The sequence below is a fragment of the Sphingomonas sp. AOB5 genome, assembly GCF_029433115.1.
Taxonomy (GTDB): Bacteria; Pseudomonadota; Alphaproteobacteria; order Sphingomonadales; family Sphingomonadaceae; genus Sphingomonas.
This window is the reverse complement of record NZ_JARNTV010000003.1, coordinates 1-115019: the sequence shown is the minus strand read 5'-3', so window position 1 is coordinate 115019 and position 115019 is coordinate 1. Positions and strand designations below refer to the sequence as shown.

At 65.5% G+C, this 115019-nt stretch carries 105 protein-coding genes and 1 tRNA gene (1 of these 106 running past the window's edge); 42 read left to right on the top strand and 64 right to left on the bottom strand.

Translation table 11 applies throughout. From position 1 onward, the window contains the following. Nucleotides 1-532 carry the 5' portion of an aldo/keto reductase gene (locus tag P1X14_RS02450; protein ID WP_277313721.1) on the bottom strand. 470 nt of this gene lie to the left of the window's left edge, so only the first 532 of its 1002 coding nucleotides appear in the window; its start codon is at nt 530-532; its stop codon lies beyond the left edge, outside the window. Then, complete coding sequence (locus tag P1X14_RS02445; RefSeq protein ID WP_277313720.1) at nt 529-864, bottom strand: L-rhamnose mutarotase; 336 nt, start codon at nt 862-864, stop codon at nt 529-531. The genes P1X14_RS02450 and P1X14_RS02445 overlap by 4 nt, the downstream gene beginning before the upstream one ends. A 167-nt stretch (nt 865-1031) precedes the next feature. Here P1X14_RS02445 and P1X14_RS02440 point away from each other — a divergent pair, with 167 nt between their 5' ends. Continuing rightward, complete coding sequence (locus P1X14_RS02440) at nt 1032-2333, top strand: L-fuconate dehydratase (protein WP_277313719.1); 1302 nt, start codon at nt 1032-1034, stop codon at nt 2331-2333. Here the strand turns inward: P1X14_RS02440 and P1X14_RS02435 are convergent. Next, nucleotides 2330-3946 carry a tryptophan halogenase family protein gene (locus P1X14_RS02435; protein ID WP_277313718.1) on the bottom strand — a complete coding sequence of 539 codons (1617 nt, stop codon included), beginning with the start codon at nt 3944-3946 and terminating at the stop codon, nt 2330-2332. The two genes, P1X14_RS02440 and P1X14_RS02435, sit on opposite strands and share 4 nt — an antisense overlap. 272 nt (nt 3947-4218) lie before the next feature. On the opposite strand from P1X14_RS02435, the gene P1X14_RS02430 reads away from it, so the two are divergent. The 3 genes from P1X14_RS02430 to P1X14_RS02420 are packed head-to-tail and all read left to right on the top strand — an operon-like array spanning nt 4219 to nt 11499. Continuing rightward, nucleotides 4219-7014 (top strand): TonB-dependent receptor, encoded by a 2796-nt coding sequence (locus P1X14_RS02430; RefSeq protein ID WP_277313717.1) that lies wholly within the window; start codon nt 4219-4221, stop codon nt 7012-7014. A gap of 16 nt (nt 7015-7030) precedes the next feature. Further along, on the top strand, nt 7031-8635 hold the full coding sequence (locus P1X14_RS02425) for a DUF5597 domain-containing protein (protein ID WP_277313716.1): 1605 nt from the start codon (nt 7031-7033) through the stop codon (nt 8633-8635). 11 nt (nt 8636-8646) lie between these two features. Next, a complete protein-coding gene (locus tag P1X14_RS02420) occupies nt 8647-11499 on the top strand; it encodes a TIM-barrel domain-containing protein (protein ID WP_277313715.1) in 2853 nt (950 codons plus the stop codon). Between the two features lie 89 nt (nt 11500-11588). On the opposite strand, the gene fucP is transcribed toward P1X14_RS02420, so the two are convergent. Both fucP and P1X14_RS02410 read right to left on the bottom strand, forming a co-directional pair. Further along, nucleotides 11589-12842, bottom strand: a complete 1254-nt coding sequence (gene fucP / locus P1X14_RS02415; RefSeq protein ID WP_277313714.1) for an L-fucose:H+ symporter permease — start codon at nt 12840-12842, stop codon at nt 11589-11591. Further along, nucleotides 12839-14452 (bottom strand): alpha-L-fucosidase, encoded by a 1614-nt coding sequence (locus P1X14_RS02410; protein WP_277313713.1) that lies wholly within the window; start codon nt 14450-14452, stop codon nt 12839-12841. The genes fucP and P1X14_RS02410 overlap by 4 nt, the downstream gene beginning before the upstream one ends. Nucleotides 14453-14585: 133 nt before the next feature. On the opposite strand from P1X14_RS02410, the gene P1X14_RS02405 reads away from it, so the two are divergent. The 4 genes from P1X14_RS02405 (at nt 14586) to P1X14_RS02390 (ending at nt 19676) form a co-directional block, all read left to right on the top strand. Continuing rightward, a complete protein-coding gene (locus tag P1X14_RS02405; protein ID WP_277313712.1) occupies nt 14586-15740 on the top strand; it encodes a crosslink repair DNA glycosylase YcaQ family protein in 1155 nt (384 codons plus the stop codon). A gap of 48 nt (nt 15741-15788) precedes the next feature. Beyond that, nucleotides 15789-16193 carry a DUF2946 family protein gene (locus tag P1X14_RS02400; RefSeq protein WP_277313711.1) on the top strand — a complete coding sequence of 135 codons (405 nt, stop codon included), beginning with the start codon at nt 15789-15791 and terminating at the stop codon, nt 16191-16193. Between the two features lie 133 nt (nt 16194-16326). Further along, entirely contained in the window at nt 16327-18330 is a 2004-nt protein-coding gene (locus P1X14_RS02395; RefSeq protein ID WP_277313710.1) for a TonB-dependent receptor, read from the top strand. Between the two features lie 5 nt (nt 18331-18335). Beyond that, nucleotides 18336-19676 (top strand): PepSY domain-containing protein, encoded by a 1341-nt coding sequence (locus P1X14_RS02390; RefSeq protein WP_277313709.1) that lies wholly within the window; start codon nt 18336-18338, stop codon nt 19674-19676. Here P1X14_RS02390 and P1X14_RS02385 read toward each other — a convergent pair. The 7 genes from P1X14_RS02385 to P1X14_RS02355 all read right to left on the bottom strand — a co-directional run bounded on the left by P1X14_RS02385 (nt 19673) and on the right by P1X14_RS02355 (nt 27811). Then, nucleotides 19673-20353, bottom strand: coding sequence for a response regulator transcription factor (locus P1X14_RS02385; RefSeq protein ID WP_277313708.1), 681 nt, complete (start codon nt 20351-20353; stop codon nt 19673-19675). The genes P1X14_RS02390 and P1X14_RS02385 overlap by 4 nt on opposite strands. After that, nucleotides 20350-23004 (bottom strand): sensor histidine kinase KdpD, encoded by a 2655-nt coding sequence (locus P1X14_RS02380; RefSeq protein ID WP_277313707.1) that lies wholly within the window; start codon nt 23002-23004, stop codon nt 20350-20352. The genes P1X14_RS02385 and P1X14_RS02380 overlap by 4 nt, the downstream gene beginning before the upstream one ends. Beyond that, a complete protein-coding gene (gene kdpC / locus P1X14_RS02375; RefSeq protein ID WP_277313706.1) occupies nt 23001-23591 on the bottom strand; it encodes a potassium-transporting ATPase subunit KdpC in 591 nt (196 codons plus the stop codon). The genes P1X14_RS02380 and kdpC overlap by 4 nt, the downstream gene beginning before the upstream one ends. Before the next feature lie 9 nt (nt 23592-23600). Further along, the gene (gene kdpB / locus P1X14_RS02370) at nt 23601-25601 is read right to left on the bottom strand and encodes a potassium-transporting ATPase subunit KdpB (protein WP_277313705.1); all 2001 of its coding nucleotides are present in this window, start codon (nt 25599-25601) and stop codon (nt 23601-23603) included. Nucleotides 25602-25612: 11 nt separating this feature from the next. After that, nucleotides 25613-27313 (bottom strand): potassium-transporting ATPase subunit KdpA, encoded by a 1701-nt coding sequence (kdpA, locus tag P1X14_RS02365; RefSeq protein WP_277313704.1) that lies wholly within the window; start codon nt 27311-27313, stop codon nt 25613-25615. 10 nt (nt 27314-27323) lie between these two features. Continuing rightward, nucleotides 27324-27413: a potassium-transporting ATPase subunit F gene (locus tag P1X14_RS02360; RefSeq protein ID WP_277313703.1), complete on the bottom strand. Its 90-nt coding sequence runs from the start codon at nt 27411-27413 to the stop codon at nt 27324-27326. Nucleotides 27414-27520: 107 nt separating this feature from the next. Next, on the bottom strand, nt 27521-27811 hold the full coding sequence (locus tag P1X14_RS02355) for a hypothetical protein (protein ID WP_277313702.1): 291 nt from the start codon (nt 27809-27811) through the stop codon (nt 27521-27523). A gap of 140 nt (nt 27812-27951) precedes the next feature. Here P1X14_RS02355 and P1X14_RS02350 point away from each other — a divergent pair, with 140 nt between their 5' ends. Next, on the top strand, nt 27952-28614 hold the full coding sequence (locus tag P1X14_RS02350; RefSeq protein WP_277313701.1) for a DsbA family oxidoreductase: 663 nt from the start codon (nt 27952-27954) through the stop codon (nt 28612-28614). Here the strand turns inward: P1X14_RS02350 and P1X14_RS02345 are convergent. The 11 genes from P1X14_RS02345 to P1X14_RS02295 form a co-directional block, all read right to left on the bottom strand. Next, entirely contained in the window at nt 28532-31612 is a 3081-nt protein-coding gene (locus P1X14_RS02345; protein WP_277313700.1) for an efflux RND transporter permease subunit, read from the bottom strand. The genes P1X14_RS02350 and P1X14_RS02345 overlap by 83 nt on opposite strands. Beyond that, a complete protein-coding gene (locus P1X14_RS02340) occupies nt 31609-32691 on the bottom strand; it encodes an efflux RND transporter periplasmic adaptor subunit (RefSeq protein ID WP_277313699.1) in 1083 nt (360 codons plus the stop codon). Before P1X14_RS02340 ends, P1X14_RS02345 begins: the two co-directional genes overlap by 4 nt. Next, nucleotides 32688-34064: an efflux transporter outer membrane subunit gene (locus P1X14_RS02335; protein ID WP_277313698.1), complete on the bottom strand. Its 1377-nt coding sequence runs from the start codon at nt 34062-34064 to the stop codon at nt 32688-32690. The genes P1X14_RS02340 and P1X14_RS02335 overlap by 4 nt, the downstream gene beginning before the upstream one ends. Nucleotides 34065-34148: 84 nt before the next feature. Beyond that, nucleotides 34149-35018 carry a MipA/OmpV family protein gene (locus tag P1X14_RS02330; protein WP_277313697.1) on the bottom strand — a complete coding sequence of 290 codons (870 nt, stop codon included), beginning with the start codon at nt 35016-35018 and terminating at the stop codon, nt 34149-34151. A 98-nt stretch (nt 35019-35116) separates the two neighbouring features. After that, on the bottom strand, nt 35117-35812 hold the full coding sequence (locus P1X14_RS02325; protein WP_277313696.1) for a response regulator transcription factor: 696 nt from the start codon (nt 35810-35812) through the stop codon (nt 35117-35119). Then, nucleotides 35809-36858: an ATP-binding protein gene (locus P1X14_RS02320; RefSeq protein ID WP_277313695.1), complete on the bottom strand. Its 1050-nt coding sequence runs from the start codon at nt 36856-36858 to the stop codon at nt 35809-35811. The genes P1X14_RS02325 and P1X14_RS02320 overlap by 4 nt, the downstream gene beginning before the upstream one ends. A 316-nt stretch (nt 36859-37174) precedes the next feature. Beyond that, entirely contained in the window at nt 37175-37951 is a 777-nt protein-coding gene (locus P1X14_RS02315; RefSeq protein ID WP_277313694.1) for an alpha/beta hydrolase, read from the bottom strand. A gap of 25 nt (nt 37952-37976) precedes the next feature. Continuing rightward, entirely contained in the window at nt 37977-38375 is a 399-nt protein-coding gene (locus P1X14_RS02310; protein WP_277313693.1) for a putative quinol monooxygenase, read from the bottom strand. Nucleotides 38376-38405: 30 nt separating this feature from the next. After that, entirely contained in the window at nt 38406-39749 is a 1344-nt protein-coding gene (locus P1X14_RS02305; protein ID WP_277313692.1) for a carotenoid oxygenase family protein, read from the bottom strand. A gap of 10 nt (nt 39750-39759) precedes the next feature. Continuing rightward, nucleotides 39760-40584, bottom strand: coding sequence for a VOC family protein (locus P1X14_RS02300; RefSeq protein ID WP_277313691.1), 825 nt, complete (start codon nt 40582-40584; stop codon nt 39760-39762). Nucleotides 40585-40698: 114 nt separating this feature from the next. Continuing rightward, nucleotides 40699-41400 carry an SDR family oxidoreductase gene (locus P1X14_RS02295; protein WP_277313690.1) on the bottom strand — a complete coding sequence of 234 codons (702 nt, stop codon included), beginning with the start codon at nt 41398-41400 and terminating at the stop codon, nt 40699-40701. 303 nt (nt 41401-41703) lie between these two features. On the opposite strand from P1X14_RS02295, the gene P1X14_RS02290 reads away from it, so the two are divergent. Both P1X14_RS02290 and P1X14_RS02285 read left to right on the top strand, forming a co-directional pair. Beyond that, nucleotides 41704-44748, top strand: coding sequence for a sensor histidine kinase (locus P1X14_RS02290; protein WP_277313689.1), 3045 nt, complete (start codon nt 41704-41706; stop codon nt 44746-44748). Continuing rightward, a complete protein-coding gene (locus P1X14_RS02285) occupies nt 44745-45374 on the top strand; it encodes a response regulator transcription factor (protein ID WP_277313688.1) in 630 nt (209 codons plus the stop codon). The genes P1X14_RS02290 and P1X14_RS02285 overlap by 4 nt, the downstream gene beginning before the upstream one ends. A 56-nt stretch (nt 45375-45430) precedes the next feature. Here the strand turns inward: P1X14_RS02285 and P1X14_RS02280 are convergent, their stop codons facing one another. Then, a complete protein-coding gene (locus tag P1X14_RS02280) occupies nt 45431-46507 on the bottom strand; it encodes a helix-turn-helix domain-containing protein (RefSeq protein ID WP_277313687.1) in 1077 nt (358 codons plus the stop codon). Between the two features lie 319 nt (nt 46508-46826). Between P1X14_RS02280 and adh the strand changes: the two genes are divergently transcribed. From adh to P1X14_RS02260, 4 genes are all read left to right on the top strand, one after another. Then, complete coding sequence (gene adh / locus P1X14_RS02275) at nt 46827-48338, top strand: aldehyde dehydrogenase (RefSeq protein WP_277313686.1); 1512 nt, start codon at nt 46827-46829, stop codon at nt 48336-48338. A 70-nt stretch (nt 48339-48408) separates the two neighbouring features. Further along, a complete protein-coding gene (gene adhP / locus P1X14_RS02270) occupies nt 48409-49443 on the top strand; it encodes an alcohol dehydrogenase AdhP (protein ID WP_277313685.1) in 1035 nt (344 codons plus the stop codon). Continuing rightward, entirely contained in the window at nt 49440-49790 is a 351-nt protein-coding gene (locus P1X14_RS02265) for a DUF779 domain-containing protein (RefSeq protein WP_277313684.1), read from the top strand. The genes adhP and P1X14_RS02265 overlap by 4 nt, the downstream gene beginning before the upstream one ends. A 116-nt stretch (nt 49791-49906) precedes the next feature. Further along, nucleotides 49907-51958: an alkaline phosphatase D family protein gene (locus P1X14_RS02260; RefSeq protein WP_277313683.1), complete on the top strand. Its 2052-nt coding sequence runs from the start codon at nt 49907-49909 to the stop codon at nt 51956-51958. A gap of 19 nt (nt 51959-51977) precedes the next feature. Here P1X14_RS02260 and P1X14_RS02255 read toward each other — a convergent pair whose 3' ends face one another. From P1X14_RS02255 to P1X14_RS02240, 4 genes are all read right to left on the bottom strand, one after another. After that, a complete protein-coding gene (locus P1X14_RS02255) occupies nt 51978-53615 on the bottom strand; it encodes a tannase/feruloyl esterase family alpha/beta hydrolase (RefSeq protein ID WP_277313682.1) in 1638 nt (545 codons plus the stop codon). Nucleotides 53616-53641: 26 nt separating this feature from the next. Further along, nucleotides 53642-54937: an MFS transporter gene (locus P1X14_RS02250; protein WP_277313681.1), complete on the bottom strand. Its 1296-nt coding sequence runs from the start codon at nt 54935-54937 to the stop codon at nt 53642-53644. A gap of 70 nt (nt 54938-55007) precedes the next feature. Continuing rightward, nucleotides 55008-57038, bottom strand: a complete 2031-nt coding sequence (locus tag P1X14_RS02245; RefSeq protein WP_277313680.1) for an acetoacetate--CoA ligase — start codon at nt 57036-57038, stop codon at nt 55008-55010. 77 nt (nt 57039-57115) lie between these two features. Continuing rightward, nucleotides 57116-59761, bottom strand: coding sequence for a TonB-dependent receptor (locus P1X14_RS02240; protein ID WP_277313679.1), 2646 nt, complete (start codon nt 59759-59761; stop codon nt 57116-57118). A 158-nt stretch (nt 59762-59919) separates the two neighbouring features. Between P1X14_RS02240 and P1X14_RS02235 the strand changes: the two genes are divergently transcribed. The 5 genes from P1X14_RS02235 to P1X14_RS02215 all read left to right on the top strand — a co-directional run bounded on the left by P1X14_RS02235 (nt 59920) and on the right by P1X14_RS02215 (nt 65534). Then, entirely contained in the window at nt 59920-60993 is a 1074-nt protein-coding gene (locus P1X14_RS02235; protein WP_277313678.1) for an AraC family transcriptional regulator, read from the top strand. Between the two features lie 308 nt (nt 60994-61301). After that, a complete protein-coding gene (locus P1X14_RS02230; RefSeq protein WP_277313677.1) occupies nt 61302-62600 on the top strand; it encodes an integrase family protein in 1299 nt (432 codons plus the stop codon). Nucleotides 62601-62654: 54 nt separating this feature from the next. Next, entirely contained in the window at nt 62655-63002 is a 348-nt protein-coding gene (locus tag P1X14_RS02225; protein ID WP_277313676.1) for a hypothetical protein, read from the top strand. Nucleotides 63003-63818: 816 nt separating this feature from the next. Next, complete coding sequence (locus tag P1X14_RS02220; RefSeq protein ID WP_277313675.1) at nt 63819-64073, top strand: DNA-binding protein; 255 nt, start codon at nt 63819-63821, stop codon at nt 64071-64073. A gap of 252 nt (nt 64074-64325) precedes the next feature. Continuing rightward, nucleotides 64326-65534, top strand: coding sequence for an AAA family ATPase (locus tag P1X14_RS02215; protein WP_277313674.1), 1209 nt, complete (start codon nt 64326-64328; stop codon nt 65532-65534). 137 nt (nt 65535-65671) lie between these two features. Here P1X14_RS02215 and P1X14_RS02210 read toward each other — a convergent pair whose 3' ends face one another. Together P1X14_RS02210 and P1X14_RS02205 are read right to left on the bottom strand one after the other, a co-directional pair. Continuing rightward, entirely contained in the window at nt 65672-66445 is a 774-nt protein-coding gene (locus P1X14_RS02210; RefSeq protein ID WP_277313673.1) for a hypothetical protein, read from the bottom strand. 3 nt (nt 66446-66448) lie between these two features. Continuing rightward, entirely contained in the window at nt 66449-66919 is a 471-nt protein-coding gene (locus tag P1X14_RS02205) for a hypothetical protein (protein WP_277313672.1), read from the bottom strand. A 198-nt stretch (nt 66920-67117) separates the two neighbouring features. Between P1X14_RS02205 and P1X14_RS02200 the strand changes: the two genes are divergently transcribed. The 4 genes from P1X14_RS02200 to P1X14_RS02185 all read left to right on the top strand — a co-directional run bounded on the left by P1X14_RS02200 (nt 67118) and on the right by P1X14_RS02185 (nt 69122). Further along, nucleotides 67118-67831, top strand: a complete 714-nt coding sequence (locus P1X14_RS02200) for a hypothetical protein (RefSeq protein WP_277313671.1) — start codon at nt 67118-67120, stop codon at nt 67829-67831. A gap of 27 nt (nt 67832-67858) precedes the next feature. Further along, the gene (locus P1X14_RS02195) at nt 67859-68317 is read left to right on the top strand and encodes a DUF5681 domain-containing protein (RefSeq protein WP_277313670.1); all 459 of its coding nucleotides are present in this window, start codon (nt 67859-67861) and stop codon (nt 68315-68317) included. A gap of 29 nt (nt 68318-68346) precedes the next feature. Beyond that, nucleotides 68347-68688 (top strand): hypothetical protein, encoded by a 342-nt coding sequence (locus P1X14_RS02190; protein ID WP_277313669.1) that lies wholly within the window; start codon nt 68347-68349, stop codon nt 68686-68688. A 197-nt stretch (nt 68689-68885) separates the two neighbouring features. After that, nucleotides 68886-69122 carry a hypothetical protein gene (locus tag P1X14_RS02185; RefSeq protein WP_277313668.1) on the top strand — a complete coding sequence of 79 codons (237 nt, stop codon included), beginning with the start codon at nt 68886-68888 and terminating at the stop codon, nt 69120-69122. Here P1X14_RS02185 and P1X14_RS02180 read toward each other — a convergent pair. Continuing rightward, nucleotides 69099-69311: a helix-turn-helix transcriptional regulator gene (locus P1X14_RS02180; RefSeq protein WP_277313667.1), complete on the bottom strand. Its 213-nt coding sequence runs from the start codon at nt 69309-69311 to the stop codon at nt 69099-69101. The genes P1X14_RS02185 and P1X14_RS02180 overlap by 24 nt on opposite strands. A 96-nt stretch (nt 69312-69407) precedes the next feature. Between P1X14_RS02180 and P1X14_RS02175 the strand changes: the two genes are divergently transcribed. Then, the gene (locus P1X14_RS02175; RefSeq protein WP_277313666.1) at nt 69408-69875 is read left to right on the top strand and encodes a hypothetical protein; all 468 of its coding nucleotides are present in this window, start codon (nt 69408-69410) and stop codon (nt 69873-69875) included. 39 nt (nt 69876-69914) lie between these two features. Beyond that, nucleotides 69915-70430 (top strand): hypothetical protein, encoded by a 516-nt coding sequence (locus tag P1X14_RS02170; protein WP_277313665.1) that lies wholly within the window; start codon nt 69915-69917, stop codon nt 70428-70430. A gap of 94 nt (nt 70431-70524) precedes the next feature. Here P1X14_RS02170 and P1X14_RS02165 read toward each other — a convergent pair. From P1X14_RS02165 to P1X14_RS02140, 6 genes are all read right to left on the bottom strand, one after another. After that, nucleotides 70525-70600, bottom strand: a tRNA-Lys gene (locus P1X14_RS02165). Between the two features lie 123 nt (nt 70601-70723). Then, nucleotides 70724-71842, bottom strand: a complete 1119-nt coding sequence (gene rodA, locus P1X14_RS02160) for a rod shape-determining protein RodA (protein ID WP_277313664.1) — start codon at nt 71840-71842, stop codon at nt 70724-70726. Further along, nucleotides 71839-73833: a penicillin-binding protein 2 gene (gene mrdA, locus P1X14_RS02155; protein ID WP_277313663.1), complete on the bottom strand. Its 1995-nt coding sequence runs from the start codon at nt 73831-73833 to the stop codon at nt 71839-71841. Before mrdA ends, rodA begins: the two co-directional genes overlap by 4 nt. A gap of 5 nt (nt 73834-73838) precedes the next feature. Beyond that, nucleotides 73839-74351 (bottom strand): rod shape-determining protein MreD, encoded by a 513-nt coding sequence (locus P1X14_RS02150; protein WP_277313662.1) that lies wholly within the window; start codon nt 74349-74351, stop codon nt 73839-73841. Continuing rightward, nucleotides 74348-75175, bottom strand: coding sequence for a rod shape-determining protein MreC (gene mreC, locus P1X14_RS02145; RefSeq protein ID WP_346770437.1), 828 nt, complete (start codon nt 75173-75175; stop codon nt 74348-74350). Before mreC ends, P1X14_RS02150 begins: the two co-directional genes overlap by 4 nt. Nucleotides 75176-75262: 87 nt before the next feature. Further along, nucleotides 75263-76303, bottom strand: coding sequence for a rod shape-determining protein (locus P1X14_RS02140; protein WP_277313775.1), 1041 nt, complete (start codon nt 76301-76303; stop codon nt 75263-75265). A 149-nt stretch (nt 76304-76452) separates the two neighbouring features. Between P1X14_RS02140 and mutL the strand changes: the two genes are divergently transcribed. Together mutL and P1X14_RS02130 are read left to right on the top strand one after the other, a co-directional pair. Continuing rightward, nucleotides 76453-78228, top strand: a complete 1776-nt coding sequence (gene mutL / locus P1X14_RS02135; protein ID WP_277313660.1) for a DNA mismatch repair endonuclease MutL — start codon at nt 76453-76455, stop codon at nt 78226-78228. A gap of 29 nt (nt 78229-78257) precedes the next feature. After that, nucleotides 78258-78566 (top strand): hypothetical protein, encoded by a 309-nt coding sequence (locus P1X14_RS02130; RefSeq protein ID WP_277313659.1) that lies wholly within the window; start codon nt 78258-78260, stop codon nt 78564-78566. Between the two features lie 88 nt (nt 78567-78654). Here the strand turns inward: P1X14_RS02130 and P1X14_RS02125 are convergent, their stop codons facing one another. Beyond that, entirely contained in the window at nt 78655-79119 is a 465-nt protein-coding gene (locus P1X14_RS02125; protein WP_277313658.1) for a GNAT family N-acetyltransferase, read from the bottom strand. Nucleotides 79120-79194: 75 nt separating this feature from the next. After that, the gene (locus tag P1X14_RS02120; RefSeq protein WP_277313657.1) at nt 79195-79371 is read right to left on the bottom strand and encodes a hypothetical protein; all 177 of its coding nucleotides are present in this window, start codon (nt 79369-79371) and stop codon (nt 79195-79197) included. Nucleotides 79372-79799: 428 nt separating this feature from the next. Here P1X14_RS02120 and P1X14_RS02115 point away from each other — a divergent pair, with 428 nt between their 5' ends. Continuing rightward, the gene (locus P1X14_RS02115; RefSeq protein WP_277313656.1) at nt 79800-80201 is read left to right on the top strand and encodes a hypothetical protein; all 402 of its coding nucleotides are present in this window, start codon (nt 79800-79802) and stop codon (nt 80199-80201) included. Between the two features lie 11 nt (nt 80202-80212). Here the strand turns inward: P1X14_RS02115 and P1X14_RS02110 are convergent, their stop codons facing one another. From P1X14_RS02110 to P1X14_RS02070, 9 genes are all read right to left on the bottom strand, one after another. Then, nucleotides 80213-80905 carry a CAP domain-containing protein gene (locus tag P1X14_RS02110; protein ID WP_277313655.1) on the bottom strand — a complete coding sequence of 231 codons (693 nt, stop codon included), beginning with the start codon at nt 80903-80905 and terminating at the stop codon, nt 80213-80215. Nucleotides 80906-81133: 228 nt separating this feature from the next. Continuing rightward, nucleotides 81134-81751: a CAP domain-containing protein gene (locus tag P1X14_RS02105; RefSeq protein ID WP_277313654.1), complete on the bottom strand. Its 618-nt coding sequence runs from the start codon at nt 81749-81751 to the stop codon at nt 81134-81136. A gap of 282 nt (nt 81752-82033) precedes the next feature. Continuing rightward, complete coding sequence (locus tag P1X14_RS02100) at nt 82034-82489, bottom strand: hypothetical protein (protein WP_277313653.1); 456 nt, start codon at nt 82487-82489, stop codon at nt 82034-82036. 1 nt (nt 82490) lies between these two features. Next, a complete protein-coding gene (locus tag P1X14_RS02095) occupies nt 82491-82958 on the bottom strand; it encodes a hypothetical protein (RefSeq protein WP_277313652.1) in 468 nt (155 codons plus the stop codon). Nucleotides 82959-83079: 121 nt separating this feature from the next. Then, nucleotides 83080-83688 carry a 50S ribosomal protein L9 gene (rplI, locus tag P1X14_RS02090; RefSeq protein ID WP_277313651.1) on the bottom strand — a complete coding sequence of 203 codons (609 nt, stop codon included), beginning with the start codon at nt 83686-83688 and terminating at the stop codon, nt 83080-83082. 12 nt (nt 83689-83700) lie between these two features. Next, nucleotides 83701-83925, bottom strand: a complete 225-nt coding sequence (gene rpsR, locus P1X14_RS02085) for a 30S ribosomal protein S18 (RefSeq protein WP_010163758.1) — start codon at nt 83923-83925, stop codon at nt 83701-83703. A gap of 6 nt (nt 83926-83931) precedes the next feature. Continuing rightward, nucleotides 83932-84303 carry a 30S ribosomal protein S6 gene (rpsF, locus tag P1X14_RS02080; protein WP_277313649.1) on the bottom strand — a complete coding sequence of 124 codons (372 nt, stop codon included), beginning with the start codon at nt 84301-84303 and terminating at the stop codon, nt 83932-83934. Between the two features lie 165 nt (nt 84304-84468). Beyond that, on the bottom strand, nt 84469-85413 hold the full coding sequence (locus tag P1X14_RS02075) for a hypothetical protein (RefSeq protein ID WP_277313648.1): 945 nt from the start codon (nt 85411-85413) through the stop codon (nt 84469-84471). Between the two features lie 182 nt (nt 85414-85595). Beyond that, on the bottom strand, nt 85596-85961 hold the full coding sequence (locus P1X14_RS02070) for an RcnB family protein (RefSeq protein ID WP_277313647.1): 366 nt from the start codon (nt 85959-85961) through the stop codon (nt 85596-85598). Between the two features lie 190 nt (nt 85962-86151). Here P1X14_RS02070 and fabD point away from each other — a divergent pair, with 190 nt between their 5' ends. From fabD to P1X14_RS02025, 9 genes are all read left to right on the top strand, one after another. Beyond that, entirely contained in the window at nt 86152-87087 is a 936-nt protein-coding gene (gene fabD / locus P1X14_RS02065) for an ACP S-malonyltransferase (RefSeq protein WP_277313646.1), read from the top strand. A gap of 29 nt (nt 87088-87116) precedes the next feature. Beyond that, nucleotides 87117-87857, top strand: coding sequence for a 3-oxoacyl-[acyl-carrier-protein] reductase (gene fabG / locus P1X14_RS02060; RefSeq protein ID WP_277313645.1), 741 nt, complete (start codon nt 87117-87119; stop codon nt 87855-87857). Nucleotides 87858-87941: 84 nt separating this feature from the next. Further along, the gene (locus P1X14_RS02055; RefSeq protein WP_277313644.1) at nt 87942-88544 is read left to right on the top strand and encodes a hypothetical protein; all 603 of its coding nucleotides are present in this window, start codon (nt 87942-87944) and stop codon (nt 88542-88544) included. Nucleotides 88545-88597: 53 nt separating this feature from the next. After that, on the top strand, nt 88598-89137 hold the full coding sequence (locus tag P1X14_RS02050; protein ID WP_277313643.1) for a hypothetical protein: 540 nt from the start codon (nt 88598-88600) through the stop codon (nt 89135-89137). A gap of 2 nt (nt 89138-89139) precedes the next feature. After that, nucleotides 89140-89679, top strand: a complete 540-nt coding sequence (locus tag P1X14_RS02045) for a hypothetical protein (RefSeq protein ID WP_277313642.1) — start codon at nt 89140-89142, stop codon at nt 89677-89679. A gap of 88 nt (nt 89680-89767) precedes the next feature. Beyond that, on the top strand, nt 89768-90004 hold the full coding sequence (locus P1X14_RS02040) for an acyl carrier protein (RefSeq protein WP_277313641.1): 237 nt from the start codon (nt 89768-89770) through the stop codon (nt 90002-90004). 160 nt (nt 90005-90164) lie between these two features. Next, nucleotides 90165-91424: a beta-ketoacyl-ACP synthase II gene (gene fabF, locus P1X14_RS02035; RefSeq protein ID WP_277313640.1), complete on the top strand. Its 1260-nt coding sequence runs from the start codon at nt 90165-90167 to the stop codon at nt 91422-91424. 61 nt (nt 91425-91485) lie between these two features. Further along, complete coding sequence (gene mltG / locus P1X14_RS02030) at nt 91486-92439, top strand: endolytic transglycosylase MltG (RefSeq protein WP_277313639.1); 954 nt, start codon at nt 91486-91488, stop codon at nt 92437-92439. A gap of 31 nt (nt 92440-92470) precedes the next feature. After that, nucleotides 92471-92779 carry a hypothetical protein gene (locus P1X14_RS02025; protein WP_277313638.1) on the top strand — a complete coding sequence of 103 codons (309 nt, stop codon included), beginning with the start codon at nt 92471-92473 and terminating at the stop codon, nt 92777-92779. A gap of 46 nt (nt 92780-92825) precedes the next feature. Here the strand turns inward: P1X14_RS02025 and eda are convergent, their stop codons facing one another. From eda to P1X14_RS01985, 8 genes are all read right to left on the bottom strand, one after another. Continuing rightward, nucleotides 92826-93443, bottom strand: a complete 618-nt coding sequence (gene eda, locus P1X14_RS02020; protein ID WP_277313637.1) for a bifunctional 4-hydroxy-2-oxoglutarate aldolase/2-dehydro-3-deoxy-phosphogluconate aldolase — start codon at nt 93441-93443, stop codon at nt 92826-92828. Next, nucleotides 93440-94408, bottom strand: a complete 969-nt coding sequence (locus P1X14_RS02015) for a glucokinase (RefSeq protein ID WP_277313636.1) — start codon at nt 94406-94408, stop codon at nt 93440-93442. Before P1X14_RS02015 ends, eda begins: the two co-directional genes overlap by 4 nt. A gap of 76 nt (nt 94409-94484) precedes the next feature. Next, on the bottom strand, nt 94485-96305 hold the full coding sequence (edd, locus tag P1X14_RS02010) for a phosphogluconate dehydratase (protein ID WP_277313635.1): 1821 nt from the start codon (nt 96303-96305) through the stop codon (nt 94485-94487). 1 nt (nt 96306) lies between these two features. Further along, nucleotides 96307-97011 (bottom strand): 6-phosphogluconolactonase, encoded by a 705-nt coding sequence (gene pgl / locus P1X14_RS02005; protein ID WP_277313634.1) that lies wholly within the window; start codon nt 97009-97011, stop codon nt 96307-96309. 176 nt (nt 97012-97187) lie between these two features. Next, nucleotides 97188-98645 (bottom strand): glucose-6-phosphate dehydrogenase, encoded by a 1458-nt coding sequence (zwf, locus tag P1X14_RS02000; RefSeq protein WP_277313633.1) that lies wholly within the window; start codon nt 98643-98645, stop codon nt 97188-97190. Nucleotides 98646-98717: 72 nt separating this feature from the next. Beyond that, nucleotides 98718-99662 carry an N-acetyl-gamma-glutamyl-phosphate reductase gene (gene argC / locus P1X14_RS01995; RefSeq protein WP_277313632.1) on the bottom strand — a complete coding sequence of 315 codons (945 nt, stop codon included), beginning with the start codon at nt 99660-99662 and terminating at the stop codon, nt 98718-98720. Continuing rightward, nucleotides 99659-99844, bottom strand: coding sequence for a hypothetical protein (locus P1X14_RS01990; RefSeq protein ID WP_277313630.1), 186 nt, complete (start codon nt 99842-99844; stop codon nt 99659-99661). The genes argC and P1X14_RS01990 overlap by 4 nt, the downstream gene beginning before the upstream one ends. Nucleotides 99845-99974: 130 nt before the next feature. Continuing rightward, a complete protein-coding gene (locus tag P1X14_RS01985) occupies nt 99975-100328 on the bottom strand; it encodes a MarR family transcriptional regulator (RefSeq protein WP_277313774.1) in 354 nt (117 codons plus the stop codon). A 213-nt stretch (nt 100329-100541) separates the two neighbouring features. Here P1X14_RS01985 and secG point away from each other — a divergent pair, with 213 nt between their 5' ends. Further along, nucleotides 100542-100916 (top strand): preprotein translocase subunit SecG, encoded by a 375-nt coding sequence (gene secG, locus P1X14_RS01980; RefSeq protein WP_277313773.1) that lies wholly within the window; start codon nt 100542-100544, stop codon nt 100914-100916. A gap of 134 nt (nt 100917-101050) precedes the next feature. Continuing rightward, nucleotides 101051-102682 carry a CTP synthase gene (locus tag P1X14_RS01975; RefSeq protein WP_277313629.1) on the top strand — a complete coding sequence of 544 codons (1632 nt, stop codon included), beginning with the start codon at nt 101051-101053 and terminating at the stop codon, nt 102680-102682. Between the two features lie 12 nt (nt 102683-102694). Here the strand turns inward: P1X14_RS01975 and P1X14_RS01970 are convergent, their stop codons facing one another. Both P1X14_RS01970 and P1X14_RS01965 read right to left on the bottom strand, forming a co-directional pair. Continuing rightward, entirely contained in the window at nt 102695-102916 is a 222-nt protein-coding gene (locus P1X14_RS01970) for a hypothetical protein (protein ID WP_277313628.1), read from the bottom strand. A 190-nt stretch (nt 102917-103106) separates the two neighbouring features. Then, nucleotides 103107-103577: an Hsp20 family protein gene (locus tag P1X14_RS01965; protein ID WP_277313627.1), complete on the bottom strand. Its 471-nt coding sequence runs from the start codon at nt 103575-103577 to the stop codon at nt 103107-103109. A gap of 271 nt (nt 103578-103848) precedes the next feature. Here P1X14_RS01965 and P1X14_RS01960 point away from each other — a divergent pair, with 271 nt between their 5' ends. After that, complete coding sequence (locus P1X14_RS01960; protein ID WP_277313626.1) at nt 103849-106299, top strand: TonB-dependent receptor; 2451 nt, start codon at nt 103849-103851, stop codon at nt 106297-106299. 138 nt (nt 106300-106437) lie between these two features. On the opposite strand, the gene P1X14_RS01955 is transcribed toward P1X14_RS01960, so the two are convergent. From P1X14_RS01955 to ligK, 6 genes are all read right to left on the bottom strand, one after another. Further along, the gene (locus P1X14_RS01955) at nt 106438-108639 is read right to left on the bottom strand and encodes a TonB-dependent receptor (protein WP_277313625.1); all 2202 of its coding nucleotides are present in this window, start codon (nt 108637-108639) and stop codon (nt 106438-106440) included. A 188-nt stretch (nt 108640-108827) separates the two neighbouring features. After that, nucleotides 108828-110162 (bottom strand): alginate export family protein, encoded by a 1335-nt coding sequence (locus P1X14_RS01950; RefSeq protein WP_277313624.1) that lies wholly within the window; start codon nt 110160-110162, stop codon nt 108828-108830. Between the two features lie 112 nt (nt 110163-110274). Further along, nucleotides 110275-111819, bottom strand: a complete 1545-nt coding sequence (locus P1X14_RS01945; protein ID WP_277313623.1) for a carboxylesterase/lipase family protein — start codon at nt 111817-111819, stop codon at nt 110275-110277. A 102-nt stretch (nt 111820-111921) separates the two neighbouring features. Then, complete coding sequence (locus P1X14_RS01940; RefSeq protein WP_277313622.1) at nt 111922-112806, bottom strand: amidohydrolase family protein; 885 nt, start codon at nt 112804-112806, stop codon at nt 111922-111924. Further along, nucleotides 112803-113858, bottom strand: a complete 1056-nt coding sequence (locus tag P1X14_RS01935) for a 4-oxalomesaconate tautomerase (RefSeq protein WP_277313621.1) — start codon at nt 113856-113858, stop codon at nt 112803-112805. Before P1X14_RS01935 ends, P1X14_RS01940 begins: the two co-directional genes overlap by 4 nt. After that, nucleotides 113851-114525, bottom strand: coding sequence for a 4-carboxy-4-hydroxy-2-oxoadipate aldolase/oxaloacetate decarboxylase (ligK, locus tag P1X14_RS01930; RefSeq protein WP_277313620.1), 675 nt, complete (start codon nt 114523-114525; stop codon nt 113851-113853). Before ligK ends, P1X14_RS01935 begins: the two co-directional genes overlap by 8 nt. A 94-nt stretch (nt 114526-114619) precedes the next feature. Between ligK and P1X14_RS01925 the strand changes: the two genes are divergently transcribed. After that, the coding region (locus P1X14_RS01925; RefSeq protein ID WP_277313619.1) for a LysR family transcriptional regulator at nt 114620-115019 on the top strand (400 nt) is incomplete at its 3' end.

The window sequence follows — 115019 nt, the reverse complement described above, 5'->3', positions numbered from 1 at the left end:
CGATGCCGATAGCCGACACCGTGCCCTCGTTGCGCAGCCGCCGCAGCGCCGTCACGCCGCTGCCGAGCAGTTGCGCCAGCATCGCCGGATGGTTCGCGCCATGGGTCCTCGCGCCGATATCATGGACCAGCAGCATGTCGATCCGGTCGCGGTTCAGGCGGCGCAGGCTGTCCTCGTGCGAGCGCAGGATACCGTCATGCGAATAATCGTAGACCGGCTCAAACGGATCGGCGGCGACGAAGCCATGACGTTCGTCGGCGATGGGGCCATCGACCGGCACGAGCAGGCGTCCCACCTTGGTCGAGACCACCACTTCGCCGTGCAGCGCTTCGCCCAGACGGCGTTCGGCCAGGCCGAAGCCGTAATAGGGCGCGGTGTCGGCATAGGTCAGCCCGGCCGCCAGCGCTGCCTCGACCGTGGCATGCGCGTCCGCGTCGGAGACCTGACGATAGAGATTGCCGAGCGCTGCGGTGCCGAAACCGAGTTCGGGCACGAACAATTCGGTGCGGCCGATGCGTCGGCGCGGGATCATGCCTCGCCGTCCAGCGTGAAGATGCGGTGCATCGCCACCCATTTCTCGCCCTCGCCGGCATCGGGCAGGGGCTTCTGGAAGCGCCACATCAGTGCTTCCCAATCGGCGATCTCGGACGGTTGTGGCACCGCGCGAGGATAATCGAGCGCGACTTCGGCGATCATCACCAGCCGGTCTCCGCTGCGCCAGATCTCCATCGATTCGACGCCGGTCGCGCGGATATGCGCGATCACCACGGGCCACACCGCGCCGGGCGAGTGGCGCGATTCATACTCCGCGATCAGCGCCGCGTCGTCGATCAGATCCAGCGCGAAGCACAGCCTGCGCCCCATCATCCCCTCCGGAATCAGCTTTGCCCGCACCTTAGCGAATATCCCCGCTTGCGCCAGCCGCAATTGGCACATATGAAAATGTCTATCATCTACGAAAGAATATGCGTGGGAGGGGTATCCGTCTTGAAGCCGCACGAGGCGCATTCCGGCCGATCGGCAAGCACGCGATGACGGTGATCACTGGCTTGCGGGTCCTCGATATCCGCTTCCCGACTTCGGATTTTCTCGACGGTTCGGACGCGATGAATCCCGATCCGGATTATTCGGCGGCCTATTGCATTCTCGAAACCAACGCGCCGGGGCTGAGCGGCCATGGGCTGACCTTCACCATCGGGCGCGGCAACGACATCGTCTGTGCGGCGATCGAGGCGCTGGCGCCGCTGGTGGTCGGGCTGGAACTGGAATGGATCCGCCAGGACGGCGCGCGCTTCTGGCGGCACGTGACCGGCGACAGCCAGTTGCGCTGGATCGGGCCGGAGAAGGGCGTGATCCATCTCGCCACCGGCGCGGTGGTCAACGCCGTGTGGGATTTGTGGGCCAAGGCCGAGGGCAAGCCGTTGTGGCGGCTGATCGGCGAGATGACGCCGGAGGAAATCGTCCGGCTGGTCGATTTTCGCTACATCACCGATTGCATCACGCCGGCCGAGGCGCTGGCGCTGCTTAAGGATCGCGAGGCCGGCAAGGTAGCGCGGATCGAGGCGCTCGAGGCGCAGGGCTATCCGGCCTACACCACCTCGGCAGGATGGCTGGGCTATTCGGACGCGAAGCTGGAACGGCTGTGCCGTGAAGCGGTGGCCGAAGGGTTTCAGCACCTCAAGCTCAAGGTCGGACGCGATGTCGCGGAAGATATCCGCCGCGCAGGCATCGCCCGCGCTGTGATCGGTCCCGACTGCAAGCTGATGATCGATGCGAACCAGGTGTGGGAGGTGGATGAGGCCATCGTCCATCTCGGCGCGCTTGCCTTTGCCGATCCCTGGTTCATCGAGGAGCCGACCAGCCCGGACGATGTCGAGGGGCACCGCACGATCCGCGAGGGCATCGCGCCGATGCGGGTAGCGACCGGCGAGATGTGTCAGAACCGGGTGGTCTTCAAGCAGTTGATCATGCGCGGCGCGATCGACGTGGTCCAGATCGATGCGTGCCGGCTGGGCGGGGTCAACGAAGTGCTGGCGGTGCTGCTGATGGCGGCGAAATACGACCTGCCGGTCTGCCCGCATGCCGGGGGCGTCGGGCTGTGCGAATATGTACAGCATCTGGCGATGATCGACTATCTCGCCATCGCCGGGACGATGGAGGGGCGGGTGATCGAATATGTCGACCATCTGCACGAGCATTTCGTCGATCCGTGCGAAGTGCGGGGCGGGGCCTATCTGGCGCCGGCCGCGCCTGGCTTCTCGATCGAGATGAAGGCGGCGTCGCTGGCGAAATACCGCCACGGTGCCACGCGGGAAGCGGTGAGCGCGGCCTAACGCGCCGCGACCGTTCCGGCCAATCCTCCGAAATGGCTGCGCGCGGCGGTCAGCGAGAAGCTGGGCGCGGCGACGGCGGGTGCGCGCGGCGCGGAGGCAGGTTTGTCGAACGCGCAATGCTCCGCGACGAAATCCTCGTGGCGCGGCATTGCTTCCGCGCCACGCGCGATGGCGGCGCGGATGCGGGGGAGGAGGGCATGGAGCTTCTCCGCGGGCATCGCGTCGGCCAGCGGATCGTAACCCAGCGGGTGAATGCCCTGACCCTCGAGCACCGCGACCCAGCTGGCGACGTCGAACAGCTCGTCCTCGATCCGGAAGACGCGGGCGTGATGGCGCCACAGATCATATTTCTGCTGCAGCGAGTCCGGGATCGGCATCGTCCGCACCTGATCCCAGAAGGGTGAACCGGCCTTCTGGTTGGCGTGATAGTGGAGGATGATGAAGTCGCGGATCCGCTCATATTCCACTGCGGTGGCGCGGTTGTAATAGTCGATATCCGCCTGGTGGAAGTCGCGGTCGGGGAACAGGTTCACCAGCTTCGAGATCGCGGTCTGGATCAGATGGATGCTGGTCGATTCCAGTGGCTCCATGAAGCCCGAGGCGAGGCCCAGCGCGACGACGTTCTTGTTCCAGAACTTGCGCCGCTTGCCGGTGGCGAAGCGGATGCGGTTCGGCTCGGCCAGCACGTCGCCGTCCAGATTGGCGCGCAGGATCGCCTCGGCCTCGTCGTCGGACATGAAGGCGCTGCAATAGACATGGCCGTTGCCGATGCGGTGCTGCAGCGGGATGCGCCATTGCCAGCCGGCATCGTGTGCGGTCGAGCGCGTATAGGGCGTGAAGTCGCCGCCGTTTGCGCAGGGCATGGCGATGGCGCGGTCGCACGGCAGCCAGTGCGTCCAGTCCTCATAGCCGGTCTGCAGCGCGCCTTCGATCAGCAGACCGCGAAAGCCCGAGCAGTCGATGAAGAAGTCGGCTTCGTGGATCGTGCCGCTTTCGAGGCGGACGCCGCTGACGAAGCCATTTTCGTGCTGGAGCACTTCGGCGATCCGGCCTTCGTGGCGGATCACCCCGGCGGCTTCGGCATGATCGCGCAGCATTGCGGCGTAGAGGCCCGCGTCGAAATGATAGGCATAGGCGATGTTCGACAGCGTGTTCTTCGGATCGCTGGACGGGCGGCAGAACTTGCCCTGCAGCGCCGCGATGGTCGGCAGGTTGTAATCGGCCAGCTCGCCCGCGGCGTCGCCGGCCTCGGCCTTCATCCGCAGCCAATATTGGTGAAAGGGCAGCGTGCCGATGTCCGCGCCGTGGCGGCCGAAGGGATGGAAATAGCGCGATCCCGCCGCGCTCCAGTTGTGGAAATCGATCCCCAGCTTGAAGGTCGCGCGGGTGCGGCGGACGAATTCGTCCTCGTCGAAACCGAGCAGCTGGTTGAGATGCTGGATCGGCGGGATCGTCGCTTCGCCGACGCCGATCGTGCCGATCGCGTCGGATTCGATCAGCGCGATCTCGATGCGGCGTTCCTCGCCCAGCGCGCGGGACAAGGCGGCGGCGGCCATCCATCCGGCGGTGCCGCCGCCGACGATCAGCAGCTTGCGGATTGCGCGGTCGTTCATGGCGTTCCTCGTCCCCGTCCGAACATGGCGATCATCGCCTATGACATGACGCATTTTTGCGTTCAGTTTTCATATATGTCTTATTTTTTCGTAGACGCCTAGCGGGTTCGGTGGTAGCGCCGACAACGCTGGACATCTGGAAAGTGCTTTTCACAAGCGAAAATCCGGAGACGGTGACGGGAGAGGCGAGTCGAGACTGCGCAGGGCGCGGGATCCTCGATCCTCCCACGGGAAAGGCCGCTGCGGCGAACGCAGCAAAGGGGAGGATCGACATGGCTTATTCTGATCGCGAAGCCGCGGAAGGCGCGATGGGCATGATGCTCAGGCGCGGACTGCTGATCGGCGCGTCGGCAATCGCGCTGGGCTTCGCATCGCCCGCGCTGGCACAGAATGCCAAGCAGGACGACAAGGAACAGCCGGGCGACGAGGAAGACGAAGGCATCGTCGTCACCGGCCTGCGCGCATCGGTGGCTTCGGCCCAGTCGATCAAGGTCAACAGCGACCAGTTCGTCGATTCGGTGACCGCGATCGATATCGGCGCGCTGCCCGATCGCAACGTGGCCGAGGCGCTGCAGCGCATTTCCGGCATCCAGATCACCCGCAACCGCGGCGAGGGTTCGAGCATCGCGATCCGCGGCCTGACGCAGGTCCGCACCGAAGTGAACGGACGGGACAGCTTCGGCGCCTCGGGCGGCCGCGCGCTGGGCTTCGAGGACGTGCCGTCGGAACTGCTGGCGGGCGTCGACGTGTTCAAGAACCCCTCGGCCGAACTGGTCGAAGGCGCGATCGGCGGCCTGGTCAACCTGCGCACGCGCATGCCGTTCGATGCGAAGGGACTGGTGGCCGCGGCCACGCTGGGCGGGAATAATTACAGCCTGAGCCAGAGCACGCGGATCAACGGATCGGTGCTGCTCAGCAACCGCTGGGAAACCGGCATCGGCGAGATCGGCATCCTCGCCAACTTCTCCTATTTCGAGAGCAATTACCGGTCGGACGAGCTGGTGCTCGAGCCCTATGTCACCGCGACCACCGCGAACCTGCCGGCCGGCTTCACCGGGCCGAAGGAAGTGACCGACGGCGCAGGCTGGGCGACCTTCTTCGGCGATCGCGAGCGGCGCGGGGCCTATGGCGCGATCCAGTGGCGGCCCAGCCCGAACCTGGAATTCTACGGCCAGGTCTTCCACTCGCGTTACTATATCGAAGGGTCGAACCTCGGCACCTTCGTGACGCGCGGCACCGATCCCAATGGCGTCAACGGCCTGACCCCTATCGGCCAGTTCGAATTCGCGTCCGACGGCACGTTCCTGCGGGGCGGCTATGACGGGATGGCGACCAACAACAACAACCAGATCAACTTCAACATCAGCACCACGACCGACTGGGCAGGCGGCTTCAAATGGTCGCCCGCGTCCAACCTGCGCGTGAATGCCGACTTCCAATATATCCAGGCGACCGCGGAGAACCGGAACTACTCCGCCTTCGGCCAGCGGGATTCGGGCAGCTATTATGTCGATCTGCGCGGCGAGGTGCCGTCGATCACCTTCGGCCCGGCGGGCGCGGAGAATGCCTCCAACTATTACCTGATCGCGGTGATGGACCATAAGGAAGACAGCGACGCCGACCAGAAGAGCGCGCGGCTCGATCTCGAATGGGATTTCGACGATTCCAGTTTCCTGCGCAGCTTCACCGCGGGCGTGCGCTACACCGATCGTTCGGCGGTCAATCGCTCGACGCCGTATAACTGGACCTTCCTGTCGGCACCCTGGGGCGGCAACAATGTCGTGCCGCTGTCGGCCTATGGCGTGACCAATCCGTTCGTCGGCAATTTCTATGGCGGCAAGACCACGGTGCAGGCGCTGCCCGCGCTGGCACACAACCGGCTGTTCGACGCGGGCCAATTCTTCAACGAACTCTACACCCGTGCCGGCCCGTCCTGCTGCGGCCCGGCCACCCGTCCGCTGACCGAGTATAATCCGGCCACCGACATCAACGTGCAGGATGAGACCACTTATGCCGCGTACGGCATGCTGCGGTTCGGCGATACCAACGCGTTCAGCGGCAATATCGGCGTGCGCGTGGTGAAGACCGAGAATTCGGCGAGCGGGCGCAGCACGACCACCTATCGCACCACGCCGACCGGCGCCGATATCCGCATCGAGACGCCGATCAATGTCGCGCAGGAATATACCCGTTTCCTGCCCAGCCTGAACCTGCGCTACCGCGTCACGCCGGAGCTTCAGTTCCGCGCCGCCGCGTCGAAGGGCCTGTCGCGGCCGCCCTTCTACGACATGCGCGCGCTGTTCAACCTGAGCGAGAATTACGTGACGCCGGTCGGCGGCGGCACGCCAACGCTGCGCGACCGCACCGGCAGCGGCGGCAATCCGTATTTGAAGCCGCTGGAGGTGACCCAGGCCGATGTTTCGGTCGAATGGTTCCCCAACAGCAGCACGCTGCTGTACGGCACCCTGTTCTACAAGGACCTGACCAACTTCCTGACCAACGCGGTCTACACGCTGAATGCCGATGTGCCGGGCAAGGGATCGCAGCCCTTCCAGGTCACCGCTCTGGTCAACGGGACCAAGGGCAAGGTGAAGGGCTTCGAAATCGGCGGGAACACCTTCTTCAACTTCCTGCCCGCGCCGTTCGACGGCTTCGGTGTGCAGGGCAATCTGACCTATGTCGACAGCTCCGCGCCGGGCGCGGTGGGCACGCTGGCCAACGGCATCGTCGTGCCGACCACGCTGCAGGGCCTGTCCAAGTGGAGCTACAACGCGGTTGCGATGTACGAGAAATACGGGCTGCGCATCCGGGTCGCGTACAATTGGCGCGACAATTATCTCGATACGATCTCGGGCAACGGCACCGGGGCGATCCCGATCTATGTGAAATCCTATGGCCAGATCGACGCGTCGATCGCCTATGATATCTCACCCAATGTCAGCGTGGTGCTCGACGTGGTGAACCTCACCAACGAGGACAAGATCCAGTATCAGAATGTCGAGAACCATCCGCGCAAATATCAGCTGGACGATCGCCGGATCGGGTTCAGCATCCGCTTCCGCAACTAGGGCGATGCGACGCCTGTTGCGTTCCGCGCTTGCGCTTCTCGCGTGCCTCAGCGCTGCCATCGCCACACCGGCGATGGCGGCCGAGGTGCCGCGGATCGTTTCGAAAAATGGCCGCCACGCGCTGATGGTCGATGGTGCGCCGTTCCTGATGCTGGCGGCGCAGGTCCATAATTCGAGCAATTATCCGGCGATGCTGCCGAAGGTGTGGCCGGTGATCGACCAGATCCAGGCGAACACAGTGCAGGTGCCGGTCGCGTGGGAGCAGATCGAACCCGAAGAGGGCAAGTTCGACTTCTCGTTCGTCGACACGCTGCTGAAACAGGCGCGCGAGCATGATGTTCGGCTGGTGCTGCTGTGGTTCGCGACCTGGAAGAACACCAGCCCGCATTATGCGCCGCGCTGGGTGAAGACCGACAACAGGCGCTTTCCGCGCATGACCAATCGCGAGGGCAAGACGCATTACGCGCTGACCCCGCATTCGCGCGTCACGCTGGAGGCGGACAAGAAGGCGTTCGTCGCGCTGATGACGCATTTGCGCGCGGTGGACCCGCAGAACACCGTCATCATGATGCAGGTGGAAAATGAGCCGGGCAGCTATGGCAGCGCGCGCGATCATTCGCCCGAGGCCAACCGCCTGTTCGCCGGGCAGGTGCCCGCCGCGCTGGTGAAGCAGACCGGCAAGAAGCCCGGCACCTGGACCGAACTCTATGGCCGCGATGCCGAGCTGTTCTTCCACAGCTGGTATCTCGCCCGCTACATCGACGAGATCGCGGCGGCGGGGAAGGCGATCAAGCCGCTGCCGATGTATGCCAATGCCGCGCTGCCGGGGACTCCCTTCGCATGGCAGGACCCCAACACCTATGCCTCGGGCGGTCCCGCCAACACGGTGATCGACGTGTACGAGGCAGCGGCGCCGCACCTCGATCTGGTGTCGCCCGACATCTACAATCCCGATCACAAGACCTATCTCGGCTTCCTCGACGCCTATGCGCGGGCGGACAATCCGCTGTTCGTTGCCGAGACCGGCAATGCGAAAGCCTATGCCCGCTATTTCTTCGCGACGATCGGGCGGGGCGGGATCGGCTGGTCGATGTTCGGCATGGACCAGAGCGGTTATTCCAACTTCCCGCTCGGCGCCAAGGTGCTGGACGACGAGACGATCGGGCTGTTCGCGCGCAATTACCGCCTGTTCGCGCCGATGCAGCGCGAATGGGCGAAGCTGGCGTTCGAGGGGCAGGTGTGGGGCGTGGCCGAGCCGACCGACGCCGATGCCAAGTTCACCCAGACGATCGATCTGGGTGAGCACAAGGCGATAGTGACCTTCGGCCGCGGCCAGTTCGGCTTCGATCCGCCCAAGGGCAATGGCGAGCCACGCGGCGGCCTGGCAATCGCGCGGCTGGGGCCGGACGAATATCTGGTCACCGGCTTCGATGCGCGGATCGACTTCGCCTTCACCGCGGCGGACGGGCGCAACCTGATGTTCGACCGGGTCGAGGAAGGTTATTTCGACAAGGGCAAATGGGTGTTCGTCCGCGTGTGGAACGGAGACCAGACCGATTACGGACTGAACTTCACTGGTGTGCCGCAGGTGCTGCGCATACGCTTGGCCAGCTGGCGATAAGGGAGAGAGATGTGAGGCAGGGATTCCTCGGCGTCGCGGCGCTGACGCTGTCGCTGTTCAGCGGCACGGCGCTGGCCTCCGATGTCGTGCAGGTCGCGCATGGCGTGGTGGTGACGCCCGACAGCGGCCCGGCCAAGCGGGTGCGGGTGCTTGCCTATGGCGATGCCGCGTTTCGCGTGACAGCGCTGCCAGCCGAGAGCCTCGACTTGCCGGCCAGCCTGATGGTGACGGCCAAGCCGAGCGGCGAACCGCTGGTGACGACCGCCAACGGGATCGTCACGCTGAAGCTCCCCCGTGCCACCGCCGAAGTGCGCCTGTCCGACGGCAATGTCCGGTTCCGCGATGCGGAGGGGAAAATCGTGCTGGCGGAATCGCCGCGCGGCGCCTTCGGCCAGTCGGCGACGCCCGGCTATCTGACGATCCGCCAGCAGTTCAACCGCGCCACCGACGAGGGGTTTTACGGCCTCGGCCAGCACCAGAACCGGCAGATGAACTATAATGGCGAGGACGTCGAACTCGCCCAGCACAATATGGATATCGCGATCCCCTTCGTCGTCTCGACCAAGGGGTATGGGCTGTTGTGGGACAATAATGGTATCACCCGCTTCGGGAATCCGGTGCCCTATGCCCATGTCGGGCAGGGGTTGCGGGTCACCAGCGGCGGGCAGGCGGGCTGGAAGGCCGATTATTATCTGGGCGACCGGCTGGCGGTGAGCCGGCGCGAGGCGTTCATCGACTATCAGTTCATCAAGGACCAGAAGAACTGGCCCGAAGCCGCCAAGGCCCAGACCGTCGCCACTCCCGAGAGCGGGCAGAACACTGCGGGGCAGGTCGTCGGCAAGCAGCATGTGGTTTGGACCGGCACGGTGACGCCGGATGCGACCGGCACGCACAAGTTCCGCCTCTATGCCTCGAGCTACATCAAGGTGTTTGTCGACGGGAAGCAGGTGGTCGACGCGTGGCGGCAGAACTGGAATCCGTGGTTCCGCAACTTCGATCTGGCGATGACCAGGGGCAGGCCGGTCGAGATCCGGATCGAGTGGGAGCCGAATGCCGGTTATCTCGCGCTGTTCCATTCCGATCCGCTGCCCGCGACCGACCGCAATTCGCTGTGGATGTCGTCCGAAGTGGCGAAAGGGCTCGACTATTATGTCGTGACCGGCGCGAACATGGATGCGGTGATCGGCGGATATCGTCATCTGACCGGCAAGGCCGAGATGATGCCGCTCTGGGCCTATGGCTTCTGGCAGAGCCGCCAACGCTACGAGACGCAGGAGCAGTTGCTCGGTGTGGTGCGCGAATATCGCAAGCGGCAGATCCCGATCGACAATATCGTGCAGGACTGGTTCTACTGGCCCGAGGACCAGTGGGGCAGCCACGAGTTCGACCCCAAGCGTTTCCCCGATCCGGTGGGGATGGTGAACGAGGTCCATGCGCTCAATGCGCGCGTGATGATCTCGGTCTGGCCGAAATTCTATCCCAACACCAAGAACGCGCAGGAACTGGCGGCCAAGGGCTATCTCTATCGCGGCAATCTGGAGGCGAAGGAGAAGGACTGGGTCGGGCCGGGCTATGAGAATACCGATTACGATCCCTATGCTCCGGAGGCGCGGGCGATCTATTTCCGGCAGGTGCGCGAGCAGCTGGTCGACAAGGGTTTCGACGCCTGGTGGATGGACGCGACCGAGCCGGATATCCATTCCAACCTCTCGATCGAGCAGCGCGCCGAGCGGATGGGGCCGACGGCACAGGGGCCGGGCGCGGCGTTCTTCAACAGCTTTCCGCTGGTGCATGGCGAGGGCGTCGCGGACGGGCTTCGCGTGGCGCAGCCGGACAAGCGGCCCTTCATCCTGACGCGTTCGGGCTTTGGCGGTACGCAGCGGACCAGTTCGGCGCTGTGGTCGGGTGACGTCGCGGCGCGCTGGGACGATCTGCGCGACCAGATTTCGGCGGGGACGAACCTGTCCATGTCGGGCGTGCCCAACTGGACGCATGATATCGGCGGGTTCGCGGTGGAGGATCGCTATACCCGCGCCGATCCCGCGCATCTGCCCGAATGGCGCGAACTGAACCTGCGCTGGTTCCAGTTCGGCGCGTTCAGCCCGTTGTTCCGCAGCCATGGCGAGGCACCGAAGCGCGAGATCTATGAGATCGCGGCGGGCGACGACGCGATGTACCAGTCGATGCTCGACTATACGCGGCTGCGCTACCGGCTGATGCCGTACATCTACACCGTCGCCGCCGACACCTGGCACAAGGACGGCACGATGATGCGCGGGCTGGTGATGGACTTCCCGTCCGACCGGCGCGTGTGGAATATCGACGATGCGTATATGTTCGGTCCGGCTTTTCTGGTCGCGCCGGTGACGCAGTTCGGTGCGCGTAGCCGCGACGTGTATCTGCCCGATGGTGCGGGCTGGTACGATTTCGCGACCGGCATCCTCTACAAGGGCGGGCAACTGGTGAAGGCCGATGCCCCGCGCGAGCGGATGCCATTGTTTGTCCGCGCCGGTTCGATCGTGCCGACCGGCCCCGCGACGCAATGGACCGGCGAGCAGCCGGACGGGCCGATCGTGCTCCATGTCTTCACCGGCAATTCGGGCAGCTTCTCGCTGTACGAGGATGACGGGCTGAGCCCAGGCTACAAGAAGGGCGAGTTCGCCCGCGTGCCGCTGCGCTGGGACGAGGGGAAGGGCACGCTGACCATCGGCGCGCGCGAGGGCGGCTATCCGGGGATGGCGCGGAAGCGGGCCTATTCGGTGCGCTTCTATGGGCCCGGCAAGGCGGCGGTGCCGGACTTCGCCGAGAACCCTGCGCTCAGCTTCACCTATGAGGGCAAGGAGATCGTGGTTCGGCGGCCGTAAGGGGACAAAATCGGCGGTCACCGGCGGTGGCTGCCCGGCCGGGTCGAGCATCCCCTGCCGGGCGGCCACTTCGCTTTTGGGGGGGGGCGTCAGCGAACCGATCGGGCGAAGGCCAGTACTGCGGCGAAGCAGGCGGCGGGCACCAGCATGGCGGCGCTGATGGTGGTGACGTCCGATACAAAGCCCATCAGCGCGGTCAGCACCGCGCCGCCGATGATCGCCATCACCAGCAGCGACGATCCCGCCTTGGTCAGCGGACCGAGGCCGCGGATCGATAGCGCGAAGATGGTCGGGTACATGATCGACATGAACAGGCTGGTCGCGATCAGCGCGGCAAGGCCCATGCCGCCGCCGACCAGCGCCGCGAAGATGCACAGTACCACGTTGATCGCGGAGAAGACGGTGAGCAGGGTCGCCGCCGCCACCCGCTGCATCAGCGCGGCGCCGAGGAAGCGGCCGACGAACAGCAGCGCCAGCGACGCGGTGATCGCCTGTGCGGCGAGCTTCTCCGGTGTGCCGGGCAGTTCGACCTGGGTGTAGCGGATCAGATAGCTCCACACGCCGACCTGCGCGCCGACATAGAAGAATTGGGCGATCACGCCGCCCATGAAGCGGGGCCGGGAGATCAGGGTGCGGTAATCTTCCGCGCTGCCGGTCTCGTCCGCGGCGGGTTCGGTCGCAGCCGCGGGAAAGCGGACGAACGCGACCAATGCCGCCCATGCCAGCACGAACAGGCCGATGGCGATGTACGGCCCTTTCACCGCCTGGCTTTCGGCGGCGTACCAGCTCTGCAGCGCGGATTCGCTCATCGATGCGGTCTGTTCGGGCGTGAGCTCGACGCCGGACAGGATGAAGCTGCTGCCGATCAGCACGCCCGCGATTGAGCCGAGCGGATTGAAGCTCTGCGCGAAGTTGAGCCGGCTCTCGGCCGTGCCGGGATCGCCGAGCACGGTGATCAGCGGATTGGCCGAGGTCTCGAGAAAGGCGAGGCCGCTGGCCAGCACGTAGAGTGCGACGAGGAAGAAGCCGTAGCTGTGCGCATTGGCCGCGGGCACGAACAGCAATGCGCCCGCGCCGAACAGGCCGAGGCCGAGCACCACTGCCGCCTTGTAGCCATAGCGTTTCATGAACAGCGCCGCGGGGACCGCGAAGCAGAAATATCCGAAATAGAAGGCGGACTGGACGAGGCCAGTCTGGAAATCGCTGAGCGTGAAGGCCTTTTTGAAATGCTTCATCAGCACGTCGTTGAGATTGTTCGCCGCCCCCCACAGGAAGAAGAGGCTGACGATCAGCAGCAGCGGGATGAGGTATCTGGCTCGTGTGCCCGCTGCTGGCTCGCTCATACCAATCCTCCCCCGTCGATCCGGACTACCGGTATCATTTCGTCTTTTCTGGCACGCGGCAGCGTGATCGTCAGCCCCGTTCCGAAGCGCTCGGTCTTCAATTTTCCGCCGCCGACCAAAGTGACGCGGGTGATCTCGGCATCGGGCATCGCGTCCTTGCCGAGCGCGGTGAGCGAGACCGGCTCTTCCGGCCAGACGAGGAAGGTTGCGAGCAACGCGCCACCCTTCACCGTGTAGCGAACGTCGCGTGCGGTAAACTCGACCTTGCCTTCATTGTGCATCCCGCTGCCAAGCTGCGCCGGGCCTTCGCCGAAGATGCGCCAAGGCCGCGAGCCAAAGATCGCGGCGTCGCCGTTGCGCGCCATCCAGCGGGTGATCCCGGCGAGGATCTTCTCCTCCTCGCTGTCGATGCTGCCGTCGCCGCGCATCGGGATCGAGAGCAGTAGATTGCCGTTCTTCGACACCACGTCGCACAGCCGCTGGATCACCTTTTCGGCGGGCACGTAGCCCTTCGCCTCATAGCGCCATCGATTATAATGCCAGTCGCCGATGCAGGTGCAGGTCTGCCATGGCTCGGGCCGGATCTGGTCGAGGAACCCGCGTTCGACATCGTCGACGAGGATCGAGCGCTGGAGCGGATCGAGCTTCTTGGCGGTGGCGACGACTTCGACGCGGCCATGCCGGGCGATGCTTTGGTCGTAATAATGCGCCAGCGCCTCGAGTCCGACCGGCCCGAACGGCAGATAGTAATTGTCGAAATAGACGATGTCCGGCCGGTATTTCTCGACCAGATCCTTCTGGCGCATCAGCCAGTTCGCGACATGATGCGGGTTTTCCGGCGGCGCGAATTCCATCCAGCGGCCGCTATGCGTTTCGTGGAAATCGTTCATCGCAGGTATGCCGCGAATGCCGTCGGGCGCGATCATCGAGGGACCGGTGTAGAGCGCCTGCGGGTCGAGGCCGTCCCACCATGTGCCCTTGCCATCGGCCCTGGTCAGCCGGAACGCGTCGTAGCGCTCGCCCGCGCGCGGGCCCTCGGCATCATAGCCGTAAGCGGGCTGCCACCAGTGCCAGGCGTGGCTGCTGTGGTTCGACACGCCGAAGCGCATCCCCTCACGCCGCGCGATCTTCTCCCAAGTGCCGACGATATCGCGCTTCGGGCCGACGCGGGTTGAGTTCCATTCGTGATGGCGGCTGTCGAACAGGTCGAGATTGTCGTGATGATTGGCCATCACCATCAGATATTTGGCGCCCGCCTTCTCATAGAGGCTGAAGAGGCGTTCCGGATCCCACTTCTCACCCTTCCACTTGCCGATGATGTCGAGGAATCCGGTGTCGGCGGGGTGGCCGTATGTCTTGAGGTGATGGTCGTAGAACGGCGTGCCCTGCTGATACATTTGCCGGCCGTACCAGTCGCCGAATTCGGGCACGCATTGCGGACCCCAATGCGCCCAGATGCCGAACTTCGCATCGCGGAACCAGTCGGGCATACGATAGGCGGCGGCGAGGGCGGACCAGTTGGCCGGAGTTTCGGCGCGCGCGGCCGGGGCGGCGAGGACGCCCGCCACCGCGCCGCCGATGCTGCCTAACGCTCCGCGACGCGTGACCAAATGGCCTCTCCCTAACGGCGCACCATATTATCATTGGTGCAAATCGATTTTATGTAAGGAAATGCTAACCGCTGGATCGGCGCGGTGCAAGGGGATGCTTGCCCTGTTGGATTCGCGGCGGCATCCCGGTGCGATGACGATGGAACGGATCACGGCGGCGCAGGCGCGGCGGATCGCGCTGGGTGCGCAGGGTTTTGGCGCGAAGCGGCCGGAGGTGGCGAGTGTCGCGCATCTGCGGCGAACGCTTGACCGGGTGGGGATCCACCAGATCGACAGCGTCAACGTGCTGTCGCGCGCACACTACCTGCCGGCTTTCTCGCGGCTGGGCGGATATGATCGTAGCCTGCTCGACAGCGGCGCCTGGGGGCCGAAGCGCGAGCGGCGGATGTTCGAATATTGGGCGCACGAAGCCTCGCTGCTGCCGCTCGATCTCCACCCGCTGCTGCGCTGGCGGATGGCGCGGGCGGATCGCGGGACGATGGGCTGGACCAACATGAAGATCTTCGCGACCGAGCGCCGCGCGGATGCCGAGGCGGTGCTGGCGCGCATCCGTGACAATGGGCCGATGGCGGTATCGGACTTCGAGGAGGGGCGCAGCCGGTCGGGCTGGTGGGAATGGGGCGATGCCAAGCGCATCCTCGAATGGCTGTTCTATGCCGGACATGTCACCACCGCGACGCGGCGGGGCGGGTTCGAACGGGTTTATGACGTGACCGAGCGAGTGATCCCGCGCCGCATCCTCGACCTGCCGACCCCGCCCGAGGCCGAGGCACACAAGGCGCTGATCGAGCGTTCGGCGCGCGCGTTGGGCGTAGCGACCCGTGGCGAGCTTCGCGACTATTTCCGGCTGCGTCCGGCCGAGGGCGATCCGGCGGTGGCGGCGCTGGTGGAAGAGGGTGTGCTGGTGCCGGTCGAGGTGGCGGGATGGGGCAAGCCTGCCTTTCTTCATCGCGACGCGCGGCAGCCGCGGAGGATCGAGGCGCGGGCGCTGCTGGCGCCGTTCGATCCGCTGATCTGGGAACGCGACCGGGCCGAACGCATTTTCGGCTTCCGCTACCGGATCGAGATCTATGTGCCTGCCGAGAAGCGCGTGCATGGCTATTATGTGCTGCCCTTCCTGCTGGGCGACCGGCTGGTGGCGCGGGTCGATCTGAAGGCGGACCGGCAGCGCGGGCGGCTGCTGGTCCAGTCGCTACACATGGAACCGGGCGCGCCGGGCGAGGCGCGTGCCGAACTCGAAACCGAGCTGCATGCGATGGCCGCATGGCTGGGGTTGGATCGCGATTGATCGCCGGTTGCGGGTGACAATGCCGCGCGGCGCGGCTAGGCGGCGCGCATGATCGGGGTGATTCGAACCGGGGGACGCGTGCGCAGCCTGTTTGCTGCGATGTTCGCGCTGGCCCTGCTGGTCCGCATCGCCGTGCCGGCCGGATTCATGCCGGTCGCGACCGCGCAGGGCATCGTCGTCACCATCTGCGACGCCGTGAATGGCGGCAAGACGATGGTCGTCGATCTGGGCAATCCGGACGTTGGCGGGCAGCAATCCGACCACCAGCAAAAGGCGGAAAGCTGCGCGTTCGCGGGCATGTCCGCACCTGCGCTGGGCACCGGTGCGCCGCCGCTGCTCGCGGAACGGGCGATGCTGCTGCGCGAATTCGCGCTGGCGCCGCCTGCCGATTTCGCGCCCGGCCGCGCCGATTACCTGACCCCACCGCTCCGCGGACCACCCGCTCTGGCCTGAACGCCGGAGCCGATCGAACCCCTTCCACGTCTCCGGCCTGACCGGACCCGCGCCGCACGCGAGGGTCCGCAACTCGCGCCCATGCCTTTCGCGCCGGGCCGCGCATCACGCCTTCAAGACACTGGAAGTCACCATGAGAGTTTCGCTTTTCGCGCTCGCCGCAAGCCTTGCCGCCGTTCCCGCCTTTGCGCAGGAGGCCCGCCCCGCCGATATCGTCGTGACCGGCACCCCCGATACCGAGCAAGCGACGCGGGAGATCCAGCGGACGGCGGGCGGCGTGGAGATCGTTCCCGATACGGCGTTCAAGGGGACGCCGGTCCAGCACATCAAGGACATCCTGGCCTTCGTGCCCGGCGTGATCGCCCAGCCGCGAATGGGCGACGATGCGCGCGTCTCGATCCGCGGATCGGGCCTGTCGCGCGCGTACGGCATCCGCGGCATTTCGGTCTATCTCGACGGCATTCCGATGAACACGTCGGACGGGCTGATGGATTTCTTCGAGATCGATCCGAGTGCCTATCGCTATGTCGAAATCTACAAGGGCGGCAATGCGCTGCGCTTCGGATCGAACGCGCTGGGCGGCGCGATCAATCTGGTGACGCCGACCGGGCGCGATGCGGCGCCGTTCGACGCGCGGATCGATATTGGCAGCTATGGCTATGTGAAGGGGCAGGCGAGCGCCGGGGGAAATGCGGGCAATCTCGACTGGTTCGGCACCGTCTCGGCCCAGCGGATCGACGGCTATCGCGAGCATAGCCGGGGCAGCGCGGTGCGCGGCAATTTCAACCTGGGCTATCGGCTCTCGCCGAATGTCGAGACGCGCTTCTATCTGACCGCGGCCACGACCGAGCAGGAGATTCCGGGCGAAGTCGGCAAGGCGGCCGCGCTCGGCACGCCGCGCGCCGCCAATCCGGTATGGATCGCGCAGGACCAGCAGCGCAACGTCGACTCCGTCCGCATCTCGAACCGGACGAGCTTCCGCTTCGGCGAGACGCGGGTGGATGCTGGCGTGTTCTATAACTGGCGGCGCGTCGATCATCCGATCTACCAGTATCTCGATTATACGGTCGACGATTATGGGGCGTTCGTGCGGCTGGTGGATGAGCGCAGCATCGGCGGCCTGCGCAACCGGCTGACGCTCGGCGCGACGCTGCACAACGGGACGATCGATACCGAGCAGTTCGTCAACACCGCAGCGACGAAGGGCGCGCTGACCGCGTCGATGATCGACCGTTCGCGCAACTTCTCCTTCTATGCCGAGGACGCGCTGTCGGTGCTGCCGCAGCTCTCGCTGATCGCGGGTGTCCAGTATCTTGACGCTGTCCGCGACCGGCGCGACCGGTTCCTGTCGAACGGTGACCAGTCGGGGCGGCGGGACTTCCAGCTATGGAGTCCGAAGGCAGGACTGTTGTGGGACGTGCGGCCCGGCGTGCAGCTGTTCGGCAATGTCTCGCGCAGTGCCGAGGTGCCGAGCTTCGACGCGAATGTCGTCACCGCGACCAATCTGAAGCCCCAGCGCGCGACGACGTTCGAGATCGGGTCGCGCGGACGCAGCGGCGGGGTCGGCTGGGACGTCTCGCTTTACCGTTCGCGGATCGACGGCGAGCTCCAGTGTCTGACCACCGGGCCGTTCAGCCCGTGCAGCATCGTCAATGCGGGCAAGACGGTGCATCAGGGTGCCGAGATCGGGGTCGATGCGGCGGTACCGCTTTCGGCGTTCGCTTCGGGGGACAGGCTCGTCCTGACCGGTGCCTATACCTATAGCGATTTCCGGTTCGACGGCGATCCGCTCTACGGCGACAACGAACTGCCGGGCGTGCCGAAGCATTATCTGCGCGCGGAACTGCTCTACCGGCATCCGGGCGGATTCTATGCCGGGCCCAATGTCGAATGGGCGCCCGGGCGTTACTTCGCGGACAATGCCAATACGCTGACGGTGGATCCCTATGCGCTGCTGAACCTGCGTGCGGGGTTCGATGCGAGTGACGGGCTGTCCTTCTATCTCGAGGGCCGCAACCTGACGGACAAGCATTACATCTCGACCGTCGCCATCGCCGGGACTGCCGGGCCGGGCGCGGAGATCTTCAATCCGGGGACGGGCCGCGCGGTCCATGCCGGCCTGCGGTTCGAGTGGTGAGGCCGATGACTAAATCCGCTTCTTCCACAGCACTCTACCGCACCGTCTGGCGCTGGCATTTCTATGCCGGGCTGTTCGTGCTGCCCTTCATCATGATCCTGTCGGTGACCGGATCGATCTATCTGTTCAAGCCGCAGATCGACCGGTGGGAGGAGCGCGCCTTTCGCGGGCTTCCTGCGGGCGACGCCGTGTCGCCTGACGAGCAGCTTGCGGTGGCGATGTCGGCCTATCCCGGTGCGCGCTTCGATCATTACCGGTTGCCCGAACATGCGGGTGACGCGGCGATGATCCAGTTCACCCTGGCGGACGGCAGCGCGCGCGAAGTCTATGTGTCGCCGCAGGGCAGGCTGCTCGGCACGCTCGATCCCGATGCGCGGATATCGGAGCTGGTGGCGAGCGTGCACGGATCGCTGCTGCTCGGCGAATGGGGCGACCGGCTGGTCGAGCTGGCGGCGAGCTGGACGATCGTGCTGATCCTGACCGGCCTGTATCTGTGGTGGCCGCGGCCGTTCCGGATGGCGGGGACATTGTGGCCGCGGCTGGGGCTGCGGGGCCGTCCGCTGCTGAAGGATATCCACCGCGTCACCGGATTCTGGATCGCCGGGCTGGTGCTGGTCATGCTCGCCAGCGGCCTGCCCTGGGCGGGGACCTGGGGCAGCGCGTTCAAATGGGTGCGCACCGAACTGGGGCTGGTGCAGGGCAAGCAGGACTGGAAGATCGGCCCCAAGCCCGCGCCCGCCGAACATGATCACAGCGCGATGGCGAAGCCCGGTCCGATGTCCGGCCACGCACATATGGCTTCGCATGCGAACCATGGCGTGCCGCTGTCCGCGATCGTCGCCAACGCGCAGGCCGAGCATATGGTCTTCCCGGTGCGCATCCTGCCGCCCCATGCCACGCCGCGCTTCGGCGCGCCGACCGGCAATGTCTGGACCGCCGCGTCCCAGCCGCAGAACCGTCCGCTGACGCGTCAGGTGACCTATGATCCCACGACTGGTGCGGAGACGAGCCGCAGCGGTTTCGGCGATAAGCATCTGGTCGACCGGATCGTGAATACCGGGATTGCATGGCACGAGGGTCAGCTGTTCGGACTGGCGAACCAGCTGATCGGCGTGGCGACCGCCATCGCGCTGATGAGCATCAGCATATTGGGGGTGGTGATGTGGCTGAACCGCCGCCCGCAAGGCGAGTTCGGCGCACCACCGGCGCCGGACAAGGCACGCCTGCGCTGGGCGATTGCCGCGATCGTCGTGATGGCATTGCTGCTGCCGCTGTTCGGCGCTTCGCTGGTGGTGCTGATCGTGCTCGACCGGATCGCGGCGCTGATACGGCGAAGGCCGATCTAGACCAGCAGCCGGTATCCCACGCCAAGCTCGTTCCGGATCATCGAGGCGGCCGGATCGCTGTCGATCTTCCGCCGCACGCTGCGCGCCGCGACGCGGAGATATTCGACGTCATTGTCGTGCCCGGCGCCCCAGATGGTGCGGAGCAGCTGGGCATGGGTGATGACCTTGCCCGGCCGCTTGGCGAGTTCGGCGAGGAAGGCGAATTCCTTGGGCGAAAGATGCACTTCCTCGCCGCCCTTGCGGACCATGCGGTTGGCGACGTCGATCTCCACATCGCCGATCCGCACCAGCGGTGCATCGGCCTCGGCGGCGAGGCGGTGGCGCAGCGCGGTGCGGACGCGGGCCAGCACTTCCTCGGTATCGAACGGCTTGGTGACGTAATCGTCGGCACCAAGATCGAGCGCGGTGACCTTCTGCTCGGTCGCATCGCGGGCCGATACGACCAGCACCGCGGCGCCCGCTGCCTTGATCAGCGGCACCAGTTCCAGCCCGTCGCGATCCGGCAGGCCGAGATCGAGCAGCACCGCCTCGGGCTTGTCGATCTGGACCGAGACCATCGCGTCGCGCGCCGACCCCGCCTCGACCACCGCATAGCCTACGCGGGTGAGCGCGGTGCCGAGCAGCCGGCGGATCGCAGGTTCGTCGTCGACCACCAGCAGCTTGATAGCCTGACTCATTCCCCGGCTCCGCTCTTCACCAGATGCGCTTCGTCGAACAGGATCGAGAAGCGGGCGCCGTCACGATCAGCGCGGCTCGATGCTTCGACGCTTAGCCCCATCGCTTCGGCAAAGCCCTTCACGATGGCGAGGCCCAGTCCGGTGCCGCCCTTGCGATCCGATCCCTCGATCCGCGAGAAGGTTTCGAAGATGCGCTGCTCCTCGCCTGCCGGCAGGCCGGGTCCCTCGTCCAGTACCGACAGCGAGACGCCACGATGATCGCGGCGCGCCGTCAGCGTGATCGGCGTGCCGCTGCCGCCATATTTGGCGGCATTCTCGATCAGGTTGATCAGGCAGTGATGGAACAGCTGGGGATCGACGCGAACAAAGGGCAGGTCAGGCGGCACGTCGAGCAGTACCGAGTGACCGTCGAGCGCGCGGCGCAGGTCGTGCACGGCGCTCGCCGCGGCATCGGCGAGATCGACCGGTTCGGTCGACTGGTGCAGCGCCCCGGCCTCGATCCGGACCATGTCGAGCAGGTTGGCGACGAAGCGATTGAGCCGCTCGGCCTCGGCACGGGCGGAGGTGATCTGCTCGGCCTGTTCGCTATTTTCGGGACGCAGTTCCGCCAGCGAGCCGAGGATCGTGGTCAGTGGCGTGCGGAGGTCGTGGCTGACCGACGACAGCAAGGCCTGACGCAACCGGTCGCGTTCGCGCAGCTGGGTCACGCTCGCCATCTCGGTTTCCAGCGAGATGCGTTCGAGCGCGAGGCCCGCCTGATCGAGCAGGCTGAGCAGCAGGGGCAGCATGTCCGATCGGATCGGTGTCGCGGCGTCGCTGCGCGCCAAGCCGAACACACCGAGCACCTTGCCGCCCGCCACGACCGGCTGAAACAGCCATTCGGACGCGGTGAGCGTATCCGATCCGCGCCCGGCGGGCCGGTTATTGTCGAACGCCCAGCGCGCCGCTGCCTGCTCGATCGCTTCCAACCGGTCCTCGGGCGGATTGGCCGCGCTGACCGCCAGCACCCCCTCTTCGGGCAGGAGCAGCACCGCGTTCACGTCGAGCAGCCGGGCGACTTCGGCGCACAGCAATTGCCCCAACTCGGCCTCGTCGCGAATGCCGGTCAGCAGCCGGGCAAAGCCCGCCAGCGCGCTGTTCTGCGCCGCGCTTCGCTGGGCTAGAAGCGCCTGTTCGCGCACCCGCGCGGCGAGCTGGCTCGCCATCACCGCCACGCCCAGCAGCACCAGCACGGTGATGATGTTCTGCGGGTCCTGGATGGTGAAGGTGCGGGTCGGCGGGATGAAGAAGAAATTATAGGCGAGGCTGGAAACCAGTCCGGTGACCAACCCGGTGCGCAGGCCATAGCGCGTCGCCGCGACCATCACCGGGATCAGGTAGAGCAGCCCAATATTGGTGATGCTGCCAGATGCGAAGATGCTCGCGCCGAGCAGGGTGACCAGCGCGGCGAGGGCGAGCGATACGGCATAGCCTTCGATCGAACCCCAATTGCCTTTTGCGCGCTTGCCGGCCGACGCCGGGCCATGCTCGCCCATCGGCAGCACATGGACCGCCAGACCCGGCGTGCCACGCACCAGCCGGTCGACCACCGATCCGTGGCGAAGCTCGAACCAGCGTGAGCGGAGCGACTTGCCGACGATCAGCTGGGTCGCGCGGGCTTCGGTGGTGAAGCGCTTCAGCCCCTCCAGCACATTCTCGGCGGGGACGGTCGCGACCTGCCCGCCGAGCTGGGTCGCGAGGTGCATTGTCGCGGCGATCCGGGCATTGTCGGCATCGCCCAGGCTCGCGGTACGCGGCGTTTCGATATGCACGGCGGTCCATGGTGCGCGCAGCCCGTCTGCGATGCGCTTGGCGGCGCGGACCAGTTCGGCCGAACCGGGCAGTTCGCTGACCGCCACCACCAGCCGGTCGGTCGCTGCCCAGGTCCCGGCCAAGGCATGCGCGCGCAGATGATCGAGCATCTGTGCATCCACCGCCTGCGCCGCGCGCCGCAGCGCCATTTCGCGGAGTGCAGAGAGGTTGGATTTGGAGAAGAAATTGCCCAGCGCACGCGAGGCTTCCTCGGGCACATAGACCTTGCCGTCCTTCAGCCGCTCGATCAGCTCGTCGGGCGGAATATCGACGATCTCGATCTCGGCATTCTCGATCACGCGATCCGGCAGAGTCTCGCGGACGCGCACGCGGGTGAACGAGGCGACGACGTCGTTCAGGCTCTCGAGATGCTGGATGTTGAGCGTGGAGTAGACGTCGATCCCCGCTGTCAGCAGTTCCTCGACATCCTGATAGCGTTTGTCGTGGCGGCTGCCCGGCGCGTTGGTGTGAGCGAGTTCGTCGACCAGCACGAGTTGCGGACGGCGCGCCAGAACGGCGTCGATGTCCATTTCCTCCAGCGTGCGGCCTTCATATTCGACCGGGCGGCGCGGGACGATCTCGAAGCCGGCGGTCTTCGCTTTGGTCTCGGCGCGGCCATGGGTCTCGACGACCGCCACCACCACGTCGATCCCAGCGTCGCGCCGCGCGGCGCCATCGCTCAGCATCTCATAGGTTTTCCCGACGCCGGGTGCGGCGCCGAGAAAGACCTTGAGTCTGCCGCGCTGCTCCTGCCTTGCGGCGCGGAGCAGTGCGTCGGGATCGGGGCGCGTTTCGTTCACTGGCCGGTGTTTGCGCCCTTGGCCGCCATGCTGTCGAGTGCCCGGTTGAGCGCGAGGACATTGACGCGCGGTTCGCCGATAAAGCCGAGCGACGGATGCTCGATATGCGCCGCGACCAGCTCACGCACCTTCGCCGCCGGCAGCCCGCGTGCGGTGGCCACGCGATCGACCAGCGAAAAAGCTGCCTCGGGGCTGATATGGGGGTCCAGCCCCGAGGCAGAGGTGGTCACCAGATCGGCGGGAACCGACTGTCCTGGTTTGCTGGCCAGATCGCCCTGGATGCGGTCGGCCAGCGCCTTGCTGGTCGGGCCAAGGTTCGATCCGGCGGATGCGGTGGGGTCATAGCCATCGGCACCCGCAGCCGAGGGGCGGCCGTGGAAATAGCGCGCCTCGGCGAAGCCCTGTCCGATCAGTTCGGAGCCGATGACCTTGCCGTCGCGTTCGATCAGGCTGCCATTGGCCTGGGCCGGGAAGGCAAGCTGGCCGATGCCGGTCAGCGCGGCGGGATAGGCGAGGCCAAGCAGTACCGCGAACAGGACCGTGAGGACGATCGCGGGGCGGAGGGCGGAGGTAAAGTCCTTGAGCATGTCAATTCCTCAGGCGAGGTGGAGGCCGCTTACGGCGAGGTCGATCAGCTTGATCCCGACGAACGGCGCGATCAGGCCGCCGATGCCGTAGATGGCGAGATTGCGGGCGAGCAGCTGGCCTGCGCCGACCGGGCGATAGGTCACGCCCTTCAGCGCCAGCGGCACCAGCAGCGGGATGATCAGCGCGTTGAAGATGATCGCGGACAGGATCGCGCTGTTGGGCGAGGCCAGTCCCATCACGTTCAAAACGCCGAGGCCCGGATAGAAAGCGATGAACATCGCTGGGATGATCGCAAAATATTTTGCGACATCGTTGGCGACCGAAAAGGTGGTCAGCGCGCCGCGGGTCATCAGCAATTGCTTTCCCAGGCCGACGATCTCGATCAGCTTGGTCGGATCGCTGTCGAGATCGACCATGTTGCCGGCTTCGCGCGCCGCTTGGGTGCCGGTGTTCATCGCCACGCCGACATCGGCCTGGGCGAGGGCAGGGGCATCGTTGGTGCCGTCACCGCACATCGCGACGAGGCGGCCGCCCTGCTGTTCCTTGCGGATCAGCGCCAGCTTGTCCTCCGGCGTCGCTTCGGCGAGGAAATCGTCGACGCCGGCCTCGGCGGCGATGGCGGCGGCGGTGAGGGGGTTGTCGCCGGTGATCATCACCGTGCGGATGCCCATCCGGCGCAGCTCGGCGAAACGTTCGCGTACCCCCGCCTTGATCACGTCTTTCAGCGCGATCACGCCAAGCAGCCTGCCGTCGCGCGCCACTGCCAGCGGGGTCTGGCCCGAACGGGCGACCTCGTCGGTGATACGGCGCAGCTCGGTGGCGGCGGCGGTTTCGCCCACGCCCGGATTGGCGCGCAGGATCGCGTCGACCGCGCCCTTCTGGATCAGGCTGCCGTCCAGCTTCACGCCGGAAATGCGGGTCTGGGCAGTGAAGGGGATGACTTCCGCGCCGTCGGGTAGCTCGGTGGTGCGGCCCCCGGCCAGAGTGACGATGGAGCGGCCCTCGGGCGTCTCATCGGCCAGACTGGCCAGCAAAGCGGTGCGGGCGAGATCGTCCACCGCGACGCCGGTCAGCGCGCGGAACTCGCTCGCGGCGCGGTCGCCGACGGTGATGGTACCGGTCTTGTCGAGCAGCAGCACATCGACGTCGCCTGCCGCCTCGACCGCGCGGCCCGACTTGGCGAGCACGTTGAAGCGCACCAGCCGGTCCATGCCCGCAATGCCGATGGCGGAGAGTAGGGCGGCGATGGTGGTCGGGATCAGCGTGATCAGCAGCGCGGCGAGGATCGCCACCGGGATGCTACCGCCCGCATAGCTGGCGAATGCGGGAATGGTCGCGACCGCGATCAGGAAGATGATCGTCAGGCCGACCAGCAGGATCGTCAGTGCGATTTCGTTGGGAGTCTTCTGCCGCTCGGCGCCTTCGACCAGCGCGATCATGCGGTCGAGGAAACCCTGACCGGGCTCCTGCGTGACGCGGACCTTGATCCGGTCGGAGATGACGCGCGTGCCCGCGGTCACCGCCGAACGGTCGCCGCCGGCCTCGCGGATCACCGGCGCGCTTTCGCCGGTGATCGCGGCTTCGTTGACTGATGCGACGCCCTCGATCACTTCGCCATCGGCGGGGATCAGGTCGCCCGTCTGGACGATCACGATATCGCCGCGTTTCAACGTACTCGCGGCGACGGTCTTGCCGTCGGGCAGGCGGGCGGTCAGCTCGGCCTTGGCGGCGCGCAGCGAAGCGGCCTGGGCGCGGCCGCGACCTTCGGCAAGCGCCTCGGCAAAGGTGCCGAACAATACGGTCAGCCACAGCCAAGCGATCAGTTGAATCTGGAAGCCGAAGGAGAGGGCGTCCCCGCCCACCGCCAGCAACACGGTGAGCAGCAACGCCACCACCGCAGTGGTGAACAGGACGGGGTTCTTCACCAGCTCGCGCGGGTTCAGTTTTCTGAACGCATCGCCAATGGCGGGGCCGATCAGTTCAGCCGAAAACATGGATTGAGCAGTCATGGTCTGTGCCTTCAGAAGAGCTGGCCGCTGGTCATCGCGAAGTGATCCGCGATGGGGCCGAGCGCGAGGCTGGGGAGGAAGGTGAGGCCGCCGACGATCAGCACGATGCCGACCAGCAGCCCGATCCAGAGCGGTCCGGTCGTCGGGAACGAGCCCGCGCTGGCCGGATGGACCTTCTTGGCGGCGAGCGAACCGGCAATGGCGAGCGCGGGGACGATCATGAAGAAGCGCCCGATCCACATCGCCGCGCCCAGCAGCCCGTCATAAAAGGGCGTTGCCGCGGTCAGGCCCGCAAAGGCCGAGCCGTTGTTCCCCGCCGCCGACGAGAAGGCATAGAGGATCTCGCTGAAGCCATGCGGACCCTTGTTGAGCGGACCTGCAAGCCCGGCGGGCAGCACGCTGGCGACGGCGGTGAAGCCCAGGATCACCAAAGGCAGCACCGCGATGGCCAGCACCGCGAACTTCACTTCGCGCGCCTCGATCTTCTTGCCGACATATTCCGGCGTGCGGCCGACCATCAGCCCGGCGACGAAAATCGCTAGGATGGCGAACAGCAGGAAGCCGTACATGCCCGCACCCACGCCGCCGATGATCACCTCGCCCAGCTGGATGTTGAACATCGGGATCATCCCGCCCAGCGCGGTGAAGCTGTCATGCATCGCATTGACCGCGCCGCAGGAAGCGGCCGTGGTGACCGCTGCGAACAGGGCCGATGCGGCGACGCCGAAGCGGACTTCCTTGCCCTCCATGTTGCCGCCGGTCAGGCCCACGGCGTGATGCACCGGGTTGCCCGCCGCTTCCTGCCAGTAAATCACCGCAGTGCCGGCGAGGAACAGGATCATCATCGCCGAGAGGATCGCCCAGCCCTGGCGTGGGTTGCCCACCGCCTTGCCGAAGGTCCAGGTGAGCCCGACGCCGATCAGGAAGATCGACACCATCTGCACGAAGTTGGTGACTGCGCTGGGGTTCTCGAACGGGTGCGCGGAATTGGCGTTGAAGATGCCGCCGCCATTGGTGCCCAGCATCTTGATCGCTTCCTGGCTGGCGACGGGGCCGAGCAGGATGGTTTGCTTCGCGCCTTCCAGCGTGGTGGCGTCGACGCTGGTGGTGAAGGTCTGCGGCACGCCGCTGGCGATCAGGTAGAGCGAATAGACGACGCAGATCGGCACCAGCAGGTACAGGGTGACGCGCGTCAGATCGGCCCAGAAATTGCCGATGCCGCCAGCCTCACGCCGCGCGAAACCGCGAAACAGCGCGAATGCGATCGCGATGCCGGTCGCGGCCGACAGGAAGTTATGGATGCCCAAGCCCAGCATCTGGCTGAGGATCGAGAGATTCTCGCCCGAGTAGCTCTGCCAGTTGGTGTTGGTGGTGAAGCTGACCGCGGTGTTGAACGCGAGATCGGGACTGAACCCCGCCAGCCCGCGCGGATTGAGCGGCAGCACGTCCTGAAAGCGCAGGACGAAATAGGTGAAGAGCAGCACGGCCAGCTGGAAGAGCAGCATGTGCACAGCGTAGCGGCGCCAGCCCATCTCGGCGTTCGGATCGATCCCGGCAGCCTTGTAGAAGCCGCGTTCGACGGGACCGAGAATGGTGTGGAGCGGCGTCCGCCGCCCTTCATAAAGTGCGAAAAGCCAGATCCCCATCGGCTTTGCGAGCGCGATGAGGATGGCAACGAAGACGAGGATCAGCGTCCAGCCCTGAATGGTCATGGCGGTGCCTTCAGAATTTTTCGGGCCGCACGAGCACGGCGACGAGATAGAGGAGCAGCCCCAGCGCGGTGAGGCCGGCGAGCGTGAGGGAAAGCGTCATCGCCGCGCCCTCACGAAGCGTCGCACAGGGCGACATAGGCGAGGGTGAGCAGGAACAATCCCCCCACCGCCGCCAGCCAGATCAGGTCGGTCACGTTGCGTATCTCCTTATGCCATCCAGCCGCGGCCGGGGACGGGAACCAGTCTGAACAGGCCCGGCCCCTCGATCAGCGCCGCCCAGCCGAACCACCAGCCGAGCACCGCCAGCGCCGCGAGCGCGAACTCGGGCGTGGTGAGGGGGTGGGAGGGCTGCTGGAGCGAGCGGTGGAGTGCCGCGGCAGAGGCCAGGCAACCGCCGAGCAGCGCCATGCCTGCGCTGCGGACGGCGATCTCCGCCGCCCACCAGCGTTCGCCTGTGCCGATGCGCTGCAACGCTGTCCGATAGACTGCCCTGTTCATCGCCGCGATGTGGTGCGTAGGGGCGTTAAGGTTCCATGGGAAAGATCGGCGGCGGCATAAAGGCCGCGTAAAGACGGCGGGGCTTGCCGGTGGGCGTGCGAATACCAACCTTGTGGCATCGCCATTCGGAGACCCGGCCCGTGACCCAGACGCTCAAGATCGATTTCGTGTCCGACATCGCCTGCCCCTGGTGCGCGGTCGGCTTGGGCGGGCTGGAACGGGCGCTCGATACGCTGAAGGGCGTGGTCGGCGCGGACATCAGCTTCCATCCGTTCGAGCTGAACCCGAACATGCCGGTGGGCGGTCAGAATGGCCTCGAGCATATCGGTGAGAAATACGGCATGGCCCCGGCGCAGATCCGCGCCAGCCGCGACATGATCCGCGAGCGTGCCGCCGGGGTCGGCTTCGTCATGAACACGTCCGACGACAGCCGGATCTACAATACCTTTGACGCGCACCGCCTGCTCGCATGGGCGAAGGAGGAGGGGCGTCAGCTCGATCTCAAGCGCCGGCTACTCGCGCTCAATTTCACCGATCAGGCCGATCCGGGCGACCATGAGGCGCTTGTCGCGGGTGCCGAAGATGTCGGCCTCGATGGCGCGGCTGCGCGCGCGGTGCTGGAATCCGATCGCTATGCCGATCAGGTTCGTGCCGAGGAAGCGCTGTGGCAAAGCCGCGGGATCAGCAGCGTCCCGGCGGTCGTCGTGAACGATCGCTATCTCATTTCGGGCGGGCAGCCTCCGGAAGAGTTCGAGCGTCAGCTGCGTGCGATCGCCGCCGAGGCAGAAGCAGCCGTTCGATAGAGTCGACCAGCGCGAACACCACCGGTACGACGAGCAGGCTGAGCGCAGTCGAGGTCAGCAGGCCACCGATCACCGCGATGGCCATGGGCTGACGGAAGCTGGCGTCGGCGCCGAAGCCCAGCGCGATCGGTGCCATGCCGGCGATCATCGCCACCGTCGTCATGACGATCGGCCGGGCGCGGTTGCGGCAGGCCTCGATCAGCGCGTCGTTGCGTGACAGGCCGCGCTCGGTGATCCCCAGGATCGCATATTCGACCAGCAGGATCGAATTCTTGGTGACGATGCCCATCAGCATGATCAGCCCGATCATCGCCGGCATATCGAGCGCGCTGCCACCGAGCAGCAGCGCCACGAACGCGCCGCCGATCGACAGCGGGATGGCCGAAAGGATCGTCACCGGCTGGAGGAAATCGCGGAACAGCAGCACCAGCACGCAATAGATGCACAGCACCCCCGCGATCAGCGCGACGCCGAAGCCGCTCGCAATCTCCCCGCCGATCTCCGCGCCGCCCGCCGGACTGAGCGCCACGCCGGACGGCATCGCGCGAATGGCGGGCAGTGCGTCGATCCGCGCCAGTGCGTCGCCCTGGGCCATGCCGTTCAGATCGGCGGTGACGCTGATATAGCGTTCGCGGTCATAGCGGTTGATCTGCGAGGGGCCGCTCTCGACGCCGATCGTGGCGATGCTGCCCAGCGGCACCGGCCCGTCGCGCCCGGCCACGCGCAGATTGGCGATGGTATCGATATCCGCGCGCGCGGCATCGGCCATGCGGGTGCGGATGAAGATCTGGCGGCTGTCGAGGTTCATCCGCGCGACCTGTGCGTCGAAATCGCCGCTGGTCGCGATGCGGACGACCTCGCCGATCGCCTCCGCGGTCACGCCGCGTTCGGCGGCACGCTGCAGGTCCGGGCGGATGATGATTTCCGGTCGGTCGAGGCTGGCGGTCGAGCTGATGTTGGATAGCGTGCCGACATCGCGCATTTCGCGGACCACGCGCTCGGCGGTGACGCCCAGCGCTGCCGCATCGGCTCCGGCAAGGATCAGTTCGATCTTGCCGCTGCCGCCATCGCCGACCGAGAAGCGCGCGCCGGGGATGTTGGCCAGCCGCGCGCGGACCTCGGCCTGGATCAGCGATTTGGACGGCCGCGATCCGCGCGGCGTGAGCAACAGCGTCGTCTCGGCGCGGCGGACACCGCCGGCATCGGCCGCGTCGCCGTCTCCTGCGGCGCCGGCCACGGTGAAGATGCGCTCGATCCCGGCGATATCCTTTAGCGCCGCCCCAACCTCGCCCGCGGTGCGTTCGGTGGCGGACAGGGCGCTGCCCGGCGGAAGCTCGATCGATACGTCGATCAGGCTGCGATCGTCGGGGGGCAGGAAGCCGGTGGGAATCAGCGGCAGCAGCGCGATCGATCCGGCGAGGAAGGCGCCGGTCGCCGCCATGATCAGGCCCGGATGCGCCAGGCTCCATCGCGTGGCCGAGAGATAGCTGCGCATCACGCGGCTATCCTCGCGCGCGGCGGCGACATGGCCCGTCAGGAAATAGGCGGCCATCATCGGCGTCAACAGCCGCGCGACCAGCAGCGAGGCGAGTACCGCGATCACCGCGGTCCAGCCAAAGGGGGTGAAGAACAGCCCCGCGAAGCCGGACATCAGCGCGGTCGGCAGGAACACCGCCACCAGCGTGAAAGTCGTCGCGATCACCGCCTTGGCAATTTCGTTCACCGCATCCTCGGTCGCTTCCATCACCGGCTTGCCCATGCGGCGGTGGCGCTCGATATTCTCGACCTCGACGATGGCGTCATCGACCAGGATGCCCACTACCGCCGCCAGCGCCAGCAGGGTCAGCGTATTGAGCGTATAGCCCAGCCAGTTCATCGCGGCGAAGGTCGGCAGGATCGACAGCGGCAGCGCGGTCGCTGCGATCAGCGTCGCCCGCCAGTCGCGCAGGAACAGCCAGACGACGAGGATGGCGAGGAGCGCCCCTTCATAGAGCATCGCCATCGAGCCGTCATATTGCTCGATCGTATAGTCGATCGATCCGCCCGCGGGAGTAAGGACGAGATCGGGATTGCTGCGCTGGAGCTTGTCGAGCGCGGCACGGACGCCATCCGCGACTTCGGTCTCGCCCGCGCCGCGCGCGCGATAGATGCGGAAGCCGACGACATGTTTGCCGTCGAGCAGCGCCGCCTGGCTCCGTTCCGCCGTGCCATCCTCGACCGTGGCGACCTGATCGAGCCGCACCTGCCGCCCACCGGCCACCACGATCGGCAGCGCCGCCAGTTCGGACGCCTGCACGACGGTGGCAATGGTGCGGACCGATTGTTCGCCGCCGCCCAGCTGTCCGCGGCCGCCGGAGCTTTGCTGTTGCACCTCACGCAGCGCGCGGGAGACGTCGCCCGCCGTCACGCCCAGCGCCGCGAGCCGCGCGGGATCGACGGTTACGCGAACCTCGCGCTGCACGCCGCCCAGCCGCTCGACCTTGCCGACGCCGGGCACCGCGCGCACTGCCTTGGTCAGGCTGTCGTCGATGAACCAGGACAGCGCCTCTTCATCCCGGCGCGACGAGCTTGCCGCATAGGCCATCACCGGCGCGAAGACGAAGCTGGACGCGCTGACGCTCGGCTGGAGCATGTCGGCTGGCAGGTCGGAGCGGATCGCGTCCACCGCGTCCTTGGTCTGGATCAGCGCCTCGGACAGCGGCTTTTCGAGAACGAAGCTTGCTTCGATCTGCACCGCACCGTCGCTGATCGAAGTGGTGACATGGCGCAGGCCATCGATTGCGGAGAGCGCATCCTCGATGGGCCGAGCGATCTCGGTTTCGAGCTGGGCGGGTGTCGCGCCGGGCAAGGCGGCGACCAGCGAGACCGAGGGCAGCGCCATGTCGGGCAGGTCCTGTACCACCAGCCGGGAGAAGCCGTGGATGCCCGCGACCGTCAGCAGCACGAAGAACAGGATGGACGGGATCGGATTGCGGATCGACCAGGACGCGAAGTTCATTTGGCACCCGCGATGCGAACGACATCGCCTTCGCCCAGAAAGGCCGCGCCGCGCAGCACCAGCCGCTCATTGCCTTGCAGGCCGGATCGGATCTCGATGCTGTCGCCGCGCCGCCTGCCGGTCGTCACGATCAGGAGCGTTACCTTGGGCGTGGCACCAGGACCTGCGATCGCCACATGGCTGCGGCCATCGCGAACCACCACGCATTCGGCAGGCACGGCAAGGGCAGGGGATTCGCCGGTCGCGATCTCGCCGGTCACATACATGCCCGCCCGTGCACGGCTTCCCGGCGAGAGATCGGCGTAGACGATGGCGAGCCGTGACTGGCCGTCCATCGCCGGAGCGGCCTGGCGTACGGTCGCGCTTGCGGCGTTGCCGTCCGGCAGTCGCAGTGCGATCCGCTGGCCGGGAGCCACCGACAGGAGCTGTGGCGCGGTCAGTTCGCCGCGCCATTCCAGCTTATGCCTGCGGATCATCCGGAAGAGTTCCTGACCCGCCGGCATCACGGCGCCCAATGTCGCGGTGCGTGCGCTGATCACGCCGTCGTCCGGCGCGAGGATGAAGGTGTAGCGAAGCTCCAGCCGCTTGGCCGCCAGCAGCGCCGCGGCGGTCTTCGCCTCGGTCTCGGCCTGAAGCGCGTCCTGCTCGCTGATCGCACCGGCCGCCTTCAGTGCGATCGCGCGCCGGTTGTTCGCATCCGCCTGTCCGAATCGTGCGAGCAATTGCGCTTCCTCGGCTTGCAGCAAGGCGGGGTTGAGCCGCGCGAGTATCTGTCCGCGCCGGACCCGGTCGCCGACATTCACGCGGATCTCGATCAGCTGATAGCTGCCGATCTGCGTGCCGATGCTGGCTTCCTGCCACGGGGCGATGACCCCCGATGCCGTGAGTGTGATCGGCCAGGTGGTCCGGGTTGGCGTGGCGATGGTGACGGTCAGCGCGGCTTGGGGCTGTTGTGTCGCCGGTGATGTGCCCGCGCCCCACAGCAGATACGCACCAACGGCGACGGTGAGAGCGATCACGATACCCACCGCCAGGGTCAGGGTCCGGCGGCGCGATCCGGTTGCGGCTTCCGCGCTCATCGCCCGGCACTCCAGCCCGGGCCCGTCCGGCGGACCAGCGCGACCCATGCACGCGCCAGGTCGGCCCGGGCGGTGATCGCGCTTTCCTGCGCCAGCCGGAACTGCCGGCGGGCTTCCTCCATCTCATAGGATGCGATTGCGCCGAACCGCAGCCGGGCTTCGCTGGCAGTCAGCGTGAACTGCGCGGCGGCGAGCGCCTCGCGCGATGTCTCGATGCGTGCCGCGGCCGATTGCTGTGCCGCCAGCGCATCCTCGATCTCGCGCACCGTAGTCCGGAGCGTCGAGACCAGCCGCGCCAGCGCTTCGCGATAGGCCGCTTCGGCGAACCGGACATTGGCCAAGCCCGCACCGCCATCGAGCAGGGGAACGGAAAGCCCAGCGCCGATCGAGCCGCTGGCCTGGGTATCGCTCGATCCCAGCGTGCGGAGCCATTGGCCGGTCAGCAGTGCGGTCAGGTCGATCCGCGGCAGCCGATCGGCCCGTGCCACTGCGATCTCCGACCAGCGTGCGGCGACTTCGCGCTCCGCCGCCACGACAGCCGGATGGGTGAGCAGGACGGTTGCGGGAAGGGCGGGGGCGAAGGGCGGAGGTGACGGCAGATCGCCGGTCAGGAGTTGCTCCACCGTCCCCGCATCGACCCCGCAGAGCGCCACCAGCGCATCGACGAGGCGGCGGCAGGATTCCTCCTGCGCGACCTGCTCGGTCCGGGCGAGCGCGAGGTTGCTCTGCGCGCTTGCCGCTTCGACCGGCGCTGCCTGGCCATAGTCGATCCGGGTGCGGACAATCGCCAGCTCGGCTTCGCGCGACGCGATGTCGCGTTCGCGAATGGCGTCGACCAGGTTGCACGCACGCAGCGCCAGCGCCGTGTCCGCAATCTCGCCGACGATCGACAGCCGGGCCGCCTCAGCATCGGCGGTGCGCGCGTCCAGCCGGTGCCGCGCGGCAGCCGCGCTTTCGCGGACCCGGCCCCACAGATCGAGTTCCCAGCCTAGGCTCAGGCCGATGCCAGCGGAGGTCTGGTCGGTTGTTCCTCTGCCCGATGCGGCGGAATGACCCAGGTTTCCAGTCGCGCCGATGGCGGGCAGGCGCCGTGCATCCTGCACACCTGCCATCGCCCGCGCCTGATCGACTCGCGCAATCGCTTCGGCCAAAGTCGGGTTGTCCGCGAGACCTGATGCCACCAGCCGGTCGACCGCAGGATCGCCGAGCGCGGTCCACCAGTCCGGTTGCATCGCCGGGAGCGGTGCATCGGCTCCGGACGCATTGTGCCAGGTTGCGGGCAGGTCCAGCGCCGGGCGCTGATAGGCAGGCTGGACGGCACACGCGCCCAGCAGCGCCAGCATCGCGGGCGCGACTGCGGAAACGGCTTTCATCGATGGATCTCCGGTCGCGCGGTCGATGCGGACGCAGGGGCTAGCAGCTACCCCTGAGCCCGCATCTCCCGCGCGGCGTCATGGTCAGAAGCTGTAGCCTACAAAGACCAGGCCGAACGGACGGGTGCGATGCTCGACGATCGGGCTGTCCTTCACGGCGCCCATCAATGTGGTCACGCCGCCCGAAGCGCCGAGCGTGATGCGGTCGGTCAGGCGGTACATGACTCCGACTTCGGCTTTGGCGTCGATAAAGCCGCTGCCGGTGGTGAAGCGCGGCAGGCCTGATGCGAGCGACTGCTGCTGGGTGATGCCGAAATAGCGATTGTTGTGCTTCTTGTCGCCCCAGGTGGTGCCGATCGAGGGCATCAGCATGAAGCGCTCGCTGACCATGATCGGATAGGAGAGGCTGGCATCGGCGACCATGCCTTCGGTGCTGCCGGTGACGATCTTGGTCACGCCCACCGTTGCCTCGAACCCGAACTGGCGCAGCGACACGAAGCCGCGCGCACCCATGCCGGTCGATAGCTTGCCGACACCGGCCGGTACGTCCTTGGACCTATATCCGTCGGCCAGCACCAGACCGGCGCCGACCGTGACGAACTCGGTATCGATCGGGGCAACGCCGATGCCGTTCTGGAAATTGACGAACAGCGGACCCCATTTGATGTCGATCGCGGGGAGCGGCTGGATCATGTATTTGTCGGCGCCGTGGTGCACCGGCGCGTACATCGCACCGACGCCGATCATGAAGTGATCGCCGCCCGGGCCGCCGGGACCATCGGGCGGCCCGTCGGGCGCTTGAGCAGCCGGATCGGACAAGGTCGGGCTGGCGGGCGGCTCGACCTGCGCATGGGCAGTGCCGGTCCAGCAGGCGAGCAGGAGCAGAGGTGCGGCAAGTGCGGTGCGCGTCGCGAGAAGGTGAGCGATCTGACGGCCGGCGGGGGGAGGGGGCATACAGGGGGTCTCCGGGTGATGAGACCCTTGCCTTGCCCCGCCAATCTTCCGCGAAGCTTTCGGGCACGAAACTTTGTCGGCGAAAAATTGCGGCGGGCCTATTCCGGCGTGGCGATGGCCATGTAACCCAGCCCGCGCAGCGTGCGGATCGACACGCTGGCGCCCAGTTCGGTCAGCTTCGCGCGAACCCGGTGGATATGGACCTGGATCGAGTTGTCGGTGAAATCCTGCTCCATCGAATGCAGGCTCTCGCCAAGCTGCCCGCGGGTGATCACCCGGTTCGGCGCGCGCAGGAAGCGTTCGAGGATGATGCTTTCGCCGCGTGACAGGCCGGCGCGGCCCTCGCCGACCGCCACTTCGCGCGCGGCGATGTCATAGACGAGATTGCCGTAGTGGATCACCGCATCGGCCAGCGGCTGGGGCCGCCGCGCCAGCGCGCGCAGCCGCGCGATCAGTTCCTCCACCGCGAACGGCTTGACCAGATAATCGTCGGCCCCGGCATCGAGCCCGCGCACCCGTTCGCCGACACTGCCCAATGCGGTGAGCAACAGCACCGGCGTGGCGATCCCCGCGGCGCGCATCCGCGACAGCAGATCCAGCCCGCTCTGCGGCGCCAGCCCTTCCGGCCGGGCGAGCATGATGTCGAGGATGACCACATCATAGGGCGCCACCTGCGACGCGTGCCATCCATCCTCGGCCGTGGCGAAGCGATCGACGGCGAAGCCTGCGCGGGTCAGCGACTTGCGGGTCGCCTCGCCCAGCTTCGCATTATCCTCGATATACAGCACTCTCACCGGGCGGCCCCGCGTCCGGAAAAGTCGAGCAGGAAGCGGGCGCCCGATGCCGCGGGGTCGTACCGCGCCTCGCCGCCATGCACCGTCATGACGCGCCGGACGATCGACAGCCCCAGTCCGGCGCCGGGGCCTTGCGCGTCGGCCTTGCTGAAGCGTTCGAACAGCCGCGTCCGGAACGCCTTCGGCACCCCTGGTCCGTCGTCGCTGACCGCAAGCCTGCCCGATCCGTCGACCGACAGCGCGATCTCGCTTCCGGCGGGGGCATGGCGCACCGCATTCTCGATCAGGTTGCGGATCGCCACTTCGACCAGACCGGGCGCTCCCAGGCACATCCAGCGATCCGTTTCGCTATCGAACGCGATGCTGCGTCCGCCCGCCACGATGCCGCTTGCCATATCGCTGGCGAGGCTGCGTGCGAGTGCGACCAGATCGAAATTCTCCTTGCGCACATCCTCGCCGCTATCTGCCTCGGCCAGTGCCAGAAGCTGGGTGATCAGCCGGCCGAGCCGCTCGAATTCCTCGATCGCGTCGCGCCGGTCCTCCGGCTCCAACAGGCTCTCCACCTGCGCACGCAGGCTGGCGAGCGGCGTCCGCAATTCATGCGCGGCGTTGGCGGAGAATTCCCGCTGCGCGCGCCAGCCCGCCTCCAGCCGGTCGAGCGTGGAATTGAACGCGGCGACCAGCGGCGCGATCTCGCGCGGCGCAGCGCTCAGCGGCAGGCGCTGGCTGATCGTGACCGGACCGATGCCCGCCGCCAGCTCCGAAATCTGCCGCAACGGCCGCAGCCCGAGCCGCAGCGCCACGAAGATGCCGCCCATCATCAGCACCGCGATCAGCAGGATCAGCGGCAGGTTCGCACTGGCCTCGCGCGCGAGGTTGCCGGGATCCATCCGCTCCACGAGCGATACGGTGCCAGCGTCGGGAACGATGCCCAGCACCTGTACCGCCATGAACGTCATCACCATGACGAGGATCACCGAGGGGAACAGGATCCAGGTCAGCGACGTGCCGCTCCGCTGGTCGCCTTGCCGGGGAGGGATGGGCATCTGGGCGTCTCCTGATCGTTGGCCGCGAAATCCGCTTGCGGCTTCGCACCGGCTTCTGGCGGCCGAACCTTCCATCAATCTTTCGCCGATTGCACCCGTTCATCGGCGGATGAGATCCGCAGCAGGACAATTGCCCGCGAAATCCGGTCAGTCGTTCACCGGCGATGCTTCGCTTCGAAAGTTCGCGGGCAATGAACTCGATGCGTTCGCGCGAGATTCCGTAATGGCCGCTCGGTTCGACCTATCCCGCCTGCGCGCGACCCTGACGGGATGGCAGGTGGGAAGCCGGTTCACCGCAAAGCAAAGCGCCACCCGATTACTGTCCGGCCTTCTTCGCCTTGGCGGTCGCAGCCTCTTCGATGATCGCCGCGACGGCTGCGGGGTTCGACACGAAGAAGGCGTGGCTGCCCGGCACCTCGCGGATCGTCGCGCGGGCACGCTGGGCCATGCTGTGCTGGCCGGTGGGCGGGATGATCAGGTCGTCACGTGGGATCAGGAACCAGCTCGGTTTCGATTTCCAAGCGGGCGTCGTGATCTTGCCTTCCAGCGCGCGGGCGCCCCAGGGCTGCTGCGAGTCCGCCATGAACTGCGCCGTCTCGAGCGCCAGGTCCGCGGCGAACAGAGCCGGAAACTTCGCCTTGTCGAGCGTCAGCATACCATCGGCGCTCGCCACGATCGGCAGTGCGGGCGCGCCCGGTGGTGCGCTGGCGACGATCGACGAGACGGACTCGCCCTGATCCGGCGCGAAGGCGGCGACATAGACCAGCGCCGATACCTTGGGGTTCGATCCGGCCTCGGTGATGACGACGCCGCCATAGGAATGGCCGACCAGCACGACATCGCCAGGTGCCGCGGCTATTGCCCGTTGGGTCGCGGCGACATCGTCTTCCAGCGACATGGTGGGGTTCTGCACCACGATCACCGGATACCCGTCCTTGCGCAGGATCTGGTAGACACCGGCCCAGCCCGATCCATCGACGAACGCACCATGGACGAGCACGATCGTCGGGCGGTCGCGATCCGGACCGGCCATTGCCGGTGGCACGCTGGTAGCGAGGCTCGCCGATGCGAGTGCTGCGAGTACCTTCTTCATCTGATGATCTCCCTTCTGGCTCCAGTCACGGGCGGTTGTTCAATATCTGCATGCGCGTCACCTTCACCGGCCCGTCCGCCAGCTCGGAAAGCCGCGCGAACCACGCCTGGACGTGCGGGGTGGCGTTGTGCGCCTCGAAGTCCGCCTGGGTGGCGAAGATCTCGTAGAAGATGAAATGGCCGGGCCGCTCGCGATCCTCATGGAGGAAGTAGAGCAGATTGTTCGGCTCGGCGCGGACGTTGGCGACCAGCGGCAGCGTGATTGCGCGCAGTTCGTCTTCCTTGCCCGGTTTCGCCTGAATCTCGGCGACGACGGCATAGGCCGTGGCGGGGATCTCTGCATAGCGGATGCCGCCATGATCCTGCACGGGAGCGGCGGACGCCGTGCAGAGCAGCAGGCTTAGCGAAAGCAGGGGAATGCGCATCTCTTGGCTCCTTCGAAACGGGTTTGCGGTTCAGTCGGCATCCCACACCCAATTGCCGTGAAAGCCGGGGGGAATGATGTGCGGCACGCGGATGCTGGCCAGCGGCTCGCTCTCGAAATTCCGGGCATCGAGGATCACCAGATCGGTGACCCGTGCGATCGCATCGATAACGAAGCCGATCAGCCAGCCTTCATCCTCTTCGGCGCCGGTGTGCGATGGGACGAACACGAACTCGCAGGGATGGCGGTTCGGCCCGAAGCCATGCGCCTGCCGGGTGCCCTTGCTTAGATCGTGCTTGAACAGGCCGGTGCCGAGGAAGGGATCGGTCAGCGCCATCGCATAGGCATAGCGATAGGGCTGGCCCAGCCGCCGCTCGTCGCACCGGGGAAATTCCTGCGGCGCCGGGTCGATCACCGTACGGATCACGGTGCGCGTCGCCGGATCGATCGACCAGCGTTCCAGTCCGCATTGCTGCGAATCTGGTCCCGAGGTGCGCTGCCAGAACATCCGGTCATGGACGACCAGATCTAGTACGACCGTACCGTCCGCCGCGTCATAGGCGTTTACGGCGTGGAAGACGAAGCAGGGATCGACCGGGCACCAGATAATGTCGCCTGCCTCGCCGTCGCGCGGTAACAGTCCGACTCGCGCCTTATGGCTCGGGTTCCAGCGATAAGGGAATTGGTAGCCTGCAATCGCCGCGGTGAGCGAGAAAGTGACGGGCAGATCGAGGATGATCGCGTACCGGCCGGTAAAGGCGGAATCGTGGATCATCGGACCATGCCGCACCGGGATCTTCACGTCGCGCCGGACCTCGCCCTCGGGTCCGATCGCCAGATACCGGATCGCGCGCCACTTTGCCGCGTCATAGCTCACCGCCAGCATCTCGCCGGTTAGCGGATCGACGTGCGGATGCGCTGCCAGACCGCCGTGAAGGGTGCCGGCAAAGTCGGTATAGCGTTCGGTCTCGAGCATCTCGCCGATCACCACCGGCGTGCTGCCTGCCTCGATCAGACCAAGCGTCGTCCCGCCAAAGCCGACGACATTGGTATTGACCGTATCGAACAGATGCCGCGGCCCCGGCGTGAGCGGCTCGTCGAGCGCCTTGGTCACCGCGGTCGAGCGGATCCAGCGATTGCGATACCACAGCGCCTGTCCGTCCTCGATCCGGATGCCATGGATCATCCCGTCGCCAGCGAACCAGTGATGCTTGCGCGGATTGGGATGCATGGGGTTGGGTCCCATGCGCAGATAGCGTCCGTGAAGCGCCTTGGGGATTTCGCCGGATACGGCGAGATCTTCGATCGTGAGTTCCTCGCGCATCGGCGTGTGGACGCCGGTGATATAGGGCGTGTCGGGTGGTTTCCGGAACATCGTGACCTCCTCACGTGCCGGTAGGAACGAGGCGCTTGCGCGCGTCGCGGGCGTTGTCGAAGGTGCGCTTGACCGGGCCGAGCGCCTGGACGAACTCGAGCTGCTCGCCCTCCGGCCCCTTGCAGTAGATCAGCCGCCAGCCATTCGACTTGCCCTCGGTGATCGGATTGGAATTGGCTTCGATAGGCGCACGCTGGCGTTCGGCTTCGCTGGTTACGGTGACGACGCGGTTGGCGCGAACCTGCGTCATGCCGCGGCGGGCGGACTCGGCCTCCAGATCGCGGATGAACTGGTTGAAGTCGGCATCGTCGCGGATGTGGAAGCAGATATGCATCATCCGCGGGAATGCCGGGCTCATATGATCGAGCGGCTCCGCGAAGCTCTTCGGGCCGCCCAGCGGCTGATCGGCATCGCGATATTGCAGCAGCTCGAGCACGACATTGTCGAACTGGATGAAGCGGACATCGAGCCGCTGCGCGCCGCCGCGCAGATCCGGCACGCCCATCGTCCGTGGGTTCACCCCGCGCGACCGTGCTTCGATCTCCTGATCGGTCAGCAGCGTGTTGTGGATCCGCTCACCCTGGAAATCGCCGTCACGCATCACCTCGGTGCCACCCAGCACTTCGGTGTAGAAGGCGAAGGCGCGCTCCATATTCTGCACCGTCAGCCCGAAATGCTGCACGCCCTGAAGGCGCATTCCCAATGGCGTGCCGGTTTGCGCCGCATGGGCGGATGCCGCCGCGCCGGTCGCCACCAGACCGGTCATCACCACGCCCGCGCCGGCCTGCAGCAGCTCGCGCCGGTCGATCGCATGACGTTCGGTTCGATCGTTCATTGCCTGTCTCCCTTGGTTCGCCGCACCTGCGGCAGCATTGGTTCGAGGGCGGAACGGCGCTTCGTCGGGCGGGGTGGGGGCAGTCGGGACGAAGCGCCGCTCCGGGGCTCGCGCTCACCGCGCGAGATAGCCGCCGTCGATCACCAGTTCGGTGCCGGTGACGTAACTGGATTCATCGCTGGCGAGGTACAGGCAGCCATAGGCGACTTCGCTCGGCTGGCCGCCGCGCCGCATCGGCGTCGCTTCGATCACCGCCCGGTTGAGCACGGCATCCTGCGCATCGGTCAGCGGCGTGTGGATAAAGCCGGGATGCAGCGAATTCACGCGGATGCCGTCGCCGACATAGGTCATCGCCGCGTTCTTCGACATGTTGCGCACCGCGCCCTTTGCGGCGTGATAGCTGTGCGCACCGGACACGGCAGCGCTGCCCCAGATCGACGATATGTTGATGATCGACCCGGCCTGTTGCGGCCGCATCACCCGCACCGCTTCGCGCATGCCCAGGAACACGCCGGTCTGGTCGACCGCGATCATCCGCAGCCACGCTTCCATGCCCAGCTCGTGCAGCGGTTCGTACGCGATGATCCCGGCATTGTTGACCAGGATGTCGAGGCCGTCGGTCTGCGCGACGACGGCATCCACCGCTTCCGTCCAGTCGGCTTCGCTCGTGACGTCGAGCGTCAGCGTCCTGACCCCGTCGAGATGGGGACGTGGCGGCGGCGCGATATCGGCGGCGAACACGATCGCGCCTTCGCGGAGGAACAGATCGACCACGGCCTGACCGATGCCGCCCGACGCTCCCGTGATGAGTGCCACTTTCCCCATCAAGCGCATGCCCTTGGTCCTTTTGACGAACGCATGGACAGTGGATGGCTGGCGTTTTGCGCAAAGCCGATGCCCGCCGGGGGAGCGTCGGCCTATTCTTTCGGGCAGGGTGAACCGCCACGCGCATGAGCGGAAACCGGCGGGGGCACCACCAACGATCCCCATAAGGGTGATGTTGTAGTACGCCGTTCGAGTACCGACAGGATCGCCACATCGCGATATGCTGGGTCCGGATTATCGCGATCGAGGTTGGGCACTCGATTGCGTGGTAGCGAGGTCGAGAGGGGGAAGCGGTTGCGAGCTTTGTCTGTCGCAGGCCTGGGATCACGCGGCTGGTGGCTGTTGCTGCTGGCGGCCGCGCTGCTGGGCGGGCAGGCGGTGGCCCAGTTGCCATCGGCGGGGTTCAGCAATTTCAGGCACGATCGCTGGATGATCTATGCCGGCGCGCCGACCGGGATGCGGGAGATCCAGCAAACCCCGGATGGCTGGATCTGGATCAGCGGTGCCGAGGGGCTGTTCCGCTTCGACGGATTCGAATTCGAGAAGATCCCGGTCCCGGCCGGATCGCCGCTCGAGCGTGCGTCCGCCGGGCCGCTGCTGGTCACGCGATCGGGCGAGCTTTGGGTCGGCTACAACCAGAATGCCGGGGTCGCGGTGTATCGCAACGGAGCGCTGCACCCGGTGCCGATGCCGAAGCCGCCGACGATCATCAGCGATCTGGCGCAGACGGCGGACGGCGCGATCTGGGCATCGTCGACAATGTTCAATATCGACGCCAACCGGCTGTTCCGTTTTGCCAACGGCCGCTGGGAGGATGCGGATGCGCGCTACGGTCTGGCGGTCGGCGGCCAATCCGCTCTGTGTCCGACGGCGGACGGCACGCTCTGGCTGTCGCTCTACAATCGCGACAAGACCGTCCTGACCTATCTCAGGCCGGGTGCGAGGCGGTTCGAGATCAGCGAGCATCGCCTGGCAGACGGGGGTTGCCTCAAGGACCGCAACGGCCGCGTATGGTTCGCCGGTGTTTCGGGGCCGCTTCTGCTGGGCCCCGACGGGAAGCCGCTTTCCTGGCCTGCAGGTCTGGCCAGACCGGTAAGCGTTGGAACGGTACCCGGGGATGTCGACTCCTCCGGCGGTCTGTGGGGTAGCAAGTCGGAGGCGATCTCGCATCTCGCGTCACCCGCTGCAGCGGGGAGGCCCATATCCGGGGAACCGGCGCTGTTCGCGATCTCGGATGGTCTGTCGTCGGGGGTAACCTACGACTTCTTCGTCGACCGGGACGACAATGTCTGGGTGGCCACCGAATTGGGACTCGACCGGTTCCGCAGGGCCAGCGCCGTGCCGGAACCGGCGGTCGAGGGCGACTGGCCCCAAGGCATCGGGATAAGCCAGAATGGCACCGAGCTGTTCATCGATACCAGCGCGGGATTCTATCAGGTCTCGCCGGGGTCGCCGCGCAAGCTTCTGGCCGAGGGGCCAGCGGGCCAGTGCCGCGCATGGGGCAGGGGCGCTTGGGTGCTGTTGCCGACCCGCATCGTCCGTCTCGAAGATGGCAGGCAGCGCGCGATAGCCCTGCCGCCGGGCGTCGAGATCACCTCGGCCTGCGCCGAGGACCGTCACGGACGGCTCTGGGTCGGTACGACCACCGGACAGCTGGTCTGGCATGATGCGCAGGGATGGCACGTGCCGAAACAGCCGCTGCCGCCGGTGCATTGGTGGGATCTCACCGTCACGGCGGAAGGCGATCTGGCCTATACGACCAAGACCGGACTGGTGCGGGTGATCGGCAACAAGGCGCACATCCTGCCGCTCGAGTCCCATGATCCCGGGCTGATCACCAATTTGTCGGTCGAGGGCGGCGATATCTATGTGAGCGGCAGCAACGGATTGCTGCGGATCCGGGGGAGCAAGGTCGCGCGCCTCGACTGGCGGCGTTTCCCGTTCGTCGCCCGGCTGCGGGATCTGCTGCAGACGCCGAATGGCGAAACCTGGATGATGCGCGCCTTCTTCACGTCGCGGGTTTCCACAGCAGCACTCAATCGCGCCTTCGACGATCCGAATGCGCCGCTGGACCGGATCGTGCTCGACCTGCGCGACGGGCTGAAGCCGCCGCAGAGCAACGATTATGCGGGCCCGCAAATGGCGGTCGGCACCGATGGCAGGGTCTGGCAGCTCAATCGCGAGGGGGTGGCGGTGATCGATCCGTCGCGCCTTTCGGACAATGCGCAGCCGCCGCCGGTGAAGATCCGCGCGCTCACCGCTGCCGGGACCGAGCATCGCGATCCCGCGAAACTGACGCTGCCCGCCGGAAGCCATGCGTTCGACATCGCCTATACCGCCCTGTCCTACACCCATCCCGAACGCGTCCGGTTCCGCTATCGGCTGGATGGTGTCGATGAGGACTGGGTCGATCCGGCCGATCGCCGGCTGGCGTCCTACGCCAATCTGCAACCCGGCCACTACCGGTTCCAGGTGATCGCATCCGACAATCAGCGCAGCTGGAGCAATCCGGGCGCCGTGCTGGAAATCGAGATCAGGCCGACCTTCCTGCAAAGCTGGCCGTTCAAGCTGCTCTGCGCGATCGGCGCGATCGCGCTTTTGTCACTGGTGTTCTCGGTGCGCTTGCGCACGGTCGCGGACCGTATCCAGATGCGGATGGCCGAGCGCGTCGCCGAGCGCGAGCGGATCGCCCGCGAACTGCACGATACGCTGTTGCAGGGCATTCAGGGGCTGATGCTCCGCTTCCAGGCCGTGACCGACCGGATCACCGATCCGGCGACCCGCCGCTCGCTCGACGACGCGCTCGACCAGGCCGATTCCGTGCTGATCGAGGGGCGCGAGCGCGTGCGCGATCTGCGCGGCGAACAGCAATCGGAACTGGCGCAATCGCTGCAGCAGCGCATCGGCACCGTGGCGGATGACCGTGCGCGGATCGACCTTGCCACCAAGGGCGAACCACGCCCGCTGCATGCACTGGTTGCGACCGAGGCGCTCCGCATCGCCGAGGAGGCGATCCGCAATGCCCAGCGCCATTCCGGGTCGGAGACGATCTCGGTCGTCCTGACGTACGGCGTCACGCAATTCGCGCTTCAGGTCAGCGATACCGGCACCGGCATTCCGGAGGAGATGCTCGGTTCGGGCAAGGGCACCGGCCATTTCGGCCTGATCGGCATGCAGGAGCGCGCCTATCGCATCGGCGGTTCGCTCGCCATCGTGACGGGGCGTCAGCCGGGCACGCAGATCGTGCTGACGCTTCCCGCGCGTACAGCCTATGCCGAACGCAGGGTTGGTTATTGGGCGCGCATCCGGGCGGCTTTTGGCGGAGGCCTTTCGCGATGACTGCAGCAGACCGCATCCGCATCCTCACGGTCGACGATCACGCCGTTTTCCGCGACGGTATCGCGGCGATCATCGCGCCCCAGCCCGACATGCTTCTGGTCGGCGAAGCGACCAATGGCGCCGAGGCCGTCGACAGTTTCCGCAATCTGCGCCCGGACGTGGTCCTGATGGACCTGCAGATGCCGGTCCGCAGCGGCATTCAGGCAATCACCGAGATCCGTGCACTGGCGCCGTCCGCGCGGATCGTGGTGCTGACCACCTATGACGGCGACGTCCAGGCCGTTCGCGCGCTGAAGGCCGGCGCGTGCGGTTATCTGCTCAAAAGCTCGCTGCGCAAGGAACTGCTGGACACGATCCGCATCGTTCATGGCGGAGGGCGCTATGTGCCCGCCGGAGTGGCCCAGCAGATCGCGATCCATGCCGCCGAGGAACCGTTGACCTCACGCGAAATCTCGATCCTCGAACTCGTAGCGGCGGGCAAGCCCAACAAGGTCATCGCCTGGGAGCTCTCGCTTTCGGAAGACACGGTGAAGGCGCATCTGCGCAGCGTCTATTCGAAGCTCGACGTCAATGACCGCACGCAGGCGGTAACCACCGCGCTGCGCCGCGGGATCATCGCGCTGTGAGGTCAGGGCAGGGCGGCCGAATGCCCGGCCGCCCTCCCGTGTGACCGCACCTGCGATCAGGCGCGTGGCTGCCGCCGACTCAGATGGCGATGCAGGGTGCTGCGGTGGATGCCCAGCCGACGCGCCGCCTTGCTGATGTTCCCCTTGGCCGACGCGAGCGCTGAATCGATCAGTTCCGCTTCCCGGTCGGCGAGTTCGCTTCCGCCGCGTGCCGTTGACGGCCTTCCGGGCCGGATATCCAGCATCGGCCAGCCGATTGCATCATCGTCCCAGCGGCCGACTGCAGTGGCGCCGGTATTGAGGCGCAGGAGAACGTCGGCGCCATGCCAGGCACGTTCCTCCAGAAGCTCCTCCGCCACGCTTTCGTCGAGCGCGTCCCAGTGACGGCCGACCAGCGCCAGCCCGCGGCGATTGCCGGCCACCAGCCGTTCCTCGCGGAACACCAATATGCCTTCGCGGCTCGATCCGATCATCGCCGCATCGTCGTGGAAGCGCAGGATGCGGCAGTCCTCGAAGCGCTGGCGGAACAGCCGGTGTTCGATCTGATCGACCGCCATGCGGATCATGCCCAGCGCATGGCTGTGACCCACAGTGGAGGCGCCCGAGATATCGAGTGCGCCGATGATCGCACCGCGCGGATCCATGATCGGCGTGGCGGCACAGCTGAGCACGCCGTGCCCGGCGAAGAAATGCTCCGATCCGTGCACCGCGATCGGACGCCGCTCGGCGATCGCGGTGCCGATGGCGTTGGTGCCGGTGCTGGCTTCCTTCCACGATACGCCGGGCTTCAACGCCACCTGGGCTGCGCGCGAGGCGAAGCCGGTGTCGCCCAGCGTGTCCAGGATCATGCCTTCGCCATCGGCCAGGATCACGACGCTGCCCGTCTCGCGCGCTTCGCCCGCCAGCGTCTCCAGTTCGGGGCGGCACAAGCGGCGCAGCGCATCGTGCCGCTGATGCAGGACATGCAGATCGCCCTCTGACAGGGGCGCGACGCGCGGCAGGGTACGTTCGGCCAGCCCCAGATCGACGCAGCGGATCCAGCTTTGCAGCACGGGGCGGCGCACGTCGGCGACGGGGAGGGTGCCTTCCCCGAAAAAGGCGCGGCGGGCCAGATCGATCGATGCGCTTTCCATGCGCCTCATTTCCTCTCGCAGGGCGCGTGCGGTTCTCGGGCCACGGTCGCGTCGGATCGTGCAAATCTACGCCGATTGCGCCGTGAGGGAAGGGGCGACTCGACGGAATGGACGCTCAGCGCCACATGCGGCGCGGCGCGGCGCAAAACTGTCGCAGAGTGCGACGGTTTTTCCGGCAGATGTTGCGGGATGCGTCACATCGCGTCGCGCCGGTCCGAAAATATGCGCACTTCCATCCCGCACCGGCCCGCCCCGGCTTGCGGATCGCACCGGCCGGGTTCCTCCTTTGGCGAACGACAAGCCAGTAAGGAGAGGCAGTGTGACCATTCACCAGCCCGTTTCGGTGCGCAGTGTGCCGTTCAAGACGCGCTATGGCAATTTCATCGGCGGCGACTGGGTCGATCCGGTCGATGGACGCTATTTCGACAATCACTCGCCGATCGATGGGCGCTTGCTGTGCCAGGTCGCGCGAAGCCAGGCGGTGGATGTGGAACGCGCGCTCGACGCCGCCCATGCCGCGAAGGACGCATGGGGCCGAACCAGCCCGGCCGAACGCGCGCTGATCCTGCATCGCATCGCCGACCGGATGGAAGAGAAGCTCGGCGAACTCGCCACTGCCGAGACCTGGGACAATGGCAAGCCGATCCGCGAGACGATGGCGGCGGACATCCCGTTGGCGATCGATCATTTCCGCTACTTCGCCGGATGCATCCGCGCGCAGGAAGGCGGCATCTCCGAGATAGACCATGACACGGTCGGCTATCATTTCCACGAGCCGCTGGGCGTGGTCGGCCAGATCATCCCGTGGAACTTCCCGCTGCTGATGGCCTGCTGGAAGCTGGCCCCAGCCATCGCCGCAGGCAATTGTGTGGTCATCAAGCCGGCGGAGCAGACCCCGGCCTCGATCCTGGTCTGGGCCGAGCTTATCGGTGATCTGTTGCCTGCGGGCGTGCTCAACATCGTCAACGGTTTCGGGCTGGAGGCGGGCAAGCCGCTCGCGCAGAACAAGCGCATCGCCAAGATTGCGTTTACCGGCGAGACGACGACCGGGCGGCTGATCATGCAGTACGCGTCGGAAAATCTGATCCCGGTCACGCTGGAACTGGGCGGCAAGAGCCCGAACATCTTCTTCGCCGACGTCGCGAACGAGGATGACGATTTCCTCGACAAGGCGATCGAGGGCTTCGCGATGTTCGCGCTAAATCAGGGCGAAGTCTGCACCTGTCCCAGCCGCGCGCTGGTGCATGAGAGCATCTATGACCGCTTCATGGAGCGGGCGCTCAAGCGGGTCGAGGCGATGGTGCAGGGCGATCCGCTCGATCCCGCCACGATGGTCGGCGCACAGGCATCGTCCGAGCAGTTGGAGAAGATCCTCTCCTATTTCGATATCGGCCGCGGCGAGGGTGCAGAGGTGCTGACCGGCGGCGAGCGCAACACGGTCCCCGGTCTCGACGGCTATTACGTCAAGCCGACCGTGCTGAAGGGGCACAACCGGATGCGGATCTTCCAGGAGGAGATTTTCGGACCCGTCGTGTCGGTCACCGCCTTCAGGGATGACGAGGAAGCGCTCAGCATCGCCAACGACACGCTCTATGGGCTTGGCGCCGGCATATGGACCCGTGACGGAACGCGCGCCTATCGCATGGGCCGCGCGATCCAGGCCGGGCGCGTCTGGACCAATTGCTATCACGCCTATCCCGCGCATGCGGCGTTCGGCGGGTACAAACAGTCGGGCATCGGGCGCGAGACGCACAAGATGATGCTCGATCACTATCAGCAGACCAAGAATCTGCTGGTCAGCTACAGCCCGAAAAAGCTCGGCTTCTTCTGACCTCCCCCGGGCGGCGCTGCCATCTCCCCTCCGCGCGGCGCCGCCCACCAACCGATCAAGGAGAGTGACCATGGCCAGAACCATGAAGGCCGCCGTCGTGCGCGAATTCGGCAAGCCGCTGACCATCGACGAAGTGCCCGTTCCCGAAGTGTCCGACGGCCTGATCCAGGTCGCGATTCAGGCATCCGGCGTGTGCCACACCGATCTGCACGCCGCCGAGGGCGACTGGCCGGTCAAGCCCAACCCGCCCTTCATCCCGGGTCACGAAGGTGTCGGGTTCGTCTCGGCGGTGGGCAAGGGCGTGAAGCATGTGAAGGAGGGCGACCGCGTCGGCGTGCCCTGGCTCTACTCGGCCTGCGGCTATTGCGTGCATTGCATGGGCGGCTGGGAAACGCTGTGCGAAAGCCAGCTCAACACCGGCTATTCGGTCAATGGCGGGTTCGCCGATTATGTGATCGCCGACCCGAACTATGTCGGCCACCTGCCTGACAATATCGGCTTCAACGAGATTGCGCCGATCCTCTGCGCGGGCGTCACGGTCTACAAGGGCCTCAAGATGACCGACACCAAGCCGGGCGACTGGGTGGTGATCTCCGGCATCGGCGGGCTTGGGCACATGGCGGTGCAATATGCGGTGGCGATGGGCCTGAACGTCGCGGCGGTGGACGTCGATGATACCAAGCTCGATCTCGCACGCAGGCTGGGCGCGACCGTCACGGTCAATGCCCGCCACGAAGGCGATCCGGCAGCCGCGATCAAGCGCGAGACCGGCGGTGGTGCGCAAGGTGCGCTGGTCACCGCAGTCAGCGAGAAGGCATTCGAGCAGGCCGTGGGCATGATGGCGCGCGGCGGCACCGTGGCGCTGAACGGCCTGCCGCCCGGCGACTTCCCGCTCAACATCTTCGGGCTGGTGCTGAACGGCATCACGGTGCGCGGATCGATCGTCGGCACAAGGCTCGACTTGCAGGAATCGATCGATTTCGCAGCGGTAGGGAAGGTGAGGGCGACGGTCTCCACTGCCCGGCTGGAGGATATCAACGAGATGTTCGCCCGCATGCACAAGGGCCAGATCGAGGGCCGCGTCGTCCTCGACCTGACCGCATGAGCGGCGCGGCCGGGGCGAGCCGGGTCACGGCCACCCCGGCCGCGCTCGACCTGCTGGCGGCGATCGTCGCCGACCACGGCCCGGTACTGTTCCACCAGTCGGGCGGCTGCTGCGACGGCTCCTCGCCGATGTGTTATCCGCGCGGCGATTTCCGTATCGGTGAAGGCGACGTCCTGCTGGGCGAAGTCGGCGGCCAGCCCTTCTATATCGGCGGGCGCCAGCTCGAGGCATGGGGCGCCGATCTGTCGCTGACCCTCGATACCGTCGCCGGGCGCGGCGGCATGTTCAGCCTCGACAATGGGCGCGAGCAGCGCTTCCTGCTTCGCTCGTCGATCTGCCTCCCTTAGCGGCGCGAACCCGATACTCTCCAACTCGAATACATGCGCCCCCATCTCGCCCCGGCTCGCTTGACTTGCATCGGTACCGGGAAAGGATCGGCCCCGATAAGCTGGGGGAGCGCGAGATGGACCGACGGCAATTTCTGGCGAGCGCAGCCGCGATCGGGGTCGGCGCCATCTGGGCACCGCGATCCGCCGCGAAACCGTCGCGCATCGCATGGCGCGAGGATCGCAAACTCTATCCCCAGGGCGTCGCGTCCGGCGATCCCGACGAACACAGCGTGATCCTCTGGACCCGGCGGCCGTTCGATCAGGGCGAGCGGCATATGCTCACGGTCGAGGTTGCGCTGGATCCGGACTTCCGCCGCGTCGTCGCCACGGCAAAGGCTCCGGTGCTGGCCGCGGCCGACTGGACCTGCCGCGCGCTCGTCGGCGGCCTCTCGCCCGCGACGATCTATTGGTATCGCTTTACTGATGATGGCGGCGCGGGCAGCCGGATCGGGCGCACGATCACCGCTCCGCGCGTCACCGATCGCCGGCCGGTCCGCTTCGCCTTCGTTTCCTGCAACACCGTCAACGAAGGCGCGCAGAACGCCTATGCCCGCATGATCTGGGAGGACCGGCGCGCGCCCGCCGATCAGAAGATCGGCTTCGTCCTCCATCTCGGCGACTTCATCTACGAGGTCGTCCAGTATCCCGACGAAGTGAAGACCCGCTATGCGCGCACCATCTATGACATCGGCCGCGTGCCCGATGCGCGCAAGATCGGCAATTTCCATGTGCCCACCACGCTGGCCGGATACCGCGTGATCTATCAGGCGCACATCAACGATCCCGATATCCAGGATGCCCGCGCCTATTTTCCGTTCGTCTGCATGGGCGATAATCACGAATTCTCGTGGCAGGGCTGGCAGAGCTTCACAAAGTTCGGCGGCAAGGTCGAACCCGCCCAGCAGCTGCGCGTTGCCGCAAATCAGGCATGGTGGGAATATATCCCTTCGCGGGCGCGCAAGGCTTCGGGCACCGCGCTCGAGCAATTCGCGCCGCCCGTCGTTGCCAACGCGCCGATCGAGAGTTTCGACGATCACGGCTTCGGCACCGAGGCCAACAACCGCGCCGCGGTGGGCAGCATGACCGCGTATCGCGCGCTGCGTTACGGCCGCCATGTCGAGCTGATGGTCACCGACTTCCACGCCTATGCGATGGAGATTCCGGCAGGTCGTCCAGGCGCGGCCGAACTCGACGCGGGTGCATTCCCGTTCACCCCGCGGGAGGTGCTTGAGGTGCTTGATGCGGGCAGGGACTATGCCGGCGGCAAGCCGCCAGAGACGATCACATTCGGCAAGACGGTGCCCAATTTCCGCAAGGACGAGCCGCCGTATACGATGCTCGGCCGCGAGCAGAAGGCGTGGCTCAAGGACCGGCTGACGAGATCGACCGCGACCTGGAAGATCTGGGGGGCGACCAAGGGCACGCTCGACATGCGCAGCGATCCGCAGAACCTGCCCGCGGGGCTGGTGGAAGGGGAGTGGCCCGGCAAAGACTATGGCGTCTTCGGCGGCGTCGATTTCAGCGGCGCGTTCAGCGAGCGTGCGGAAATCTATGACACCGTCCGCGATCACAAGGTCACCGGTTTCGTCACCGTCTCGGGCGATCGCCACAGCTTCTGGGCAGGCTATGCCGCGCCCGCCCTGCCGCCGGTCGGCTTCGATCCGGTGGGCCTCAGCTTCATCACCGGATCGATCTCCGCGCCGGGCACCGGCGAAGCCTCGGAATATTGGAACGAGTTTCCTCTGCGCCCGCTATTCGTACGCAAGCCCGAAGGCGGCGCGCCCGAGCATGTGATCAACCTGATGCTCAAGCGCGGCGTGCGCGCTGCCCTAGAATATGCGGCGAGCGGTGACATTGTGAAGGCGCGCGCCCTGACCAATCCCGACGTGGCGCCGCATCTGGCGTTCGTCGATATGGCCGGGCACGGCTATTCGGTGGTCACCGCTTCTTCCGATGCCATCGAAACCGAATTCGTCTGCATCGTCCGTCCGATTGCGAGGGCAACCACCCCCGACGGCGGTCCTCTTCGCTACCGCGTATCGCACCGGGCAAGCCGGTGGCAGCCGGGCGACTCGCCGAAGCTGGAACAGCGCGTGCTGGAAGGGGACCCGAAGCTGTCGATTTGAGGCGCTGGGGTACGCAGCCTCAGCGATCGGACGGTAGCTCACAGCGGAAATTGCTCGCCGCATGGATCGACCCGAACCCGCGATACACGGCCCGCTGCGGATAGGGGCAGAGCGGTCGCTGCATGTCGATCCTGCCCGCATCCTCGCTCGAGAACCGGGTCGCGACGATCCGGTCGGGCGCCTGACCCTGGTCCGTCCACGCGATCAGCGCAGAGAACAGGTCGTGCCGGGTGTCGTCCGATGGCGGCCGCGGCGGGATGCCGAGGGTCGTGTTGAACGCGTCCGGGCCGGTCCCGCCGCCGCAATGCATCATGCCGGGCGCCAGAAACAGGCGCGCGCTGCCGCCAAGCTTGCTCATGCCGCCCATCTGCGCCGCATGCCGGTCGAAGAATGCCGCCGACTGGCCCGGTGCCACGAGCGTGTCGGCAAGGCCGTGGAAAACAATCAGCTTGCCGCCGCGCGCTGCAAAGGCGGCCAGGCTCCCGCGCGTCGCGTCATTGACGATCGGATCCAGCTGCGCATCGACGATCGGCATGTCGCGATCGAAATCGAAGCCTTTCCAGTCCCAGTCCGTGCCGAACACCCATTTGAACAGGGAGCCGAAGGGCGGCTGGCCGCTGACCGGCTTTTGCAGGAATGACCAGCCGAACGTGTCGGGCATCTCGCTGCCGGGTAGCCAGCCGAAGTAGGTCGGCTTGCCGTTTCGGTCCGTGGGGCCGCTGTAGAAGGCGCGCGCGGTCGCAACTTCGCTTTCGGTCAGGCACGAGTCCGATGCCGCGCCCGTGCATTGCAGGACCTTGGGATCGAATTTGCACTGCATCGGATCGGAGATGAAGCGGTCGCCCGGCAATCCATGCCCCTGCCGCGAGCAGGTCGCGATGGCGGCATTGTTCAGCAGCTTCAGCTTGTTGTCCGAAAGTGTGCTCCCCGGGGTGCGGTTCGCCGCCTGATAATTCCACAGCACCGCGGCATGTCCCCAGGTGCGGTTCATCACCGGCGCGCCCACCAGAATGCCGTCATAATCGTCCGGATAGTAGAGCGCCTCGATCAGGCCCATCTGCCCGCCGGTCGAGCAGCCGGTGTAGAAGGACTTCCGGGCCCGCTCGCCGTAATAGGCCCGCGTAATCGCCTTGCCCGTCGTCGTCATGACATGGGTCGAAAGGCGGCCCCAGTCGCGCCACTTGCGCGGCTGACCGATCAGGGCATCGCCTTCGAGCGGCGATGCGGGTGCGGTTCCCGCATCGGTCGTCGCAGTCGCAAAGCCTCGGCGCAGGCCTTCGGCCATGCCGGAATAGCCGAGCGCGAACGTGCCCGCGAACCCGCCGCTGCCATTGCCATGGAAGACGCCGGTCCAGCCCTGCGCGGGCAACCACAGCTCGACCCCGATGTCGGAGCCGGGTTCGGACCGCACGCGAGCGACGACCCGGCAGAAGGCGGGATAGCCGGGCGTGTCGCCTGCAATCCCCGTCTCGGCCGGCTTGGGCGGCACCATCACCGCGCTGGTGATGGTCGTGTCGGGAAGCTTCAGGCCGGTCAGCGCCGCACACCGGGCGGCGGCGTCGGGCGCGGGCTTCCGGCTCTGCGCCAGCGCCGCGCCGGGCGCCGTCCAGGCGATTGCGGCGGCCGTGAGAAGGGTGGCCCTATAGGTGCGTTTCATTCTGCTCTCCAACTTCACGCAACCGGTCATGCCCGGCCCTCGGCCTTGATCAGCCTCGCCAGCCACAGGAACAGCAGCGCGGCGATCAGGTACATCGGTGCCAGCGCGTAAAAGGCCATTTGCAGCGAGTGCGGGCCATAGTCGGCGCGGAAATAGTCGCTGGCGAAGCCCACGAAGGTCGGACCAAGGCCTAGCCCGACCAGGTTCATCACCAGCAGCAGCAGCGCGCCAGAGATCACCCGGGCAGCGGGGGCCACTTCGCCCTGAACGAAGGTGACGGTCGCAGGAAGGAAGAAGGAATTGAGGAAGAGCGGCACGAACAGCAATGCCAGCGCGACTTCCCACCGGTCCGCCGTCGCGAAGCCGAGGAAGAAGGGCAATGCGAGTACCAGCGAGAACGCAGGGATGCTGGCATAGGCCGCCTTGTTGCGCACGGCGAAGCGATCGATCAGCTTGCCCGAGACGAAAATGCCGGTGCCCATGCCGATGCCGACGGCCAGCGCATACCAGATCGCGACCTGATCCAGCGTCATGCCCTTTTCCCGCATCAGGAACAGGGTGGCGAAATTGCTGAGTCCATAGGTGATGAAATTCGCCGCGCCGCTGGCGAGCGCAGCGACCGCGAGCAGCTTGTTGCTGAAGAAGCCGATGATTGCCTGTCCGAAGCCCTGCACCGGTGCCGTAGCGGCCGGCTTGGGATCGAAGCGGCCTCGTACCGGTTCCGGCACCAGCAAATAGACGACGATTGCCGTGACCACGCCGATCGCACCGACGACATAGAAGGGCACGCGCCAGTCATAGGCAGCCGCGAGCGATGCGCCGAAGGCCACGCCCAGCGCGGAGCCGAGCGGCGGGCCGAGATTGAAGATTCCCATGGCGCTGCCGCGCTGCTCGCGCGGGAAGGAGTCGGAGATGATCGCATAGGATGGCGGCACGCCACCCGCTTCCCCGACGCCGACGGCCATGCGGGCCGCCACGAGTTGCCCGTAGCTCGAGGCCATGCCGCAGGCGACGGTCGCCGCGCTCCATAGCCCGCAGGCAAGCGACAGGATCTTCACCCGGTTCGTGCGGTCGGCCAGCCAGCCGACAGGGATCGCGATGAAGCAGTAGAACAGGGCGAAATAGAAGCCGGTGATGTAGCCGAGCTGGCTGTCGGTGATCTGCAGGCTATCCTGAATCGGCTTGGCCAGGATCGAGACCAGCTGGCGATCGAGGAAATTCAGCACATAGACGAAGCAGAGCATGCCAAGCACGAAGCCGCGATGGCCCCGCTGGCGGGTATCCGCATGTCCTTCAGTGAGCGGCGCTATGTTGATTGCCATCGCCCTTTCCCCTCCCGTCCTGTCTATTCTTTTTCGATCCGGTCCGCGCGACCCTTGCCGCCGCCCATCTTCACGACATCGCCCCCGCACGCTGCCAGCGCTGCGCCTGATCGATATACCAGGGCAGGACTTCCGGCGTGGCGCTCGCGTCGGCATTGACGACCTTGGCGACGGGCCAACCGGCGAACAGCCGTTTGATCGGGAGTTCCTGCTTCTTGCCCGACAAAGTGAGCGGAATGGCCGGCGCTGCAATCAGCAGATCGGGCACGAAGCGCGGCGACAGGCTGGTGCGGATCGCCGATGCGATGGCCACTTCCAGTGCCGCATCGACGCCATGGCCCTCCGCCGGGACGACGAACATGATCAGCTTGCTGCTGCCATCCTCCGCTTCGACGTCGATCATCATCGTGTCGGCAATCTGCGGCAGTTGCTCGACGGCGGCATAGATTTCGGCGGTGCCCATGCGTACGCCGTGCCGGTTGATCGTCGCATCGCTGCGGCCCGAGATTGTGCAACTGCCGTCCTCGCCAACGGTCAGCCAGTCGCCGTGCCGCCAGATGCCGGGCCATTCGGAGAAATAGGATTCCCGGTAGCGGCTGCCGTCCGGATCGCCCCAGAAGTACAGCGGCATGCTGGGGAAGGGGAGGGTGCAGACCAGCTCGCCGACCTCGCCGATCACCGGTTGGCCTTGCTCATCCCATGCCTCGATCGCGGCGCCCAGATGGCGGCACTGCAACCGGCCCGGCGTGTCGGGCAGTTCGGGATTGCCAGCCATGAAGGCGGCCGCAATCTCGGTCCCGCCACTGACATTGCACCACCAGATGTCCGGCCGGCCGAGCGCGGCGAATTGCGCCGTACCCCAGCGCTGCACGTCCGGCGGCAGTGGCGATCCGGTACTGCCCAGCGCACGGATACGCTCGACGCCCGGGATACTGGCAATATCGATTTCGGCTTTGCGGCAACTGGCGAAAAACGCGGCACCGGCGCCGAACCAGGTGACGCCGCTGCGTGCCGCAAAGTCCCATAAAGCGGTCCAGTCCGGGTCGGCTCTGGTTCCGCTCGGCGATCCATCGAACAGGCAGATCGTGGTGCCGCTGAGCAGCCCGCCCACCTGAATGTTCCACATCACCCAGCCGCTCGCGCTGTACCAGTGGAAGCGGTCGCCGAGCGTGTTCGGGGCATAGCTTGGCCCCAGATCGAAGTGGAGCCGCCCGGCAGCGGTCGCCAGCATGACGCCGCCATGGCCATGCACGATCGCCTTGGGCAGGCCGGTGGTTCCGCTGGAATAGAGGATCCACAGCGGATGATCGAAAGCCAGCCATTCGGGCTCGAACGCCGCGACCGCATCGTCATTGCGCGCGACGGCGGCCGCGAAATCGGTGGCACCGGGCACTTCGCCCGCGCCATGTCCCGTAGCGATGACGAACACTGCCTCGATACAGGGCAGGCTCGCGCAGATGTCTTTGACCGCGGCGCTTCGGTCCATCGCCTTGCCGGCATAGAATATCCCGTCGACGGCGATGAGCGCCCTGGGCGTGGTCTGCCGCCAGCGGTCAAGCACCGCATTGATCCCCATGTCGGGCGAGCACAACGTCCAGATCGCCCCCAGGCTGGCGCAGGCGAGCAGGCCGACCACCGCCGCCGGAATATTGGGAAGATAGGCAGCGACGCGGTCTCCCGGCCCGATCCCTCGACCGCGCAGTTCCAGCGCCAGCGACGCCGCCTGGCGCCTCAGCTCCGCCCAGCTGAGTGTAACGTTTCCGCCGCGCTCATCCATGGCAATGATCGCGGGCTGGCCGGCTTCGTCGGCGGCGATCACGTGGCGGAACACGTGCCGTGCATAATTGACCCGCGTCCCTTCGAACCAGCGCGCGTCCGGCATCGCGTCCCCGCTCAGCGCGGCCTTGCAGGGCGTCGGCGATTCGATCCGGTCATAGTCCCAGATGCTCCGCCAGAAACCATCGAGATCCTCAACCGACCATCGGCGCAATGCCTCATAATCCGCAAACGTCCGGTTGCGTTCGACACTCAGCCAATCGGAGTACAGGCGGATCTGTGGAACGGGGACCGCGGCGTTCACGCTGGTACTGGCACCTGTCATCGATCGGTGAGCCTCGGCTTGTCTTCGGGTGATCGGGATCGGGCGGCACCCGGTGGGAGAGCGCCGCCCGAAAGGGTTCAGAACGAGGTCCGCAGGCTCATTGCCGCATAGCGCCCGATCGGATTGTAGGCGCCGCCGATGCCGTCGGTGCCCGGGAAGAAGGGCGGCGTCGCATCGAACAGGTCGTTTACCTGAATGCCGAACTCGGTCTGCTTGAGGAAGGTATCCGGCAACCGCACCGACAGGCGCAGGTCCACGGTGGTGTAGCCCTTGGCCTTGTAGATGCTCGATCCCGTCGGGGTCGCGTAGGACGCCGTGACGCCGCTGCGATGGTTGACGAAATTGACGAAGGTCACCGGCCCTGCGGTAAAGCCCAGCGTGGTGCGCAGCGTGGCACGCGGTATGCCGGCGTCGAGCGAATTGCTCTCGACCGATGTCGGTGACAGCCGGTTGCGATAGTTCAGGATATAGTTGCCAGCGACACCGCCGAAGACCGTTCCGAAGCCGACCGGCTGGCGGTAGCGAACGTCGAAATCGATACCGTTGGTCTTGCGTACGCCGAAATTGCCCTGACGCAGATCGAGGATGTTGCCGATCGTTGGCACCGCCGAGAAGGTGTAGAAGAACGGCACGGTATTGGTGATCGCCGAGCTCAGCTGCCCGGCGGTCGGGTTACGGATGACGCGCGAGGCGAAGGTAGGATCGCTGAACAGCAGCGCACCCAGGCCCGACGGCGTGCCGATGACGTTCTGATACTCGATATCGTAGAAGGTCGCGCTCACGCTCAGGTTCGGGATGAATTTCGGCCGGAGGTCGATCCCGAACGAGAAGGTGCGTGCCGTCTCGGGCTCCAGCGCCGCATTGCCGCCATAGAGCAGGATGGTGTTGACCTGCGCCGCGCCCCGCGAAGGATCGCGGGCACCAAAGGCATCCACCAGCGCCGCGGCGGAATAATAGGAGCCGACGGTGGAGCCCAGATCGCGAAGCCCGGGCGCGCGGAACGAGCGGCCAAAGCTGCCGCGCAGGTTCACGCCATCAACGGGTTCCCAGGTGACGCCGATCTTGGGGTTCGTGGTCGATCCGAAATCGCTATAGTGATCGTAGCGGCCCGACAGCGACAGGGTGAGGCTGCGGAACATCGGCGCGGCATTGCCCTCGCCGAAAATCGGCACGAACAGTTCGCCGTAAACCGACTGGACATTGCGCTCCAGATCCTCGGGGAAGCCGACCCCGCCGCTCGAACCGCGCTGCATATAGGTTTCGCGGCGATATTCGGCGCCGACCGCGACCTTGACGTCGCCGCCCGGCAGCGACGCCAGCGGCCCGTCGATCTTGGCCGCGCCGATGCGGGTGCGCTGCCGGTTCACGAAATCGGTGGGGTTGTTGAGAATGGCGGCGACGACTGCCGGACTGGTCCGCGTCCCGAACGGATCGAGCGCAGTTGCTGGCGTCGTTCCAGCCGCGGCGGCGGCGAGCGCCGTGGTGTTGATCCCGGGCTGGAAGGTATCGTTGCGGGACCAGTTGAAGCTCCCGAACACGCTTGCCTTGAAATCGCCGGGCAGGGCAATGTCGATGCCGGCGGTGGCGTTACCGGTGCGCACCCGGAAGGTCTGGTCGAAATGATCGGCGCCGACCAGATAGTCCGGACGGAAATCGAAATAGCCGAACAGCGAACCCGTGCCCGGCGGCGCGCGGAAGAAGGGGTTGGCGGCGGTGATCAGAACAAAGGTCTGGCCCGGCAGTGCTGCCTGCACCACGTCGCGGCGATCCGAATAGAGCACATCCGCCCACAGATTCACACTGCCTGACAGCTGCTGCCGGACCGAGACTAGCCCGGCATGGGTGCGGTTCTGGGGCAGGAGATCGACTGGGCCGCGCGGATCGCAGGTGTTGATCCCCGGCGCCAGGCTGGGCGCTGCATAGATCGTGCCGGCGAACAGGTTCACGTTCGCATCGGGACAGACGGTCGAGCGCGTATCCACGCCGCCGGCCGACCGGAAATCGAGCGAGCGATAGGGGCGGTCGGCCCCGGTGATGTTGCTGTTTTCCTGATACTGATAGGCGACGACCAGCGAGCCGCTGCCCCAGTCCTGCCCGAAGATGCCGCCCGCGTTGAAGGCGTGGTAATCGTCCGCCATGCCGTAACGGACATTGGCTTCGAGCCCGGACACGCGCTTGCGGGTGATGAAGTTGATGACGCCGGCAACCGCGTCCGAACCATAGATGGCCGATGCGCCGTCGGCGACGATCTCGACGCGCTCGATCGCCAGCTCGGGGATGAACGGGAAGTCCGGATTGGTCTGCTGGGTGCTGCCGGAAATCAGGCGGTGACCGTTCATCAGCGGCAGGGTGGCAGCGCTCGGCAGGCCGCGCAGGCCCGGCGCGAAGGAGCCGAGCCCGCCATTGCTGACGCGCGGCGCGGTGTTGAAGCTGTTGAGCTGCGGCACGGTCGCCAGCAGTTCGGGCGTGCTGGCCGCGCCGATCAGCTTGGCATCGTCACGCGACACGCTGATCAGGCCGGAGCCGGTAGGCGGAATGCCGCGGATGCTGGTGCCGGTCACGACGATCTCGGAATCCGGCTCGACGCTGCCTTCTTCCGCCTGACTGCCGGCGTCGGCGGTCTGCGCCTGAGCCACCACCGGCAGGCTGATCATCGCCAGCGCGATGGCCGACCGGCACAGCAGATGCGCGCGGCGGCCGACGAATTTGGCTCGGATCGACATGATGTTTTTCTCCCCTCCTGGATCAACGCGATTGCGGTCGGTGCCGCTGCCGGACTCTGCCGGCTTGGTGCCTTGATTATGGATTGACAGGCGCGAAGGTAAGCGCATTAGCGGACATCACTATGTCTTTAGCGGACAAGTGGAGAGGGTGGACGAGCATGGCGATCGCGATCGATGATGAAACCGGCTCAGCGGAGCCAAACGGCCGCGCCGGTTTTCCTTCGCTCAACCAGCGCAGCTTCGCGCCGTTCAAGATCGCCACGGTCATCGACACGGTCGCTTCCCGCGGCATCGCGCCGGAGACGGTGCTGGAACGTACCGGACTGACGCTGGCGGAGGTGCGCGATCCCAATGCGCTGACCTCCATCGGGCAATATCTGATCGCGTGCGAGAATATCGTGGCGGCCGGTGCCGAGTTCGCCGACGCGTTCGCGATCGGCGCCCGCCTGCATTTGTCGGCCTATGGCATGTACGGCTACGCCCTGATGTGCTCGCCCAGCATGCGCGACTTTTTCGATTTCGCGGTGCGTTACCAGCCGCTCGCCACCCCCACCGTGCGCCTCGAATGGCGCAGCGAAGGCGATGTCGCGATCTGGCGGTTCCGGGAGATCTACCGCGACGTCATGAGCAGCGGCGTGCGCACCTTCCTCGTGCGGCAGCAGATGAAGATGACCTTCACCCATATCCGCGACACGGCGGGGACCGACAATCTGCCGGTCCGCGCCCTGTTCGCCCTCCCGGAAGATCCGCATGCAGCCGGAGACGAGCGCGCGCTATCCTGCCCGTGCCTCTATGCTCAGGAAGCCAACGAGCTCCACTATCCCATCGGGATTCTCGACCAGACGCCGGAACTGGGCAACAGCCTTACCCGCACCATGCTCGAGCAGACCTGCGAACGTCTGATCGGGCAGTCTCGGATCTCCTCGGGTCTGTCGGGGGAGGTGTATCAGCTGCTGCTGAACGCCCCCAGCCAGCTCCCCTCGATGACATCGGCTGCCGCGCAACTGGGCCTGCAGGAGCGAACGTTGCGGCGGCACCTTGCGGCCGAAGACACCACCTATGGCGCGATCGTCGACGATGTCCGCCGCAAGCTGGCGATCGAATATCTGCAGACGACCCGCATGAGCGTCGACGACGTGGCCTGGAAGGTGGGCTTCAGCGACAGCGCCAATCTGCGCCGCGCGATCCGCCGCTGGACGGGCGGAACCATCAGCGACATTCGCTCGAAGTAGCGCGGTTGTTCAATCGCTTGCGCTGGCGCGATCTATACACGGGACTGAACCGCACGAACGCAATCCGCGGCAACGCTCGCTCAGGTGACCATATTTGCAGAGAGGAATGGTGGACGCACTTGGGCTCGAACCAAGGACCCGCTGATTAAGAGTTTTGGAATCAGACGCCACGGCTAGATTGTGCTAGCTTGTCCTACCTGACAAACCCTTGGTATTTCAACCATTTGAGCCGTTGCTAGTTTGCGGTTCCTTGTCGTAGCTGTTCCTAGCTTGCTAGTATGGTGCTAGCATCAGACTGGAGGAATAGCGTGGCGAAGCTCACCAAGACGTTCGCGGACAAGGTCCTGCCGCCCGCGTCGGGATACGCGATCCACTGGGACGACAAGGTCCCCGGCTACGGCCTGCGAGTCACGTCCAGCGGCGTGCGCAGCTTCGTCGCGCAGGGCAGGGTGCTCGGGAAGGCGGTCATCGTCACCATCGGAAGGTACGGCCTATTCACCGAGGACCAAGCGCGGGGCAAGGCGCAGAAGGTCTTGCAGCAGATGCGCGACGGCATCGACCCGCGCGACGTGAAGCGGCAGGACGAGGCCATGAAGGTGACGCTGGGCGAGGTCTGCACGGCCTACGTCGAGCGCCCCGGAAAGCTCAAGCGGAGCACGAGGGACGAGTACCAGCGCCACGTGGACAAGGTGTTCACCGCTTGGAAGGACAAGCCCATCCTCGCCATCACCGAGGACGACGTTCGCCGCCGCCACCGCGAGATCGTCGAGCAGGGCTTGGAGGGCAAGAAGGGGGCACCCGCCAGCGCCAACGCGGCGATGGTCACGCTCCGCATCCTCATCAACTTCGCCGCCCGCCAGTATCGCCGCGCGGACGGGTCGCCGCTGATCCAGCGCAACCCTGTGGACGTGCTCAAGGACCACTGGGCCAAGCTCGGCAGTCGCACTGACCGCTACATCGACCGCCGCAAGATCGGCGAGGTCTGGAATAAGCTGGTTGAGGCTCGCGCCACCCCCAAGAACCGCGACCACCTCTCGTCCATCGACCTGACGATCTTCGGGTTGCTCACGGGTGCGAGACGCGACGAAATGGCCACGCTGCGTTGGGAGCACGTCAACATCGATGACGAGGACGCGTCGAACTGCTGGTGGCACCTGGACGACCGCAAGCGCGGCGACCCCATCTGGCTCCCGCTGTCGTCGCAGGCCGTGGCGCTGCTCAAGCTGCGCCCGCGCCTCAAGCTGGCGGACGGCACAGAGAGCCCGTTCGTGTTCCCGTCGTGGTCAAAGACCGGCCACGTTACCGACGCGCGAGCGCCGATGGAGTTGGTGAGCGAGGTGGCGGGCAAGCACCTGAGCCTCCATGACCTCCGCCGGTCGTTCACGAACTATGCGATGCGCGAGTGCCTGATAGAGAAGTTCCGCACCGACCTCCTGACTGGCCACAAGCCCGCGCAGGAGGACATCACCGCCCGCAACTACCTCGACCTTGCGCGCCTCGACTGGCTGCAACCCGAGGTGCAAAAGATCGGTGACTGGGTCGAGCAGCGGGCCCGACTTGCGGAAGCAAAGGCGAACAGCGAGAACGTGGTGCCGCTGCGGGCGTGATCGTCGCTGACTAGGGAGCCTGCCGTGTCGTCTAGTGGACCGCCCGCGTTCTTCGTGCCCAAGGTCGTAGCCGAGAAGCAGGAGGATGCCTACGCCGAACTAGCCCGGCTGGCCGGCCGTTCTGTTCCGCCGCTCGGCCAGCGCATTTACTCCATCACCTACACGCACAACATGGAGGTCTGGACGGCCACCGTCGGCGAGCAACTCCGGGGGACAGCTACAAAGGTCAGCAGGGTGCACGGCAAGAAGGTCGAGCGAATCGTGCCCCTGTCGAACCCCTCCACGATCATGGCGATCTTCCCCGGCGTGCCGTTCCACGTCTGGCATGATGGGATGTCACGGACATGGGCCAACCCGTTCCTGACCGGCGAGCCGCGTTCCATCACCTACTTCTCGGCATAGCGCCGCGCACAGCGCTGACCGTCGCGGAGCGCCAGTGCAAGCGGCGGCGTGCTGCCCCCTGCGCCCCACGCTGCCCCGCGTCGCCCGCAGCCGGTGGTTACGCGCCCCGCTTGAGGCGCACGGCGTAGTACCAGCCCTTCGCGCGCCGGGTCTTCGCGAACAGCGATCCCATCATCTTGCCCCAGCGCGTCCCTGTGGCCACGACCTCACGCGACAGCGCACGCGCGCTCCGAGACACTCCGTGGCGCGCTGCCCGCTGGAGGTAGTTCTCGTAGAGTTCGTTCGCTCGCATCCACTCGTCTGGGCGATCGGCAGCCACGAGGCACCGCCGCACCCAGTCGTCAAACGCTTCATCTCTGACCACAGCGGCAAGTTGCTCCGCCTTGCGGCGCGCTGTTCGCAGCTTCCCGTAGCTGACGGCCCGCTTCGCTGGAGGCGGCTCCGGCTGATTCCAAGGAGCATCCCGAAACTTAAGATCAACCCAAGGAGGGGGCGCAGTTTGCGCCGGATGAGGTCCATCGTCCGCGTGCGTGTCGTTGAGCGGGAGCGAGCCCGGCTTAGGCTTCGCTCGTGGCGGCTTGTGGATTGGGAAGTCAGTCAATGCGATGTACCGTGTGTATAGTTGAACCATACACACTATACATCAGAGGTTGCGTTGCGCCACCCAGAACAGATCGCGCATATCGGCGACAAATTATCAAACACCGGCCTCTTTGTTTACGCTACAGCTAGCTTACAGGCCGCGCACCTTGATACGGCCTGCACCCGTTGCTCCGCTGGGTCTCTCGCGCGCACAATTTCGCGGGAGTATCCTCCGTGACCGAGCCGACCTTCGAGCAGCTATGTGAACTGTTCAACTATGAGCCCAAGCGGCGCCCCCTCGATAGCCGAGAGGTAGCTGGCATCTTGGGAGTGCATCCCAACACCGTGGACCAGTACCGCTTCCGCGGGGAGGGTCCGCGCTTCTTCAGCCCGCCCGGAACCCGCCGCGTCTGGTACGCGGAGCGAGACGTTCTGGCTTGGCTGGCCTCCGGCGCGAAGCGCAGCACGAGCGAGCAGGCGGCAGCTTAGGCCGACCCTCAAACCATCAATGTGCGGGATGCCTCGCTGAAACCGAAGCATTGGAATCGCTTAGGTCCAGACCGAGCCGACGCTCCAGCGCAGTCACAGCCGAACTCACGAAAGCGGCGGGACGCATCACCATCCCGCCGCTTCATTGGAGCACTTCCAGCAATGAGCAATTTACCGGATAGCCCGATAAGTCCGCAACCGGACTTTCGCAGTGCCGAGTCAAAGCGCGCCGACGAGCAACAGCGCGCTAAGATGATCGAGAACCTCCGCGCCGCTGAGGAGGCCGGGCTTGAGAAGGAGCGACTGAAGCGGGGTGTGGGCACTCCGATTCCCCAGCCTATCGCCAGCCCCGACAGCATCACATTGGAGTTCGCTATGGCAAAAGACACGGCCACCGTGAGGTTGTCGTACCTCGTTGACCCCTACCTACCAAGCGCGTGTGTCGTTGGATTCTTCGGACGAGGCGGGTCGGCCAAGTCGTCGTTCCTCGCGTCTCTCGCTGCACAGATCAGCGATGTGGGTGCCTCAACCCTCTGGGTCAGCGTCGAGGAGCCTACCGATTGGATCAAGGTCAGGCACATGAAGATCGGCGGCGTCGAAAGAACGCTGGCCGTCGTCAAGGCGGTGGCAAGCAAGACCGACGCCCACGGTCGCGTCATCGGATCGAACTTCAACGTGTACGAACACCTCGAGCCAGCGATCATCGCCGCCAAGGGCGAGTTCGACTCAACCTACATCCCGCCGAAGCCGCTTCGCCTTGTCGTACTCGACACCGCCGTGGGGCTGACTACGTGGGCGAAGGGCGAGAGCCCGAATGACGACGCCAGCGTGAAGCGCCTGCTCGGCTACCTCCAAGCGCTGGCCGAGAAGCACGGCGTCACCATCGCCATCATCGGTCACTCCAACAAGGGGAAGCACGACCACTTCGCTGACACCGTGGCAGGGGCGAGCGCTTGGACCAACTCGCCGCGCCTGTCGTTCGTCCACGCGCGCGACCGCCGGGAGGAGTTCGCCTGTGTGATGCTGGTCGCCAAGTCCAACCTGACACAGCGGTTCGCGGCGACCTATACGACGGAGCCGGTCCACACGCTTCACGAGCGCGACGAAGGGGCTGACTCGGTGCTGTGCCAAACCCGGTTTGGGGAGGTTGTCTGGGGCGAAGAGGAAGCCAGCGAACTGTTCCACTCGGCTACCAAGCCTCAGCCTGCGGAAGGCGAGGAGAGCGGTGGCGGTGACCACAGGCCGAGCGTCGTCAGCCAGATGGTGACGCTGGTCAGTCAGATGGTTGAGGCAACCAGCGAGCCCGTTACGCGCGACTGCGTAGAGGCGAAGGCAGGCCGGACGTTCAGCCGTCGCGAGTGGGGCAAGGCGGACGACATGCTCGCCATGACCCCGTTCGTCTACAAGGTCGGATTCGCGACCGGGCCGCAGAACAGGCGACTCTACGCGAAGCTGCCCTAGCTTCGGTGTTACCGCCGCCTGCTATGACCACGCTGGGCTACATCGGTAACCTCGGTAACGACTGAAGAGGCGATGTTACCGATGTTACTGTTGTTACTCGACTGGGGGTCTAGGGGCTCTCGGTAACAGCGACCCGGCTAGCCCGTGGTTATCAGCAGGCCCGACTTCTCGACTAAGGCCTGCCCCGTTGGCAGAATCTGGACGGTCGCGGCGCTCTCATCAAAGTGAACAAGCGCCTTCTTGTGCAGGTCTCGGAGCACCTTGCGCTTGAAGTCGGTGCCATTCTTGTATTCCACCCAGGATTGCAGCGTAGCGACCGTCACGGGCTTGCCTTCAGCATACAGCAGGATCAGCACCTTCTGACCCGCCGACTTGGCCGGCTCAAGCACCCGCCGCACGTCCCCGCTCGACCAGACCATGTGGAAGGTTCGCGCAGTCACAGCTTCGACGACGGCGTAGGAGTCGGCGAGCGCGAGGTTGGAATAATTGCGGACGAACTCGCCCATCACCCACTTCATGCCGCGGAGGTACAGTTCGGCGTCCATGTGGTTAGGGCTAATCTCGGACGAGACGTGACCGATCGCACGGTTATTTCGCAATTCGTACAGCGCCGCCAAGACCTTCGGGACTTGCATACACAGCGACCGCCCCTTCGTCTTGTTGTGCGGTTCTAAGTCTTGGCATGCCTTTGGGAAGTTCGCGGGCTTGGAAGGCGCGGCCTGATAACTTCCCGTCGCATGGCCTGCGCATACGCAATAGGCGACCTCGCAAAACTTGCCCGCTTTGAGACCGACTTTCTCCCAATCGGCGGCGCGGTACTCATCAAGCGCCTGATTGAACTCGTCGATAAGAGGGTCGCGGAGCCCAGCGGGGATTGCGCCCAGCGCGGCGCTGAGTGTGGGAAGGCTCAACCCCTAGTCCCGATCCCAGAAATACTTGAAAGGTCCGTTGCCGTCTTTGGTGCGCTGAAGCATCCCTCTTTTGAACAGGGATTCGCCAGCGGCAGCGACCTGATTGCTCTTGTGCGTGAACCCCTTTGAAGCAAGGCCGCCCACTATGTCCCCAGTGCCGCGCTGCGTTTTGAAAAAACCCTCCTCTTTAAGCGTCATCATTCTGTCGGCGCAGGAGTGACCCTTTGGAGTAACGCCTCGCTTCCGCTTAATTTTGGGTTTTCCGGCGCCAGCCCCAACCTCATCTCCATCCTCTTCGCCGGTGTCATCAGGCTCCTCGTCCGACGGGGGCGCGGCTCCCCTTGGACGTTTGCTGCCGAAACCAGCCTCCTCAAGGAGCGGAAAGAGCTTCGCAAGAAGTCCCTCGACGAAATCCTTCTCGCCTTCAATTTCGACCACGCCAGCAGGCGCGTCGATGTGGACCCTATTCGTCATCCTAGTAACCCCCAAACAGAGACCGATACTGCCCGACATAACTTCAGCAATCAAGCGGCCCACAAATGTCCAGTATTGCTGCCACGGCTACTGGAACAGATGCAAGCACCTGTTCAGCAACAAAAATCGCTAGCGGACCTATGCGTGAACAGCGCAACAATAGCGCAATACAAGCCGTATCAAGCCTTGGAGCGCATCATGCCCGACAAGATCGACACCCGCGTATCGCCTGCGCTCGACCCCGAGACCTACCGGGCCATCGAAGGCTACGAGGAAAACGCCCAGTTTGTCGGAGGCGTCGTCAACGCGATGAACGACGCATACGTCACGCTTGGGAAGGTCCACGATGCCCGGCGGCTGGCGGACTCGAACGGAGCCTTCACCGAGGAGCAGCGCATCCTCCACGTCGGGCAGGTGGCCGAGGAGCACAAGCTGCGGATCCTGAAGCGGCTCGACCTCGCAGAGAGGGACCTCGCCGCCACCATCGCCCACACCGAGGAGCAGTTGATGCGGCCGCTGACGGAGCAGGCTGGCCTCGGGTCGCTCAACGGCGAGGTGCGAGCGTTCGCGCGCGGGCTGGACCGCAGCGAGCGCGAGGCCTTCATGAACGCGACGCTTGAGGGGGACGACGAACCGACGCTGACCGCCATCCTTGGCGCCCAATCGTTCCTGAGTGGCCTGACCCCCCTGGACCACGATCACTACCTACGCCTCTACCACCAGAAGAGGCGGCCCGACCTCGTGCGACGGCTCGACGTGATGCAGCGCTTCCGCGACCGGCTCGACCGCATTGCTCCGATCGTCCACGAGCAGTTCGCCAAGCCGGTCGGGGCCAAGCCGGGCATCGTTGCCGCGCTCAGCAAGGCGAACGAGCAGGCGCTTGCGGCGCTGAAGATCGAGCCGACGGTCTGATCGGTGGTTGTTGAGATTAGGTGTCCGATGACCGAGCCGACGCAACCCGAGTGGATGACCAACTTCGTGCCAACCTCGACCCCCGCCCGATGGGTCAAGGGGATGCCGTCGCCGAACCCGAAGGGCAGGCCCAGAGGCATCATCGATAAGCGCTCTAAGGTGACTCAGGCGCTCATGGACGAGGGTCTTGAGATTGCCCGCGTGGTCACCGCAGCGGCGAAGGAGGGCGACCTACAGGCCTGCTCCATCGTGCTCAGCAGGATCGCTCCGGCGCTCCGGCCCGAGACCTATCCGGTGCAGTTCGGCTTCGACGCGTCGGCCCCAATCGCCCGTCAGATCGAGCAGGTTCTGGAAGCAATGTCCGCCGGGGCGGTCTCGCCGGAGGTGGGCAAGCAGATCATCGACGCCATCGGCACCCTCAGCGACGCTCGCGCCGTCGAGGAGCTTGAGGCGCGCATCATGACATTGGAGGCCAAGCAAGTATGACCTACGCATCTTGGGAGCCGCGTCACCGAGTGACCACGATCAGGCCCGGCAAGCTCGACCTGTTCGCCGTGACCTTCATCGATGGCAGGCGCGCCACCGTCGACCCGATCCTGGACTACGAGGCTGCGCTGACGAAGGCCGAAGCCTTCCTCCGCGACCATCGGTGCCAGGTGAAAGTGCTGCCGATGACGGGGACCGAGGTTCGCAACCTGCTCGGCATCGGCCTCCCCGATCACCCCGAGCCGATCGACGCAGCAGTGCGCCAGCAGATCATCGACACGCTCACGCAGGTCGTTTGCGAGAGCAGCGACGCGGACGCTCGGGGTGACGCCGTCGCACTGCTCACTGCCATGGGAGTATTCCGACCGTGAAAGACGTGCCTCACAACGCAGTACCTCCGGGCTTAGCCGATCTACCGCTCTCGGAGCGCGAACGCCTAGAAGTCGAAAAGCAGCGCGAGCTACAGGAAGGCCTTACCCGCCGCCATCTCGCCAACGCGAGATACCGGGAAAGCTACCTCGCCGTGCAGTTCGACCGCGTCCTGCATATGGGGAAGGAGGGCTGACACGTGTCGGTCCGCGCCATGCTTGCGCGGGTGCAGCGGCTGGAGCAGGTCCGCGCCCCGGTCCGCTCACCGTTCGCTGTCGCCTTCGGCTCCTTCGAGGCGTTCGCCGCTGAGTGCGAGGCTGGCATGGAAGCGGGCAAGCTCGACCGCGCGGATTTCTCGGTAGTGCTGTGCAGCCTTGCGCGATGGGAGCGGCAACTGATTCACTTTAGCAGTTCAGTCGCGTTTGAGCAGATCTGAGGGCTCTACGCCGAGCGCGTCGGCGATCCGGGCAAGCACTTGCACGCTTGGGTTTCTTCGTCCGCGTTCGATACCGCCCGCGTATGTAAGATCAATTTTGGCATCGAGAGCCAACTGCTCTTGTGTCAGCCCGGCTGCTTGGCGAGCGCGTCGCACGTTGGTTCCCACAATGGCGCGCCAGTCGATCACGGCGCGAAGGAACGCCCTCGGGCATATATTCTCTAGGGACTATAATCCCTAATCGGGTTACTGTTGGGAAGTTTCCCGAATTGGAAGGGCTATCAAATGCGACGCTATTGGGTGATCACATTGATTATGGCTGGGCTTAGCTCCCCCGCTTGGGCCGCCGAATACCTGACGTCTGTGGCAAGCGAGGTGTACCAAACTACCGGCACACCACGTGAGATCGCCACCCGGGCTAGCACGTGCATCTCGCAACACCTCTCGCCCGGCACCGTCGATGCTCAACTCATTATCAGCAGCGACCTTGAAGGTGGTATCATCGTCGCCCGAAATGCTATCGAGCAAGGTGGCTCAATGCGGTGGCAGCTCCGCAGCCGGTTCACCTTTGAAGCGCGGGATGGACGTTTCCGCATCGAGCAGACGGAGCTTGAGCGGTTCAACCAAGGTCGATGGGGACCGATCGGCAAATGGCCCGGATCGCAGTGGCGCGGCGCTGAGGATGCGTTCAAGACTTCTGCGGATGCCGTCGCACGATGCGTTATGACCTCACCTCGACGCGACGATTGGTGAATCGCAAGCGCCTCGCTCCGTCGGGGGCGAGGCGCCGTTATGAACCTTGATCTCGGCGCGGAACCCAGCGAGATTTGCCGCATGGCATTCTCGAACCCCGAAGTCTATCTGAGCGAACTCGCGCAACCCCTTTGCCACCGCTTCGAGGCTGAACCGACAAGCTACGAGCTGGCAATTTCGAGTTGCATCATCCTCTATCACTTCGCCGATGTGGTTGCTCATGTCCGGGGTCGCAAAGCTCACGAAGTGGCGGACGAGATTTCCGCGACCATTCCTGAGTTCCACACTGTTCGGGCCATAGCGAACGCGGGCAAGCACGTGGAACTTACGCGTCATCCTAACACCGCACTCGTGGGACTCCGTGCGGAGCATCTGACGAGGGGCAAGGGCGCGGCATTTAGCGATGGCTCGTATTTCTCGGACGGGTCGACTTGGTCGGATGTGCCAGAGACCGTGGTGGTGGAGACGCCGGACGGCACGAAGCATGACGTCTTGCACATGTGCCGCTCGGTGCTCTCCGCGTTGAGCGGGCGGCGCGAGTACTTCGAGGTCTAGCCGTGTGCAGCTAGCATAGTGCTAGCACGCAAAATTAGCAGACCACGGAGCGACCGTTAACACTGTGTAAGTTACTGTTTTTACTAGAAGAAGGTGGTGGACGCACTTGGGCTCGAACCAAGGACCCGCTGATTAAGAGTCAGCTGCTCTACCAACTGAGCTATGCGTCCATTCCGGGGCATGTGGTGGCGACTTGGTGAGGCGCCTGCCGTTCGGGAGGGGCGCGGTTAGCACCCTCTTCGCGGATTGCAAACCCTAAAATTGCGAAAATCGCAAGTTGCGCCGAACCGGCGTTACCAGCGCGTCACTTTCCGGTTCTGGCGGTCGATCGACATCAGGATTCCCAGGCAGATCATCGTCGTCATCAGCGCGGTGCCGCCGAAGCTGATCATCGGCAGCGGGATGCCCACCACCGGCGCCAGGCCCATCACCATCGCCATGTTGATCGCGCAGTAGAAGAAGATGGTCGAGGCCAGCCCCGCGGCCGTCAGCCGGGCGAAGCGGCTCTGCGCACGCACGCCGACATTGATGCCCCAGCGGATAAGCGCGCCGAACGCCAGCAGCAGGAAGAAGCCGCCCAGCAGGCCCCATTCTTCCATCATCGTCGCCAGCGCGAAGTCGGTATGGCCTTCGGGCAGATAGTCGAGATGGCTCTGCGTGCCCTGCAGGAAGCCCTTGCCGGTGATGCCGCCCGATCCGATCGCGATCTTGGACTGGCTGATATGATAGCCGGTGCCCAGCGGGTCGCTTTCGGGATCGAGGAAGATCAGCACGCGATTGCGCTGATAATCGTGCAGCAGGAAGTTGAACGCCAGCGGCGCGGCGATCGCCACCAGCAGCGCACCGCCGATGAACAGCCGGATCGGCAGGCCGGACAGGAACATCACGGTCAGGCCGCCTGCCACGATCATCAGCGCAGTGCCGAGGTCGGGCTGGAGCATCACCAGCACTGCGGGCACGCCGATCATCACCGCCGCCGGCCAGATCGCCGAGAAGCGCCGTATCTCGCCCGCAGGCAGCATTTCGTAGAAGCGCGCCACCGCCAGCACGATCGCCGGCTTCATCAGTTCGGATGGCTGGATGCGGATCACGCCCAGATCCAGCCATCGCTGGCTGCCGCCCGCGACTGCGCCGAGCAATTCCACACCGATCAGCATCACCAGGATGATGACATAGATCGGTAGCGCGCCCAGCGCCCAGAATGTCTCCGGCACGCGCGAGAGCACGATCGCCATCGCCAGAAACACGAAGAAGCGGATGCCCTGCGACATCGCCCAAGGGGTCAGGCTGCCGCTGGCCGCCGAATAGAGCACCACCAGCCCGAACATGCCGATCGCGGTGACCAGCAACAGGATCTTCCACGGAAGCTGCGCGACGGGAGTGGGAACGAAGCCCGGGCCAAGCTGGCTCATTCGGGCGCCTCGCCGGAACGGGTGGCGGCGGTGTCGGCCGATTGCGCGGTTTCGTTGGATGCGGCGGCGGCGGTCGCTTCGGCCGCGCCTGCAGTATCCTCGGGCGGCGGGGGCGGGGGCGCCGCCTGCGATGCACGGAATTCCTCGGACTGCTTGGCCATGCGCATCTTGTAATCGCCGCCCCAGCCGGTCTCGAGTTCGGTCAACTTGGTCATCGCCTGGGTCTGGTCGAACAGATAGGTCATCATGTCGCGCGCTACCGGGGCCGCGGCGCCCGAACCCGACATGCCATGCTCGATCACCACCGCGGCGGCATAGCGCGGGTTCTCGACCGGCGCGAAGCAGACGAACAGGCCGTGATCGCGATACTTCCACGGCACGTTCATGCCGCCGCGCGCGCCGCCGGCGATCCGGCGCACCTGCGCGGTGCCGGTCTTTCCGCCCATGCGGATATCGGGGAAGGGCAGCTTGGATCGGCCCGCGGTGCCATGGCCGTTGACCACCTCGTCCATGCCCGAACGGACCATGGCGAGATGCTCTTCGGGGAAATCGAGCGCTTCGGCACCCTTGGCCTGATCGGCGAGCAACTGCGGCACCAGCGCCTTGCCCGATCCCACCCGCGCGGCGAGGATGGCAAGCTGGAGCGGTGAGACCAGCAGATCGCCCTGGCCGATCGACATGTTCAGCGTGTTCGCCACGCTCCACTGCGTCTTGCGACGGCGCATCATCCATGCCGGATCGGGCACGGTGCCGTAACGCTGGGAGGGCAGGGGGAGCTTGTACTCGGCGCCAAGCCCCAGCTTGCGCGCGGCGATGGCGATGGCATCGGGGCCGACTTCGCGCCCGACCGTGTAGAAATAGGTGTTGCAGCTGCGCGCGATCGCGGTGTGCAGCGTCATCGGGCCATGGCGGCCAAGGCAGCCGAAGCGGCGATTACCCAGCGTGTACCCGCCGCTGCAATAAACCACCTTGTTCGGATCCAGTCCGCCACCCAGCGCCGCCAGCGCGGTTGCCGGCTTGAAGGTCGATCCCGGCGGATACAGGCCCTGCAGCGCCTTGTTCATCAGCGGGATGCGCTCGTCGCCCGAAAGCATCGCCCATTCGCTGCGGCTGATCCCGTCGGAGAAGCTGTTGGGATCGTAGGCCGGCATCGACACCAGTGCGAGCAGGCCGCCGGTGTGCAGGTCGATCAGCGCGGTCGAACCCGATTCCGGACCCAGCCTGCGCGCCGCATATTCCTGAAGCCCGGCATCGATGGTCAGCTTGACGTTCTTGCCCGGCTGGTCGGGCCGCGTCGCCAACTCGTTGACCAGCCGCCCGCGCGCGGTCACCTCGACGCGCTTGGCGCCGGGCGTGCCGCGCAGCACGTCTTCCTCGACCTTCTCCAGCCCGTCCTTGCCCATCTTGAAACCGGGCGTGATGAGCAGCGGGTCCTTCAGCTTGCGATATTCCTCGGCCGACGCCGCGCCGACATAGCCGAGCAGATGCGCTACGCCCGCCGCCAGCGGATAATAGCGCGCATAGCCCTGGGTCGGCTGGACGCCCGGCATTTCGGGCAGGCGCACGCTGACCGCGGCATAGCGTTCCCAGTCGAGATTTTCGGCCACCTGCACCGGCTGGAAACCCGCGGCACGCTTCAGATCGATCTCGATCTTGGCGACCTCTTCGGGGGTCAGCTTCAGCACTTCCTTCAGCTGCTGGACCACCGCTTCCTTGTCCTCGATCCGGTCGGGGATCAGGTCGACTCGGAACGAGGTGCGGTTCAGCGCCAGCGGCTTGTTGTGGCGGTCGAGGATCCAGCCACGCCGCGGCGGGGTCAGCGTCAGGTTGATGCGGTTGCTGTCGGCAAGCAGGCGGTATTTGTCGTTCTCGAACACCGCCAGCCAGGTCATCCGTGCGGCCAGGATCATGCCCACGCCAGCCTGCAATCCGCCGAGCACCAGAGCGCGGCGGGAAAAGCTGTAGGATTGGGCCGCTTCGGTGATACGCATGACCGTCAGCCCCTCGTATCGCGATCCAGCCACGCGCAATAGCGGGTGATGAGCGGAAAAAGCGCCGCGGAGATGAAAATCTGCAAAACCAGCGTGGTTTCGACATGGGCGTCGAGCGGTGTTGCGATCAGACGGCCGAAGATCAGGCAGAATGCGATCGATCCCGACGCGATCAGCCAGTCCTGCCAATAGTCACGCCACACCAGCCGCGTGTCGAGAATGTCGATGGCGATGAAGCACAGCGTCCACAGCAGCATCGCGCTGCCCAGCGGCTGTCCGCTGAACATGTCGTCGAACAGGCCCAGCGGCACTGCGGCCCACACCTTCAGCGTATCGGCACGGTGCAGCCGCCAGCCGACCAGCAGCAGCAGCCCGAACGGCGGCAGCCACGCAAAGCCCGCGATGAACGGCAGGATCGTCACCAGCGATCCGATCATCACCGACAGCGGCGCGAGCCAGCGTGCGCGGGACGCTTCCTCGCTGGCGCCCAGGGGCACGAACCGGACCGGCTGCCTCATTTCTTCGGCGCCGCCTTGGGAGCGGGGGTGGGGCTGGGCGCGGGCGGCGGTTCGGGCAGGAACGCCTGCATCACCAGCGCGAAATCGAGCGCATCGGGATTGGCCGCGGGTTCGGCGATCGCCGAATCGCGCTGGTTGCTGATTACCCGCGCTACCGCGATGTTCGGCGGGAAGATGCCGCCGGTGCCCGAGGTGACGAACACGTCGCCGGGCTGGAAGACCATGCTGGAAAGCCCGGCCGAGCGGATATCGAGCAGCCCGTCGCCGCGGCCCTTGGCGATGGCGGGCATGCCGTCGCGGGTGCGGCGCACCGGCACGTTGCTGTCGGGATCGATGATCAGCAGCACGCGCGAGGTATTGGGGCTCACCTCGATCACCTGACCGATCAGGCCTGCCGCTTCGCGCACCGGCTGGCCGCGCTTTACATGCTGCCACGAACCGGCGTTCAGCGTGGCATAGCGCCGCGTCGACGAAGCCGAACTGTTGACCAGTCGCGCCGTCACCACCGCATCGGTCGTCACGTCGCGCACCTTCAGCAACTCGCGCAGGCGACGATTCTCCTGGTTCAGCGTGCGCGCGCGGCCGACCAGAGTCTCGTTGTCGGCCAGTTGCTTGCGCAGCCGCTCATTCTCGGCGCGGACGTTGAAATGCTCGGCGATGCCCTGCGGCGTATTGGCGATGCCGCTGGAGGCCCAGGCGAAGGCGGACGAAATGGGCGTCGTGATCTCGGCAAAGAACCCGCGCACCGCGGCGAACACTGGCGGGTTGAACGTCGAGAGCAGCAGCAGGCCGGCCGCGATCACCGCTCCGGCGACCGTGCCCACATATCCAAGGAAGAGGCCGTATTGCGCCCGCCTGGAAAAGCCCGGGCGCCGGTTTCTTGGCGGCGCCATGTCCCCCCGCTTTCCGAATTAGACCTGGATGAGAACGCCGCGGAACACCGGATCCTCGAGCGCGCGGCCCGTGCCCAGCGCCACGCAGGTCAGCGGATCCTCGGCGATCGTCACCGGAAGGCCGGTTTCGTCGCGCAGCACTTCGTCGATGCCCGAAAGCAGCGCGCCGCCACCGGTCAGCACGATGCCCTGATCGACGATGTCCGCCGCCAGTTCCGGCGCAGTGTTTTCCAGCGCGATGCGCACGCCCTCGACGATGGTGCCCACCGGTTCGCTCAGCGCTTCGGCGATCTGGCCCTGGTTGATCTGGATTTCCTTGGGAACGCCATTCACCAGGTCGCGACCCTTGATGTGGATCGTCAGGCCAATGCCGTCCGCGGGCGGCTTCGCCACGCCGACTTCCTGCTTGATCCGCTCGGCCGTGGCTTCGCCGATCAGCAGGTTATGGTTGCGGCGGACATACGAGACGATCGCTTCGTCCATCTTGTCGCCGCCGACGCGCACGCTGGTCGAATAGGCCAGACCGCGCAGCGAGAGCACCGCGACTTCGGTGGTGCCGCCGCCGATATCGACGACCATCGAACCGATCGGCTCGGTCACCGGCATGTCGGCGCCGATTGCGGCCGCCATCGGCTCCTCGATCAGGAACACCTGGCTCGCGCCCGCATTCTGCGCGGCGTCGCGGATCGCGCGGCGCTCGACCGACGTCGAACCCGAAGGAACGCAGATCACGATCTGCGGCCAGCGCATGAAGCGGCGCTGTCCGTGAACCTTGCGGATGAAGTGCTTGATCATCTGCTCGGCGACATCGATGTCCGCGATCACACCGTCGCGCAGGGGGCGAATCGCTTCGATCGAACCCGGCGTCTTGCCCATCATCAGCTTGGCGTCGTCGCCGACGGCCTTGACGCTCTTCACGCCATTGAGGGTTTCGACCGCGACAACCGACGGCTCGTTGAGCACGACGCCGCGTCCGCGCAGGTAAACAACCGTGTTGGCGGTACCCAGATCGATCGCCATGTCATGGGACATGAATTTGAAAAAGCGGGAAAAAACCATCAATCGTCCAATCCTGCAGCGCCGGCCCGATCAGCGCCGCTGTTCGCACAAATATTTATCCCCAACCCTCCGGGATGGATCGAATCCAGTCCTGGATTTCTGGCGGATGCGGGTCGCGGAATGCCTTCGCTTGGTCTAGAGCGTCGGTCGTGTCAATACGCCGTCTCCCCGAACATCTCGTCAATCGAATTGCCGCCGGCGAAGTGGTCGAAAGACCTGCCAGCGCCTTGAAGGAACTGGTCGAAAACGCGATCGATGCGGGCGCGTCCCGCGTTGCCGTGCGCCTTGGCGGCGGCGGCACCGAACTGATCGAAGTGACCGACGACGGATGCGGGATGAACCCCGCCGAAATGGCCCTCGCACTCGAACGCCATGCCACCTCCAAGCTGCCCGACGACGAGATCGATCAGGTCACGACGTTGGGTTTTCGCGGCGAAGCGCTGCCCTCCATCGCCAGCGTCGCGCGGCTGAGCATCGAAAGCCGGGTGCGGGGCGCCGAAGGCTGGTCGCGAACCGTCGACAATGGCGAACTGGTCGCCGAAGGCCCCGCCGCGTTCCCGCCCGGCACCCGCGTCCGCGTCGAGCAACTCTTCGCCCGCGTGCCTGCCCGGCGCAAGTTCATGCGCTCGGCCCGTTCCGAATATGCCGCCTGCCTCGACGTGATGAAGCGCCTCGCCATGGCGCGTCCGGACGTCGCCTTCTCGGTCGAGCATGACGGCCGCCGCGTGCTGGGCGTGCAGGGCGAGGAATCGCGGCCCGATCGCGTCGCGGGCCTCACCGATCGCGCATTGGTCGAAAACAGCGTCGCCATCGATTTCGAGCGCGAAGGGATCGTGCTGGGCGGCGTCGCCGGGCTGCCGACTTTCAATCGCGGCGTGGCCGATCACCAATATCTGTTCGTCAACGGACGGCCGGTGAAGGACCGCCTGCTGATGGGCGCGATCCGCGGCGCCTATGCCGAGATGCTGGCGCGCGACCGCCATCCGGTGGTGGCCTTGTTCCTCGACGTGCCGGTCGATCAGGTCGATGTGAACGTTCATCCCGCCAAGACCGAAGTCCGCTTCCGCGATCCGTCGCTGGTCCGCGGCCTGATCGTCAGCGGCCTGCGCCGCGCGCTCGACGAAGCCGGCCACCGCAGCGTCCAGCGCCCGAGCGAGGCTGCACTGGGGATGTGGCAAAGCGAGCCGCAGGCACCGGTGCCGCAGCTCTGGGACGAACGGCCTGCCTCCGCCAACGAAGTCCAGACCTATTCCGGTTCGGCCGTCTACGAACGCCGTCCCAGCTTCATCGCCCCGCCACAGGCCCGCGCCGAACCCGCCTACGCGCCGATCCCCGAGGCCACGCAGTTCCCCCTCGGCGTCGCCCGCGGCCAGGTCGCCAAGACCTATATCGTCGCCGAAGCCGAAGACGGCCTAGTGCTGGTCGATCAGCACGCCGCGCACGAACGCCTCGTCCTCGAACGGATGCGTCGTGCGATGCAGGGCGGCGGCGTCGCCAGTCAGGCGCTGCTCCTCCCCGAAGTCGTCGAACTCGATGAACCCGGTTGCGACCGCCTCGAATCCCGCGCCGCCGAACTTGCCGCATTCGGCCTCGAACTCGAACGCTTCGGCCCCCGCGCCATGCTGGTCCGCGCCACGCCCGCCGCACTGGGGCAGGGCGATGTGCACGGCCTCGTCACCGATCTCGCCGACGAACTCGCCAGCTTCGACGAAGCCCTGTCGCTGAAGGAACGCCTCGATCACGTCGCCTCGACCATGGCCTGCCACGGCTCGGTCCGCGCCGGCCGCATCCTGTCTGTCGCCGAAATGAACGCCCTGCTGCGCGAGATGGAAGTCACGCCGCACTCGGGGCAATGCAACCACGGGCGGCCGACATGGGTGAAGCTGGCGCATGGCGATATCGAGAAGCTGTTCGGACGGAAGTGATCGCCTAACTCAGTTCGAGAGGTGGAAGAATGTTGGTTTTGGCGGCCTCCCATGACGACTGTGCCGACAGCGCAATTTGTGCATCGATGGTCTTCGATGCCTTTGGGGCATCACGCCGCGAAGAGCGCGAAAGCAGCCATTATGCCGAGGGGCGATATTTTCGGGCAGAAACTGAAATCAAAGTTTCAATGGGCGACAGCGATTATGACGATCTGCCGCTTTGGGTCATCGTCTCCGACTCGGAAGACGGACAAGCCGATCGCCTAAAGGGCGCTGGTTTCAGGGTCGCGCGCTTGGAAGCGTTTGGAACGGTCGCTGAGGTGCGGGTGGACCTTTAAGCCTGCTTCCACTTGGGTGAAACCGGCGCACGGCGATATCGAGAAGCTGTTCGGGCGGAAGTGAGGGCAGGGTGCGCGTGCCTGGTTCTCAGAGCTGCTTGATCACCCGGATGGTTTCCGGCTGGAACCCGCTCTTCTCGTAGAAGCGTAGCCCGCGATGGTTGCTGGCGAAGACATCCAGCGCGAGCCGGCGGAAACCCATTTGCCGCGACCATGTTTCGGCCGCTTCCAGAAGCGACTGCCCCACGCCTTCGCCCTCGGCATGAGCCACCACGGCCAGAAGCGCGATATAGCCGCATCTCTCGTCGGCGATCTCATCGGTGCTTCCCCGGACATTGATATAGCCAAGCCGCTCTCCGTCTTGGCTGGCGGCGATGAAGGTCGCACTATCGCCCGCTTCGTCTTCCCAGGCCGCGGTGAAACGCTCCTGAAAGGACACGACCTCCTCTCTGGAATGGGCCGGAGCTTCGATAACGCCGGTCAGGCGCGCATTCAGGTCACGGATGAAGTCACGGTCGCCGGCATCGCCTGGCGGGCGGATGGTGAGTGTCATGTCGACTCCATTGGCAGGGTCGTCGCATGATGTGACATGCCCCGGTGCATTGTCGACCGGAGAGCCGGAAGACGCCTACCCCTCCGCGCTCGCCTTCGCCGCAATCTCCGCCATCGATCCCACCACCAGCAGCGAATCCCCGCCGATCATCCCGATCTTGGTCTGCCCGTTCTCGTCGGTGCGCAGATAGGCGATGTTCTCTACCACGACATAATAGTTGCCGCCGCGGGAATGGAATTCGACGAACTTCATGAGCGTTTCTCCTGGATGCCCGCGTCTTATCAGCAAAGGGCTTGGCTCCGGTTAACGCCGCGGCCGCCGCCTGCGACAAGTAGCTGTGCTCCGGCGAAGGCCGGAGCCTTGGAAAGAGCCCGGGCACTCGCCAACGCTCCGGCCTTCGCCGGAGCACAATCCCGCTCATCCAACTTGTCCAAAGGGACGAGCTTGCAATGTTGGAGTCCGCCTGCTCCCGTCATCGCAGCTCTTTGAACCGTCGAACCACCCCGCGCATGGCGCTCCCCGCCAGTGCCGAAATGCGCATTTCCCCTCGGGCAAAGGTCACGAATGGCGTGAGTTGCGGGACTTTGCACTTCGACGCCCGCATCCTCCAAATGGGGGTATCCGCCAGGTCGAAAGCATTTCATCACTGTCGAATCGCGAACAACACAGGGGCATCGTTCATGAAACTGCGTCTTTCGTTCCTCGCCGCGCTTTCGGGTGCGGCCGCACTCACCGGCTGCGCCACGCTCACCGGCGGCGATCTCGTCCGTCAGGGTGAGGCGTCGGGCTGGCTCATCGTCCAGAACCAGAGCGGCGTCGGGATCGATGTCGTCACCCTCTCGCGCTGCTCCGCGATGAGCCATGGTCTCAACCGGCTGGGCAACCAGCAGGTGATCTACAATAATTCCAGCATGCGCTTCCCGCTCGGTGCGGGTTGCTGGGATATCATGGTCGGGCGTTCGGGCACCTGCAATGTTCAGTCCAATGGCGCGAGCAGCTGCAACTGGCTCCAGTCACAATCGCGCCGTTTCACCATCACCGCCGGCACGACCCAGACCATCGCGTACGGTTATAACGAGTAAGCCCGCTCCCCTTAGCGCTCCGGCATCCGGAACAGCTGCCCGCCCTGCGCGCTGGCCCATTCGGGCATCACCGGCGCGCCGGTTGCGGTGCCGCTCAGGTCTACCACGCACATGTGGCGATAGCTGCGATGCGAACCGCAGCCGACCCCGGCGTAGCGGAAGTCGCTGGCGAAGATCAGCTTGCGGTGGCCGCGTGAAGGCACGCCGTCGTCGATGATGAACTGCATCACCACGCTGTCCGGATCGGCATGGCCATAGGAGATGCTCTCGCCGACATAGATGTCGCCGCCGCGCCGTTTCACCCGCTCGCCGGGGCTGGCGCCGTCGCGTGAGACATGGCCGGTGCCGCCCACCGGGCCCTGCATATCGGCATGGTCGCGCGCGGCCAGGGTCAGTATCTCCGCGCGGGTCAGCGGGGGCAGGGGCGCCTGTGCCTCCAGAAAGTCGATCGCCTCGTCCACCGCGCGCGGCCCCTCGCGGGTGATCAGCCCGTTGGGATCGCCGGGCAGGAACAGGATATTGCCCTCGAAGAAGCGGCGATAGTCGCGCAGCAGTTCGGCATATTCCTGCGGATATTGGCGGGCGAAGTTGATCCGCTCGAGCACCCCGGCTTCCAGCGAGGCGGTGGCCTTGGGATCGGACATGCCGCACAGGGCAAGCCAGCACATGCCGAGCGCAGCGGCGGCGCGAGCGAACAGGGTCAAGCGAGTTCCCCCCCGGGAACCGATCCGCGACCAATTCGCGGATGGAAATCAGAGACTTGCCTTTAGCCGGTTAACGCCCGCCCAAAACAGTCCGTAGATTCACGGTTTACCTTTTCAGCCGGTTCGGCGTGGTCGAACCGGAGGCGGCACCGGCCCGCTCCCCACCCGGCCACCCAACGGAAGTATTCTATGGGTGGCCGGGTGGGGGAGCGGGCTGGTACCGCAACCCTAATGCCCGTCAGCGGTGCGGCCGGAGACGATCACGCACATATGGCGATAGACGCGGTGCCCGCCGCAAGCTGCTCCGGCGAAACGGAATTCCCCGGCATAGATCACCCGCCGATGCCCGCGCCCGGGCACTCCATCGTCGACGATCAGCTGGCGCACCACCTCCGCGGCGCTGGGCGGGCCATAGGTGATGTTCTCCGCCACATAGGTGCCGCCGCCGCGCTTAAGCACCCGCTGTGCCGCCCGGTCGCCATTGCGAGACTCATGCCCGGTTACGCCGCGCGGTCCCTGCTCGTCGATATGGTCCCTTGCGGCGCGGGCGAGCAACGGGGCGTGCCGGAGCGGGCCTAGCGGCGTCTGGCGGTCGAGAAAGCGGATCGCCTCGTCCACCGCGGCCACGCCTTCGTAGGTGTACAGCCCGTCGCGGTTGCCGGGGTAGTAGACGGTGTTGCCGCGAAACCCCTTGCGATACTCGCGCAGCCGGTTGGCATAGGCTTTCGGGTTGGCGCGGGCATAGTTGATCTCGGCAATCACCGCGGTTTCCAGCGTGATCTGGGGCGTCGGCGGCGCACTGGCGGCGAGCAGGGCAGACAGCAGGATCAGCAGGAGCGGGCGCATTGCGGTCTTCAGTCCCGCCTCCATTCCGAACCGGCGATGAACAACCGATTCATATTCTTGCAACCTTAATCGATCCCGCTCGTTTCAACCACAAGCAACGAAGATAACAGGGAAATCACGATGAAGCAGGTTTTTCCGGTAGTGCTCGCACTGATACCGCTCGCTGCAGTCATCGGCGCATGCGTGGCTTGCCCCTGACGCGGCATTTTTTCACCAGCTCACCCGGAAAAGGGGTGCCGGATCTTTCCCCGGCGCCCCTTTTTCTTTTCCGGCCTGGGCAGGTCAGCTTTTCGGGACGCAATCCGCCAGTTTGGCAAGGGCTTCGGCGGGCAGGGCGATCTTCCGGTCGACGCCCAGTGACGGGATCCGCAGCTGGAGGCCACGTTGCGCGCGTATGCGGGCGAATGTCTCGCTTTCGATCAGCATCGCGACCGCCCATCTGCCGCTTTCGGACTTGCCGGTGAACAGCGACACCGCCTGCCAGTTCTTCCCGCCGTCGAAAGAGAGTTGTCCGGGAAACGTATCGCCTTCCTTGAACGCCCAGTTGCCATCGACCAGCCCGATCATGCCGCCCATGTCGGTGGACTCGATATAGCTGAACACGCTGTCGTCGACCGCGCCGAGCAGCTCGCACGCCTTGGGCGGCGCCGGCTTGACCAGCCACCGCGTCAGTTCCTGCGCCATCGCCGGCGCGGGCAGGGCGACCAGCGCGGTCGCGAAGGCCAGCGCCTTCAGCATGTCAGCCCCCGTTGAAGCAGGTGACCAGCGCGGCAAGCGCGTTTGCGGGTAGCGTAACCGAGCTGTCGATGCCGAGCTGGGGCACGCGCACGGAGATCCGCCTCGCTTGCCGGATCAAACGGTTGGTCGCGATATCGGTCTGCATGCCGATCGTGTAGCGGCCGTTGCTCGACAGATTTGCTTTCCCTGCGACCGAGCGCGAGCTGCGCCAGTTGTCCCACGAGAACTGGACCTGATAGGTCCCGCCATTCTCCAGCTTCCAGGTTTCGTCGATCAGCACGATCATGCCCGGCAGTGTCTCCGATGCGATGAAGCTGATCATCGTCGGATCCTGAAACGGCGCGACCATCTGGCATACGCCCGGGCGCACTTCGGCAAGATACCATCCGTCGACCTGCTGCATGTCCTGCGCCATGGCGGGCGCAGCAGCGAACGACAGCGCAAGCGCGGCGGCGAACTTGTAGATCATGGTGGTACTCCCCCCGATACGGACTCATGCCAGACCTGCACGGTAGGACAGGTGCGCCAAAAGAAAAAGGGCCGTCCCGGCATCCCGGAACGGCCCTTTTCGTAGCTGACAAGCGAAGGGCTCAGCCCTCGGCGGTCTCGCTTTCGTCTTCGGCCGGAGCCGACTGGACTTCGGCGGTTGCGCCCGGCTCGGCGTTCGGATCGTAATCCTCGACGAAGCCGGTCTCGTCCTTCTCGAACATCGCGGCCATCACGTCGACGCCCTGCGACTGCATCTCGGCCTCTTCCGGCGAGCGAGCGACGTTGACCTTGACGGTCACCGACACTTCGGGGTGCAGCGCGACAGTGACGTCATACACGCCGATCGACTTGATCGGCTTGTTCAGGACGACCTGCGCCTTGTTGACCTTGTGGCCATCGGCGACGAGCGCTTCGACCAGATCGCGAACCGCGACCGAACCGTAGAGCTGGCCGGTGTTCGATGCCTGACGGATCAGCGTGACCGACACGTCCTTGAAGTTGACCGCATCCTTCTCGGCTTCGCCGCGACGGTTGGCGTTGTCCGCTTCGATCCGCGCACGGTTCGCTTCGAACACCTTCTTGTTGGCGGCGTTCGAACGGAGCGCCTTCTTGTTCGGAAGAAGGTAGTTGCGGGCGAACCCGTCCTTGACCTTCACGATGTCGCCGATGGCGCCGAGCTTCTCGACGCGTTCCAGCAGAATGACTTCCATCGGATCTGCTCCTTACTTAACGATGTAGGGCAGCAGGCCCAGGTGACGCGAACGCTTGATGGCCTGGGCCAGTTCGCGCTGCTTCTTGGCGCTCACCGAAGTGATGCGCGACGGGACGATCTTGCCACGCTCGGAGACGAAGCCCTGCAGCAGCCGGACGTCCTTATAGTCGATCCGGGGCGCGTCCTTCGCGGAGAAGGGGCAGCTCTTGCGGCGGCGGAAAAAGGGTCGTGCCATTGTCTATTACTCCTCGAAGCCGCCGTCGCGGTCGCGGCGGCCGCGACGCTCGCGGTCACCCTTGCGCATCATCACCGAAGGACCCTCTTCATGAGCGTCAACCTTGACGGTCATGTAGCGGATCACGTCTTCGTTGATCTGCGTCTGGCGCTCCAGCTCGGCGACGGTGCCCGCGGGCGCGTCGATCTCGAGCATCACGTAATGCGCCTTGCGGTTCTTCGCGATGCGATAGGCGAGGCTGCGAAGACCCCACGACTCGGTCTTGACGACCTTGCCGTTGTGATCTTCGACGATCTTGGTGGCGATTTCCGCCAGTGCGTCCACCTGCGCCTGTGCCAGATCCTGGCGCGCAAGGAACACATGCTCGTAAAGAGCCATGCTTTCTTCTCACTGTTGGCCGATCGCTGACGCCGTGACCATCACGGGCGCCCCTCCGGCTGTCGTCTTCTTCAAACGCAAACGAGCGGGAATCAGCTTCCCGCCCGATGCGAAGGCGGCCCTATGACGCAGGACCCCTCAAAAGGCAAGCCCGGGAGAGGGCGCTCAGTTGCCGCCCATCACGATCGGCGCAGTGCTGCGCGACAGCCATCCGCCGTCATCGTCGGGCTGGGGCGGGGTGAGCACGATCGGCGGGCGGATCGGCTGGCATTCCTCGCCCTCCCATTGCACGCACTCGACATTGCCATTGTACAGCACGGCACCGACCCGGCCGGTCGAATTGTCGCGCCGGGTGTAGGTGGTTTCCATGAAATAGCGGCGGTTCTTGCCCGCCTTGTTCCTTGCGCCGTTCCAGCGCGACGGGACGGTCGGCGGCGAGAGCCGGTCATCGTCGAGGCCGTAAGGACGACGGCTGTACGAATCGAGTTCGATCGCGATGCGGAAATGCGATTCGTCGGTGCCTGGCCGGTTGAGGCGATTGCCCAGCCAGTCGATCCGGCGATTGCGCGATTCGATCCGCCCGGTCTGCTCGTTCACCCACCCGAGATCGCGGACGAACATGCCGACGGTACCGAAGCGCACGTCGGACTGTTTCGGAATGCCCTTCACCGAGATGATCTGGCCGCGGAACTCGCGGCGGTTGCAAAGCGTCGCGACCCAGGTGGTGCCGTCAGCCTCGAACAGTTCGCATCCGCCGGGGGTGCGGCGTCCGGTCAGCGAGCCCTGGCTCAGCCCGTTCGGACCGATAAAGCCGCCGACGCTGAAGTAGAAGCCGGTCACCTGATCGCCGTTGAAGGTGAGCACCACCTTCACGCCGCCGCCCACCACCTGTTCCCAGCAGCGATTGTCCTTGTAGGGGCAGGGCACGTCGGGCGCGCGCGAATTGCGCGATGCCATCACCGAAGTGCGGCCGGTATAATTGCCGAAATAGGCGACCTGGCCCTGAAAACCTGCGGGCAGTTCGCCCGTATCCGGGTCCTCGAAACCGTTCGCGAGCGCGATCGGCGCAAGGAAAAGCGTGAGCAGGGCGATCAGACATGCGCGGATCATCGGGACTCGCTCCTCCGTTGCGGGCCGTTAACCATATCACCATCGCCTCCGAAACGAAGACGGAATCTTCTTGATATGGATTGGAGGGGCGGAGTGGCGCCTGAAGGACACACAGAAACGGCGGAACCCGAAGGTCCCGCCGTTTCCCGGGATGCCGGCAAGGGGAGAGCCGGCGGAGGAATTTAGCGCAGGATGTTGGCGAACACCGCGGCGACGATGCCGCTGGTGATGCCCACCAGCACTGCGTCATTGCCCGACTGGACATAGCGATAGCCGCGCGGCGGGGCCTTCAGCCGGCCATGGGTCGCCCGGTAATCGACCTGGCGGTAGTTGCGGGCATAGCGGCTGTCGAAGCGCTGACCCTTGCGCCAGTCGTTGCGATACTGGACCACCGGCTGACGCTTGACGGTCTGCTTCACCACGACCTTGCCATTGGGCTTCTGCTTGACGACCGTCTTGGTCACGGGGGCCTTGTAGGCCTGTGGCGCGGCGAGAACCGGGGTAGCGACCATCGAAACCGCGACGGCGGCGAGAATGAACTTCTTCATGACTGCACTCCTCAACTGAACGCCGTCATTGGCGTTGAGTGCAATCTGGGGAGCAGGTGTCGCAGGCATTTCCCGGCAATGGGGTGAAATGGTCGCACTTTGTCGCGGATGTTTCGCATCTGTGTCGGGCTTGGCATCTCAGGCCAACGGTTCTAACGCGGCGCCCTTCAATTTTACGGGAGCAGCGGCCATGCGCGCATTCATCTTCCCCGGTCAGGGCAGTCAGGCAGTCGGCATGGGCAGCGCGCTCGCCGCGGCCAGCGCCGCCGCGCGCGAAGTCTTTCAGGAAGTCGACGACGCGCTGGGACAGAGCCTGTTCAAGCTGATGTCGGAAGGCCCTGAGGATCAACTGACCCTGACCGCCAATGCCCAGCCGGCGATCATGGCGCATGCCATCGCGGTGCTGCGTGTGCTGGAGAAGGAAGCCGGCATCAGCCTGGCCGACAAGGCCGATTTCGTCGCGGGCCACAGCCTTGGCGAATATACCGCCCTGTGCGCCGCGGGCGCGCTTGACCTGTCGACCACCGCGAAGCTGCTGCGCATCCGCGGCGATGCGATGCAGGCGGCGGTGCCGGTGGGCGTCGGCGCAATGGCAGCCCTGCTCGGCGCCGATCTCACCAAGGCGCAGGCAATTGCCGATGCGGCAGCCGAGGGCGAGATCTGCACCGTCGCGAACGACAATGATCCCACTCAGGTGGTGATTTCGGGCGCAAAGGCCGCGATCGAGCGGGCCGTCGCCATCGCCAAGGATCATGGCGCCAAGCGCGCGCTGCTGCTGCCGGTCTCCGCACCGTTCCACTGCCCGCTGATGCAGCCTGCCGCCGATGCGATGGAAAAGGCGCTGGCCGATGTCGTAATTCAGGCCCCGCTTGTGCCGGTCTACGCCAATGTCACCGCCGCCCCGGTTTCCGACCCTGCCACGATCCGCACCCTGCTGATCGAGCAGGTAACGGGCATGGTCCGCTGGCGCGAGTCGGTCTCGGCGATGTTCGCGGCGGACGTGACCGAGTTCGTCGAACTGGGCGGGAAGGTGCTGGGCGGCATGGTGAAACGCATCGCTCCTGACTCGACCGTGACAAGCGTGGTGTCGATGGAAGACATCGAGAATCTGGCGAAGAGCCTGTAATCCGACCCCGTAGAATAAAGGACAGGATGATGTTCGACCTCACAGGCATGACCGCTCTCGTTACCGGCGCTTCGGGCGGGATCGGTTCGGCGATCGCCAAGGGCCTTGCTGCGCAGGGTGCGCGGCTTGCGGTTTCGGGTTCCAACGCCGCGAAATTGGACGCTTTCCTCGCCGAGTTGGGCGGCGATCATGTTGCGCTGGTGTGCAACCTCTCCGATCCGGCGGAAGTGGATGGCCTCGTTCCCCGCGCGGTCGAGGCACTGGGCGGCAAGCTCGATATCCTGGTCAACAATGCCGGCGTGACCCGCGACAATCTTGCTATGCGGATGAAGGACGAGGAGTGGCAGCAGGTCATCACCGTCAATCTCGAAGCCGCGTTCCGCCTGATCCGCGCCGCCGCCAAGCCGATGATGAAGGCGCGCTTCGGCCGCGTCATCTCGATCACGTCGGTCGTCGGCCAGACCGGCAATCCGGGCCAGGCCAACTATGCCGCGTCCAAGGCAGGCCTGGTCGGCATGTCGAAGGCGCTGGGGCAGGAACTGGCCAGCCGCAACATCACCGTGAACTGCGTCGCGCCGGGCTTCATCCGTTCGGCGATGACCGACGTTCTGCCCGAGGCACAGAAGACCGCGCTGCTGACGAAGATCCCCGCGGGCGATCTGGGCACGGGCGAGGATATCGCCGCGGCGGTCGTCTATCTCGCCAGCAAGGAGGCTGGCTACGTCACCGGCCAGACCCTGCATGTGAATGGTGGCATGGCGATGGTCTGATCCGGGAAGGGCGGCGGCAGCCCGGCTTGGCGGCGCGTCCGGCTTCGGCTAATCCGCCGCCGTTCGATTTTCCGGAGACTATCCTTGCGCCGTTTCGCCCTTCCTCTCGCGCTCGCCACCGCGGCGGCCGTCATCGCATTCCCCGCTCAGGCACAGACGCAGGATCGTCAGGCCGAGCGTGAGAAGGATGACAAGACCGGTCCGGTCGCGTGCATTTATTACGGCCTGAAGAAGGGCGACTGGCCGATGCTGGTCAAGGTCGTCCGTTCGGGCATGAACGGCGAGACTTCGGCCGAGAAGGTGCTGGTCGACCAGATCGGTCAGTCAACTGCGCGGTGCCGCGCCCGCTATGGCTGGGGCAGGCCGCGTGAGAGCGCCGCGCTGCGCTATTTCGCGGGCCGGGTGCTTGGGTCGGACTCGACCTTCCACCTCAAGAAATATGGCCTGACCTATCCCAAGCTCGTCGAATTGGTCGATCTGCTCGATCCGGCGACGCGCAGGGCCTATGTATCGAACCAGGTGACGAGCGAGCAATCAGCGGAGACGATGGCGGCGCTGGCGAAGGTCGGCATCGATTTCAACGCAGTGCCCGCCGAAGAGCGCGCCGCGTTCGCGCATAAGCTGGCGCAGGGCATATTGGGACAAATCCTTCAGCTTGAAGGACAAAAGGCGTTCAACGAGGCTTGATTACGGCGCGCTGCAGGTACAGCATGCGGCAAGTTTTTCGGGAGGGTAGTGTAATGCTTAAATTCGCCGTCGCGCTGGCTGTTGCCGCGCCCGTCATGCTCGTTGCTCCGGCTTATGCTGCCGATATCGCGACTATCGGCTGTGTCGAAAACACCGTCGATGCGGCGACCCGTGCGCAGTTGAACAAGGATCTGGAAAAGAACCTTGCCGATGCCGGCGGCCCGCAGACCTACAGCCAATCCACGATCGAGGGCATGCGCAAGGCCTCGCTGGCCTGTCAGGCCAAGCATGGCTGGAGCGATGCGGCAACCATGGGCGCGCTGCTGTACACCGTGCCAAAGCTCGGCTGGCCGGTTGCCGATCGCATGGGCCGTGCAGCGAAGATCGATCCGAAGAAGGTCGAGGCCCGCTTCATGGCACTGCCGCAGGCCGTGCGCGCCACTGCGATGGACAATCCCAGCACCTTCGAGAAGATCGCGACCGACGCGATCAACGCCGGCGAGATCAACGGGGACAACGCGACCCTGGCTGGCGGACTTCTGGGCCTGCTCGCGGTGCGCGAAAAGGGTCTGGCGGACTTCCAGGCGAACTGAGGATGCGGTGGATTCTGCTGGCGGCGGCGCTTGCCGCCGCCGCCCCGGCTCAGGCCGCGGATATCGCCACGATCGGCTGCATCACGCAGAGCCTGACGCCGGCGGGGCGGACGACGATCGACCAGGCGTTCGAGAAGTCTATTTCCGATCCGAGCAATGGCAGTCCCGATCCCGCGGCGTATCAACTGATCGATGAAGCGGTGACGAGTTGTGCGGCGAAGCATGGCTGGAGCCAGAAGGCGAAATCGAGCGCGTTCCTTCACGCGATGGCGACTCTGATGTGGCCGGTCGCGGCTCGGGTCGGCCGGACCAAGGGGCTGGACGCCGCCGCACTCGAGAGCCTGTTCATGGCGATGCCGGAGACCGACCGGCTCAAGGCGATTTCGGCCGAAGGGCAGCCGGATACCGCAATCTTCACCCGGCTCGCCGAGTCCGCGTCGAAGAACCGGCTGGCGGACGATTCGAATGCCGTCCTTGCCGGGATGATCCTGGGGATCGTTGCGCTACGTGAGCGGGGCGCCGCCGACTTCAAGGCGAACTGAGCAAAGCTGCCCCTCTTGCAACGGCACTTGCGGCGTTCTACGTGCGTTCAACGAATTCATACCCCGATAGAGAAGGAAAACAGGGACCATGAGCACCGAGGAACGCGTCAAGACGATCGTAGTCGATCACCTCGGCGTCGAAGCCAGCGAAGTGAAGCCCGAAGCGAGCTTCATCGACGATCTGGGCGCCGACAGCCTCGACATCGTCGAGCTGGTGATGGCGTTCGAGGAAGAATTCGGCGTCGAAATCCCCGACGATGCGGCTGAGAAGATCACCACCGTCGGCGACGCGATCAAGTATATCAGCGAGAATCAGGGCGCCTGATCGGCGTCCCGCACGCGCGCCTGATGGCGAATGGTGCAGGATAGGCGGCTTCCCGCCCCGTACGTGATTTTTCACGAGGGGCGGGGGGCCGTTTCTTTTTTTACTCCGCTTCGTTTGATCCCTATGGAGCGAAGCCGATGAAGATTGACGGAGAGATGCGATGCGCCGCGTAGTCGTGACCGGCCTCGGCCTCGTCACCCCCCTCGGGGCGGATGTCGAGACCGCATGGAAGAACATTCTGGCCGCCAAGTCGGGCGCAGGAACGATCACGCGTTTCGACGCGACCGACTTCCAGAGCAACTATGCCTGCGAAGTGAAGCCGGCCGACCATGAATATGGCTTCGACGCTTCGAAGCGGGTGGATCACAAGATCCAGCGTCAGGTCGATCCGTTCATCGTCTATGGCATCGATGCTGCCGGACAGGCGATCGAGGATGCCGGACTGACCGACATGAGCGAGGAACTGCGGTTCCGCGCGGGCTGCTCGATCGGTTCGGGCATTGGCGGCCTTCCGGGCATCGAGAGCGAATCGCTGGTGCTCGCCGAAAAGGGTCCGAAGCGCGTCTCGCCGCACTTCGTCCATGGCCGCCTGATCAACCTGATCTCGGGTCAGGTCTCGATCAAATATGGCCTGATGGGTCCGAACCATGCGGTCGTCACCGCCTGCTCGACCGGCGCGCATTCGATCGGCGACGCCGCGCGGATGATCGCGATGGACGACGCCGATGTGATGCTCGCGGGCGGCGCGGAAAGCACGATCTGCCCGATCGGTATCGCCGGTTTCGGTCAGGCCCGAGCGCTCTCGACCAATTTCCGCGACGAGCCGTGGCGCGCCAGCCGTCCCTGGGATCAGGGCCGCGACGGCTTCGTCATGGGCGAGGGCGCGGGCGTTGTGGTGCTCGAGGAATATGAGCATGCCAAGGCGCGCGGCGCGACAATCTACTGCGAAGTGGTGGGCTATGGCCTGTCGGGCGATGCCTATCACGTGACGGCGCCGCATCCCGAGGGTTCGGGCGCGTTCCGTTCGATGCAGATGGCGGTGAAGAAGTCGGGCCTCGACGTCAGCGAGATCGATTACATCAACGCGCACGGCACCTCGACCCCGCTGGGCGACGAGCTGGAACTGGGTGCGGTGCGCAAGCTGTTCGGCAGCAGCATCGACACGCTTTCGATGTCGTCGACCAAGTCGGCAATCGGCCACCTGCTGGGCGGCGCCGGTGCGGTGGAGAGCATCTTCTGCATTCTGGCGTTGCGCGACCAGATCGTGCCGCCGACGCTCAATCTCGACAATCCGAGCGAGAATTGCGCGGGCGTCGATCTGGTCCCGTTCAAGGCCAAGGAACGCAAGGTGAAGGCCGTGCTGAACAACTCGTTCGGCTTTGGCGGTACCAACGCCAGCCTGGTGATGAAAGCTGTCTGAAGACACGCCCGCACCGCCGCCGCCCGCTCCGCCGAAGAAGAAGCGGAGCAAAGGCGGCTGTGTGGTCCTGCTCCTCCTGCTGGCGGTGGCGCTGGTGGGCGGTTTCGGCGTGCTTCAGCTCTGGGCCGGCCCGGGCCCGTCGCGCAGCAACGTATCGGTGATCATCCCGGAGGGCGCGAGCCTGACCCGCGCGGCGAGCGAACTGGAAAAGGCCGGCGCGATCCGCTCGGCGCGGGTCTTCGTGATCCTCTCGCAATTCCTTGGCGGCAGCGAGCCTATCAAGGCGGGCGAGTATCGCATCCCCGCGGGCCTGCGCCAGTCGGACGTGCTGGCGATGCTTCAGGGCGGCAAGACCCTGCAACGCATGGTCACGGTGACGCCCGGCACCCCCTCCATCCTGGTCTACGAAGCGCTGATGAAGGCGCCGCATCTGACCGGCGAGATCGAGATCCCCGCCGAGGGCTCGGTCCTGCCCGACAGCTATGCCTATAATCGCGGCGACACGCGCCAGATGGTGCTCGACCGGATGCAGAAGGCAATGGTCAACTATCTCGCCAAGGCCTGGGAAAAGCGCGCGCCGGGCATCGCGGTCAGCAATCCGCGCGATGCGCTGATCCTTGCCTCCATCGTCGAGAAGGAAACCGGCAAGGCGGAGGAGCGCGGGCTGGTCGCGGGCGTCTATTCGAACCGGCTGAAGCGCAACATCAAGCTGCAGGCCGATCCGACGATCATCTATCCGATCACCAAGGGCAAGCCTATCGGCCGCCGCATCCTGCGTTCGGAAATCGATCAGGTGAACGACTACAACACCTATTCGATGACCGGGCTGCCCAAGGGGCCGATCGCCAATCCCGGCCGCGAATCGATCGACGCCGTGCTGAACCCGGCCCAGACCAACGCGATCTTCTTCGTGGCGGACGGCACCGGTGGCCATGTGTTCGCCGAGACGCTCGACCAGCATAACGCGAATGTCGAGAAATGGCGCGAGATCCGGCGCCAGCGCGGGGAAATGTAACGGTGACGGTCGGCCCGGATTGCATCCGGTGATGGCCGTATTCCAACTCGCGCTCTATTCCGTCTGGCTGATGTTCCTGGGCTGGAAGGTCAGCGAAATGGTGCGCAGCGGTCCCGCTCCGGTCCGTGCAGCGCTGTGCGTTGCGATTGGCATAGCGATCAGCTGGTCGCCTCTTCTGATCAGGCGGCTGTTCGATGTTGATCCATCGGCCGCCGGTCCGGCCACGCTGGATTATCTGTTCGTACAAGTCGGCGCGCCGCTCGTGGCGTTTGTATCGCTATGGGCGTGGTTGGGACGCAGACGCGCCGACGATAAGGATCTTTCGAAAATCTTTGAATGAGGCGGGAGCGGCTTGCCTGCGTCGGCGAATCCGGCGCCGGTTGGCCTCAGCCCTTCAGCGCGGCCGCCTCACGCGCCTTGGCTTCGATCTCTTCCAGCGATCCGCTGGTGATCCAGCTGCCGCCGACGCACAGGATGCGTTCGAACGCCAGCCAGTCCGGTGCGGTCGCCAGCGTGATCCCGCCGGTCGGGCAGAATTTCGCCTGATAGAAGGGCGCCGCCAGCGCCTTCAGTGCCTTCAGTCCGCCCGACGTCTCGGCCGGGAAGAATTTGAAATGCTCAAGGCCGAGGTCGAGGCCGCGCATGATGTCGCCCGCGGTCGCGATACCGGGCAGATAGGGCACGCCGCTGGCGATGATCGGATCGGCCAGCCTCTCGGTCAGGCCCGGCGAGACGATGAACTCGGCGCCCGCGTCCATCACCTGCGCGAACTGCGAGGCGTTCACCACCGTGCCCGCGCCGACGATGGCGCCTGGCACCTTCTTCATCTCGGCGATGGCTTCCAGCGCCGCGCCGGTGCGCAGGGTCACTTCCAACACCTTCAATCCGCCGCGCACCAGCGCTTCGGCCAGCGGCTTCGCGGTCGCCGCATCCTCGATCACCAGCACCGGGATCACCGGCGCGGTCAGCATGATCTTTTCGATGCCTTCGCCGATCGCACTCATTGCGCATGCTCCTGCGCAAAGGCGGCGGCGGCGCCGTACAGGCCCGGTTCGGGATGGGTGATCAGCTTTACGGGGATCGAGGACATCAGGTTACGGAACCTCCCTTTGGCGACGAAACGTTCGCCAAAACCCGATTGCAACAGACGGTCCTTCAGCCGCAAGCCCAAACCGCCCGCAATTATGACACCGGTTGGCCCATGGGCGAGCGCAAGGTCTCCGGCGACTGCGCCAAGGCTCATGCAAAAGCGGTCGAGCGCGGCGGTGGCGAGGCTGTCCTGCCCCTCCAGCGCCATGGTCCACAGCAGCTTGTCGTCGCGAGTCGCGACCGGCTTGCCCTCGATCTCGGCGAGCGTCTCATAGATGCCGACGATGCCCGGGCCGGCCACCACGCGTTCGGCCGAGACGCGGCCATGGGCCTTGCGCAGCCGCTTGACGATCGCATCCTCGATCGCGTCGAGCGGCGCGAAATCGAGATGGCCGCCCTCGGTCGCGATGATCTCGTATCCGCCCTTGTGACGGAACACCTGCGCCACGCCCAGACCGGTGCCGGGACCGCAGACGGTGATCGATCCGTGTTCGGGCATTGCGACGGCCGGGCCGCAGAGATGCTCGAACGAATCCTCGTCCAGCTGCGCGACCGCATGGCCGATCGCCTCGAAATCATTGACCAGCGTCCAGGTGGTCGCGCCCAGCCGCTCGGGGATCAGTGGGGGGCGGATGATCCAGGGATTATTGGTGAGCTTGATCAGCTCGCCATTGATCGGGGAAGCGAGACCGATGGCGGCGGCGGGGGGCAGGGGGCGGCCGATTGCCTCGCCATAGGCCTGCCACGCAAGCTGCAGGCTCGAATGCTCGGCGACCTTCTGCTTCACCGTCTCGCTCATCGAGACGACGCGGCCGTTTGCGACTTCGGCGATGGCAAAGCGCGCATGGGTTCCGCCGATATCGACCGCGACGACTTCCATTCCCGCTCCCAAACCTTCGTTTCCTCCATTCCCTATCCGGTTGCGGCGGGAATGTCATCGTTGTCAGTGAGCGATCTTATAGCCCCGCCGCAGAAAGCATCGCCGAACCGCCCATTTCGGCTTCGCTGGCGGTGAGCCGCATCAGCGCAAACAGCTCGCGGCCGGTGCCTTCGGCGGGGGGCGGAGCCGCGCATTGCTCGCGGGCTGCCCATTCGGCCGGATCGACCAGCGCCTGAAGCGTGCCTTGCTCGGCGCACAGCCGGACGACATCGCCATCGCGCAGCTTGCCGATCGGTCCGCCACCCAGCGCTTCGGGCGAAAGGTGGATCGCGGCCGGCACCTTGCCCGACGCCCCGGACATGCGGCCATCGGTCACCAGCGCGACCCGGAAGCCCTTGTTCTGGAGCACGCCCAGCGGCGGGGTCAGCTTGTGCAGCTCGGGCATGCCGTTGGCGCGCGGCCCCTGGAAGCGGACGACCACCACGACGTCGCGGTCGAGTTCGCCTGCCTTGAATGCGTCCTGCACCGCCTGCTGGTCATCGAACACGCGGCAGGGCGCCTCGATCGTCCAGCGATCCTCGTCGACCGCGGACACCTTGATGCACGCGCGGCCGAGATTGCCGGTGAGGATGCGGAAACCGCCTTCGACCGAGAAGGGCGCGTCGAGCGTGGCGACGATGCCGGGATCGCTCGAGATCGCGTCATGATCGCGCCAGACGAGTTTGTCGTCCTCGAGGTCAGGCTTGCGGGCATAGTCGGCCATCGTGTCCGAACCCGCGGTGAGCGCGTCGGCGTGCATCAGCCCGCCCTTCAGCAGCTCGCGGATCACGAAGGTCGGGCCACCCGCATCCTCGAACCCGTTCACGTCGGCCGATCCGTTGGGATAGACCCGCGCGAGCAGTGGCACGACGCGCGACAGCCGGTCGAAATCCTCCCAGTCGATCAGGATCCCGGCGGAGCGGGCGATGGCGGGCAGGTGGATCAGGTGGTTGGTCGATCCGCCGGTCGCCAGCAGCACCACGGCGGCGTTCACGATGGCGCGTTCGTCGACGACATGGCCGATCGGCCGGTAATCCTCGCCCTTCCAGCCGATATCGGCCAGCCGGTGCACCGCGGCTCGAGTCAGTTCCTGACGCAGCTTGGTGTTGGGATTGGCGAAGGACGCGCCGGGGATGTGCAGCCCCATCGCCTCCATCATCATCTGGTTCGAATTGGCCGTGCCGTAAAAGGTGCAGGTGCCCTTCGAATGATAGGCGGCGATCTCCGAATCGAGCAGTTCGTCGCGGGTCGCCTTGCCCTCGGCATAAAGCTCGCGGACGCGGGCCTTTTCCTTGTTGGCGATGCCGGTGCGCATCGGTCCGCCGGGGATCAGCAGCATCGGCAGATGCCCGAAGCGCAGCGCCCCGATCAGCAGGCCCGGCACAATCTTGTCGCAGATACCAAGCAAGGCCGCGCCCTCGAAAGTGCGGTGGGAGAGGGCGACCGCGGTGCTCATCGCGATGGTGTCGCGGCTGAACAGCGACAGCTCCATCCCCTGATAGCCCTGGGTCACGCCGTCGCACATCGCGGGCACACCGCCCGCCACCTGCGCGGTGGCACCGGCCTCGTGCGCCCAGATCTTCATCTGCTCGGGATAGCGGTAATACACCGCATGCGCCGACAGCATGTCGTTATAGGCGGTGACGATCCCGATATTCATCCGGTCGCCCAGCTTCAGCTCGTCGCGCTGCTCGTCCGTACCCGCATAGGCGTGGGCGAGATTGGCGCAGCCGAGCTTCGGCCGGTCGTTCCCCGACCCAAGCTCGCGCGCCATCAGCGCCAGATAGGCGGCGCGCTTCTCCCGGGATCGCTCGATAATGCGATCGGTGACGGCGGCGATCTCGGGATGGAGGGTCACGTCAGGCGGCCCAGTGGATATCCACGGGCAGCTCGACATCGGCCAGGATACGGCCCGCCGGATAGGCCGACGAAGCACCCTGTTCGATCGCCGCTTCCAGCACTTCGCGCTTCTTGTCGCCGGTGAGTGCGATCATCAGCGCGCGGGCGGAGACGATGGCGGCCTTGCTCAGCGTCACGCGCGAGACCGGCGCTTCGGGCGGTAGCGGATCGGGCATCACGCCCAGCGCGCGACGCTCCTTGGGGCCGTTCAGCGCTTCGTCGAAGTCCGGGCCGGGGAAGATCGAAGCCGCGTGGCCGTCCGCGCCGATGCCCAGCAGGCACAGGTCGAGCGGCCAGTGCAGGTCCTGCAGGATCGCGTCGGCCGAACGGCCCGCGGCCTTGTAGTCTGCCACGGTCTGGCTGATCAGCGGGATCACGCGTGCGCCCTTGGGGATGAAGATCTTGCCGATCGCGGTGACGTTCGACAGCGGATCGCCCAGCGGCACCATCCGGTCGTCGCCCGGCACGATGGTCACGCGCTTCCAGTCGATCTTGGCCTTGGCCAGCTTCTCGTAGATCGGCAGCGGCGTCTTGCCGCCAGCCAGCGCAATCACCGCCGCGCCGCGCGCATCGATCGCGCTTTCGATGATGAAGCCGATATCGCCCGCGACGGCCTCCGCCATCTCGTCGGCATCGTCATATTCCCACCATTCGATCTCGGTCATGCGTCTTCTGCTCTTCTATTCTGCTCCTCTCCCGCTTTCGCGGGAGAGGCTGGGTGAGGGTCTTCTTCTTAAACGCGGCGGCGAAGAAGAAGACCCTCACCGCTGCGACTAAGCTCGCTTTGCTCTCTAAGTCTCGCGCCTCTCCCGCGAAAGCGGGAGAGGGAAGAAAAAGCGGATCACTCGTTCCACGTCACCCCGTCGCGTTCGGTCAGCGCGATCCCCGCGCTCGGACCCCAGCTGCCCGAGGCATAGGGCTTGGGATGCACGTCGTTCGCCTCCCATCCGGCGCGGATGCCGTCCACCCATTCCCATTGCGCCTCAACCTCGTCCCGGCGGACGAACAGGGTGGGATCGCCCTCGATCAGGTCGAGCAGCAGCCGCTCATAGGCGATACGGCGGCGCGTGCCCGCGAATTCATGGTCCAGGGCAAGGTTAAGCGGTACTTCGCGCAGGCGGATGCCGTCGCGGTCCAGTCCGGGCTGCTTGGCCATTACCAGCAGCCGGATATATTCCTCGGGCTGTAGGCGGATGACGAGCGTGTTGGCGTGCAACAGCCCGCCGCGTTCGGAGAAGATCGAGTGCGGCACCGGCTTGAACTGGACCACGATCTCCGACCGGCGCTCGGCCAGCCGCTTGCCGGTGCGCAGATAGAAGGGCACGCCCTGCCAGCGCCAATTGTCGACATGCGCCTTGATCGCGACGAAGGTCTCGGTGTTCGAGGGCTTTTCCAGCTCCTCGACATAGCCCTTCACGATCTCGCCCTTGGATGCGCCTGCGCCATATTGGCCGGTCACCGTCAGGTTCGGCACTTCGGCCGGTTTCATCTTGCGCAGCGAGCGGAGCACCTTGACCTTCTCGTCGCGGATCGCGGTGCCGTCGAAGCGGGCAGGGGGCTCCATCGCGATCAGCGCGAGCAGCTGGAGCATATGGTTCTGCACCATGTCGCGCAGCGCGCCGGTATCGTCGTAAAAGCCTGCGCGTCCCTCGAGTCCCACCGTCTCTGAGATGGTGATCTGGACATGATCGATGCCCTGCGCATTCCACACCGGCTCGAACAGCGAGTTGCCGAAGCGCAGCGCCAGGATGTTCTGGACGGTTTCCTTGCCCAGATAGTGATCGATCCGGAAGGTCCGGTCCTCGGGAAAGGCCGAGGCGACGATATCGTTGATCTCGCGGCTGGACTGGAGATCTCGGCCCAGCGGCTTCTCCAGCCCGATCCGCACATTATTGCCCGCCAGACCCGCCGATTCGAGACCCTTGATCGTCGGCCCGAACAGCCACGGCGCGGTCGACAGGAAGATCGCCAGCCCGCCCGAGATATCGCCCAGCTTCTCCGCCAGCGCCGCGAAACCCTCGGTCTTAGATGCGTCGAGCGGCTGATAGTTGATCCGCTCCAGAAACGCCCCGACAGCGCTGTCGTCCTTGCGGTCCGCAGGCAGGAATTCATCGAGCGCCTTGGCCGCGAAATCGCGATAGCCCGCATCGTCATGATCCGAACGCGCCGTGCCGGTGATAGTCAGCCCCTCGGGCAACAGGCCATCGGCATGCAGGCCATAGAGCGAAGGGAGCAGCATGCGCTGGGCGAGATCGCCCGTCGCTCCGAACAGCAGCAGCTTTCCGACCGGCTGACTCATGCGTGCATGCTCCTTCGTTACGGCTCCGCTCGACACCAACGGTGCGGAAAGATCAAGCCGCCGAAGCGCAGATCAGAGCACCAGACCCGCAGTCTGATCCAGACCGGCCATGATATTGAGGTTCTGCACCGCCGCACCGGCCGCGCCCTTGCCGAGATTGTCGAGCGTCGCCACCAACCGCGCCTGACCGCGCTCGGCATTACCGAACACGCGCAGGGTCAGCCGGTCGGTGCCCGCATCGTCCTCGATCGCCACGGTCGCGATGTCGCCCGCGGGCAGCACGCGCACGATCGGGCTGTCCTTGTACGCGTCGCTCAGCGCGGCCTCGATCGTCGCCAGCGAAGGCTTGCGGGGCAGGGCGTGGAGCGGCAGCGGCACTTCGACCACCATGCCGCGATAGGTGCGTGCCACCGCCGGCATGAAGATCGGCGGATGCTCCATCTTCGCATGCTTCTGCATCTCGGGCACATGCTTGTGCGCGAGGCTGAGGCCATAGGGGCGGAACGCGGTTTTGGTGTGGCCCTTGGCGGTCTCGTTTTCGAACTCGGCGATCATCGCCTTGCCGCCACCCGAATAGCCCGAGGTCGCGTTGACGCTCAGCACCCAGTCGACCGGGATGAAGCCTGCGCGGACCAGCGGGCGGATCAGCGCGAGATAACCGGTGGGGTAGCAACCCGGATTGCTGACGAAGCGCGCCGCGGCGATCGCCGCCGACTGGCTCGGCTCCAGTTCGGCAAAGCCATAGGTCCAGCCTTCGGCCACGCGATGCGCGGTCGATGCGTCGATCACCCGCGTCGCGGGATTCTCGATCATCGCCACCGCTTCGATGGCGGCATCGTCGGGCAGGCAAAGGATCACGAAATCCGCGGCGTTCAGCGCCGCTGCACGCTTCTTCGCATTCTTGCGCGCCTTGTCGTCGAGCACGACGAGTTCGATTTCGCTGCGCCCTTCCAGCCGCTCGCGAATCTCCAGGCCGGTCGTGCCGACCGCGCCATCGATAAAAACCTTGTGGGTCATGCGTCCGGCGCCTCACCCAGCGCATTGGCTTCGATATAGCCGACCAGCCCCGGCGTCGCGGCGACACCCCAGGCGTTGAGGCCCGCCAGTTCGAGCGCCTCGAAGACTTCGCCGGCGTTCAGTTCGGCAATCACTTCCGAGTCGGCCTTGGGACCCAGTCGCAACGCAACCGAACGGCTCACGCGCCGCGCCATCGGCACAGCGTAATGCGGCGCGAAGACGCGATCCGCGAGACGAATGTCGGCAAGATCGCCTCGCACGGCATCGACGCGCGGGTCGACGTGCGCCGAGACTCCGGTCAGCGCGAAGCGCTTATGCGTTAGCCCTTTGGGCGGCAGGCTCGCTGATGTTTCCTCCTGAGAGGAAGTGCCCGAATTCTGCAAGAAAATCAGCCCCTTCAGTCGTTCGCGCGACAAAGATGTTACGCTTGTCGGTATCGTCGCGCTGTCGGCGCAGATAGCCGAGCGCGCCTAGCCGGTTCAAGGCTCGCGTCACGACTGGCTTAGAGACATTGAGCGCCCGCGCCAAGCCACGCACGGTATGGGGCCCCGGATCGAGATAAACGAGCATCAGCAGGGCCATCTGTCGATTGGTGAGATCCGGTTCTCCGGATCGCACATAGTCGATCAGGGTGTTCTTCCACGATGCAAGCGTACGGTCGGACATGGCGTTCACGGTCTTTACTCTATCCGTTACGGTCCCGGCACAGGCCGGGATTATCCGCCACAAACGTCCATATGCCCCGCAAAGTTTCAGTGCGGAGCCGAAATGTTACGGATATGCGGTGGATCGTTTCGCGGGCGGCCCGAAACTGGCAGGTTGATACCGCGGATCGCCTCCACTATGTCGCGCCTTTCCGCAAAAGGTCTGCGCTTCCCGATGTTCACTTTCCTGCTGGTCCTCCAGTTCGCCGTTGCCGCCATGCTGGTGACCGTGATCCTCATGCAAAAGTCGGAAGGCGGCGGCCTCACCACGGGTGGCAGCCCGTCGGGCCTGATGTCGGCACGCGGCGCTGCGGATTTCCTCACGCGTGCCACCGCGATCCTGGCGACTGCGTTCATCGTGCTGTGCATCGCGCTGGCGGTGCTGGCGGCCAGCCGCCGCTCGTCGTCGGTCGACGCGACCCTGCAGAAGAAGCCTGCCGCAGCCGCTCCGGCGCAGACTGCACCGGCACCCGGCGCCACCCCGGCCACCACGCCGCTGGCTCCGGCCACCCCGGCTGCCGGCAATTCGACGCGGCCTTTCGGTCAGTAACGGCGAACCCCGCGGAAACGCGGGGTTTTCCCTCGCTTAGCCCGGCGCGAGCCGTGGCTTTCCCACAAAAAAATGCGCGCTCCCGGATTCGGGTGCTTTCGGCGCGCGTCCAATCACGCTAGGCATTTTCTCCCATGGCGCGGTATATCTTCATCACCGGCGGCGTGGTCTCCTCGCTCGGCAAGGGTCTCATGGCGGCATCGCTCGCCGCTCTCCTTCAGGCGCGGGGCTATTCGGCCCGAATCCGGAAATTCGATCCCTATCTGAACGTCGATCCGGGCACGATGTCGCCCTATCAGCATGGCGAAGTCTATGTGACCGACGACGGCGCGGAGACCGATCTCGACCTTGGCCATTACGAGCGCTTCACCGGCGTCGCGTCGCGCCAGTCGGATAACGTCACCTCGGGCCGAATCTACCAGCAGATCATCACGCGCGAGCGCAAGGGCGACTATCTGGGCGCCACCGTGCAGGTGATTCCGCACGTGACCGACGCGATCAAGGAATTCGCACAGGCGGATACCGAGGGCCTCGATTTCGTGCTGTGCGAGATCGGCGGCACCGTGGGCGACATCGAATCGCTGCCGTTCATCGAAGCGATCCGCCAGCTCCGCAACGATCTGGGCCGCGGCAATTCGGTCAGCGTCCACCTGACTTTGGTGCCGTACATCGCGGCCGCGGGCGAGCTGAAGACCAAGCCGACCCAGCACAGCGTGCGCGAACTCGCGGCGCTGGGCGTGCAGCCCGACGTGCTGGTCTGCCGCAGCGAGCAGCCTCTGCCGGAGGGCGAGCGCGCCAAGATCGCGCTGTTCTGCAACGTCCGCAAGGAAGCGGTCATCCCCGCGCTCGACGCCAAGAGCATCTATGCGGTGCCCGCCCAGTACCATGCTCAGGGCCTCGACAGCGAAGTGCTGCGCGCGTTCGGGATCGAACCCGGTCCGGCGCCGTCGCTGGCGCGCTGGGAAGATATTATGGACCGCCTCGAAAACCCCGAGGGCGAGGTCACGATCGGCGTGGTCGGCAAATATGTCGGCCTGCCCGACGCCTACAAGTCGCTCCATGAGGCGCTGGTTCATGGCGGCATCGCCAACCGGGTGAAGGTCAATATCCGCTGGCTCGACGCCGAACTGTTCGAAGGCGACGAGGACGAGATCGCTGCTCAGCTCGAGCCGATGCACGCGATCCTGGTCCCCGGCGGCTTCGGCGAGCGCGGCAGCGAGGGCAAGATCGCCAGCGTCCGTTTCGCCCGTCAGCGCGGCGTGCCGTTCTTCGGCATCTGCCTGGGTATGCAGATGGCCTGTATCGAGGGGGCGCGCGAACAGGGTCTGGCGCATGCCTCGACCACCGAGTTCGGCGACACCGAGACGCCGATCGTCGGCCTCATCACCGAGTGGATGGGCAAGGACGGGCTTCAGAAGCGCGAGCAGGGCGGCGATCTGGGCGGCACGATGCGCCTGGGCGCCTATCCGGCGCGGTTGAGCGGCAACAGCGTCGTCAACTCGATCTATGGCGAGGATGACATCAGCGAGCGTCACCGCCACCGCTACGAAGTGAACACCCATTACAAGGACGTGCTGGAAAGCGGCGGCTTGGTGTTCTCGGGCATGTCGCCTGACGGCACGCTGCCGGAAATCGTCGAGCGACCGGATCACCCCTGGTTCGTCGGCGTGCAGTTCCACCCGGAGCTGAAGTCGAAACCGTTCGATCCGCACCCGCTGTTCCGCAGTTTCATCGAAGCCGCGGTGCGTCAGTCGCGTCTGGTGTAACGAAGGGGGAGGCTATTCGCCGGCGTCGAGCCGCGCGGCCTCCGCCTCATATTCCTCGGCCATGCCGGTCAGCGATTCGCGGGTGCGCGGATCGAGCACGCTGCTGCACAGCCGCCGGCATCGCGCCGCCTGCGACCGCAACGATTCGGCCCGCGTCTCGCGATCGCCGTCGTCGGAAAAGCTGATCGGCGCGATATTTTGCGCCTGATTCGAACTGTCGAGATTATCGTCCATTACGCCCAACAAAGCCCCGATCCCGCGCACGAAACGTCGAATCCGTACAATGGTTCCCGGGGACGCAAGAAAAAATGAAAAGGCGCCCGGACTTTAGGTCCGGGCGCCCCCTGGCGCGGCGTCCAAAGGGAGGAAGACGCCGCGAGCCGTGGTGGGTTGGTTACGCCGCGTTGGCGGCCGAATGCTCGCCTCAGGCTGCGTTCGCAGCCGTATGATCAATTGCTTCGGCGGGCTTGCTGCCGCCGCCGACCGCGATCTTCTTGGGCTTCATCGCTTCGGGCACTTCGCGGACCAGCTCGATGGTCAGCAGGCCATCGGCCAGATCGGCGCTCTCGACGCGGACGAAATCGGCCAGCTCGAACCGGCGCTCGAAGCTGCGGTTGGCGATGCCGACGTGCAGAAACGCACCCTGGCTGTTCTCGTTCTCGGCCTTCTTGCCGGCAACGACCAGCAGGTTCTGCTGCGCGGTGATGTCGATCTCGTCCGACTTGAAGCCGGCGATGGCGAGGGTGATCCGATAGCGGTCATCGGCGACGCGCTCGAGATTGAAGGGGGGATAGTTTTCCGACGCCTGCTGGCGGGCGCTGGCTTCCAGCATGTCGAACAGCCGGTCGAAACCGATGGTCGAACGGCGGAACGGGGTGAAATCGAACTGACGCATGTCAAAGCCTCATTTGAGCAAGTTGAACGCCTGAAACCCGGATCCGAAACCGGCATCCGCTAGTCATTCGCGGCCCTTTACGGCGCCGCTTCCCTAATCTTGGATCGATGGGTCGCGGTTTCAAGAGGGGCGAAAAACCGCGGAAATCTGCGCCGGAATGCCCGATCCCAGCGCCGGAAAACACGGGCTAGGGCTTCCCAAAGATTACCTTTGTCGATTATTCCTATCGGAATAGGGGAGTTTAAGTGCGTAACGTTCCAAGGGGATCCAAATGAGCCTGTCGAAACTCGCACTGACCTTACTCGTGACCACCACGCCGATTGCGGCCTATGCCCAGTCGAGCGATCCGGTCCCGGCTCAGCAGGGTCCGTCGACCCCGGGCGATCAGGATCGCGGCGAGGAGGACGTCCAGCGCAGCGCAGCCTCGTCCGAGATCATCGTCACCGCACGCCGCCGTCTGGAACAGGCGCAGGACGTGCCGATCCCGATCTCGGTGGTCGGCGTGAAGGAACTCGATTCGACCGGCAGCTTCAACGTGCAGCGTCTCCAGCAGATCCAGCCGACGCTGCAATTCTATTCGTCCAACCCGCGCAACTCGTCGGTCAACATCCGCGGCCTGGGCGCGCCGCTGGGCCTTACCAATGACGGCATCGATCAGGGCGTCGGCGTCTATATCGATCAGGTCTATTTCAGCCGCGTCGCGGTCGCCACGCTCGACTTCCTTGATATCCAGCAGGTCGAGACGCTACGCGGTCCGCAGGGCACGCTGTACGGCAAGAACACCGTCGCCGGCGCGATCAACATCACCAGCAAGGCGCCAAGCTTCACCTTCGAGGGCCGCGCGGAACTGACCGTCGGCAATCTCGAGTTCAAGCAGGCCAAGGCGTCGGTCTCCGGCCCGCTGTCCGATACGGTCGCGGTCCGCCTCGGCGCCTCGACCACCAGCCGCCAGGGCACGGTCTACAACGTTGCCAGCGGCACCTATATCAACGGCCAGGATAATATCGGCATCCGCGGCGCGCTGCTGTGGAAGGTCAGCGACACGCTGAAGCTGACCCTCTCGGGCGATTACAACCGCCAGAACCCCAATTGCTGCGCCCAGATCTATGTGCGCTACGGCCCGACCCAGCGTGCCGCCAACCGGCAGTATCCGGCGCTGACCGCCGCGCTCGGCTATGCGGTGCCCAGCACCAATCCGTTCGATCGCCTGACCGACGTCGACGCCGAACTTAACGCGCTCAACGTCCTTGGCGGCGCTTCGCTGCGCGCCGAGCTGGAACTGGGCAACGGCACGCTGACTTCGGTCTCGGCCTGGCGCTTCTGGGACTGGGGTCCGAAGAACGATCGCGACTTCACCGGTCTTCCGATCACCACCCTGTCGCAGAACCCGACCGAGCAGACCCAGTTCACCCAGGAACTGCGCTATGCGGGTGAGGGCAACGGGTTCGACTATGTCGTCGGCGCCTTCGCCTTCTATCAGGACATCCACACCACCGGTACGCAGCGTCAGGGCTCGGCCGCGAGCCGCTGGCTGATCAACCCGAGCAACGCGCTGTCGAACGATCCGACGGTGCTCGACGGCCTGACCGCGAACAACGATATCCGTCTGAAGAACTTCAGCGGCGCCGTGTTCGCCAAGGTGAACTGGGAGATCACTGACCGGTTCACCCTCTCGCCGGGCATCCGCGTCAATTATGACGATAAGCTGGGCAGCTATGTCAGCATCGTGCGTGACGGTCAGGGCAATCTGGTTCCCTCGACCGGCGGCACTGCGCGTCAGATCGAACAGCGTACCGCGCTGACCCCGCAGGCGTTCCGCGGCGAGAAGTTCCGCGAGTGGAACCTCTCCTACGATTTCACCGCGTCGTACAAGCCGACCCGCGATATCCTGGTCTACGCAACCTATGCCCACACCTTCAAATCGGGCGGCCTGAACCTGAACGGTGTGCCGGTCGTCGCCGGCGTGGCGCAGACCCAGTTCGCGCAGGTGAAGCCGGAAAAGGTCGATCATTTCGAGATCGGCGCAAAGACCCAGTTCTGGGATCGCCGCGTGACCTTCAACCTCACCGGCTACTGGACGTCGATCAAGGATTATCAGGCGCTGGTGAATGACGGCCAGAACGCCACCCTGCGCGGCTATCTGGCGAATGCCGGCGAAGTGCGGGTGCGCGGTATCGAGGCCGACCTGTCGTTCCGTCCCTCGGATCGCCTGAGCCTGTACGTCAACGGCGCCTATACCGATCACGAATATGTCGAGTTCCGTAACGCACCGTGCCCGCCCGAACTGTCCGGCGGTGGCACCGGCGCGGTGATCGGCGCGCCCGGCACCCCGGGCACGAACAGCCCCACGGCATGCGATATTTCGGGCCAGTGGCTGCCCGGTATCTCGAACTGGGCCTTCTCGTTCGGCGGCGAATATAACATCCCCGCCAACCTGCTGGGCGAGGATGGCGAGGTCTATTTCGGTGCGGACGGCAATTACCGCTCGAAATTCTCGTCGAACGCCTCGCGCTCGATCTACACCGATATCGACGGCTATGCGCTGGCCAACTTCCGGCTCGGCTTCCGCACGGACAAGTTCAACATCTTCGGATGGGTCCGCAACGCCTTCGACCAGGAGTATTTCGACCTGCTGGCGACCACGCCGGGCAATACCGGCCTGATCGCGGGCAATCCGGGCGATCCGCGCACCTTCGGCGCCACGGTCTCGCTCAGCTTCTGAACCAATCGAGCTTGGTCCTCCACCATGGCCGGGGAGGGCTGAGGGGAGGGGATCGCCGCCCGCGCGATCCCCTCCTTCCCACACACGAAAAAGGGGACCGGATCGCTCCGGTCCCCTTCTTCATTCTGCGCGACGAAATCAGAACCGGATCGCCAGCTCCGCGCCGATGGTGCGGGGGGTGATAATCCCCATCGCGAACGGGCTGGATGCCGGGGTGAGGCCCAGCGTGCCCAGCGCGGTGATCCCGCGCTCGTCGGTCAGGTTCTTGGCGTACACCGTCAGGCTGTAATTCTTGTACGACAGCCCGGCATTGAGGCCGATCGTCGTATAGGCCGGCAGGGTGCGCGGCGCCCGGTTGGTGTAGTTCGAGATGCGATCGCTCACATGGCTGATCACGCCGCCCAGCGACAGATCGAGATCGCCGCTCAGTGTCGTCTCATACTGCGCGGTCAGCGAACCCGACCAGCGCGGCACCAGCGGCATGCGATCGCCCTTCAGGCCGCCGGCAGCCGCCGCATCCTCGGTCAGGTGCGCGTCGGTATAGGCGGCGTTGAGGCCGAAGGTCAGGCCGCGCGTCGGCGTCAGGCGGATCGTCGCTTCGCCGCCGGTGCTCACAGCGTCGCCGCCATTGACGAAGAAGTTGAACCCGCCCGCGCTTGTCTGGATCTGAACGTCCTTCCAGTCGGTGTGGAACACGGCTGCGTCGAAGGTCAGCATGCGATCGAGCGCCGAGACCTTGAACCCGGCTTCATAGCTGGTCAGGCGATCCGGATCGAAGGTGACCGGCGCACCGACGCCCGGCGCATTCGGACCGCCCGGACGATAGCCCGACGACACCCGCAGATAGACCATCGCATTGTCCGAGATCTTCAGGCGCGGCGTCACCAGGAAGGTGAACACGTCCGCCTTCTCGGTGCCGTGGCCGACATTCGATCCGCCCGGGATGATCAGGCCGGCATAATTGTGATCATAGACCTGGCTGTCATGCGAGTAGCGGCCGCCCAGCAGCACGTCGAACTGCTCGCTGAAATGGACGGTGGCGTTCGCGAACACCGAATATTCGGTGTATTTCGAGGTGATCGATGCCGTCGCGATGTTCGGGAAAGCGACGTCGGCACCCGTCACCGTGTTGAAGGTGTAGAATTTCGGGATGCGGTTCGCGTCGTTCTCGTGGGTGTAATAGAAGCCGACCTGCGTATCGAGCAGGCCACCGGCCAGCCCATTGGCATCGACGCGGAACTCCTGCGACCAGCGCGCGACGGTGGTGTGCTGCACCGAACGCACGCCGATCCCGCCCAGCGCGACGCCGAAGCCCGACGAAGCGTCGACGCCGGTGTCGGCCTTGGCGGTCTGGTAGGTCGTCGACGAGACCAGCTCGACCGAGCCCAGATCGACGTTGATCGTGCCGTTGTAGAGGCGGAACGAAACCTTGCCGCGCTCGCGCGACAGATGCCGCTGCTGCAGGTCGCCATAGAGCGGTGCGAGCGTCGTCGGGTTGACGTCGATCACGCTGGTGCCGCCCACCTTGGTATCCTGCCCGATCGCCTGCAGGCTGATGCGCACGTTCGAGCCGAGCTTCGCGGCAAGCTGGACGCGGCCGCCGGTGACGTCGGCATAGTTCACATTCTCGCGCGCCGCCGGGCCGCCATTGATGTCGATGAACCCGGCATCGCGGCGGTTGAACGCGCTCGCGCGGATTACGAGCGAGTCGGTGACCAGCGGCACGCTGACCGAGCCGCGCACCGAATAGCCGGTGCCGCCGCCGCGCACGCCGTTGACGCCCGCCGAGATACGACCCGAGACGGTGGTGAAGTCCGGCGCGGTGGTGACGTACTTGATCAGGCCGCCCATCGAGTTGGCGCCGTACAGCGTGCCCTGCGGCCCCTTCAGCACCTCGATCTGGCTCAGGATTGCCGGATCGAGATCGAGCGTGGTGTTGCTGCCGCCGGTATAGGCATTCACCGAACCGATCGGCGCTTCGTCGACATAGAAGGAGGTGGCGGCGGCCGACTGGGCCGGGCCGGTGGTGATGCCGCGCAGCGTGACCTGGGTCAGGCCCGGACGGCCCGACGAGAGCGACAGGCCGGGAACGCGCGAGGCATAATCCTCGAACTTGACCGCGCCCTGCTGGGTCAGCGTGTCGCTGTCGACCACCGCGACCGATGCCGGCACGTCCTGAAGCCGCTGCGAGCGCTTCTGGGCGGTGACGACGATTTCCTGATTGGCGGCGCCTTCATCGGCTGCCGCATCGGCGCTCTGCGCAAAGGCCGGGGCCGCGGCGAGAAGCGCGGCGGCGGTACCGGCGAGCAGCACCGAACGGCTGGACAGAATCTGGATCAAAGCATCCCTCCCAAAATTTATATTCAACGCTTGTGGAGGCTACCTATCAGACAGCTTTGCGCGATGCGCGTGCTTGCCGTTTGCCGATCCGCTCGGACTCTATGCGGCCGGGCGTGCCGGTCCGCACGCCCGGTTTTGCACGTAAATCCGCGGATTCGGGGTCTATAAACAGCGGTAACCGGGCGGTTTTAGAAGTTCGCCGTCAGATTGAACGAGCCATAAACCGTGTCGCCGCCGCGAGGCGCATTGGGCGCCCGCTCGAGGAACCGCCCCTTTGCGAGTATCACGCCATTGGCTTCGAACCGCAGCGTATTGGGCCGGATCCACCAGCGCAGACGGGCGTCCAGCTGGTGCCCGGCAAAGCCTCCCGATCTGCCGCTCGCGTCCCGGACGCCGGTGGTCGAGAAACTGTCGGTGGGTTCGGCAAGCCACAGCGCATGATAGCTGCCGAACAGGTCGACACGCTTTGAGGGAACCAGCTCCAGACGTATGCCGGGCGTCGAGATGTTGGCGCGTCCCACCGCATTGTAGAGTCCGGCGGGAGCAAGGTCGGCGCGGCGCATGCCGAACAGCGTGTCGAAGCGACCGTAACGTCCGCCCGCGCGGTCGCCGCTGGCGCGATCATATTCCAGCGATAGGCGCGGCTGCCACGGCCCGGCGAACGTGTAGCCGGCTTCGGCGTGAATGAACCAGGCCGAGACCGGCAGTACCGCCGCGTTGGAGGCGGTGGAGGCACGGATGGTGCCCGATTGATAATATGCTTCGAACTCTACGTCCGCTTTTCCTGCGCCGGGAACGCGCAGGATCCTCCCGCCCCAGCTGTTCAATGAGCGATTGCGGGTGGGCCGGCCTGGCGTGTCTCGCTCGCCGAGGTGGTAGTAGCTTATTTCCGCGGTCAGCGGGCCAATCGCCCTGGCCTTTGCCGCGGTACCGCCCCACAGGACCAGGTCGAAACCTTCATGGTCGAACACAATGGCGTTGCGGCGGATCGCTGCTGGATCGTCCGGTCGGCGCTGTTGCGGTAGGACATAGATCAGCGTCGCGTTGACACCGCCTTTCGCCGCCAGATTGGCCTGGAAGCCGGTATAGCCATTGGTGGTGTTGCGATAATCGTCCGCCGCGACCAGCCGGCGGGAGCCGATGTTGAGGGTGAATCGACCCGCCCGCAGATTGAGCTTCGATCCGTTGCCGGGGCTGAGATCCACGGCGGCATAGGCCTGGACGAGTTCAAGTGCGTTGACCTCGTTCGTTGAGACCGGAGTTCCGGTCTCGCTGGCATACGCCCTGCTGTCCCAGAGTTCCGCGACGAAGCTGACCGGCCCCGACCTGTATCGCGCGAGCAGGGTGGTGCGCAGGTTGACGAGATCGTCATCCGTGTTGAAGCCCGCGCGAGGCTGATTGGTGATCGTCTCGTAGCGCAGCCGCGCGCTGCCCGAGATATCGAAACCATCCGCCTCCTGCGCGAAGGCGGGCCCGGCGATGATCGCTGCGGCAAATGAAAGCGGTAGGCGAACCCCGAGCATATACAGCGTCCCGAACAATGGCGGACGCGACGCTTTGGCCGGGGAGATCGCGCTTCCGTGGAGTCGCTTCGTTCAAGGTTCGTGGCGAGTCAAGCAACCGGCCGCGGAGGGCCTATTTCTTCTTCGCCTTCACCCAGAATTCCCTGATCCGGGGATCGGGATCGTGCACCACGCTGGGCGGATCGTTGAACAGGAAGGTGGTGCGCGTGGTCGTGTTGTACGGCGCCCAGGCGGGGATACCCTTGCCGTTGGGATTGCCGCGCCGCGCGAAATTGGCCCAGACGCGCATCATCAGCGCGGTCATCCGGTCCTGCGACGGACCCTTGCCGACCAGTTCCTCCGAAATCCCGGTGGTGCCGAACACGAACGGCAGTTCCACGCCGTGCGGCGCGCGCAGGATATTGCCCTGGACCGGCGTCTGCCAGTCGATCCGGTACATATAGACCGGCGCACCCTGTGCCGCCTTGCGTTCGCCCAGCGCCACGGTGTTCGCCCAGAACATGCTGTCGCTCAGGATGCTGGCGAGCAGGTGCATCGGTGCGTCGCCGGGCGAGCGTGCTTTGTAGAGCGCGATCGCTTCCTGCGCATATTGGCCGGTCAGGATCGTCGCCATCAGGGTAAGCTTCGCATCGTCGGTCTTGGGCCAGCCCGGATCGGCGAGCAGCACAGATGTGCCTTCGTCGCGGGTGTTGCCCAGCATCAGCGGCACGTTCGCGGAAACCGGGTTGGCGACGGGATCATAGGGATGCGTCGGCATCACGCTGCCATCGACCCAGGGGCGATAGCTGAGCAATTGGGCCTTCTCGCCGAACGCGCGGATCAGATCGGCCAGCGGCAGTTCGCGCAGCTTGAGGACGTCCTCCGGCTTCATCCGCACATTGGCGAGCGCCTGATTGCGGGTCGCAACCGACTCCTCCGCGGTGGCGATGCGCGGATCGGATCCGGACTGGATGATCGCCTTGTGGAACAGGCCGTGCGCGGCCGGCATGGCGAGCAGCGACGAGATCTTCCCGCCGCCGCCCGACTGGCCGAAGATCGTCACATTGCCCGGATCGCCGCCGAACCGGGCGATATTGTCGCGTACCCATTGCAGCGCGGCGACGATATCGAGTTGCCCCGCATTGGCGTCGAAATCGCCTTTCGCCTCGGGGCCGAGGTTCAGATAGCCGAAGCCGTTGAGCCGGTGATTGAGCGTTACGACCACCACGCCCTCGCGCTTCGCCAGCGCGGTGCCGTCATAATATTTGTCGCTGGCCGAACCGAAGCCGAACCCGCCGCCATGCAGCCACACCATCACCGGCTTCTTCGCTGCTGGCTTCAGGCTGGCCGACCAGATGTTGAGGACCAGACAGTCCTCGCTCACCGGCAGGTCGGAGAATGAGATGATCGTGAGCGGGTTCTCGAGCTTGGGCTGGGGGCAGCGGTCGCCGAACTTGTCCGCGGTTCGCACGCCGGTCCATGGCGCGACGGGCTTCGGCGCGCGGAAGCGGTTTTGCCCGCTTGTGTCGGCGCCATAGTGGATGCCGAGGAAGCGATAGACGCCATCGGTGCGGGTGCCGCTCAGCTTTCCCTGTGCCGTGGTGACGACGGGTGCTTTCTGCGCGAGTGCAGGCAAGGCGAGGGCAAGCGCGGCGGTTGCGGCCAGCAGGAGCTTCATCGGTCCGATCCTCTCGATATTCGTGAGAGGCATATCGCAACGCGACGCCGCTGTACGAACCGGGCGTTTGCCGATTGGCAGCGGGGTTGTGCCGCCGCCGGGTCAGTCGGCCCAGTAGAGCCGCATCGGATTGTCGACCAGCAGCTTGCGCTGAAGCTCCGCCGTCGGCGCGATGCGCGGGATCACGTCGACCAGCCCGCCATCGTCGGGGATGCGCGTCTCCATGTTCGGATGCGGCCAATCGGTGCCCCACAGCACGCGATCCGGATAATCCTCGACCAGCGGGCGCACCGCATTGACGAAATCGTCATAGGGCTCGCCGGCGGGATCGAGCCGGTCGGGGCAGGTGGTCTTCACCCAGATATCCTCGCGGCTGTCGAGCAGCGCGCGGAACGCGGTCATGTCCACGCCGTGCGGCCCCTGCGACACGTCCGGGCGGCCCATATGATCGATCACGACGAGCGTGGGCAGGGCGGCGATGAAGGGCTTCATCTCCTCGAGGATATCGGCCTCGAAATAGATCACGACGTGCCAGTTCATCCGCACGATCCGCTGCGCGACTTCGAGGAACTTGTCCTTGGGCGCATCGTCCACCAGACGCTTCAGGAAGTTGAAGCGGATGCCGCGGATGCCCCCCGCGTGCAGCGCGTCCAGCTCGGTATCGGAGATAGCCGGATCGACCACCGCCACGCCGCGCGCCTTGCCGTTCGACTTCGCGATGGCATCCAGCGTCGCGGCATTGTCGGTACCGTGGCAGCTCGCCTGCACGATCACATTGCGCTCGAACCCCAGCCGGTCGCGCAGCGCGAACAGCATGTCCGGCCCGGCATCCTGCGGGAGATACTTGGCCTTGGGGCTGAACGGGAACTGCGCCATCGGCCCGAACACATGGCAATGCGCGTCCACCGCGCCTGCGGGCGGGACATAGCCGGGCTTGGAGGGTTCCAGCGTCCAGCTGCGGATGCGCCCGCTCTCGTCCTTGCTCATGCGAACACAACTCCATCCATCAGCTTGCGCGCGGTGCGCAACAGCGCGGCGCTGACCACCGCGCCGCTATCGTCGGTTTCGAGCACGCAGCTCATCTCGCCGGTCGGATGCTCGACCGACAGCGTCTTGCGCGCACCCTCGGGAATCTCGGCCACTTCGGCGGCGGGTGAGCCGGGGATCAGGCAGGCGGTCGCCACGCTCACCGCGCCCAGCACACCGATGGTGGCATGCGCGCGATGCGGGATGAAGCTGCGTACGGTCACCGCGCCGCCATTCCGGGGCGGAGCGACCAGCATCATCTTGGGGACCGACTTTTCCTCCACGTCGCCCAGGTTCATCAGCGGCCCGGCAGCCAGCCGGATCGCCTCGATCCGCGCCTTCAACTCGGTTGCGCCGTCCAGCGTGTCGCGATCCTCATAGCCGGTCATGCCGACGTCCTCGGCCTTGAACACGATGCAGGGCATGCCGTTGTCGATCAGCGTGCAGGCGACACCCTCAATCACATCCACAGCATTACCGGTGGGCAGCAATGCGCCGCACGACGATCCTGCGGTATCGCGAAATTCCAGCGGGATCGGCGCCGCGGTGCCCGGCACGCCGTCGATCCGCGCGCCCCCGGCGTAGACCGGCACGCCGCCCGGCGTGTTCACCGTGGCGATCGCCGCCTGTCCGGTATTCTCCATGAAGATGGCAACGCGCGTCTCGCCATCCTGTCCCTTCACCACCCCACGCTCGATGGCGAAGGGGCCGATCCCGGCGAGGATATTGCCGCAATTCTGCGCGTCGGAAACGATGGCCTGATCGACGAACACCTGAAGGAACAGGTAATCGACATCGATCCCCTCGCGGGCGGACTTGCTGACCACCGCAACTTTGGAGGTGAGCGGATCGGCACCACCCATGCCGTCGATCTGGTTCGGATCGGGCGACCCCATCACGCGCAACAGGAACGCGTCGCGCTCGGCGATATCGGCGGGCAGGTCGTCCTTCAGGAAATAACCGCCCTTCGACGTCCCGCCGCGCATCCACATGCAGCGGACGCCGTCACTCATATTTCAGCCCCATCGCTTCGAGCTTCTCCCGCATCTTGTAGATGTCGAGCCCAAGCTCGCCCGCGGCCAGCCGCGCGCGCTTGTCGGTTTCCGCGGCCTCGCGGGTACGGGCCTTTTCCAGCACCGCTTCGGCATCGGCCCGCTTCACCACGCACACGCCGTCGTCATCGGCAACGATCACATCACCGGCCTCGATCGCGGCACCGGCGCACACGATGGGGACGTTGACCGACCCGAGCGTCGCCTTGACGGTCCCCTGCGCGAACACGCTCTTCGACCAGACCGGGAAGCCCATCTGCGTCAGGTCGCGCACGTCGCGCACGCCCGCATCGATCACCAGCCCGCGACAGCCCCGCGCGATTGCCGAGGTGGCGAGCAGATCGCCGAAATAGCCGTCGTCGCAGGGGCTGGTCGGCGCCAGCACGATGATGTCGCCCGGGCCCAGCTGTTCGATGGCGACATGCACCATCCAGTTGTCTCCGGGAGGCGCCGAGATCGTCACTGCCGAGCCTGCGATCCGCGCGCCCGCATAGATCGGCCGCATCTGCGGGCCGAGCAGTCCGATCCGACCCTGCGCCTCATGCACCGTCGCGACGCCGCACTCGGCGAGACCGTCGATCACTGCCGGATCGGCGCGGAGGATATTCTGGACGACGCGTCCTGCCATGGTCTGACTCCTTTGCCGGCCGGGATGGGCGGGGGCAGGGCGGGGAGCAACTAACAATTGCAGCCCGACGATAAGTTTTTACGATAGGTCGTGCATGACCGTGACACCCTTCGATCTCAACCTGCGCCACCTGCGCGCGCTGTCCGCCATCGTCTCGCGCGGCAGCATGAGCGCGGCTGCCGAAGCGGTCAGCCTGTCGCAGCCCGCGCTTACCCAGGGGCTCGGCAAGCTGGAGAAGCAGGTCGAGGCGCGGCTGTTCGAGCGCCGCCCGGGCGGCATGGTGCCGACCGCGGAGGGCAGGGTGTTCGCCGAACGCGCCCGCGCTGCCTTCTTCCATCTCGGCGCCGCATCGCGGGCCATTGCGCGCAGCGGCGGACGTGGTTTCGCGCGGCCCGAACAATTGATGACCGCCACCCAGCTCCACGCCTTTCTGAGCCTGTCGGACGCGGGCAGCTTCCTCGGCGCTGCACAAGCGACCGGGCTGTCGCAACCCG

What these genes read in the sequence shown, in the direction of transcription:
- P1X14_RS02300 (WP_277313691.1), bottom strand. Translation starts at nt 40,584, where the DNA reads ATGAACGATCGAACCGAACGTCATGCGATCGACCGGCGCGAGCTGCTG.
- P1X14_RS02115 (WP_277313656.1), top strand. Translation starts at nt 79,800, where the DNA reads ATGAAACTGCGTCTTTCGTTCCTCGCCGCGCTTTCGGGTGCGGCCGCA.
- P1X14_RS02310 (WP_277313693.1), bottom strand. Translation starts at nt 38,375, where the DNA reads ATGCGCATTCCCCTGCTTTCGCTAAGCCTGCTGCTCTGCACGGCGTCC.
- P1X14_RS02195 (WP_277313670.1), top strand. Translation starts at nt 67,859, where the DNA reads ATGACCGAGCCGACGCAACCCGAGTGGATGACCAACTTCGTGCCAACC.
- P1X14_RS02235 (WP_277313678.1), top strand. Translation starts at nt 59,920, where the DNA reads ATGGCGATCGCGATCGATGATGAAACCGGCTCAGCGGAGCCAAACGGC.
- P1X14_RS01935 (WP_277313621.1), bottom strand. Translation starts at nt 113,858, where the DNA reads ATGAGTGACGGCGTCCGCTGCATGTGGATGCGCGGCGGGACGTCGAAG.
- P1X14_RS02390 (WP_277313709.1), top strand. Translation starts at nt 18,336, where the DNA reads ATGACTAAATCCGCTTCTTCCACAGCACTCTACCGCACCGTCTGGCGC.
- pgl (WP_277313634.1), bottom strand. Translation starts at nt 97,011, where the DNA reads ATGACCGAGATCGAATGGTGGGAATATGACGATGCCGACGAGATGGCG.
- fucP (WP_277313714.1), bottom strand. Translation starts at nt 12,842, where the DNA reads ATGAGCGAGCCAGCAGCGGGCACACGAGCCAGATACCTCATCCCGCTG.
- P1X14_RS02255 (WP_277313682.1), bottom strand. Translation starts at nt 53,615, where the DNA reads ATGAAACGCACCTATAGGGCCACCCTTCTCACGGCCGCCGCAATCGCC.
- P1X14_RS02330 (WP_277313697.1), bottom strand. Translation starts at nt 35,018, where the DNA reads ATGCCCCCTCCCCCCGCCGGCCGTCAGATCGCTCACCTTCTCGCGACG.
- P1X14_RS01940 (WP_277313622.1), bottom strand. Translation starts at nt 112,806, where the DNA reads ATGAGCAAGGACGAGAGCGGGCGCATCCGCAGCTGGACGCTGGAACCC.
- P1X14_RS02250 (WP_277313681.1), bottom strand. Translation starts at nt 54,937, where the DNA reads ATGGCAATCAACATAGCGCCGCTCACTGAAGGACATGCGGATACCCGC.
- P1X14_RS02025 (WP_277313638.1), top strand. Translation starts at nt 92,471, where the DNA reads ATGGCCGTATTCCAACTCGCGCTCTATTCCGTCTGGCTGATGTTCCTG.
- P1X14_RS02345 (WP_277313700.1), bottom strand. Translation starts at nt 31,612, where the DNA reads ATGAACTTCGCGTCCTGGTCGATCCGCAATCCGATCCCGTCCATCCTG.
- P1X14_RS02100 (WP_277313653.1), bottom strand. Translation starts at nt 82,489, where the DNA reads ATGCTGAAGGCGCTGGCCTTCGCGACCGCGCTGGTCGCCCTGCCCGCG.
- P1X14_RS02130 (WP_277313659.1), top strand. Translation starts at nt 78,258, where the DNA reads ATGTTGGTTTTGGCGGCCTCCCATGACGACTGTGCCGACAGCGCAATT.
- rpsR (WP_010163758.1), bottom strand. Translation starts at nt 83,925, where the DNA reads ATGGCACGACCCTTTTTCCGCCGCCGCAAGAGCTGCCCCTTCTCCGCG.
- P1X14_RS02315 (WP_277313694.1), bottom strand. Translation starts at nt 37,951, where the DNA reads ATGAAGAAGGTACTCGCAGCACTCGCATCGGCGAGCCTCGCTACCAGC.
- P1X14_RS02355 (WP_277313702.1), bottom strand. Translation starts at nt 27,811, where the DNA reads ATGAACAGGGCAGTCTATCGGACAGCGTTGCAGCGCATCGGCACAGGC.
- P1X14_RS02200 (WP_277313671.1), top strand. Translation starts at nt 67,118, where the DNA reads ATGCCCGACAAGATCGACACCCGCGTATCGCCTGCGCTCGACCCCGAG.
- P1X14_RS01985 (WP_277313774.1), bottom strand. Translation starts at nt 100,328, where the DNA reads ATGTCCGACCGTACGCTTGCATCGTGGAAGAACACCCTGATCGACTAT.
- P1X14_RS01965 (WP_277313627.1), bottom strand. Translation starts at nt 103,577, where the DNA reads ATGCGTCAGTTCGATTTCACCCCGTTCCGCCGTTCGACCATCGGTTTC.
- P1X14_RS02335 (WP_277313698.1), bottom strand. Translation starts at nt 34,064, where the DNA reads ATGAAAGCCGTTTCCGCAGTCGCGCCCGCGATGCTGGCGCTGCTGGGC.
- P1X14_RS01945 (WP_277313623.1), bottom strand. Translation starts at nt 111,819, where the DNA reads ATGAAGCTCCTGCTGGCCGCAACCGCCGCGCTTGCCCTCGCCTTGCCT.
- P1X14_RS02140 (WP_277313775.1), bottom strand. Translation starts at nt 76,303, where the DNA reads ATGGTTTTTTCCCGCTTTTTCAAATTCATGTCCCATGACATGGCGATC.
- P1X14_RS02095 (WP_277313652.1), bottom strand. Translation starts at nt 82,958, where the DNA reads ATGATCTACAAGTTCGCCGCCGCGCTTGCGCTGTCGTTCGCTGCTGCG.
- rplI (WP_277313651.1), bottom strand. Translation starts at nt 83,688, where the DNA reads ATGGAAGTCATTCTGCTGGAACGCGTCGAGAAGCTCGGCGCCATCGGC.
- rpsF (WP_277313649.1), bottom strand. Translation starts at nt 84,303, where the DNA reads ATGGCTCTTTACGAGCATGTGTTCCTTGCGCGCCAGGATCTGGCACAG.
- P1X14_RS02280 (WP_277313687.1), bottom strand. Translation starts at nt 46,507, where the DNA reads ATGGAAAGCGCATCGATCGATCTGGCCCGCCGCGCCTTTTTCGGGGAA.
- P1X14_RS02400 (WP_277313711.1), top strand. Translation starts at nt 15,789, where the DNA reads ATGATCGGGGTGATTCGAACCGGGGGACGCGTGCGCAGCCTGTTTGCT.
- zwf (WP_277313633.1), bottom strand. Translation starts at nt 98,645, where the DNA reads ATGAGTCAGCCGGTCGGAAAGCTGCTGCTGTTCGGAGCGACGGGCGAT.
- P1X14_RS02320 (WP_277313695.1), bottom strand. Translation starts at nt 36,858, where the DNA reads ATGCCCATCCCTCCCCGGCAAGGCGACCAGCGGAGCGGCACGTCGCTG.
- P1X14_RS02205 (WP_277313672.1), bottom strand. Translation starts at nt 66,919, where the DNA reads ATGACGAATAGGGTCCACATCGACGCGCCTGCTGGCGTGGTCGAAATT.
- P1X14_RS02305 (WP_277313692.1), bottom strand. Translation starts at nt 39,749, where the DNA reads ATGTTCCGGAAACCACCCGACACGCCCTATATCACCGGCGTCCACACG.
- secG (WP_277313773.1), top strand. Translation starts at nt 100,542, where the DNA reads ATGTTCACTTTCCTGCTGGTCCTCCAGTTCGCCGTTGCCGCCATGCTG.
- P1X14_RS02440 (WP_277313719.1), top strand. Translation starts at nt 1,032, where the DNA reads ATGACGGTGATCACTGGCTTGCGGGTCCTCGATATCCGCTTCCCGACT.
- P1X14_RS02170 (WP_277313665.1), top strand. Translation starts at nt 69,915, where the DNA reads ATGAACCTTGATCTCGGCGCGGAACCCAGCGAGATTTGCCGCATGGCA.
- P1X14_RS02245 (WP_277313680.1), bottom strand. Translation starts at nt 57,038, where the DNA reads ATGACAGGTGCCAGTACCAGCGTGAACGCCGCGGTCCCCGTTCCACAG.
- P1X14_RS02070 (WP_277313647.1), bottom strand. Translation starts at nt 85,961, where the DNA reads ATGAAGAAGTTCATTCTCGCCGCCGTCGCGGTTTCGATGGTCGCTACC.
- P1X14_RS02260 (WP_277313683.1), top strand. Translation starts at nt 49,907, where the DNA reads ATGGACCGACGGCAATTTCTGGCGAGCGCAGCCGCGATCGGGGTCGGC.
- kdpC (WP_277313706.1), bottom strand. Translation starts at nt 23,591, where the DNA reads ATGCTCAAGGACTTTACCTCCGCCCTCCGCCCCGCGATCGTCCTCACG.
- P1X14_RS01975 (WP_277313629.1), top strand. Translation starts at nt 101,051, where the DNA reads ATGGCGCGGTATATCTTCATCACCGGCGGCGTGGTCTCCTCGCTCGGC.
- P1X14_RS02265 (WP_277313684.1), top strand. Translation starts at nt 49,440, where the DNA reads ATGAGCGGCGCGGCCGGGGCGAGCCGGGTCACGGCCACCCCGGCCGCG.
- P1X14_RS02120 (WP_277313657.1), bottom strand. Translation starts at nt 79,371, where the DNA reads ATGAAGTTCGTCGAATTCCATTCCCGCGGCGGCAACTATTATGTCGTG.
- P1X14_RS02075 (WP_277313648.1), bottom strand. Translation starts at nt 85,413, where the DNA reads ATGATCCGCGCATGTCTGATCGCCCTGCTCACGCTTTTCCTTGCGCCG.
- rodA (WP_277313664.1), bottom strand. Translation starts at nt 71,842, where the DNA reads ATGAGCCAGCTTGGCCCGGGCTTCGTTCCCACTCCCGTCGCGCAGCTT.
- P1X14_RS02040 (WP_277313641.1), top strand. Translation starts at nt 89,768, where the DNA reads ATGAGCACCGAGGAACGCGTCAAGACGATCGTAGTCGATCACCTCGGC.
- P1X14_RS02340 (WP_277313699.1), bottom strand. Translation starts at nt 32,691, where the DNA reads ATGAGCGCGGAAGCCGCAACCGGATCGCGCCGCCGGACCCTGACCCTG.
- ligK (WP_277313620.1), bottom strand. Translation starts at nt 114,525, where the DNA reads ATGGCAGGACGCGTCGTCCAGAATATCCTCCGCGCCGATCCGGCAGTG.
- P1X14_RS02360 (WP_277313703.1), bottom strand. Translation starts at nt 27,413, where the DNA reads ATGACGCTTTCCCTCACGCTCGCCGGCCTCACCGCGCTGGGGCTGCTC.
- eda (WP_277313637.1), bottom strand. Translation starts at nt 93,443, where the DNA reads ATGAGTGCGATCGGCGAAGGCATCGAAAAGATCATGCTGACCGCGCCG.
- P1X14_RS02150 (WP_277313662.1), bottom strand. Translation starts at nt 74,351, where the DNA reads ATGAGGCAGCCGGTCCGGTTCGTGCCCCTGGGCGCCAGCGAGGAAGCG.
- P1X14_RS02240 (WP_277313679.1), bottom strand. Translation starts at nt 59,761, where the DNA reads ATGTCGATCCGAGCCAAATTCGTCGGCCGCCGCGCGCATCTGCTGTGC.
- fabG (WP_277313645.1), top strand. Translation starts at nt 87,117, where the DNA reads ATGTTCGACCTCACAGGCATGACCGCTCTCGTTACCGGCGCTTCGGGC.
- fabD (WP_277313646.1), top strand. Translation starts at nt 86,152, where the DNA reads ATGCGCGCATTCATCTTCCCCGGTCAGGGCAGTCAGGCAGTCGGCATG.
- mrdA (WP_277313663.1), bottom strand. Translation starts at nt 73,833, where the DNA reads ATGCGTATCACCGAAGCGGCCCAATCCTACAGCTTTTCCCGCCGCGCT.
- kdpA (WP_277313704.1), bottom strand. Translation starts at nt 27,313, where the DNA reads ATGACCATTCAGGGCTGGACGCTGATCCTCGTCTTCGTTGCCATCCTC.
- P1X14_RS02445 (WP_277313720.1), bottom strand. Translation starts at nt 864, where the DNA reads ATGGGGCGCAGGCTGTGCTTCGCGCTGGATCTGATCGACGACGCGGCG.
- P1X14_RS02385 (WP_277313708.1), bottom strand. Translation starts at nt 20,353, where the DNA reads ATGAGTCAGGCTATCAAGCTGCTGGTGGTCGACGACGAACCTGCGATC.
- P1X14_RS02430 (WP_277313717.1), top strand. Translation starts at nt 4,219, where the DNA reads ATGGCTTATTCTGATCGCGAAGCCGCGGAAGGCGCGATGGGCATGATG.
- fabF (WP_277313640.1), top strand. Translation starts at nt 90,165, where the DNA reads ATGCGCCGCGTAGTCGTGACCGGCCTCGGCCTCGTCACCCCCCTCGGG.
- kdpB (WP_277313705.1), bottom strand. Translation starts at nt 25,601, where the DNA reads ATGACTGCTCAATCCATGTTTTCGGCTGAACTGATCGGCCCCGCCATT.
- P1X14_RS02215 (WP_277313674.1), top strand. Translation starts at nt 64,326, where the DNA reads ATGATCGAGAACCTCCGCGCCGCTGAGGAGGCCGGGCTTGAGAAGGAG.
- P1X14_RS02045 (WP_277313642.1), top strand. Translation starts at nt 89,140, where the DNA reads ATGCGGTGGATTCTGCTGGCGGCGGCGCTTGCCGCCGCCGCCCCGGCT.
- P1X14_RS02015 (WP_277313636.1), bottom strand. Translation starts at nt 94,408, where the DNA reads ATGGAAGTCGTCGCGGTCGATATCGGCGGAACCCATGCGCGCTTTGCC.
- P1X14_RS02285 (WP_277313688.1), top strand. Translation starts at nt 44,745, where the DNA reads ATGACTGCAGCAGACCGCATCCGCATCCTCACGGTCGACGATCACGCC.
- P1X14_RS02105 (WP_277313654.1), bottom strand. Translation starts at nt 81,751, where the DNA reads ATGCGCCCGCTCCTGCTGATCCTGCTGTCTGCCCTGCTCGCCGCCAGT.
- P1X14_RS01950 (WP_277313624.1), bottom strand. Translation starts at nt 110,162, where the DNA reads ATGCTCGGGGTTCGCCTACCGCTTTCATTTGCCGCAGCGATCATCGCC.
- P1X14_RS01960 (WP_277313626.1), top strand. Translation starts at nt 103,849, where the DNA reads ATGAGCCTGTCGAAACTCGCACTGACCTTACTCGTGACCACCACGCCG.
- adhP (WP_277313685.1), top strand. Translation starts at nt 48,409, where the DNA reads ATGGCCAGAACCATGAAGGCCGCCGTCGTGCGCGAATTCGGCAAGCCG.
- P1X14_RS02395 (WP_277313710.1), top strand. Translation starts at nt 16,327, where the DNA reads ATGAGAGTTTCGCTTTTCGCGCTCGCCGCAAGCCTTGCCGCCGTTCCC.
- argC (WP_277313632.1), bottom strand. Translation starts at nt 99,662, where the DNA reads ATGACCCACAAGGTTTTTATCGATGGCGCGGTCGGCACGACCGGCCTG.
- P1X14_RS01970 (WP_277313628.1), bottom strand. Translation starts at nt 102,916, where the DNA reads ATGGACGATAATCTCGACAGTTCGAATCAGGCGCAAAATATCGCGCCG.
- P1X14_RS02125 (WP_277313658.1), bottom strand. Translation starts at nt 79,119, where the DNA reads ATGACACTCACCATCCGCCCGCCAGGCGATGCCGGCGACCGTGACTTC.
- P1X14_RS02050 (WP_277313643.1), top strand. Translation starts at nt 88,598, where the DNA reads ATGCTTAAATTCGCCGTCGCGCTGGCTGTTGCCGCGCCCGTCATGCTC.
- P1X14_RS02405 (WP_277313712.1), top strand. Translation starts at nt 14,586, where the DNA reads ATGACGATGGAACGGATCACGGCGGCGCAGGCGCGGCGGATCGCGCTG.
- P1X14_RS02175 (WP_277313666.1), top strand. Translation starts at nt 69,408, where the DNA reads ATGCGACGCTATTGGGTGATCACATTGATTATGGCTGGGCTTAGCTCC.
- P1X14_RS02435 (WP_277313718.1), bottom strand. Translation starts at nt 3,946, where the DNA reads ATGAACGACCGCGCAATCCGCAAGCTGCTGATCGTCGGCGGCGGCACC.